We start from the raw sequence: 93,636 nt of genomic DNA, 5'->3' as shown, positions 1-93,636 counted from the left end.
TTTCCTACTTTTTGATAATTTAAGGGCGTAATTTTAGCCTAAAATTCATAAAAAAAGGTTAAAATCACAAGTTGTGAAACAATTTTTCACAATGTGAATTGATTTTAAGGAAAGATGTGAAAATTTTAGGGATAGACCCGGGGAGTCGTTTTTGTGGCTATGCTATACTTGAAGTCATTAAGGGTAAAAATACTCTCATCGAAGCGGGTCTTATTAAAATCAAGCCTAGCACCTTGCAGTATCAAATCACGGAGCTTTGTGAGGGGCTTGATTTAATTTTTAAAACACATCATTTTGATGAAGTGGCGATTGAGGATATATTTTTTGCGTATAATCCACAAAGTGTTTTAAAACTCGCACAATTTCGTGGTGCTTTAAGCCTTAAAATCCTCCAACTTCACGGCGAATTCGCAGAATACACTCCCCTACAAATCAAAAAAACCATCACAGGAAAAGCAAAGGCAAGTAAAGAGCAAGTGGCTTTTATGGTAAAAAGACTGCTAGGCATTTCAAAAGACATCAAGCCTTTAGATATCACGGACGCCATAGCCATAGCACTTACACACGCTGCACATTTAAGAGCGAGGTTTTAGTCGAGTAAATATAAACTCAAAGCCATAACGCCCATACCTATTATTAGCCCGTATAAGCTATCGTGGGCTTTATCGTAGGTTTTTGCTGCAGGTAAAAGCTCATCTAAGGAAATAAATACCATAATCCCTGCCACAAGAGCAAAACTCACAGCAAGGGCGAGTTCCCCAATAAAGGGCAGTAAGATTAAATAGCCTATTAAAGCACCTAAAGGCTCGGCAAAACCTGAAAGTGCGGAGTAGATGAAGGCTTTTTTCTTATCATTTGTAGCGTGATATAGAGGTAAGGACACGGCTAAACCTTCGGGAATATTGTGAATAGCAATGGCTATGGCAATGGCTATACCAAAGCTGATATTTTCAAGACTAGCGTAAAAAATGGCAAAGCCTTCAGGAAAATTATGAATCGCTATGGCAATAGCGGTGAAAATTCCCGTTCTTTTAAGAGTGCGTGTATTAATAATAGGCTCTCCTGGGTGAAAATGCGGAGTTTTTTCATTATTTTTTGGGAGGGGACAAATTTTAAGCTCACTTAAATCGTTTCGTGGTTCGTGAGGATTGACATCTTTTGGAATGAGTCTGTCGATGATTAAGGAGAGTAAAATCCCACCAAAAAAGCAAGCTAAGGCTAGAAGTTCGCCATTTTTGTGATGCTCTTGCATAGAGACTATGGAATGGGGCAAAATTTCCATAAAAGAGATATAAATCATCACCCCCGATGAAAAGCCCAAGCCAAAAGAAAGTATGCGTAAATCATCTTTTTTTGTAAAAAAAGCCATAATTGCACCGATGATGGTCGAAAAGCCTGCAAAAGCTGTCAAGGCAAAAGCCACGATGACCTGATTTAATTCCATAAAAAGCCTTTAATTTTAATATCTTATCCCATTGATTTTTAAAAAATCGCGTAATTTTTCATACTCGCCTCGCTCTAAAAAGCGGTATTTCCCTGCCTTTAGCATTCCAAGTTCTAGCACTCCAAATGCCACTCTTTTTAAGTCCATGACTTCTAAATCAAAATAACCAAAAAAGCGTCTAAGTTCCCTATTTTGCCCCTCATTTATGACGACTCGAAGTTTTGTATAGCCTCCGCTCCAGCCAAAAATTTCAAAGTCTAAAAAGGGAGCAAATTTCATGGCATTGATTTTTGTTTTTGCGTGCGCGCCCTTTGTGGAGTTTTGAATTTCAAGTCCATTTCGCATTGCTTCTATCACTTGTTTTGAAATCTGTCCTTTAATTTTTAAATAATACTCTCTCTCTAAATCACTATGCATTAAAGCGTCAGCTATGACGGGACTATCTGTGAGTAGGAGTAAGCCCTCACTCGTGTAATCAAGCCGCCCTACACTCAGCCAAGTGGAAAAATTTTTAGGTAAATTTTCATAAATGGTTTTTCTTCCTCTATCATCTTTACGGCTGACTAACTCGCCTTTTTGTTTGTGGTAGATGATGACGCTAAATTGTGTTTTTTTGTAAATTCTTTTATTTTTGAGAAAAATTTTATCCTCATCTTTGACCTCATCGCTTAATTGGGCGGTTTTTTGATTGATTTTGACTAAACCTTGCTTGATAAGCTCATCTGCTTCACGGCGTGAATAAGTGGTATTGTGGGATAGAAATTTGTTGATTCTCATTATAACGCCTTTTTAATGAGGCATTATAATGAAATTTGGTTAAATTAATAGGCTTTTTTCTTGCAGTCTATGTCGATTTTTTTAACCGTTACCATTTGAGGTGTGGCTTGTGGGTCTTGAGTGTTTGGTTGGGTTGGGGCATTAATGTGAAACACTTCAGCTTCTAAAAAAGTGCCAACTTTTAAATCTTTAAAAGTGCCTTGCTTATCCATCCATAAAAATCCACACTCGTCCATATCAATTTGTGTATTTGGTAGAATTTTCATATTAAGCCTTTGTCCGTGAGTCGTCTCTACAAGTATGGTTTTTGAAGCATCATTAATATCAATAATCGTCCCATAAATATCCTCCGCATTTGCCACGCTTAAACCTAAGCTCAAAGTCGCTAAAACCGCTAATGTCTTTTTCATCATTTCTCCTTTAAATCTTTACTAAAAGTATAAAATAATTAAGTGAAGTGAAAGTGAATTTAAAAGTATTAATTAGTATTTTTAGTTTTTATTCTAAGGAAATGTTGAAAATGAAAGTTTTATTTGTGTAAAAAGATTATAAACTTGAAATCTAAGAAGGTAAAATAAAAATTTTTAAGCAAAAATTTCAAAAATATTTGGAGCTTTGACTTCAATATTTGAGAGTTTTTAATGGGAGAAAATCTTAAAATTTCTTAGAGAAAATTTAAGATTAATTTTAGAACATTAGCGAAGTTATTCTCCGCTAAGTTCTTTATGCACTCTTAAAGCACATTTTAACCCATCTTTAATCGCCCACACGACAAGGCTTTGCCCCGTTCTTGCGTCTCCGCAGGAGAAAATTTTTTCGTGTGAGCTTTGATAATTTGTCGTTGCGATATTATTTTTTGTATCAAATTTCACTCCAAAATTCACGCTTATAGCCTTTTCGCTTCCACTAAAACCCATAGCCAAAAGCACTAAATCCGCCTTATAAAGCTTCTCGCTACCCTTAATTTCAACATTTTTGCCATTTTCACGCTTTAAATCACTCGCCAAAACGCCCTCAAGCTTATCCTTACCTACAAATTCTTTAGTAAGCTTTTGATACTCTCTTACATCTTTTTGATACACCGCCTTAGCCTCTTCCAAGCCATAATCTGTGGTAAAAATATCCGCTTTTAGAGGCCAAGGATTATCTTTGCTTCTTAGCTCACTTTTTTTAGGACTTCGCTCAAAACGCGTGATACTTTTAGCTCCCTGCCTTAACGCCACTGCGATGCAATCAACGCTCGTATCCCCACTTCCTATCACAAGCACATTTTTACCTTTAGCTGTTGTGGCAGGCTTTGAGTTTTTAAGCAAGGATTTGGTATTTTCACTTAAAAAATCCATAGCAAATTTTACGCCATTTAAGTCCTTACCCTTGATATTTAGAGCATTTGGCTCACTTGCTCCTGTGCAAAGAATAAGTGCATCAAATTCTTTTAAAAGCTTGTTTGCTTTTTCTTTGCTATTGATATTTTGATTAAGTTTAAATTCCACTCCGCTTTTTTCTAGTAAGGCTATGCGTCTTTGCACCACGCTTTTTTCTAGCTTCATATCAGGGATACCATACATCAAAAGCCCACCAGCTTTATCACTTCTTTCATACACGCTTACCTTATAACCTAACAAATTTAAAGAATACGCACAGGCAAGTCCTGCTGGACCGCTACCTATGATGGCTATTTTTTTACCATTATACTTTTGAGGCTTTAAAGGCGTGATGAAACCTTCTTTAAAGGCGTTTTCCGCTAAGGCTAATTCATTATCCTTTATACTCACACTTTCGCCATTAATCGCACACACGCAAGAATCCTCACAAGGTGCAGGACACACACGCCCTGTAAATTCGGGGAAAGGATTTGTTAATTCTAAACGCTTAAAGGCTTCTTCCCATAAAGAGCGGTAAAGCAAGTCGTTCCACTCAGGGATAAGATTATTTAACGGACAACCTATGTCTTTGCCCTCGCTCATTTTACCTGTATGACAAAATGCCACCCCACAATCCATACAACGCCCCGCTTGAATTTCACGCTCTTTTTTATCTAAAGGCTTGACGAATTCTTTGAAATTCTTAACCCGCTCACTAGGGGCTATTTTTTGATTATTTGCTTTTTTAAAGTCTAAAAATCCTCTCACATTTCCCATTTTTACTCCTTTATATCAAATTTAGGCGGTTTTTCTTTCAATAGCCATTTAAAATAATTTTATGAGCGGTATTGTTTAAAGCTCTAGAATTTCGTGGGTGGATACATCGACAAGGGGGACCACCAAGCAAAATATCTATGTTGCTAAACTCTTTTAATTCAGCATTATTAAGCTCACATATATCTTTGCAAATCGTTTTAGTATAAGGGTGATTTGCTTGATAACTTGCAATCGCATTTTTATCAATATCACAAATTTTTAACCTCAATCTTAACCCCTCATCTCCTGTATAAATTTTTCAAAAGCCTTTAATTCCTGTGCTTTTTCTCCCTTAAAACTTTCTAAATGTTTTAACATTTTTTCATAATCTCGTGGCATAATCTTAAAAAAGTCTTTTTTATCAAAACGATTTAAAAGCTCTCTTGCCTTTTTTGAATTTGTGTAGTCAATGTGCTTTTGTATCATTGTTTTAAGCTCTTTTTCATCTTTTGCATTAAGCTCTTTGACATCAACTAGCTCTTTATTGACATTTGCTTCATTGTGCCTACCTAGCACATACACTACGCCCCCACTCATTCCAGCGGCAAAATTCACCCCCACATCGCCAAGCACCACTACAAGCCCTCCTGTCATATATTCACAGCCATGCACTCCCGTGCCTAAAACTACGGCTTTAGCACCCGAATTTCTTACGCAAAATCTCTCCCCAGCTATGCCGTCTAAATACACCTCTCCTTCAGTTGCTCCATAAAGACAAGCATTTCCTGCTATGATATTTTCTTCAGGGCTAAAACTTGCTTTAGAAGAACTTTTTGCGATGATTTTCCCTCCACTTAAGCCCTTGCCTAGATAATCATTACTATCACCGATGATTTCAAGCTTTATGCCCTTTAGCAAAAATGCTCCAAAGCTGTTTCCTGCATTACCTATGGCGGTGATTTGAATTTGCTCGTCTTTCAAAGCGTCTTTTCCATAACTTTTTAAAAGCTCACTTGAAAGCATAGTAGCAAAAGTTCGACTTTGATTACCCACTTCAAGGCTAAGTTTTATGGGCTTTTTGTTGGATACAGCTTGCTTACAAAGAGGAAGTAAAATTCTATAATCAATGGTTTTTTCAAGCTTATTATCCTTATGTTCTTTAAAATGCACGGCGGTTTTATTATAAGTTGGCAGGGCTTTTAAGATTCTATCTAAATTAAGCTTGTTCGCCTTTGTGCTTGTTTCTTTTTGACGGAGTTTATCGACCCGACCTATCATTTCATCAACATTTTTAAAGCCTAGTCTTGCCATATATTCTCTTAATTCTTGTGCGATGAAGTGCATAAAAGCAACTACCTCATCAACCTTACCTTTAAAACGCTTTCTAAGCTCCACATCTTGCGTTGCGATTCCAAAAGGACAGGTATTTAAGTGGCAAACCCTCATCATTGTGCAGCCCATTACGATTAAAGGGGCGGTTGCAAAGCCAAATTCCTCCGCTCCTAAAAGTGCGGCTATGGCTAAATCACGTCCACTCATTAATTTCCCGTCCGTTTCTAGCCTTACCCTTTCTCTTAAGCCGTTTAAAATCAATGTTTGGTGCGTTTCGGCAAGTCCTAGCTCCCACGGGATTCCAGCGTGTGGGATAGAAGTCCTTGGACTTGCTCCTGTGCCTCCGTCATAGCCTGAAACAAGGATTAAATTCGCTCCTGCTTTAGCCACTCCGGCTGCGACCGTGCCTATGCCATTTTCACTGACAAGCTTGACGGAAATTTTTGCGTCTTTATTTGCGTTTTTTAAATCATAAATAAGCTGTGCTAAGTCCTCTATGGAGTAAATATCGTGATGCGGTGGCGGAGAGATGAGGGTAACGCCCGGGGTTGAGTGTCTAGCCTTAGCTATCCAAGGATAGACTTTAAAGCCCATAAGCTGTCCTCCCTCGCCCGGCTTTGCACCTTGTGCAACTTTGATTTGCAATTCTTTTGCGTGGTTGAGGTAGTTTAAATCCACACCAAAACGCCCACTAGCTACTTGTTTGATAGCGGAATTTTTCATCAAATTTTCTTTTTCGTAGCGGCTTTCATCTTCGCCGCCCTCGCCTGAATTTGACTGTGCACCGATTTGATTCATCGCCTGTGCCAAGCACTCGTGTGCTTCTTTTGAAATAGAGCCATAGCTCATAGCCCCTGTGCGAAAGCGTTTCATTATGCTTTCTACGCTTTCAACCTCATCGATGTTAATCGCCTCGCTAAAGTCAAATTCCATTAAAGATCTTAAATGAATTTGCTTATTGTTGATGATGTGTGAGTATTTTTTAAAACTTTCATAATCTTTATTTTTGCAGGCTTGTTGAAGATGAAAGATGGCTAAAGGGTCGATTAAATGCTCCTCTTTTTCGCTTCTAAAGCCGTGAATTCCAAGTGAGTCTAAAGCCTTGCTTTTGTCTTTAAAAGCCTCATTGTGAAGTTTTAGCGTTTCTTTTTCGATGTCTTCTAAGTCAATGCCCTCTATGCGTGAAGTTGTGGAGCTAAAGTATTTTTCCACAATTTTAGAATTGATACCAAGACACTCAAAAAGTGCCGAGCCATTGTAGCTTTGTAGGGTAGAAACGCCCATTTTGGAGGCGATTTTTACTATTCCAGCCGAACTTGCTTTGATGAAATTACCCACCGCTTTTTGATAATCAAGCTTTAATTCTTTCTTGTCAATCAAATCCTTAATGCTCTCATACACTAAGTAAGGATTAATCACCGTCGCACCATATCCCAAAAGACAGGCAAAATGATGAATTTCACGAGGCTCGGCACTTTCTAGCACTATGCTTGTGTGTGTTCTTAAGCTCTTTCTTACTAAATAATTATGCAGTCCAGAAACGGCAAGTAAGGACGGGATATAAGCCATTTTTTCACTTACACCCCTATCGCTTAAAATCACCGCACAAACGCCTTTTTTAATTTCCGTTTCCACTTTTACAAAAAGCTCTTCTAAAGCATTTTCTAAGCTTTTTTTCTTGTAATCATAAATGATAGAAAATTCCTTAACCTTGAAATTTTTTAGATTTTTAATCTTAAAAAGCTCTTCATTACTAATAATAGGAAGTTGAATTTTAACTCTGTTGGCATTGCTTTCATTAGGCTTTAAAAGATTACCCTCGCGACCTAGATAAATTCTTGTTGAAGTAACTATCTCTTCACGCAAGGCATCAAGGGGAGGGTTAGTTACTTGTGCGAAAAGTTGTTTAAAATAATTAAATAAGGGCTGATACTGCTTTGAGAGCACCGCTAAAGGCGTATCCACACCCATAGCCGCTAAAGCTTCCTTGCCAGAATTTGCCATAGCCAAAACGCTTAATTTTAGCTCATCATAACTCCAGCCAAAAGCCTTTTGTAAGCTTAAAATCTCCTCTTGTTTTAAGAAATGATGTGTATAATTTGTGTCTTCTTGCTTTTCAAGCTTGATTAAATTCTCAAGCCATTTTTTATAAGGCTTGGCATTTGCGTAATGCTCTTTTATTTCATTATCTGCTATTACTCTGCCTCTTGCTGTATCGACAAGCAAAAGTTTGCCCGGCTCCAAACGCTTCTTAGCTTTGATGTTTTTCTCATCGATTTTAAGCGCACCTGTTTCACTAGAAAGGATTAAAAAATCATCTTTTGTGAGATAATATCTTGATGGGCGAAAGCCATTTCTATCTAAACTCGCCCCCATAATCACCCCGTCCGTGAAAACAATAGCCGCAGGTCCGTCCCAAGGCTCCATCAATACAGAATGATACTCATAAAATGCCCTTTTTGCACTAGGCATATTTTCGTTTCTATGCCAAGGCTCAGGCACCATCATCATAAAAGCTTCTTCTAAAGTGCGTCCGTTTAAGGCAAGGAATTCTAAGGTATTATCAAACATTGCCGAGTCGCTACTAGGCTTTGCTATAATGGGAAAAAGCTCCTCTAAATTTTCAAAATAATCACTTTGCATTAAGCCTTCTCTAGCCTTGATACTATGGACATTGCCATTGATAGTGTTAATTTCGCCATTATGCACCATATATCTATTTGGGTGTGCTCTCTCCCAGCTAGGAAAGGTATTGGTCGAAAAACGCGAATGCACCAGTGCGATGGCGGATTTCATATTGACATCTTTAAAGTCTAGGTAGAAATCACTTAGTTGGGTTGAAAGTAGCATTCCCTTATAAACTATGGTGCGTGAAGAAAAGCTTGAAAAATAGAATTTCGGCACATTGAAAGCTTTTTTTTCTATCAAACGCCTTGTAGCATAGAGCAAACGCTCAAATTCAAGTCCCGCCGCTACTTTTGCAGGTCTTTTTACAAAGGCTTGTAAAAAATAAGGCATAGCCTTTAACGCACTTTCTCCCAAATCACTGGGATTAAAAGGCACCGCCCTAAAGCCTAGGAATTCCAAATTTTTCTCCTTAAGTCCCTCCAAAAAAAGCTTTTTAGCCTCCTCTTTAGCGTCTAAATTTGGAGATAAAAACATCTGTGCCACAGCATAATCGCCCTTTTTTGGTAAGCTAAAGCCTAAATCTTGCGTTTTGAAGAAATCGTGCGGAAGTTGTATAAGTATGCCAGCACCATCGCCTGAATTTTCTTCAGCTCCCGCCCCACCTCTATGCTCTAAATTCATTAAAATTTCTAAAGCATCACAAATGACCTTATAAGAGGCGATTCCACGTATATTTGCCACAGCAGCGATTCCGCAAGCATCGTGTTCGTTTTGAGGGTTGTAAAGTCCTAAATTTTGGTTATTTTCTAGGGGATTTAAGTGCATTTTGCCTCCTTTAAATTTGTCATTTTTTCGATTATAGCATACTTGCACTCTTATTTTGATAGAAATTTACTCTTAAATAAGATGATGATTTTAAAAATTTATTGATTTTTTAGCTTTTTCTTAATGCTTTTTTTATTGATGCTCATTTTTTTATAAAAAATATCCACCACTTCCTCCCTCGTGTGAATTTGTTGCATATTTTCAGGCTTAAAATTTCATTTATAACCTATTTGTGTCATATCTTCCTCGATAATTTCAATGCTTTCATTTGAAACTTGCATATTGGAGATTTTAAAATTGATTTAACGCTTTTAATTTGTCGCTATCTTTGCGGATAAGAAAAATGTTCTTGCAAAAATGTGTCAAATAAGCTCTTTTCAAAACAACCATTTTATCAATTTGCAAATGTTTGATTTTAATATTTAGAATTACTTTTTTATCGTTTTATCAGCCTTTACTTCAATTTCAGTAAAAATATTTTGAAACTTCATCAAACTCTTCTTCGCAAATATTCCGTTCTATCAAAGTTTTTTCGATTAAAAAACTACAAAATTAGCCTTAAATTTGTTTTTGGAAACAAGGTCCTTACAATTTTCTCTTTATCTTTTAACATCATAACCCTATACTTATTCTTGATCCTTTAAGCATAAATTATAAAAGTTCAAATTCTCACGGCTCTAAAACATATCCCCCCAGGATCAAAATCTTGTTCTTTAAAACGCATATAAGCCTTTCGTAGCAGTATTTTGCACTTTTTTTGAGTGAAAAATTCATTAAAACTTTTGTCATTTTCCTTTTCAAAAGCGTATTTATTTCTTAGCAAGAAATTGAGATCGCACTTCAGGCACTTTTTAAGCTATTTTAGTGCCTATGTGAAATTTCAAATTTTAGTGATTTTTAAGCTTATTAAATGTATCACTTTTCATTGCAATTCCTTCTTAACCTTACATTTCAAGCACTCTAAAAAAGTGCCTTTTTTAAGCTCTTTAATCACCATATTTTCCCCACATTTCTCACATTTTTCCTCGCTTGGCTTGTAGTTTGAGACAAAATCACATTTTGGATAATGATTACACCCATAAAATTTCCCCCTTTTTGAAAAGCGTTCCACTACTTCGCCATTTTCACATTTAGGGCATTTGACCCCTATGCCATTTGCTTTTTTTGTTTCCTTTTTTTCTGCGTTATCTTCCTTTAAATTCCTTGAATAGCGGCATTTTGGAAAGGCAAGACAAGCGATAAATTCCCCATATCTGCCCTTACGCACGGCTAATTCACTCCCACATTGCGGACATTTTTCCTCAAGCTTAGTGAAGGTTTTTTGACTTTTGATTGTGCTTTTACCCTCTTCGATTTTTCGCATAAAAGGATAGTAAAACTCCCTTAAAGTCTCCTGCCAGTCGGCTTTATTTTCTGCGATTTCATCAAGGGTATTTTCTAAATTGGAAGTAAAATGACTATCGACTATGTCGCTGAAATTTTTCTCTAAAAGTTCGGTAACGCTAAAGGCGATTTCATTTGGCACGAGCTGTTTTTTCTCTATGACTACATAATCCCTCGCACTTAAAATGGAAATTGTCGGCGCATAGGTTGAGGGGCGTCCTATGCCTAGGCTTTCAAGCTTTTTGACAAGTCCTGCTTCAGAATACCTTGACGGAGGCTCGGTGAAGTGATTTGACATAGAAAGTTTTTGCGTTTTTAGCACCTGTGCTTTTTTAAATTCGGGTAAAATCTTGTCCTTATCCATATCCCCATACACCTTATAAAAGCCCTCAAATAGCACTCTTCTCCCGCTTATCTTAAACAACGCCCTTGCTCCTTTGACAAACACGCCTTGACTTTGTGAAAGGGCAGGGTTCATTTGACAGGCTAAAAAGCGGTTATAAATGAGAGTGTAAAGCCTTAGCTCGTCCTTGTCTAAAAACTTAGCGGCAAGTTCAGGCGTAAAGCTTAAATTCGTAGGGCGAATGGCCTCGTGAGCTTCTTGCGCGCCCTTGCTTTTAGTCGTATAAATGTTTTCTTTGCTTGGTAAATACTCCTTACCAAAATGCTCTTTGATGAATTCCCTCGCCCCCTTCACAGCTTCTTTAGCTAGGTTTAAACTATCCGTTCTCATATAAGTGATAACGCCCATCGTGCCTTGATGCGTTTTAACCCCCTCATAAAGCTTTTGCGCTATCATCATCGTTTTTTTGGGGGTAAAGCCAAGGCGATTACTCGCACTTTGTTGTAGTGTAGAGGTCATAAAGGGCGGCGGCGGGGCGATTTTACGCTCTTTACTTTCTATCTTTTCTACGACAAATTGTGCTTTTTGACACTCTTCTAAGATGAGTTTGGCTCTGTCTTTGTTGGTAAGGCTTAGTTTTTCAAGCTTTTTGCCATCAAATTCTACAAGTTCGGCTTCTAAATCTTTACTAAAAATCATATCGATACTAAAATACTCAAGCGGCACAAAAGCACGGATTTCTTTCTCTCTATCGACTATGATTTTAAGTGCGGCACTTTGCACCCTACCCGCACTTAAGCCTCTTTGAATTTTTTGTCCTAAAAGAGGGCTTAGTTTGTAGCCGACTATTCTATCAAGTAAACGCCTAGTTTGCTGGGCATTGACGGAATTTATATCGAGCTTTCTAGGGTTTTTAAGTGCGTGTTCTATGGCGTTTTGGGTGATTTCGTGAAAGACTATGCGAGGTAGGGAGTTTTCATCTTTACCTATGGCTTTAGCGATGTGATAGGCTATCGCCTCGCCCTCTCTATCCTCGTCCGTTGCGAGATAAATTTGCCCCGCCTTAGCCGCTTTAACTTTAAGCTCCTTAACTAAAGCACTATGGTCTTTTGATATGCGGTATTCAGGCACGAAGTTATCTTCATCTATCTTTATGCCAAAACTACTTTTTGGTAGGTCTCTAATGTGTCCTTTTGAGGCTATGACTTCGTATTTATTACCTAAAAAATTGCTTATCGTTCTTGCCTTTGCGGGGGACTCCACGATGATTAAATCTTTTTTCATTTTGTTATACCTTATTATATGCGTTAAAAATTCGCATTATATTTAAAAGAATTTAAAAAGTGCTTAGAAAACTTGGAACACTTCTTGCTTATAAACTTGTAGCAATTTTGAAGCAATATTTTAAAAAAGGATTTACTATGATGCGTTCTCTTTGGTCTGGTGTTAGCGGTATGCAAGCACACCAAATCGCAATGGATGTTGAGGGTAATAACATCTCAAATGTTAATACCACAGGTTTTAAATACTCAAGAGCTGACTTTGGCACGATGTTTTCTCAAACTGTGAAAATCGCCACCGTGCCTACTGAAAATTTAGGCGGACAAAATCCACTCCAAATCGGTCTTGGCACGAGCATAAATTCAACCACTAGAATTCACTCTCAAGGCTCAGTGCAAACAACGGATAAAAATACCGACATCGCGATTAATGGAGACGGATTTTTTATGGTGAGTGATGACGGGGGGCTGACTCGTTATCTCACGCGTTCAGGGGATTTTAAACTAGACGCCGCAGGGAATTTTGTCAATAATGCAGGCTTTGTCGTGCAAGGCTGGAACATCAACTGGGACGACCAAAGCATAGATACTTCAAGGTCTCCTAAGAACCTTTTCATCGATCCGGGTCTTCACATACCAGCGGCTAAATCAACCGAAGTTGCTATCAAGGCGAATTTAAATAGTGGCTTAAACATCGGCAACGCCGCGCGCCCACTTTATGGACTTGACTCTATCCACGGCTTTAATAAAAAAACAGGCGAAACAAAAGATGAAAACGATAACGGCACAACGCAGTTTTACACCACTTCTAAAAACGGCATAGAAGTTACTGAAAAGGGCGTTGATGCGGGCTCACTCTTTAATGGTAGCGGTCAAGGGCTTAACCTAAGAGAAGGGCAGGGCATTTGGGTAAGTTTTGCGGACTCTAAATTTGTAACAAATGGCACAAATAGAACAGGTTTTGACGCTAATAATAAAATAAATCAAAACAATGTCGTTTTCTGGGGAAGTGAAAATCAAAAAACACGCCTTGACATCACCATAAACGGCGTAGCTATACAAAATAATGACATCAGCAGTTTAGACCAAGCCATAGCCTACATCAACACCTTCACAAATCCGCAAGAAGGTAGAGAAGGCACAGGTGTCGTAGCGACTAAAAAGGCTGATGGCACAGGGATAGAATTTATCAACAGAAATGAAAACGGCACAACCGATAATATGAAAAATATCAACCTAATCGTCAATGCACAAAACACCGCAGGCGAACTTTGGAATGCGACTTGGAATAATAATAACTTTACTTTCGGTAATGGCAAAGTGAATCAAAACGGAAGCGTTTGGACAGCCACAGGGGGAACGGGTAACCAAACCACAGGTCCAACAAATGCGGCCGTCATCACAGCACACAAATACACCTACTCAAGTTCTCCGCAAAATTTACCACCGATGTATAATCCTGATGGCGGAGCAGCTTTTACAGATAATGATGCTGATGCAAACACTAGACCGACAGACCCAGCTAGTGCGAACTACTGGGACGCTTTAAGAGGGGGACTATATAATGAAGATGTGCGTGTGTTTAGAACGACTGAGGACTTAAGAGAGCTTTTACAAAGAGACGCAAGATATGGGGTCGATTATAATGGCAATGGTGCTTTTGCAGCAGAAGACATCAATCAAAAAGTAACCATCACCGTGAGCGATGATGGACGCTTTACCGTGTCTAATGCAAAGCAAGATAGCCAAATCCCAGCAAATGCCTTGCAAACAGGTCAAGCAGTAACAACAACGGCAAAAGACTTAAGCTTTAATGTAACATCTTATACCGATGCACTTGGTAAAATCAGCACAAATGACGCCTTTACCAAAATCTTTAAAGCCTTTGATGGCGTGCAAACCGCAGGAAGTCAAAAGAAAGAAAGTGAGCAACTCAAACTTTCAGCCTTTTCAGCGGGACTTGAAATTTTCGATAGTTTAGGGAATAAGCATACCTTAGAAGTGCAATTTGTCAAGCAAACTACCACTCAAGACGGCGGAAACGAGTGGCAAATGATAATCCGTGTGCCTGAACCTGCTGAAATCAACACCACAGGCGATGGTCCAAGTAATATAGTCGTAGGCTCTGCTCGCTTTAATAATGACGGCTCACTAGCAAGTTATAGCCCTAAAACTTTAAATTTCAGTCCAAATAACGGCGCTGCGCCAAATCAGCAAATCAAGCTTTCTTTTGGAACAAGCGGTGCAAATGACGGACTTGTAAGCTCAAGCTCGGCTTCAACGCTGACAAATCAAGCCACAGACGGCTACACTTCAGGGAATTTAAAACCTGACGCAATCCGCGTTGATGATAAGGGACACATCTTAGGCGAATTTACAAATGGAAAGGTTTTTGCCGTGGCTAAGATAGCAATGGCTAGTGTGGCAAATAACTCAGGGCTTGAAGAAATCGGCGGTAACCTTTTCAAAGTAACGGGAAATAGTGGTAATATCGTAGTCGGCGAGGCAGGAACAGGTGGTCGTGGTGAGATGAAAACCTCAGCACTTGAAATGTCTAATGTGGATTTAAGTAGAAGTTTAACCCAGCTCATCATCGTGCAAAGGGGCTATCAAGCAAATTCAAAAACCATTTCAACAAGTGATCAAATGCTAAACACGCTTTTACAGCTTAAGCAGTAAGGGGTAAATTTAGGGCGAAATTCTAGCCCTATTTTCTTTCAACGCGGTTTGCCACTTTAGAAACTTAAATGCAAGGCATTTTTTCTAAAGGGCAAAAGCGTTTCTTTCAAATGGGCTAGAATTTAGCTTGATTTGAGAGAAAAAAGCCCAGCTTTACAAGCCTAGTTCGCTAGTCTTGTAATACTAGGCTTGACTGCCTTCAATTTATTGCTAACCCGCTCTTCGAGTGGGTTGCAATAATTTAGTCTTTTCTTAAAATTCTTTTGATGAAAAATAACACCGCACCGATGAAAAAGATAAGGGCTAAAAGCTCATTATTATAAATGCCAAGTCCAAGTTCAAGCGGACTTTCACTCCCTCCACGGCTTAAAGAAAAAGCGGTAATCCCAGCTATTATAACCCCGCAAATGCTTTCCCCCACGATAAGCCCAGAGGCAAAAAGTGTGCCTCTTTGCTCACTTTTAGCGAGTTTTTCATCTTTGTGTGAATTTTTAGCGTATTTTTGTGCGAGTTTTTTCATCACAAAATATTTTAAAACCCCACCTATAACTAAAGGGATATTCACAGAAGGCGGAAGATAAATGCCTATACCTACGGCTAAAGGCGGGAGCATTTTATCGCTTTTTCTTAAAAATTTATCGATGATGATGACTAAAATGCCTACGCAAATTCCAAAGGCTATGTATTTCCACTCTATATTTTGATGAAAAATGCCCTGTGCTATGGTGTTCATAAGATTAGCTTGAGGGGCGGCTAAGGCGGCGGAAGTATCCATACCCTCTCTAGGCATAGCCCCTACAAAACCATAAGCTTGATAAAGCAAATTTAAAACAGGTGTGATAGCTAAACTCCCAAAAACACAGCCTATTAGCAAAGAAACTTGCTGTTTCCAAGGAGTCGCACCGACTAAATGTCCTGTTTTTAAATCCTGCAAATTATCATTTGAAATCGCCGCCGTGGCTAAAATCACGCTTGTGATAAAAATGGCTAAAGCGATGGCAAATTGAGAAAGCATTTCACCCTTAAAAATATCCGCCCCTACAAGCAAAATTACCAAAGAAGAAGCGATAATGGCTATTAAACCTATGCCAGAAATTGGGCTTGAAGATGAGCCAACAAGTCCTGCCATATAGCCACAAGCAGCCGCTACAAAAAAGCCTATTAGCACGGCTAAAATCGTCCCACCTATGCTAAAAAGTAAGGTATAAAAAGGGCTTAAATTCGCCTCACTCACAAAACTATAAAAGGTCGCAAAAAGCCCTAAAAGCGTGATGAAAAATAATACCGCAATGCTTTTAAATGAAAGGTCTTGTTTGCTAACTTCTGGGCTAAGTTTAGCGTGTTTGATTAATTCTTTCATGCCCTCAAACACAGGCTTTAAAAGCTCAAAAAGAGTCCAAAGTGCCGCTATGGCTATGGTGCCTGTGCCAATGAGCCTTACCTTATCTTTCCACACACTTCCTGCTAAACTTACCGCCTCACTCGTGCTTGTAAATTCAAAGCTTGAAAGATAAGGCGTAAAAACGCCCCACGCTAAAAACATTCCCACAAAAAGTGCTATCGCTCCTGTAAGTCCTACAAGATACCCCGCACCTAAAAGTGCTAAAGAATAGCCCATAGAAAAGCCAAAAGCCATTTTATTCCAAATAAAAGCTAGGGAGCTTTCGCTCGCTATGATTTTAAAGCCACTGCTAAAAAGGCTCATTATAGCGGCGATGAAAGAGCCAAAGGCGATTTCTTTCACGCCCTCTTTGCCTTTTTTATTACTTTGGTCTTTGTTTGCCACTTTTAAAATTTCAGCCGCCGCTCTGCCCTCCGGGTAGGCTAATTGACTCTCCACCACCATCACACGCCTTAAGGGTATGGTAAAAAGCACTCCAAGCACTCCACCACAAAGGCAAATCATAAAGGTTTGCCATAGAGGAAATTCACTCCAATACCCGCACATAAAAAGCCCCGGTATGACAAAAATCACCGCCGAAAGCGTTCCAGCGGCGGAGGCTTCTGTTTGCACCATATTATTTTCTAAAATGCTTGAATTTTTAAAGAAGCTTAAAACCGCCATAGAAATGACAACAGCAGGGATAGAGGAGGAAAAAGTTAGCCCCACTTTAAGCCCTAAATAGACATTAGAAGCGGTAAAGATGAGGGTAAGAATACTCCCTAAAATCAAGCCTCTAAAGGTAAGTTCGCGTAAATTTTTTGAAGTGTGCATAGTAGTCCTTGCATTTTGATAAAGGCAAAAAGATATATAAAAAGTTCTTAAAATTTAATTAAGTTAATTTTAAATTTCGTTTGTAAATTTAAAGTAAGATTTGACGAAATCATTTTAAGGGTAAGCTTTGGAAAATTTATATGCTTTGATACTTGGCATTATCGAGGGTTTGACGGAATTTTTGCCTATTTCTAGCACGGGGCATATGATTTTGGGGACGACTATTTTGGGGATTAAAATGGACGATTTTTGGCGGTCGTTTTTGATTATTATCCAGCTTGGCTCGATTTTGGCGGTGCTTTTTGTCTTTTGGCGTAAGCTTTTGCAAAGCTTTGTTTTGTGGTTTAAATTAGCCTTTGCCTTTTTACCTACGGGGCTTATAGGGATTTTTGTGTCAAAATATTTAGAATTTTTATTTAATGGTTATGTTGTAGCTTTTATGTTGATTTTAGGGGGGGTGGTTTTTATCGTAATCGAGCTTTTGCATAGGGGGAAGAATTATGCGGTCAATGCTTTGGAGGAAGTAAGTTTCAAACAAGCTTTTTGTATAGGGCTAATCCAGTCTTTAGCGATGATTCCGGGCACTTCAAGGAGCGGAGCAAGTATCATAGGCGGACTTTTGCTAGGGCTTAATCGTAAGGTCGCTGCGGAATTTAGCTTTTTACTTGCCGTGCCAACGATGATAATTGCCACAGCGTATAGCATTTACAAAGAACCAAGCCTTTTAAGTAATGCCTCTTCTTTCACGCCTCTTATTATAGGCTTTGTGGTGGCTTTTGTGGTGGCGGTTTTGGTGATTAAATTTTTCTTAAAATTCATCGCTAAATTTGACTTTATCCCTTTTGGGATTTATCGCATTGTGCTTGGAATTTTATTTTTTTATCTTTATATGAATGGAATTTTAGACGCGGGAAGTGAATTTGAGCTTTAATTTAAAGAAAATTAAGCGTTTAAAGGCTACAATTTGCCTTTAAAAATCGAGGTTATAATGGAAAAGGAAGTCATAGCATATCAAAACAACGGAGTATTGATAGACACTCAAAGTGCGACGAATTTGGACTTTGAAAAAGTTTATTTTGATAATAGTAAAGAAGCCTTAGAGGTGCTTAGACACTCCTGCGCACACTTGATGGCACAAGCGATTAAGGCACTTTACCCTGAGGCAAAATTTTTTGTCGGTCCTGTGATAGAGGACGGGTTTTATTATGATTTTCGTGTAAGCTCTAAGCTGGGCGAGGAGGACTTAATAAGAATAGAAAAAAAGATGAAAGAATTCGCCGAAGCTAAACTTGAAATTCAAAAATACACCCTAAGCAAAAAAGAAGCGATTGAAAAATTTAAAGATGATGACTTAAAACAAGAAGTTTTAGCCAAAATCCCAAACGATGAGGTAAGCATTTATAAGCAAGGGGAATTTGAGGATTTATGTCGTGGTCCTCACGCACCAAATACGAAATTTTTGCGTTTTTTTAAACTCACACGCATTGCGGGAGCGTATTTAGGCGGTGATGAAAAAAGAGAAATGCTAACACGCATTTATGGCACAGCCTTTGCCGATAAAGAAAGCTTGAAAGAATATCTACACATCATCGAAGAAGCAAAAAAAAGAGACCATAGAAAGCTTGGCAGTGAGCTAAAACTCTTCACTTTTGATGAGCAAATTGGTGGCGGTTTGCCTTTGTGGCTAAGTAATGGAGCTAGGTTGCGTTCAAAATTAGAGCAAATGCTTTATAAAATCCACCGCTTAAGAGGCTATGAGCCTGTGAGAGGACCTGAGCTTTTGAAAGCGGAGGCGTGGAAGATTAGCGGACATTATGCAAATTATAAAGAAAATATGTATTTTACGCACATTGACGAGCAAGAATATGGCATTAAGCCGATGAATTGCGTGGGGCATATTAAGATTTATCAAAGCGATGTGCGAAGTTACCGCGATTTACCGCTGAAATTTTTTGAATATGGCGTAGTGCATAGACACGAGAAAAGCGGAGTTTTGCACGGACTTTTTAGGGTAAGAGAATTCACGCAAGATGACGCACATATTTTTTGTATGCCAAGCCAAATTAAAGAACAAGTGCTTGAAATTTTAGCCTTTGTAGAACATTTGATGAAACTTTTTGATTTTAGCTATGAAATGGAAATTTCAACCCGCCCTGAAAAAGCCATAGGTGATGAAGCCATTTGGGAAGTAGCGACAAAGGCTTTAAAAGAGGCTTTGGACGAACAGGGTTTAAAATATGGCATAGACGAGGGAGGCGGGGCTTTTTATGGTCCTAAAATAGACATTAAAATCACAGACGCACTTAAGCGTAAATGGCAGTGTGGCACGATACAGGTGGATTTTAATTTGCCTGAACGATTTGAGTTAGAATACACTACAAGTGAGAATACTAAAGAACGTCCTGTGATGTTGCATCGTGCGATTTTAGGCTCTTTTGAGAGATTTGTGGGGATTTTAACCGAGCATTGTGCGGGAGAATTTCCCTTTTTCATCGCACCAACTCAAGTGGGCATAGTGATTATCAATGAAACGCATTTAGCCTATGCAAAGGGCATACAAAGAATGCTTTTGGAATTAGGCGTGGATAGTGAAATTTATGATAAAAATGAAAGTTTGAGTAAGAAAATTCGCAATGCTGAAAAGCAAAAATTGCCGATGATTTTGGTTTTAGGCGATGAGGAGCTGTCAAATAGAGCTGTGGCTTTAAGAGATAGGAGGGCTAAGGAGCAAAAAAGCCTTAGTTTAGATGAATTTATTAATTTAGTGAAGGAGAAAATGAGTGAGGTTGCGTTTTGAGTAAAGAAAAAGAAGTGTTGCTTAACGAGGAGATAAGAGCAGATGAGCTTCGCTGTATAGGCGATGATGGTAAGGTTTATGGGATTATTAGTGCGGACGAGGCTTTGGGCATTGCAAATCGTTTGGGACTTGATTTAGTTTTAATAGCCCCTGATGCTAAGCCTCCTGTGGCGAAGATTATGGATTATGGTAAATTCCGCTACCAGCAAGAAAAAAAGCAAAAAGAAGCCAAGAAAAAACAAAAAGTCATCGATATAAAAGAGATTAAACTTTCCGTGAAAATTGCACAAAATGACATTAATTATAAAGTAAAGCACGCTTTGGAATTTTTAGAGCAGGGTAAGCATGTGAAATTTCGCGTTTTTTTAAAGGGGCGTGAGATGTCAAATCCTGAAGCGGGTGTGGCTTTACTTGAAAAAATTTGGCAAAGCATAGAGGATAAGGCAAATCGTGATAAGGAGCCACTTTTTGAAGGGCGTTATGTCAATATGCTTGTAACGCCGAAAAAGGCTTAAGGAGTCTTTATCTTAAGCCATATGTTTTAAAAGAGCTAAAATGTGCGGTCAAATCAACAATTTTCACACTTTCGATTTTCCCAAAATAAAGACTGATTTTATCCTAAGTGTAGGGTCGATGTGCCGTGTGGCACATCACTTAAGAAAAAATCATCTAAGAAATTTAGCCTCTCCTTTAGACTGGATGATTAATGATAGTCTAAAGGTTGTTTTTGAATTATTTCAAAGTGATTTTAAGGACTTTTTTCGTTTTTGTTCTTTTGTAAAAAATGCAGAAGATTTTATTGGAAAAACAGATGCTTACAGACAAGTAGTAAAAGATGATAGTAATGATATAATAGCAATTCATTATTTTTACGCCTATGAAGACCTAGAGACGCAAAGCAAAAGAATCAACACTCAAGCAAGAAAACGTTGGACACTCATCAAAGATAAAATTCTCTCTTCTAAAAATGTTGTTTTCGTGCGAAGTGGGGATTTTGATTTAAAAGAAGCAAGTGAATTTTTGCAAAAAACTGCAAAATTATTTAATAAAAATGGGGGGGGGGGGGGTTACACTCTCATCAATGTCAGTCATAATGAAAGGCTAAAAGAAGATGAGATGATAATGCAAGAATTTGATTTAGGAGAGAATTTAAAACTCGTTCATTATAGCATTTGTGAAAATGAAAAAGATTATAGAGGAAATACCTCTTTTTGGACGACTATGATGCGAAAGAGCATTGTAATGCCTGATATTTTAATTTTTAAAAACAAGTGGAATGCTTTTAAAACTCGTTTTATGAGAAGTTGCCAAAAAAGAAAGGCGTTTTTTACGAAAAGAAAGCAAAATGATTTAGATTCAACTCAGCTTTAATTTGCGCTTAAGACTTGTAAAAAATTTAATTTTTCAAATGCTTTAAAGTGAAGTTATAAACAATTGATTAAAAAGTAAATTTAGGAAAGCTATGCGAGAAAATCCCGCCTTTTTAAAAGAGCAAATCATCACTTATTTGGGTAATAAAAGAGCCTTGCTGGGCTTTTTAAAGCAGGGTTTTGACTATGCTAAAAACGAGCTTAAAAAGGAAAAATTAAGTTTTTTAGATATGTTTAGCGGCTCTGGTGTGGTGAGTCGTTTTGCTAAGGCACATAGTAGCTTTATCATCGCAAATGATTTAGAACTTTATAGCAAAATCATCAATTCTTGTTATTTAGCAAATTTAACTCAAAACGAGCTTGAAAATTTACGCCTCTTCCATCAAAAACTTTTAAAATCTCCCTTAAAAAATGGCTTTATTAGCGAACTTTACGCACCTAAAGATGAAAATGCTATCCAAAAAAATGAGCGTGTGTTTTATACAAAAGAAAATGCCCTTTATTTAGACGGCTTAAGACAAGCCATAGAAAAAGAACTTCCGGCACATTTACGCCATTTTTTCTTAGCGCCTTTGCTTTATGAAGCGAGTGTGCATACAAATACAAGCGGTGTTTTTAAGGGCTTTTATAAGGATAAAAATGGCATAGGTAAATTTGGCGGGGTGGGGGAGAATGCTCTTTCTCGCATTAGAGGAAAGATGAGTCTTAAAATGCCTGTTTTTTCAAATTTTCATTGCGAATTTGAGGTTTTGCAAAAGGACGCTAATGTTTTAAGCAAGGAGCTTGAAAAGCTTGATTTAGCGTATTTTGACCCGCCTTATAATCAGCATCCTTACGGCTCAAATTATTTTATGCTTAATCTTCTTGCAAGTTATCAAAAGCCAAGTGAGCTTTCTAAGATTAGCGGGATACCAAAAGAGTGGAATAGAAGCGTTTATAATAAGGCAAAAGAAGCTGAAAGTGCCCTATTTGACTTGATGTCTCAAACCCCTGCAAAAATTCTTTTACTCTCTTATAATTGCGAGGGCTTTGTAAAAAAGGAAAACTTTATAAAAAAGCTTGAAAAACTTGGTAAATGCTTTATTTTGGAACAAGATTACAATGCTTTTAGAGCTAGTCGCAATCTTAAAAATCGCCCCCTACACATTAAAGAGCAGCTTTACATTGTGAAAAAGTAACAAATTTTCGCTTTAGTTTATCGTTTTAAATAAATTTTATTCTAAAAATACTATAATCAAAGCTTAAAAATTAAGGAAAACGATGAAACTTAAAGTAGGAATTTTAGGTGCTAGTGGCTATGTGGGCAATGAGCTTGTGAAAATTCTCTCAAAACACCCTAAAACTAAACTTACTTACATAGGCTCTAAAAATAACATAGGGCAAAGCTACAACGCTCTTTATCCGCACTCAAATTTGGCTTTAGAATTTTCGAGCGAGGATTTAAGTAAAATTCAGCTTGATGTGCTTTTTATGGCGACTCCACACGAATTTAGTGCCTCTTTTATCGATGAGGACTTGTTAGAGCGTATGAAAATCATCGATTTGAGTGCGGATTTTCGTTTGAAAAATTTGAAAAATTATGAGCTTTATTATCATTTTTCTCACCCAAATGAAAAGCTTGTCAAAGAGGCTGTTTATGGACTTAGTGAGCTTTATTGTGAGGAGATAAAAAAGGCACGTTTAGTGGCAAATGCGGGTTGCTATACGACTTGTTCTATCCTTAGTCTTTATCCTGTGGTGAAGGAAAAAGTGATTGATTTAAGCTCCATTATCATCGATGCAAAAAGCGGAGTAAGTGGGGCTGGGCGTTCGGCTAAGATAGAGAATTTATTTTGCGAAGTTAATGAAAATTTCAAAGCCTACGCCATAACTTCACATCGCCATACGCCTGAAATCGAAGAGCAATTAAGCCTTGTGGCAAAGCAAGAGTTAAAAATTCAATTCACCCCTCACCTTGTGCCTATGCAAAGGGGGATTTTAGCAAGTATTTATACAAATTTAGCTTGTGATTTAGATGAGGTGGAGTTAAGAAAAATTTATGAAAAATACTATAAAGATAAGCTTTTCATTCGCCTTTTGCCTGAAAAAACTTATCCGCAAACACATTTTGTAAGCCATAGTAATTTTATGGATCTTAATTTTTGCATAGATAAACGCACAAAAAGGCTTATCATCATCGGTGCTTTGGATAATTTAGTCAAGGGTGCGGCTGGACAAGCTGTGCAAAATATGAATTTAATGTTTGATTTTGAGGAAAATTTGGGACTTTAGGAGGGTTTATGAAAATTAGAGCAATGCAAGAGAGTGATTATGAAAAAGTGTATGCTTTATGGTGCGAAATTAAGGGTTTTGGTCTAAGAAGTATTGATGATAGTTTTGAAAATATTAGTGCTTTTTTGAGGCGTAATCCCGGTTTGAGTGCTGTGGCGGAGTTAGACGGCGAAATAGTGGGGAGCATACTTTGCGGACACGATGGACGCACGGGCGGTTTTTACCATGTATGTGTGCATAAAAATCATAGAAAAAGGGGTATAGCACACAAAATGACAGAATTTTGCCTTGAAGCACTTAAAAAAGAAAAGATTAATAAAATCGCCCTCATTGCCTTTAAAAGCAATGATTTGGGTAATGAGTTTTGGAGGCATTATGGCTTTACCTTAAGAGAAGATGCAAACTATTACGATTTGTCCTTAAATGAGAGTAATCAAACCCACTTTAACCATTAGGAAAAGATTATGCAAAAATATTTAGAAAAAGCTCAAGTTCTCATCGAATCCTTGCCTTATATACGCAAATTTGCTTCTAAAATTGTTTTGATTAAATACGGCGGTTCTGCTATGGAAAATGAGGAGCTAAAGCACTGCGTTATGCAAGATATAGCCCTTTTAAAGCTTGTAGGTTTAAAGCCTGTAATTGTGCATGGCGGAGGTAAGGATATCTCAAGGCTATGCGAAAATTTGGGTGTGAAAAGTGAATTTAAAAACGGCTTAAGGGTAAGCGATAAAGAAACGACTAAAATCGCTGAAATGGCACTTTTGCAAATCAATAAAAACTTAGTGCAAAATTTAGAATGTCTAGGTGTGAAAGCCATAGGCATTTGTGGGAAGGACGGAAGGCTTTTGCACTGCGTTAAAAAGGACGAAGATTTGGGCTTTGTGGGTGAAATTTCTAAGGTAAAAGTGGGAATTTTAAATGAGCTTTTGGAAAAGGACTTTTTGCCTGTGATTGCTCCTGTGGGTATGGACGAAGAGTTTAATACTTATAATATTAACGCCGATGACGCTGCTTGTGCTTTGGCTAAGGCTTTAAGGGCGGAAAAGCTTGTTTTTTTAAGCGATATAGCGGGACTTTATAGAAATTACGAGGATAAAAACTCGCTCATCTCAAAAATTAGCCTTAGTGAAGCAAAAGGACTTCTTAGCTCCTTGCAAGGCGGTATGCTTGTTAAATTACGCTCTTGCATTGATGCGTGTGAAAATGGCGTGAAAAAAGTGCATATTTTAGACGGACGCGTGAAGCATAGTTTATTGCTTGAAATTTTTACCGATGAGGGTATAGGGACTTTGGTGGTTTAGATGTTACTTGAAATTTATAATAAATTTGAACTCACTCTAGCAAGGGGCGAGGGCGTTTATCTTTATGATGATAAAAATAGGGAATTTTTGGACTTTTCAAGTGGTATAGGTGTGTGTGCTTTGGGTTACAATCATAAGTTTTTTAATCAGGCTTTAAAAAAGCAAATTGATAAACTTCTTCATACGAGTAATCTTTATTTTAATGAAGAAGCCCTAAAAGCTGCAAAAAATTTGGCTAAAGCCTCACAACTCTCCCGCGTTTTTTTCACAAATTCAGGCACAGAAAGCGTAGAGGGTGCGATGAAAGTCGCTAAAAAATACGCTTTTAACAAGGGCATTAAAAACCCCTCTTTCATCGCTTTTAAAAATTCTTTTCACGGACGCACCTTGGGTGCTTTGTCTCTCACGGCTAATGAAAAATATAAAAAGCCCTTTAAACCCTTAATAAGTGGGATTAAATTTGCCACTTTTAACGACCTAGAAAGCGTTAAAAAGCTCTTAAATGAAAAAACTTGTGCCATAGTGCTTGAAAGTGTGCAAGGCGAGGGTGGGATAAACCCTGCCACACCGGAATTTTACAAAGCTTTGAGAAAACTTTGTGATGAAAGAGATATTTTACTTATAAGTGATGAAATTCAATGCGGAATGGGGCGTAGTGGAAAGTTTTTTGCTTATGAGCATAGCGGAATTTTACCCGATGTTTTAACGAGTGCTAAGGCACTTGGAAATGGCGTAAGTGTGGGGGCTTTTGCGGTGAGTGAAAAAGTAGCACAAAATTCTCTTAAAGCGGGAGATCACGGAAGCACTTATGGGGGTAATCCTCTCGCTTGTGTGGCGGTAAATGCGGTATTTGACATTTATGCTAAAGAAAAAATACTTAGCAAGGTTGCTAAACTTACGCCCTATTTAGAAAAAGCCTTAGATGAGCTGATAAGCGAATTTGACTTTTGTGGGGAGAGAAGAGGGCTTGGCTTTATGCAAGGACTTAGTTTAAATCACAAAATAAAAGTAGCCGATGTGCTTAAAAAATGCCGCGAAAATCATCTTTTGCTTTTAAGCTGCTCTAAAAATGATCTAAGATTTCTCCCGCCTTTGATTATAGAAAAAGAGCATATTGGTGTCATGGCTGAAAAATTAAGAGCGGTTTTGAAAGGGTTTTGAAAGGAAGTGTATTGAAAAAAGAAAGTGAATTTGAGATTGTGAGAGCCTTTTCGCATATATTAGGCTTACCAAATAAAACAGAGGTTCATTATTTATTTATAAAGGCGAAAAAGGCAAGTCAAAAAAACCTGATGGCTATTATTTTTATGATGGCATTACTTTTATACTAGATGCTAAAGCTCCAAACGAAAATTTACAGGTCAATTAAAAGACTATATGGAGCTTGAAAGCAATGAAAATTTTATAGGTTTTGAATACAATAAAACTGAATTTCGCTGCTATGTCAATGGAAAGCTTATAAAAGATGAACTGACTTTAAAAGATAAGGAATATTACAAAGAAAAATACTTTCCAAAAAGAATCAATAATGAGCAAATTGTAAATAGTGGTGCTTTAAAGTTAGCAAATCTATTTCGAAATTCTAAAATTGATAAACAAATGAATGTTCCATTTATTGGGGCTGTAATGCTGTGTATGAAATTTTTAGAGAGTGATTATATTGATTTAACTTCTACTGCGACAATTTTAAAATCGATTAAACAAGAGGTATCAATGAAATTTTGGTTGATAAAGATATACCGATTACAAAAAAAAGAGAAAAAGCGTTTTATTCTAAGAATTTTAGATGATAGTTCGCTTAATAGAGCTAAAAGTGAAGATTTATTTACCATTATCCAAGAAATTTCAACAATTTATAATTTTATCCATATCTCTGCTGATGATTATAAGGGACACGATATAATGAATAATTTTTTAAAGGTTTTTCGCAGATGGAATTCGGTAAATGCCAATGAAAAAGGCGAAGTTTTTACGCCTGATCATATAGCAAATTTAATGTATAGCTTGGCTTATTGCTCTAAAGATAGTGAAATTTTAGACCCAACTTGTGGAAGTGGCACATTTCTTACAAACGCAATGGCAAATATGTTTAATGAAATTGATCCAAAATTAGAAAATTTACACGAGACACAAAAAAATATCAAGCAAAATCGCTTAATCGGCATAGAGACAAATGAGTTTAATGCGACTCTTGCTGGAATCAATATGATGCTTCACGGCGATGGTGCTTCGCAAATTTATAATGCGGATTGTTTTGAAAGATTACCAAGCCTACAAAATATGTATAATCGAGTCTTAATGAATCCACCTTTTGCACAAAGTGATATTGAATAAAATTCGTTTATGAAACGCTTTATTATATGCGTGATGATGGCTTTTTGGCAACAATAGTTCCAAAATCCTGTGTCAGTGGGACGATTGAAGCAAATGTTAGCTATTTATCAAAGATTTTTAAGATAGCAAATTTAAAGGCAGTGATTTCTTTACCGACTAATTTGTTTTATCCTGTTGGAGCAAATACCTGCATTATTGTTTTACACAAAACAAATATAAAAGACAACAAAACAATTTTAATCAACTGCTTAAATGATGGCTTTGAAGTTGTCAATAAGGCTCGTATTTGTAAAAATGATGAGTGCTAAAGTCTTATGCGGATTTGAATTGCATAAAAACACTTTAAAGAAAAATGCCATTTGGGATACTGCTTTTGAGGATTTTTCAATCAGTGATTTAATCATCAAAATAGGAAAGGGTAGGGAGAAAAAGTCCATTGATAGAAAAATAGAAAATAAATATCCAAAAAATGGCATTCCACTTATCATTGCTAAAAAGAACAATAATGGCATAGGTGGTGCAAAACTAAGAGATGAAATAGAGCAAGTTTATAGCGATAAAATTTGCATTATTAGCGGTGGAGATGGCGGGGGTGGTAAGACATATTATTGTGAGTTTGAGTTTTGTGCTACAAATTTTGTAATGATTTGCGATTTTGCTAATTGTATCAAAGATAAGATGGACAAATTCGCAAAATACTTTTTAGCAATCACAATTTCAGAAACACTCTTTAAAACAATAGGACACGGAAGGACAATTTCAGAGGTGCCAAATATCAATATAAAATTACCCATAACTGCAAAAAAAGAAATTGATTTTGCATATATGTCAAACTACATACAAAAAATTCAATATGCTGAGTTTTTGTAAAATTATAGGATTATAAAGGCAAAATATTTATGCTTCTATTAATCAATAGCGAGTGCAAACTAGGGTTAAGTTCTTTGGTTACAAGATAAATAAGCGAAATTTAAAAGCAAAATACTTGCTTAAATAGCTTAACGATTATTTTTAATCACATAAACCATACCCACAAAACTCACAATCACAACTACGCTAATAAAAACAAGCTGGATAATGTCTAAAGTGCTCATTTGCCCTCCTCTCTTTCTTTAAGCTGACCGCAAGCTGCAGAGATGTCAAGCCCCTTACTCTCTCTTATGGTGCAAGTTACGCCTTTTTGACTTAGTAAATCCTGAAATTTTACGGCATTCTCAAGGCTAGGGCGTTTGTAAATGCTACCTTGATGAGGGTTAAAAAGGATTAAATTGACCTTAGCTTTTATACCATTTAAAAGTTTGACTAGTTCTTTAGCGTGTTCGATTTTATCATTAATGCCGTCTATTAAGAGGTATTCAAACATCACTCTTTTGCGTGTATCAATGGGAAATTCACGCACAGCTTGCATAATGGAAGCTATGTTGTAGGCTTTATTAATGGGCATTAATTCAGTTCGCAATTCATCATTAACAGCGTGTAGAGAAATGGCAAGTAAAACGCCCAAATTCATCTCTCCAAGCTCTTTAATCTGCCTTGCAAGCCCACTCGTGCTAATGGTTTGACGGCGTGGGCTTATAGCTAAAGTATCGTTATGGCTTAGAATTCGCACGGCTTTAGCGACATTATTAAGATTATCAAGCGGCTCTCCCATACCCATATAGACGATATTTACGCGGCGTTCATAAGGAATGTTATTTTGCCTTTTTATCCACAAAATCTGCCCCACAATCTCTCCCGCACTTAAATTTCTTTTAAGCCCTCCCTTAGCCGTGAGACAAAAGCTACACCCGCTTTTACAGCCCACTTGAGATGAAACGCAAATGGTAAATTTGGCGTGAGAAAGTCTTTTTCCCTCCTTATCAAATTTTTCTTCCTTCATTGGTAAAAGCACGGATTCTATCCTTAAGCCATCTCTAAGTTCGAAAAGATATTTAATGCTCCCATCTTTGCTTTGTTCCTCTTTGACACATTTAAGAGGCTTAAAGTGATAATTCTTAGCCAATTCCTCGCGTAAATTTTTTGGTAAATTCAACATTTGAGAAAAGTCATCGGCATATTTTTGATAAATCCATTGGCAAATTTGTTTCACACGAAACATTGGCTGAATTTTTTCGGCAAGTTCTTCTGGTAAAAAGTCTAAAATATTTGCTAATTCTTTCAAATTTTTCCTTTAAATTAAAGCTTTTTGTTTTATCAATTTTGTCAATTTTTCTTTAGCTTTTTGATGATTTTTTATAAAATCTTCGTGTGCATTTTCATCACAAAAATTGGTTGCACAAAGAAAACATTTGGCATTTATATTAAAATTTTTTGCAACACTTAGGACAGAAAAGGCTTCCATATTTTCAATATCAAGTCCTAAATTTGCGAGTTTTAAAGCGGCATTTTTATCCGCACAAATATAATTAGAAGAATTGATTTTATAAGCACTTTTTTCAAGGCAAATTTCTGTTTTTGCAGGGCTGTAAAAATTGCTTAATTTTGAAAATTCAATGTTAAATGCGTGAGAGCTTTCATAAATTTGTAAAATTTCTCCCTTTTCATAAAGTCCGCAAGTGCCGATAAATATGAGTTTTTTAGGTCGATATTCAAGGCAAATTTTTGTTAAATTAAATGCACTTTCGACTAAACCTATGCCTATGGCTTTAGCAAAAGAAAAATTTTCATTCCCACCTGCACAAATTATCATTTTAAACTCTCCTAAATTTCGCGATAATTTTAACTAAAAAGACTTAAAGTTAAGAATTTTTAGCTAAAATCCCTCTTTATGATTAAGGCAAAGAAACAATACGGACAAAATTTCTTACAAGATAAAGAAATTTTGATAAAAATCACTCAAGCCATACCCAAAGATACGAAAAAGATTGTTGAAATTGGGCCTGGCTTAGGTGATTTAACGCAAGAGCTTTTGAAAATTTCTCCCGTTAAAGCTTATGAGATAGATGCTGATCTTATAGGATTTTTAAGAGATAAATTTCAAAAAGAATTAAAAGAGAGAAAATTGATCTTATTACATCAAGATGCGAGTGAAATTTCTTGTTTTGATGAAAGTAAGTATTTTCTAGTCGCAAATTTGCCATATTATGTTGCTAGCAAACTGATTTTGCAAGCTTTGGAAGATGAAAATTGCCAAGGTTTGGTTGTGATGGTGCAAAAGGAAATGGCGTTGAAATTTTGTGCCGAAAGTGGAAGTAGTGATTTTGGCGCACTTGGTGTTTTGAGTGCGATGATTTGCGAAAGAAAAATTCTTTTCGATGTAAGTCCTTTGTGTTTTAATCCTCCTCCAAAGGTTGTTTCATCTGTGATGAGGCTGATAAAACAAAAAGAATTTAAGCAAATGTGTGAGCTTGATAGCTTTAAAAGCTTTCTTAGAATTTGTTTTAAGTCTCCAAGAAAACAACTTTTGAGTAATTTAAAAGTTGAAAAGCAGAGACTTTTAGAGCTTTTTGGGGATTTGAAACTCAAAGAAAATGTGCGTCCTCACGAACTTTGCGTTAATTCATACCTTAAAATTTATGAAAAATTAAAGGACAAATATGAACGAAAATGAAAAAAACGAACAAAATGTAGAAAATCCCAATGCAAATTCTAAGAGCAATAAGCGTTATAAATATAAAAATCGCCGTAGGAAACTTGCGGATTCTTTAGAAACAGAAAGCATAAAAAATAATGAAAATGCAGAACAAGCAAAAGCTAATGAAACAAAAAAGAAAAAAAGAAATCGCAATCTCCCCTCTAAACTTACAGGCAATGAAGATTGGCAAATCGCTCTAGCAGAGTGCATTGAGGCAAATCGTGTTTCACATGAAACAAGGCTAAATCCTCTTAAATATAACAATTCAAGTGAGCATAAAATTCGCATTACTCCTCTAGGTGGGCTTGGTGAAATCGGTGGGAATATCAGTGTTTTTGAGACAAATAATGACGCCATTATCATCGATATCGGTATGAGTTTTCCAGATGGGACTATGCACGGGGTAGATATTATCATACCTGATTTTGATTATGTGCGTAAGATTAAGGATAAAATCAGAGGCATTGTTATTACCCACGCTCACGAGGATCACATCGGGGCGGTGCCGTATTTTTTTAAGGAATTTCAGTTTCCTATCTATGCTACGCCCCTAGCCTTAGGTATGATTTCTAATAAATTTGAAGAACACGGCTTGAAAAATGAACGCAAATGGTTTCGTCCTGTGGAGAAACGCCGCGTTTATGAAATTGGTGAATTTGAGGTTGAGTGGATACACATCACGCATTCTATTATTGATGCTTCGGCTTTAGCTGTCAAAACAAGGGCTGGAACCATCATACACACGGGCGATTTTAAAATCGATCAAACGCCTATTGATGGTTATCCTACAGATTTACATCGTTTGGCACATTATGGCGAAGAGGGCGTGATGTGTCTTTTAAGTGATAGCACAAATTCCTACAAAGAGGGCTATACTAAGAGCGAAAGTTCTGTGGGTCCTACCTTTGATCAAATTTTTGCCAAAACGAAAGGTAGGGTGATTATGAGCACTTTTAGTTCCAATATCCACCGCGTTTATCAAGCTATTACCTATGGCTTAAAATATGGCAGAAAGGTTTGTGTGATAGGGCGTAGTATGGAGCGTAATCTTTACACGACTATGGAGCTAGGTTATATCAAGCTAGATAGAAAAATTTTTATAGACGCTGATGAGGTAAGTAAGTATAAAGATAATGAGGTTTTAATCGTTACCACAGGCTCTCAAGGTGAAACGATGAGCGCACTTTATAGAATGGCGACAGATGAGCATAAATTCATCAAAATCAAGCCAAGCGATCAAATCATCATCTCGGCTAAGGCGATTCCGGGAAATGAGGCTAGCGTTTCGGCTGTGCTTGATTATCTCTTAAAGGCGGGTGCGAAAGTGGCTTACCAAGAATTTAGCGAAATTCATGTTAGTGGGCATGCGAGTATGGAAGAGCAAAAGCTTATGCTAAGCCTCGTTAAGCCTAAATTTTTCTTACCTGTGCATGGGGAGTATAATCACATCAACAAGCATAGAGAAACAGCGATAAAATGCGGAGTGCCTGAAAGAAATATTTACCTAATGAGCGATGGCGACCAAGTAGAAGTGTGTCAAAAATACATCAAAAGGGTTAAAACGGTTAAAACGGGTAAAATTTTTGTGGATAATCAAATCAACAAGCAAATTGCTGATGATGTCGTCATCGACCGCCAAAAATTAGCCGATAGTGGCATAGTTGTCATCATAGCGCAAATTGACAAGGCGACTAAGACTTTAATTAATAAACCGCGTGTTTTTAGCTATGGACTTGTAGCAGATAAACACGACCACGCTTTTAGCAAGGAAATGGCGGAGGTTTTGAGCGTGTTTTTTACTAATGCTAAGGACGAGTGGTTTAATGACACAAGATTTTTGGAAAATCAAATTCGCACTGTGCTTAGAAAACACATCTTTAGAAAGATTAAAAAATATCCAACCATAGTTCCAACGCTCTTTGTGATGTAATGACCTAATTTAGGGCTTTGTTAAAGCATAAAAGGATAAAAATGCAAGATAAAATTTACAATTTTCATTATTTTGACTTTCCTAAAATAAGGGCGGATTTTATTTTAAGTGTAGGTTCGATGTGTCGCGCGGCACATCATTTGAGAAAAAATCATCTAAGGGAATTAGCCTCTCCTTTAGACTGGATGATTAATGATAGTTTAAGGGTTGTTTTTGAGCTGTTTCAAAGCGATTTTAGGGACTTTTTCTTATCTTGCACTCTTGTCGATGGACAAACTAAGCCTATGAAGGTTAAAGATAATCTTAATGATATGCTTTCGGTGCATTATTTTTTTGCTGGAGAGAATTTAGAAAGTCAGGCTAAAAGAATTAATGCCCAAGCAAGAAAACGTTGGACACTCATCAAAGATAAAATTCTCTCTTCTAAAAATGTTGTTTTCGTGCGAAGTGGGGATTTTGATTTAAAAGAAGCAAGTGAATTTTTGCAAAAAACTGCAAAATTATTTAATAAAAATGGGGGGGGGGGGGGGTTACACTCTCATCAATGTCAGTCATAATGAAAAGCCAAAAGAAGACGAAATGATAATGCAAGAATTTGATTTGGGGGCTAATTTAAAACTTATTCATTATAGTATTTGTGAAAAAGAGGATGATTTTAGAGGAAACACTGCTTTTTGGACGACTATGATGCAAAAAAGTATCATAATGCCCCGCACTTTAAAGCTTAAAAATGCTTGGGGGGATTTTAAAATTAGATTTATCCGCAGTTGTAAGAGAAGAAAGGCATTTTTTACAAAGAAAATAAGGGTGGATATTAACGAGGTGCATTAAGACTGCCTATTGGCAGCCCTCGCATTCTATACTTCTATCCGCAACATTGATTTTTTCACTATCTGGGCTTTCACTTCTTAAATAATAGGTCGATTTGACTCCTAGTTCGTGCGCTAGAGTATAAATTTCATTAAGATACCCACCGCTTGCTTTATCTAAGGATAAAAAGATATTGAGGCTTTGCCCCTGATCTATCCATTTACCACGCACGGCGGCAGCTTTAACAAGAATTTTTTGATCAAGTTCATAGGCGGGAGTGTAGTATTGCCAAGTTTCAAGATTTAAATTTGGCACGACAACAGGTATCATGCCGCTTAAGTTTTGCTCAAACCATTTGCGTTTATACACAGGCTCTATAGTTTGAGTTGTCCCAACAAGTATGGATATGCTTGAAGTCGGTGCAATCGCCATCAAGTAGCCATTTCTCATACCATCTTTTTTAACCTTTTCGCGTAATCTATCCCAGTCGCAAGAACTTTGTGCAAAAAGCCCGTCCCTTAGAGTTAAGGCTTTAGCCTTTTCGCTTGCTACATCGATAGGAAAAATTCCCTCACTCCATTTTGAGCCTTTAAAATCAGGATAAGAGCCTTTTTCAATCGCTAAATTTGAGCTTGCTAAAATGGCTTCATAGCTAAGACACTCCATAATTTCATCAATTTTATTAAAGTGTTCTTCACTGCCCCAAAAAATTCGATTTTCTGCTAACATTTGTGCTTCACCCATTACCCCAAGCCCTATGGAGCGGGATTTTAAATTTGTATTTTTAACCTTAATGTGTGGATAAAAATTTAAATCAATCACATTATCAAGCATACGAATTGCTATTGGCACGACTCTAGCCAAATCCTCTTTGGTATGCACTTTGCTAAGATTAATGCTAGCGAGATTACAAACGGCAGTTTTTCCATCATTTTTAAATTTCTCTACGATGAAAACTTTTTGCCCATTAATGCTATCTAGGGTTGAAATTTTCCTAGCCGGTTTTTCGTATCCGCCGTCAATTACAATCTTTTCTTCTTCATCATAATGCAATTCTTCGCCATTTTCAAAAATGACTTTGATTTGATAATAATTTGGTTCTGTATTTTGAAAAATTTCCGTGCATAAATTTGAGCTTCTTATAATGCCTGTGTGAGAATTTGGATTAGCTTTATTAGCATTATCTTTAAAGCATAAAAATGGTAGTCCCGTCTCAAAATAATTGAGCAAAATTTTCTTCCATAATTCTTTCGCGTCAATGATTTCTTTTACGATATTTTCATCTTTTTCATATTCTTCATAACGCTTTTCAAAGGCTTCCCCGTATAAATCACATAAATCAGGCGTATCGGCAGGGTCAAAAAGTGTCCATTTGTCATTTGCTTTAATTCTTTTCATAAAAATATCATTAATCCAAAGTGCTGGGAAAAGTTCGTGTGCTCTACGTCTTTCCTCGCCAGAATTCTTACGCAAATCAATAAAATCGTTAATATCCATATGCCAAGGCTCGATATAAACAGCAATTGCTCCTTTTCTTGTGCCAAGCTGATCTACCGCCACAGCGATATCATTTGTGATTTTAAGAAAGGGGATAATGCCTCCCGCAGCATTTTTATGCCCATCTATGCTCCCACCCATAGCACGCACTTTAGACCAGTCCCAGCCTATGCCGCCACCAAATTTAGAAAGCAAAGCCATTTCTTGATAGCTATCAAAAATACCCTCTATATTATCCGCCGTGCTTCCTATATAACAAGAGCTTAGTTGATGACGCGTTGTTCTAGCATTTGAAAGAGTTGGTGTAGCTAACATCATTTCAAATTTAGAGATGAGGTCGTAAAATTTCTTCGCCCACTCTTGAGGATTAAATTCATTTTGTGCCAAAAACATCGCTATTGCCATAAACATTTGCTGAGGGAGTTCTATGGGTTCTGCTTTAGAATTTTTTATCAAATATCTATCATAAAGGGTTTTAATGCCAAGATAGGTAAATTGCAAATCTCTTTCAGGCTTAATATAATCATTTAAATCATCAAGGTCGTATTTTTCTTTTAAGCCTAGTAGAATTCTCCCCTCTTTTTCGCCTCTTTCAAAATATTCACGCAAATGATTGTAGCGGTTCATACCATTAACCTTTTTATAAAGGTCAAATAAAAATAGCCTTGCTGCTACAAAGGTCCAGTTAGGACAATCGATATCGATTTTATCAACTGCTGTTTTAATAAGAGTTTTTTGAATTTCCTCTGTGCTAATGCCATCGCGAAATTGAATTTTTGCATCAAGCTCAAGTTCGCTTAAACTGACGCCTTCGAGATTTTTAACCGCGTCCATAGTGCATTTTTTGATTTTAGAGATATTAAGCTCTTCTGTGCGACCATTTCTTTTTATAACTTTCATTGATTTACCTTTTTATTTAAATACCCTATTGAAAATTGCATCAACATTTTTTGTGTAATATGTATAATCAAAGCATTTGCGTATATCTTCTTCACTTAACTTAGTCCTCAAATCTTCATCATCAAGCAAGGCAAGTAAAAATAAACTTTCATTTTTATCATTTAATGCCGCTTTGCCCTCTTGCAAATCTTTCCATACTTTCATAGCGTTTCTTTGAACGATTTTATAGGCTTGCTCACGGCTTAAACCCTTAAAAGGAAGTTCTAAAAGCACGCGTTGTGAAAAGACAAGCCCACCTGTGAGATTTAAATTTTTCACCATATTTTGAGGATAAACAAGGAGTTTTTCTATTAAATTCGTAAGACGCATTAGCATAAAATCTGCTGTAATGAAAGCATCAGGCAGGATAAAACGCTCCACGCTTGAGTGGCTGATGTCTCTTTCGTGCCATAGGGCGACATTTTCAAGGGCTGGAGTTACAAAGGAGCGTAACACTCTGCAAAGTCCTGTAATGTTTTCACTAAGCACAGGGTTTCTTTTATGTGGCATAGCCGAGCTTCCTTTTTGTCCCTCACTAAAATATTCTTCTGCTTCATATACTTCTGTGCGTTGAAAATGCCTTATTGCAACTGCGATTTGCTCACAACTCGCCGCTAAAATAGCAAGGGCTGAAAGCACTTGTGCGTAGCGGTCTCTTTGTATGATTTGATTGGAAATTGGGGCTGGTTTTAAGCCTAAGTTTTTGCAAATTTCTTCTTCAAACTCAAGCGGGGCGTGGGCTAAATTTCCCATAGCACCGCTGATTTTACCATAGCTTATGGTTTCTTTAGCGTGAAGTAAAAGTTCTTTAGCGTGTGTAATTTCATCATACCAAATCGCCACAACAAGTCCGAAAGTAATTGGCTCTCCGTGAATTCCGTGGCTTCTGCCGACCATCAAGGTATTTTTATGCTCATTTGCTCTTTTTTTCAAAGCCTTTAGTAAAAGCTCGATATCTTCTAAAATAAGCTCTAAACTCTCTTTCATCTGTAAAGCCACCGCAGTATCGATACAATCAGAACTTGTCATCGCATAATGCACAAAGCGACTTTCTTCACCTAAGCTTTCACTTACACTTGTCAAAAATGCGATGACATCGTGTTTGGTTGTTTTTTCTATTTCATCAATTCTAGCAATATCAAATTTGGCGTTTTTTTGAATTTTTTCACAATCCTCATCATTGATAAGACCAAGTTTATTCCACGCCTTAACTGCGGCGAGTTCTACTTTAAGCCAAGCATCATATTTGGCTTTTAAATCCCATTTTTTAGCCATAATTTCTCTGCTGTATCTTTCAACCATAGCTCATAAACCTTTTTTGTTATAATTAAAAAAAGTGAAATTGTAGCAAAGCAAATTTTAAAAAAGGTTAAAAAATGCCTTATAAAAAAATTAAATTAAGAAATCCCTCAAATGCCGAAAAAAAGGCATTTTTATTTCTTATGCAAAGCTTAAAAATTCCCATAAATGAGGCTCAAAAACTCATCGATAAAAAAAGACTTTTTTGTAATGGAAATTTGGTAGAGAAAAAAAATGAAATTTTACAAGGTGTGGTGGAATTAATCATTTATGAAAATGCTCCAAAAGGCGTTAAAATCGTTTATGAAAATGAAGAATTTGCCGTGCTTGAAAAACCAAGTGGAATTTTAAGTCATCCAAATGGTCGCAATTGTGCGTATAGTTTGTGTGATGAAATTTGGGAGCTTTGGGGACGAGAGGCTTGCGTAGCTCATAGACTTGATAAGGAAACAAGTGGACTTATTTTGGTCGCTAAAACTAAAAAATCACAGGTGGAATTTAAGGCTATGTTTGAAAAAAGAGCAATTCAAAAGGAGTATTTAGCACTGACACAAGGTTTGACTAAAAAAGAATTTGAAGTTGATTTAGCAATGGCTTTAACGCAAAATTATGATGATGTTAAAACAAGAATGCAAATTTCTCCGCAAGGCAAGAGGGCTTTAAGTTTTTTTGAAAGGGTGAAATTTTACCCTGATTTTAATGCTAGTTTAGTGCTTTGTAAGCCTTTCACAGGTAGGCAACATCAGCTTCGTTTGCATCTTTTTCATAGTGGCTATAAGATTTTAGGAGAACCCCTTTATGGTTTAAAGAAAGAGCAAGTTGAGCAAATTTTAGATGGAAAATTAAGTCAAGAGGAAAGGGTTAAGCTTACTGGCGCAAAAAGACTAATGCTTCACTCTCAAAGACTTCATTTTTACTATAAGGGAAAAGAATTTGACATAGGCTCAAAAGAAGAATTATGGAAAGAATTTTGCGGAGATAAAATTTAATTTTTATCCTTTATAAAAGGAAAAAAATAGCAAAAAATTCTCAATTTACTTGACTTTTGAAAAATGATTTTATTATACTCCCATTTTTATTTAGTTAGTCAAACTAACGAGTTCTTTAAACAAAGGAAAATTTATGGAAAGAATTAGGCTTAAGCTCAAGGCTTATGACCATCGAGTACTAGACAGAACAGTTGCAGCCATAGTAGAAGCTGTTAAAAGAACAGGTGCGGATATAAGAGGTCCAGTGCCTATGCCTACAAAGATTAAACGCTACACGGTGTTGAAATCCCCACATATCAACAAAGATTCTCGTGAGCAATTTGAGATTAGAATTCACGCGCGTATGCTTGATATAGTCGCAGCAACTCCAGATACGGTTGATTCTTTAACTAAGCTTGATTTAGCGCCAGAAGTAAGCGTTGAAGTTAGAGCTATGGGAAAATAAAGGATAAAGTATGGAATATATCGTAGAAAAAATAGGAATGAGTAGAACCGTAGGTAATCCAAGCATAGCTGTAACCTTACTTAGAGTTGTAGGTGCTAAGGTTTGTGAAGTGCAAGAGAGCGGTAGGGCTTTGGTTGCTTATTCTAAGGGAAAAGCAAATAATAAATGTATTGCTGGTATGCAGAAAAAATATAATTTGTCAGCAGAATTTAACAAATTTGCCACTTTAGAAGTTGCAAATACAGAAGCTGGAGACCTAGATGAAAGTCCATTGAACGAAGCAAAAATTCTAAAGGTAAGTTTTAATTCTAAGGGTCGTGGTTATAGCGGTGTGATGAAAAGACACAATTTTGGTGGAGGACCTGCAAGCCACGGAAGTAGATTTCATAGAAGACACGGCTCTATCGGTAATAGAGAGTGGCCAGGTCGTGTGCAGCCGGGTATGAAAATGGCTGGACAATACGGAAATACAAAAATAAGCGTTAAAAACGAGCTTGTATCTTATGATGCGGAGAATAAAATTTTGGTGTTAAAAGGTGCTGTGCCGGGTTTTAATGGTGCTATGGGTAGAGTAAGGATTGCGAAATGAGTAAGGTCGTTGTTTTAAACGAAAAGTTTGAAAAATCAGGTGAGCTTGAACTTCCCGCTAAATATGCTGAGGTAAATCCACATAATCTTTATTTGTATGTGAAATCTTACCTTGCAAGTTTAAGAGCAAATACTGCACATACTAAGGGTAGAAGTGATGTAAGTGGTGGGGGTAAAAAGCCTTGGAGACAAAAGGGTCGTGGTGGTGCAAGAGCAGGTTCTACTAGAACGAATGTTTGGGTAGGCGGTGCTGTGGCTTTTGGTCCTAAAAATGAAAAAAATTATTTTCAAAAGGTTAATAAAAAGCAAAAGAGATTAGCACTTGAGAGAGCTTTAGCCGATAAGGCGATTAAAAATACCCTTTTTATGACAGATTCTTTAAATATAGAAAGTGGTAAAACAAAAGACGCAAATGCGGTTATTAAGAAGCTTGGTGTAAAAGACGCACTTATTGTTAAAGATTTACTAGATGAAAAGACACTTCTTGCATATAGAAATTTAGCAAATTGCTATGTTGTTGATGTAACGGAAGTTAATGCTTATTTAGTATCTGTATTTAATGCTGTGATTATAGAAAAATCAGCGTTAGAATCAATTACAAAAGAGGGATAATTATGGCAGATATTACGGATATAAAAACAATACTTTATACGGAAAAAAGCCTCAATTTACAAGAACTTGGTGTGGTTGTGATTCAAACCTCTCCTAAAATGACAAAAACGGGCTTAAAGGCTGTGTTAAAAGAATATTTTGGTGTAACGCCTCAAAGCATCAATTCTTTAAAAATAAATGGAAAAGTGAAGCGTTTTAGAGGGCGTTTGGGACAAAGAAATGATTGTAAAAAATTCTATGTAAAGCTACCAGAAGGTGTTAGTTTAGAAAGTGCGGAGGCTTAAGATGGCGATTAAAACTTATAAACCTTATACTCCAAGTAGAAGATATATGACGGGCGTAAGCTCACAGGACATCACAGCAAAGCCTAGTGTGCGTTCATTACTGATTAAACTTCCAGCTCACGCTGGGCGTAATAGTTATGGTCGCATTACGAGTCGCCATAAAGAAGCGGGTGCAAAGAAGTTTTATAGAATTATCGACTTTAAACGCCGTAAATTTGGCATTGAGGGTAAGGTTGAAGCGATAGAATATGATCCATATAGAAATTGTCGTATTGCTTTGATTTCTTACAAAGATGGTGAGAAAAGATATATTTTACAGCCAAGAGGTTTAAATGTTGGTGATGTAATTATGGCGGCAGAAAGTGGGCTTGATATTAAGCCGGGCAACGCAATGAAGCTTAAAAATATCCCTGTGGGAACTATCGTGCATAATGTTGAATTAAAACCGGGTAAAGGCGGTCAAATGATTCGTTCAGCTGGTGCTTATGCGCAACTTATGGGTAAAGAAGAAAAATATGTCATTTTAAGGCTTGCTAGTGGTGAGATGAGACAAGTTTTAGCGGAATGTATGGCTAGTATAGGCGAAGTTGGTAATGAAGAATGGGCAAATATCACCATAGGTAAAGCAGGACGCAATCGTCATAGAGGGATACGCCCTCAAACAAGAGGTTCGGCGATGAACCCAGTTGATCACCCACACGGCGGTGGTGAGGGTAAGAAAAATTCAGGTCGTCATCCTGTAACGCCTTGGGGCAAACCAACTAAAGGTGCGAAAACTCGCCGTAAAAAAGCTAGTGATAAATTAATCATTTCAAGAAGAAAAGGAAAATAAGATGGCTAGATCACTCAAAAAAGGTCCTTTTGTAGATGACCATGTAATGAAAAAAGTCATCGCAGCAAAAAAGGCTAATGATAATAAACCTATTAAAACTTGGTCGCGTAGAAGCACCATAATCCCTGATATGATAGGACTAACCTTTAATGTTCATAACGGCAAGGTTTTTATCCCAGTTTATATTACGGAAAATCATATAGGATATAAGCTTGGCGAATTTGCGCCAACACGCACTTTTAAGGGTCATAAAGGCTCTGTGCAAAAGAAAATTGGTAAGTAAGGGAGAGTTGATATGAGTAAAGCATTGATTAAATTCATAAGATTATCTCCTACTAAGGCAAGACTCATTGCAAGAGAAGTTCAGGGTATGAATGCTGAACTTGCTATGGCAAGTTTGAAATTTATGCCAAATAAGGGTGCTAAATATATTGCCAATGCTATATCAAGTGCTGTGGCAAATGGAGGCTTTGAGGCTAATGAGGTTGTGGTAAAAAGCTGTCGTGTTGATGCTGGTGCGGTTCTTAAGAGATTTCGTCCGCGTGCTAGAGGAAGTGCAAGTCGCATTAGAAAGCCTACTTCTCACATTATGGTCGAGGTAGCAAAGCTTGAGGTAAAAAATGAGGAGAAAAAAGCTCCAGCTAAAATAGCAAAAAAAACCACAAGCACTAAAAAAGCAACAGCAAAAAAGGAAAGCTAAATGGGACAAAAAGTAAATCCAATTGGTCTAAGATTAGGAATTAATAGAAACTGGGAGTCAAGATGGTTTCCTACCAAGGCAAATTTGGTAGAAAATATCGGCGAGGATTATAAAATCAGGGCTTTTTTAAAGAGAAAGCTTTATTATGCGGGAATTTCTCAAATTTTAGTAGAAAGAACAGCTAAAAAACTTCGCGTTACCGTTGTGGCTGCGAGACCGGGTATTATTATTGGCAAAAAAGGAAGTGATGTTGATATTTTAAAAAAAGAATTGCAAGATTTGATCAAAAAAGATGTCAATATTAACATTAAAGAAGAAAGAAAGGCAGGTTCTTCAGCTCAACTTGCCGCTGAAAGTGTAGCTACTCAACTTGAAAAAAGAATTGCCTTTAGAAGAGCGATGAAAAAGGTAATTCAAGGAGCACAAAAAGCAGGAGCAAAAGGAATTAAAGTTTCTGTTTCTGGTCGTTTGGGTGGAGCTGAAATGGCTAGGACGGAATGGTATCTTGAAGGGCGTGTTCCGCTTCATACTTTAAGAGCAAAAATTGATTATGGTTTTGCAGAAGCAAGAACAACTTATGGAAATATAGGCGTTAAAGTGTGGATTTTTAAAGGTGAAGTTTTACAAAAGGGCTTTCAGGCAGAAAAAAATGAAGAAAATGCACCTACGAAAAAGCCAAGACGCACAAGAAGGGGTAAATAACTATGTTAATGCCAAAAAGAACAAAATATCGTAAAATGATGAAGGGGCGTAACAGAGGTTACGCAAATAGAGGAACAGAATTTACTTTTGGTGAGTATGCTTTAAAGGCAACGGAAGCTGGGCGTATTAATTCTCGTCAAATAGAGGCTGCTCGTATCGCTTTAACGCGTTTTGTTAAAAGACAAGGTAAGACTTGGATTAGGGTTTTTCCCGATAAGCCTTTAACAAAAAAGCCTTTAGAAACGCGTATGGGTAAAGGTAAAGGTAGTGTTGAGGAATGGGTGATGAATATTAAGCCGGGTCGTATTATCTATGAAATGGCGGGTGTAAGCGAAGATATGGCTAGACAAGCTCTAACTTTAGCTATGCATAAATTGCCATTTAAGACAAAGTTTGTTACAAGAGAGAGTCAAAATGAAATATACTGAGATTAAAGATAAAACAGCCACTGAGCTTAATGCTATGCTAAAAGAAAAAAAGTTGCTTTTATTTACCTTGAAACAAAAGCTAAAAACAATGCAGCTGACTAATCCTAAAGAAATTAGTCAAGTTAAAAAAGACATTGCTAGAATAAATACAGCAATTAGCGCTTTAAGATAAGGATGGATTATGACATTTAAAAGAGAAATTCAAGGCGTTGTTGTGAAAATTGCTGGAGAGAAAACAGCGAGTATTTTGGTAGAAAGAAAGGTTGTTCATCCAAGATATAGAAAAATTGTCAAACGCTTTAAAAAATATTTAATTCACGATGAAAGAAATGAATCTAAAGTGGGAGATGTGGTTGTAGCAGTTGAATGTAGACCTATCTCAAAAAGAAAGTCATTTCGCTTAAAATCTGTATTGATAGCAGGAGCTGAGTCATGATACAAAGTTTTACAAGACTTGCGGTGGCTGATAATAGCGGCGCAAAAGAGCTAATGTGTATTAAGGTTTTAGGAGGTAGTAAAAGACGCTATGCTACCGTAGGTGATGTGATTGTTGCATCGGTTAAGAAAGCTTTGCCTAATGGAAAAGTGAAAAAAGGTCAGGTTGTTAAAGCGGTGATTGTTAGAACTAAGAAAGAAATTCATAGAGATAATGGTTCTTTAATTCGTTTTGACGAAAATGCGGCTGTTATACTTGATGCCAAAAGAGAGCCTGTGGGAACGCGTATCTTTGGACCTGTTGGCAGAGAAGTTAGATATGGTGGCTTTATGAAAATTGTTTCACTAGCACCGGAGGTATTATAATGGCAGTAAAATTAAAAATCAAAAAAGGTGATAGCGTTAAGATTATCACAGGCGATGATAAGGGTAAAACGGGTAAAGTTTTAGCGGTATATCCTAAAACATTTAAGGTTGTTGTTGAGGGTTGTAAAGTTGCAAAAAAAGCTATTAAGCCGAGTGAGAAAAATCCAAATGGCGGTTTCGTTAATAAAGAAATGCCTATGGATATTTCTAATGTGGCAAAAATTTAGGAGAGGCTATGAGATTAAAAGAAAAATATAGTCAAGATATTAAAGCGGCTTTGATTAAGGAATTTGATATTAAAAACCCTATGCTTGTCCCTGCTCTTGAAAAGGTTGTGATTAGTGTGGGTGCTGGAGAATTAGCTAAAGATCAAAAAGTATTGCAAAATGTGGCGGATACCATCTCCTTAATTGCTGGACAAAGGGCTGTGATTACGAAAGCGAAAAAATCTGTCGCTGGTTTTAAGGTGCGTGAGGGCTTTCCTGTGGGTGTGATGGTAACTTTAAGAAAGGATAATATGTTTGCTTTCTTAGATAAACTGATTTCCATTGCTCTTCCAAGGGTAAAAGATTTTAGGGGGCTAAGTCGTGATGGTTTTGATGGTAGAGGAAATTATAATTTTGGACTTAATGAGCAATTAATGTTTCCAGAGGTAGAGTATGATAAAATCTTACGCACTCACGGAATGAATATTTCTATCGTTACAACCGCACAAAATGATAAAGAGGCACTAAAGCTTTTAGAGCTTTTTGGTGTGCCATTTGCAAAAGGAAAGTAATATGGCTAAAAAATCAATGATAGCAAAAGCAACGCGTAAGCCTAAATTTAAAGTTCGTGGCTATACTAGATGTCAAATTTGTGGGCGTCCGCATTCAGTTTATAGAGATTTTGGAATTTGCAGAGTTTGTCTTAGAAAAATGGGCAATGAGGGCTTAATCCCGGGTCTTAAAAAAGCAAGTTGGTAAGGATAAAATATGATTAATGACATAATTTCAGACTCTCTTACAAGAATTCGCAATGCAGGTATGAGAAGACTTGAAACAACTAAACTTCTGCACTCTAAGGTTGTGGAGGCTTTGGTAGGGATTTTTCAAGCTAAGGGTTATATTGATAGTTTTAATGTTGTCGAGGAAGACAAGAAAAAATTTATCAATGTTGTTTTGAAGTATGATGAAAAAGGTAAAAGTGTGATTAACGAGCTTAAAAGAATCTCTAAGCCGGGTCGCCGTGTTTATAAAGGTAAAGACGAAATTAAGCGTTTTAAAAATGGTTATGGTACTATCGTAGTTAGCACTAGTCGTGGCGTTTTAGCAAATGATGAAGCGTTTAAAGCTGGTGTTGGTGGCGAAATTTTATGCACCATTTGGTAATCTGCTTTTTATGGCATTGGGTATCCATTCTTTACAAAAGTAGAAATATCCTAGACAAATAAAAAGGAAAAAATATGTCTCGTATAGGTAAGCAACCTATCTCTATCCCAAGTGGTGTAGAGGTAAAATTAGAAGGAACTTTGCTTAAATTTAAAAAAGGAAATTTGGCAAAGGATTTAGACACTAAGGCAAATGTAAATGTTGAGATTAAGGATAATCACATTCTTTTTTCTCCAAAAGGCGACGATAGGCAAAGTAGAGCATATTGGGGAACTTATAGGGCTTTAGCAAGTAATATTGTTATAGGTTTAACAGAAGGCTTTTCTAAAACGCTTGAAATTAATGGAGTGGGTTATAAAGCTGCTTTAAAGGGCAAAGTTTTAGAACTCAGTCTTGGTTTTTCTCATCCTATCAATTATGAAATTCCAGCAGGGATTGAAATAAGTGTCGATAAAAATAATGTGATTGTTAAAGGAAGTGATAAACAAGTCGTTGGACAGGTCGCCGCACAAATCCGCGAATTTAGACCGCCAGAGCCATACAAGGGTAAAGGTGTGAAATATGCCGATGAGCGTATTATCCGCAAAGCTGGTAAGACATCTAAGAAGTAAGGATAGGGTATGAGAGCAAATGTGTTAAAAAGAAAAATCAGTCTTAGAATCAAAAGAAAGAGAAGAATTAGGGCTAAAATTTCAGGTTGTGCGACTCTTCCTAGAATTTCAGTATTTAAGTCTAATAGAACCTTATATATTCAAGCCATTGATGATGTAAAAAATATTACTTTAGCAGCAGCTGATGGACATAAATTAGGCATTAAAGCAAATAAAGACGGCGCAAAGAAAATTGGTGCAGAATTTGCAAAAACCCTTAAGGCAAAGAAAATTGAACAAGGCGTTTTTGATAGAAATGGCTATGTGTATCACGGAGTGATTGCGGCTTTAGCAGAGTCTTTAAGAGAAAATGGCATTAGGTTATAAGGAGAGTTGATGGAAAAGTATAATAGAGAAGAATTTGAAGAAGTAATTGTCGATATAGGTAGAGTTACGAAGGTTGTTAAGGGCGGTAGAAGATTTCGTTTTACAGCCCTAGTGATAGTAGGTAATAGAAAAGGACTTGTCGGTGTAGGCTATGGTAAGGCTAAGGAAGTTCCTGATGCGATTCGTAAAGCTGTTGATGATGCCTTTAAAAATATGGTTGAGGTTAAAACTAAAGGTTCTACTATCGCTCACGATGTTGAGGTTAAATATAATGCAAGTAGAATTTTGCTCAAACCTGCTAGTGAGGGAACGGGCGTTATCGCTGGAGGTTCTACGCGTCCTATCGTAGAACTTGCTGGAATTAAGGATATTTTGATTAAATCTTTAGGTTCAAATAATTCGGCAAATGTGGTTCGTGCGACTATTAAAGCCTTAACGATGCTAAAAGGATAAACGATGAATTTAACAAAAGCAGCAGGTTCAACAAGAAAAATCAAAAGAATTGGTCGCGGTCAAGGGAGTGGTATGGGTAAAACAGCCACAAAAGGCGGCAAGGGACAAACCGCAAGAAAAGGTTATAATGAAAAAAGAGGCTTTGAGGGAGGACAACAACCTCTTCAAAGAAGATTGCCTAAAGTAGGCTTTACTTCTAAGATTGAAAAACCTTATGTGATTAATGTTGAGAAAATTACAGCTATTAAAGATTTAGGCGAAATCACTTTTGAAAGCATTAAATCCGTGCATAAAATTTCAAAATCTGTTAGCAAAATCAAGCTAATTGGTGCAAGTGCGAAAGATTTAAAAGCTAAAGTTAAAGATGAAAATATCAGCCTTAGCGGAATAAAATAATGAATAGAGCATTGACGAATAAAATTTTAATCACATTAGCATTTTTATTTGCTTATAGGGTTCTAGCTTATGTGCCAGTTCCAGGCGTCAATGCTGATGTTATTGCAGAATTTTTTAACAATAATGAAAATAACGCACTGGGACTTTTTAATGTCTTTAGCGGCGGAGCGGCGGAGAGATTTTCCATTATCTCCTTGGGGATTATGCCCTATATCACAGCTTCTATTATTATGGAGCTTTTGGCAGCTACTTTTCCAAATATAGGTAAGATGAAAAAAGAACGCGATGGTATGCAAAAATATATGCAAATTATCCGTTATGCGACCATTGTAATCACCTTGGTGCAAAGTGTGGGTGTTGCCATAGGTTTGCAGAGCTTGCATGGGCGTGGTGGAGCAAGTGCCATTATGGTAGAAGATTTAAATACTTTCATAGCCTTGTGTGCCATTTCTATGTTAGCTGGAACTATGCTTTTGATGTGGTTAGGAGAGCAAATCACACAAAGAGGTGTGGGTAATGGTATCTCACTTATCATTTTTGCGGGCATTGTTTCTACTATACCTTCAGCTATTTCAAATAGCGTAGGGCAAATCAATTCGGGCGAGATGAATTTCTTGAGTGCTTTTGCGATTTTATTACTTATTTTACTAACTATAGGTGTGATTATTTATGTGGAGCTTGGGGAGCGTAGAATCCCCATTTCTTATTCGCGTAAGGTCGTTATGCAAAATCAAAATAAACGCATTATGAACTATATTCCTATTAAGGTGAATTTAAGCGGTGTGATTCCACCTATTTTTGCAAGTGCGATTTTGATGTTTCCGGCGACTATTTTGCAAACTAGCACAAATCCTTACATCTTAGCGGTAAATGACTTTTTAAATCCAAATTCTTATGCCTTTCACATTTTGACCTTTTTGTTTGTGGTATTTTTTGCCTATTTTTATGCAAGTATAGTGTTTAATGCTAAGGATATTGCGGAAAATCTTAAAAAACAAGGGGGTTTTATCCCGGGCATTCGTCCAGGTGAGGGGACAGCTTTGTATCTTAATGAGGTCGCTTCAAGACTTACTTTTTCTGGATCTATTTATCTTGCTTTGGTGGCAACTTTACCTTGGATTTTGGTAAAATTTATGGGAGTTCCTTTTAATTTTGGCGGAACTTCTGTTTTAATTGTTGTGCAAGTCGCCTTAGATACGATGAGGAAAATTGAAGCTCAAATTTATATGAGCAAATATCAAACTCTAAGTGCCGTAGGTCTTTAAAGTCTCTTTGGGGACTTTTCCCATAAATTTGCGAAAGGGTTTTGTATGAAAAAGCTTGTATTTATGGGAACTCCAGCCTACGCTACACGCATTTTGCAAGAGCTTTTAAGGTATTTTGAAATTTTAGCACTTTTTACCCAGCCTGATAAGGCTGTGGGAAGAAAGCAAATTTTAACTCCTAGTGATACTAAGGCTTTTTTGCAAAAAAATGCTCCTCAAATTCCTATTTTTACTCCTAAAAGTCTCAAAGATGAAGAACTTTTTGAAAATCTAAAAGCTTTAAAGCCTGATTTTATAGTGGTTGCTGCTTATGGTAAAATTTTGCCTCAAAATATTTTGGATTTAGCCCCTTGCATTAATCTTCATGCTTCGCTTTTGCCAAAATACCGTGGGGCTAGCCCTATACAAAGTGCAATTTTAAATGGTGATGAAATCAGTGGGGTTTGCTCTATGCTTATGGATGCTGGACTTGACACAGGAGCTATTTTGCAAAGCGTGGAGCATAATATCAAGGGTAAAAAAGCTGATGAGGTTTTTGAGCTTTTTGGAGAGTTAGCGGCTTCTTTGGCGGTAGAGACTTTGCGTCATTTTTCTCAAATCACTCCACAAAAACAAGATGAAAGTAAGGTTAGCATTTGCAAGAAAATTAAAAAAGAAGATGGCTTGGTGGATTTAAGTGATGCGAAAAAATTGTATCGAAAATTTTTAGCTTTTTATCCTTGGCCGGGTATTTTTTTGGAAAATGGTTTAAAATTTTTAGATATAGAACTTTACGATGAAAAAGAAAATGAAAAAGAGGGGCTTATTTTAGCCGTGGAAAAAGAGAATTTTTTGCTTGCTTGTAAAAAAGGAACTTTAAGAATTAAAGCCTTGCAAGAAAGTGGCAAAAAGCCTCTTAATGGGCGAACTTTTTTAAATGGAAAAAGGCTTAAAAGTGCAGATTATTTGTATTGAAAAAATAGCCTCAACGCAGCTTTTTTTATGCGAGAAGATAAGAAAGGGTGAAATACGGCAAAATACCGCCATTTATGCTTTAGAACAAACTAGCGGAGTGGGGAGTAGGGATAATGCTTGGATTAGCTCTAGGGGGAATTTACATCTTTCTTTTTGCGTGAGAGAGAGAGATTTGCCTAGTGATTTGCCTTTGGCTTCTGCGAGTATCTATTTTGCTTATCTCTTAAAAGAGCTTTTAGAGAGTTTTGGCTCACAAATTTGGCTTAAATGGTCAAACGATTTGTATTTAAATGATAAAAAGGTCGGCGGAGTGATGAGCAATAAAATAGGCGAATTTATAATATGCGGTATAGGACTTAATCTCAAATTTGCTCCACAAAATGCCGCTTTATGTGATGTAAAAATAGAGCCTAAAGAATTAATAGAGGAATTTATAAAAGTTTTGGAAAAAAAATTTTTATGGAAGCGTATTTTTAGTAAGTATGTGTTAGAATTTGAGAAATCAAAAAATTTTAGTGTCCATTATGAAGGCAAAATTTACGCGTTAAAAGATGCTTTTTTGTATGAAGATGGGTCAATATTATTAGCAAATAAGAGGATATATAGTTTAAGATGAGCGAAGTGATAACAATAGCAAATCAAAAAGGTGGCGTGGGCAAAACGACCACGGCAGTCAATTTAGCGGCTTCTTTGGCGGTAGCGGAAAAAAAAGTGCTTTTAATCGATGTAGATCCGCAAGCAAATGCAACAACAGGACTTGGTTTTAATAGAAATAATTATGAATATAATATTTACCATGTTTTTATAGGTAGAAAAAAATTAAGCGATATTATCTTAAAGACAGAATTGCCCCAGTTGCATTTAGCTCCGTCAAATATAGGGCTTGTCGGTATAGAACAAGAGCTTGCTAAAGATGAGGGAAATGAAAAGAAAATGATGCTTAAAAAGCAACTTGAAGAAGTGGTGGATAAGTATGATTTTATCATTATAGATTCACCTCCTGCACTTGGAAATATCACCATTAATGCTTTTGCGGCGAGTGATAGTGTAATTATCCCTATACAATGTGAATTTTACGCACTTGAGGGGGTAGCTATGGTGCTAAATACCATTAAGATTATTAAAAAAACGATTAACCCAAAGCTTAAAGTTAAGGGATTTTTGCCGACTATGTATAGTTCGCAAAATAATCTTTCTAAAGATGTTGTGGAGGATTTAAAGCAAAATTTTAAAAAACAGCTTTTTAAAATGAAAAGTAGTGAAGATGATTTTATCATTATTCCTAGAAATGTAAAGCTTGCAGAAAGTCCAAGTTTTGGAAAGCCTATTATACTTTATGATATAAAATCACCCGGTTCTTTGGCGTATCAAAATTTAGCTTATTGCATTTTAGGATAAATTGATGGGTTTAAATAAAGATAAAGGTTTAAGCAAACTCATCGGTGATTTAGACGAGGTTTATAGTAGAGAATTAGGACTTGACACAAATCAAGTCAGCGAAATTCCTCTAGCCAAAATCGACCTTAATCCTTACCAGCCTAGAAAGCATTTTGATGAAGAGGCTTTAGGAGAGCTTGCGAATTCGATTAAAGAATATGGACTCATTCAGCCTATCATCGTGCTTAAAAAAGGCGAGCGTTATGTTTTGGTGGCAGGAGAACGGAGGCTTAGAGCAAGTCAAATCCTAGGTCTTAAGAGCATTTTGGCTTTTGTGGCTGATGTTAAGGAGAAAAGGCTTAGGGAACTTGCTTTGATAGAAAATATCCAAAGAGAAAATTTAAATCCTATTGAGTTAGCTCATTCTTATAAAAGCTTAATTGAAGAGCATCAAATTACTCAAGAAAATTTAGCGTCCATTATCCATAAAAGTCGCACACAAATCACAAATACGCTAAGACTTTTAAATTTAGAACAAGCAACACAAAAATTAATTGCCGAGGGTAAAATTTCTCAAGGACACGCCAAAATTTTAGTTGGACTTAAAAAAGATGATGAAAAAACTATGGTTGATAGCATTATGGGGCAGAAATTAAGCGTAAGGGATACGGAAAAAATTGTCCAAAATTTAAAAAACAAAGAATTAAATAATAAGAAATTTTCTTTTGAATTTGATGAGGATATGCAAAAAATTAAGAAAATTTTAAATCAATATGGCTTAAAGTGTGAAAGTAAAGGGGAAAAACTAACAATATATTTAACAAGTAAAGATAAAATTAAAAAAATATTTGAAATTCTAGCTTGAAATTTAGAATTTAGTTTGTTTTAGATACAATTTTGCAATATTTATAATAAAGGAAAATAATGTTTTCAGATATGCACATTTCGATAATGTTAGCTACAATGGCGATTTTTTTAGCTATGATTGTGATTTTAAATTCTATGCTATATAAGCCTTTGTTAAGATTTATGGACGAGAGAAATAGTTCTATTAAAAATGATGAAAATAAGGTTAAAGAAAATTCGCAACAAATGCTTGGAGCAAATGATGAGGTAGAAAAAATTCATCAAAGCACAAGAGAAGAAATCCATAAAATTAAACAAAGTGCCATTAATCAAGCTAAAGAAGAGGCGCAAATTGCAATTCAAACAAAAAAAGAGGAGCTTGAGCGTAAAATGGCAAGTTTTTATGTCGAGCTTAATGCACAAAAAGAAGAATTAAAACAAAATTTATTAAAAAATCTACCAGAATTTAAACAACTTTTAGAAAATAATATTAAAAAGATTTAAGGAGAATGATGAAAAGGTTAATTTATCTTATTTGTTTATTGCCTTTAGGTGCTGTTGCTGCACCGAGTGGAAGCGGAGAGTATGACATTATACCTAGGACGGTGAATTTTGTTATTTTTGCTGTGATACTCTATTATTTATTAGTCAATCCTGTGAGGCATTTTTACAAAAGTCGCATTTTAAAAATTTCTTCCAGATTAGATGAGATACAAAAAAAATTGCTTGAAAGTAAATCTAAAAAACTTGATATGATGAAAAAGCTAGAGGAGGCGAAGGCTAATGCTGCTGAGGCTTTGATTGTATCTAAAAAAGAAGCGGAAATTCTAGCAAATGGGATTAGAGAAGAATTGCAAGAAGAACTTGCACTTTTAGATAGGCATTTTGAAGAACAGAAAGAATATGAATTGAGAAAAATGGAAAAAGAGGTTATTTCTCAAGTTTTAGCCGAGCTTTTTGATGAAAATAGTGCGTGTTTTGGACAAAAAGAAATTGTTAATATTATGATGAAAAAGGCTTCTTGATGAATATGGTAGCAAAGAAATATGCTAAAGCGATTGCTTTAAGAGCAGATGCTGGGGAGCTTTACGAAAATTTACGCATTTTAGCTTCAGCTTTTGCTTTAGCTAAATTTAGAATTTTAGCAGAGTCTGCTGGGATTAAAAAGGAAAAAAAACTAGAGCTTATCCAGTCTTTTTTTGAAAAATTTAGCCCGAATTTTAACAATTTTCTAAAAATTTTGATAGAAAATTCAAGACTTTCTTGTGTGCCACACATTGTTAAAGAGCTTGAAAGACAAAATGCCTTTAAAGAAAATATATTTTTGGGTGTGGTTTATGCGAGTGAGAAATTGGACGAGCAGAGTTTAAAAGAGTTTGAAAATAAGCTTAGTGCAAAATTTAATGTTAAAATTAAATTAAGCGTTCAAATTACACAAATTGATGGGATAAAAATTGCGTTGGAGGAGTTAGGTTACGAGCTTTCTTTCTCTATGAAAACTTTGCAAAATAAATTAAGCGAGTTTATACTTAAAACCATTTAAGGAGAATATGAATGAAATTTAAAGCTGATGAAATCAGTTCTATTATTAAAGAAAGAATAGAAAATTTTGATTTAAATTTAGAAATTGAAGAAACGGGCAAAATAGTATCCGTTGCAGATGGTGTGGCTAAGGTTTATGGTCTTAAAAACATTATGGCTGGGGAGATGGTTGAGTTTGAAAATGGCGAAAAGGGTATGGCGCTTAACCTCGAAGAAAGCAGTGTTGGTATCGTTGTTTTGGGAAAAGGTGAAGGCTTAAAAGAGGGTGACTCTGTGAAAAGGCTTAAAAAACTTCTTAAAGTACCTGTTGGAGAATCTTTAGTTGGTCGTGTTGTTAATGCTTTAGGAGAGCCTATCGACGCTAAGGGTCCTATTAATGCAAGTGAATTTCGCTTTGTTGAAGAGAAGGCAAAAGGCATTATGGCTAGAAAGAGCGTTCATGAGCCTTTACATACGGGGATTAAGGCAATTGACGCCCTTGTGCCTATTGGTAGGGGACAAAGAGAATTAATCATAGGCGATAGACAAACGGGTAAAACTACTGTTGCTGTGGATACAATTATCTCTCAAAGAGGACAAGGGGTGATTTGTATTTATGTTGCCATAGGGCAAAAGCAAAGCACTGTTGCACAGGTTGTAAAAAGGCTCGAAGAACACGGTGCTATGGAATATACAATAGTTGTAAATGCGGGTGCTTCAGATTCTGCCGCTTTACAATATCTCGCTCCTTATGCTGGTGTAACGATGGGCGAGTATTTTAGGGATAATGCAAAACACGCTTTAATTGTTTATGATGATTTAAGCAAACACGCTGTGGCTTACCGCGAGATGTCATTAATTTTACGCCGTCCTCCGGGTCGTGAGGCTTATCCAGGTGATGTGTTTTATTTGCATTCAAGATTGTTAGAAAGAGCATCTAAGCTTAATGACGAGCTTGGTGCAGGAAGTTTGACGGCTTTACCTATTATAGAAACGCAAGCTGGAGATGTATCTGCCTATATTCCAACCAATGTGATTTCTATTACAGATGGACAGATTTTCTTAGAAACAGATTTGTTTAATTCAGGTATTCGCCCTGCTATTAATGTCGGCTTGTCTGTTTCGCGTGTGGGGGGTGCAGCACAGATTAAAGCGACTAAGCAAGTTTCTGGGACTTTAAGACTTGATTTGGCACAGTATAGAGAACTTCAAGCTTTCGCTCAGTTTGCAAGTGATTTAGATGAGGCAAGCCGTAAGCAGCTAGAACGCGGACAAAGAATGGTTGAGCTTTTAAAACAGCCTCCTTATTCGCCTTTATCTGTAGAAAAGCAAGTTGTGCTTATATTTGCGGGAACAAGGGGATTTTTAGACGATGTGGCAGTCAGCAAAATTAGGGAATTTGAGGAAAGTATTTATCCTTTTATTGAAGCTAAATATCCAGACCTCTTTGAGCAAATTCGCACTAAAAAGGCTTTGGATAAAGATTTGGAGGATAAATTAGCTAAGGCTATCGAAGAATTTAAAGCAAATCATATATAAGGCTTTTTTATGTCTAATCTTAAAGAAATTAAAAGAAAGATAAAAAGCGTTCATAATACGCAAAAGACAACTAATGCAATGAAGCTTGTTTCTACCGCAAAGCTTAAAAAAGCTGAAGAAGCGGCGAAGAGGTCTAAAATTTATGCGCAAAAAATTGATGAAATGCTTAATGAAATTTCTTACCAAATTCACAAGGCGAATCAAGATGAAAAAGATATTCAATTAAGCTGTTTTCAAAAAAGAGAAAAGTTTAAAAATGTAGATGTGATTTTCATCACCGCAGATAAGGGACTTTGCGGTGGTTTTAATATTAAAACCATTAAAGCCGTAGATGAGCTTTTAAAAGATTATGAAGAGCAAAATATATCCGTGAGATTAAGAGCCATAGGAAAAACAGGTATAGAGTATTTTAATTTTCAAAAAAGAGAGCTTTTGGAAAAATATTTTCATCTTAGCTCAAGTCCTAACTATGAAAAGGCTTGTGAGGTGATTAGTGCCGCGGTTGAGGACTATTTGGCTGGAAAAACTGATGCTATTGTTTTGGTGCATAATGGCTATAAAAATATGATCACTCAAGAGCTTAAAATCGCTCATCTTATCCCTGTGGAGCCTAAGGTTATTGATGAGTCGGCAAATTCGCTTTTAGAATTCGAGCCAGAAGAAAGAGAACTTTTAGAAGAATTGATGAAGACTTATTTTGAATACAATATGTATTACGCTTTAATCGATTCTTTAGCGGCTGAACATAGTGCTAGAATGCAGGCTATGGATAATGCTACAAACAATGCTAAAGCAAGAGTTAGGCAGCTAAATTTAGCCTATAATAAAGCAAGACAAGAGTCTATCACTACTGAATTGATTGAGATTATCAGTGGTGTTGAGGCGATGAAGTAAGTAAATTTTTAAGGAGAGAGTTTATGCAAGGATTTATTTCGCAGGTGTTAGGACCTGTTGTAGATGTAGATTTTGATGATTATTTACCACAAATCAATGAAGCGATAAGGGTAGATTTTAATAATGATGGAAAAGAACAAAAATTAATTCTAGAAGTCGCCGCACATTTGGGGGACAATAGGGTAAGAACCATAGCTATGGATATGACTGATGGTTTGGTAAGAGGACTTAAGGTAGAAGCTTTAGGAAGTCCTATTTCTGTGCCTGTGGGCGAAAAAGTTTTGGGTAGAATTTTTAATGTTACGGGCGATTTGATAGATGAGGGCGAAGAAATCAGTTTTGATAAGCGTTGGAGCATTCATAGAGACCCACCTGCTTTTGAAGAGCAAAGCACTAAGAGTGAAATTTTTGAAACAGGGATTAAAGTTGTGGATTTGCTTGCACCTTATGCTAAGGGTGGTAAAGTGGGACTTTTTGGCGGTGCTGGCGTGGGTAAAACCGTGATTATTATGGAGCTAATCCACAATGTCGCCTTTAAGCATAGTGGTTATTCTGTATTTGCTGGAGTGGGTGAGAGAACGCGTGAGGGAAATGACCTTTATAATGAAATGAAAGAAAGTAATGTTTTAGATAAAGTTGCCTTATGTTATGGGCAGATGAACGAACCACCGGGTGCTAGAAACCGCATTGCCCTTACAGGTCTTACTATGGCGGAGTATTTTAGAGATGAAATGGGACTTGATGTTTTGATGTTTATCGATAATATTTTTAGATTTTCTCAATCAGGCTCTGAAATGTCCGCACTTTTGGGGCGTATCCCATCAGCGGTAGGTTACCAGCCGACTTTAGCAAGTGAAATGGGTAAATTCCAAGAGAGAATTACTTCAACTAAAAAAGGCTCTATTACCTCCGTTCAAGCTGTTTATGTCCCAGCGGACGATTTGACAGACCCAGCACCTGCCACTGTTTTTGCACACCTTGACGCAACAACGGTTTTAAATAGAGCTATAGCTGAAAAGGGAATTTATCCGGCTGTTGATCCACTTGATTCAACTTCGCGTATGCTTGATCCACAAATTATAGGCGAGGAGCATTATAAAGTAGCAAGGGGTGTTCAATCTGTGCTTCAAAAATATAAGGATTTGCAAGATATTATCGCTATTTTAGGTATGGACGAGCTTAGTGAAGAAGATAAGCTTGTTGTTGAAAGAGCAAGAAAAATAGAGAAATTCCTATCCCAGCCTTTCTTTGTGGCGGAAGTTTTCACAGGAAGTCCGGGTAAATATATAAGCCTTGAAGAAACTATCAGTGGCTTTAAGGGCATTTTGGAAGGTAAATATGATGATTTGCCAGAAAATGCTTTCTATATGGTAGGAAATATTGATGAGGCAATTGCTAAGGCAGAAACTCTGAGGGAGATTAGTAGAGGTGATACTTGCTTAGATAATTGTAAGGTTGAACAAAAAAAGGCTAATTGATGCAGGATTTAATATCTTTAGAAATAGTAACTCCTCTAGGAATGATTTATCAAGGAGAGGTAAAGTCTGTTACCTTACCTGGAAGTGAGGGGGAATTTGGTGTTTTAAGGGGGCATGCGAGTTTAGTGGCTTCTTTGAAATCGGGCGTGATTGATGTAGAAAAGCAGGATTTAAAGCACGAATTAGTCGCCATTGACGCGGGGTATGCTAAGGTTGATGAAAATAAAGTTTGTGTTTTAGCTAAGGGTGCTGTTTGGGTATCTGGCTCAAGTGAAAGTGAGATTGAGAAAAATCTTAACAATGCAAAGGATTTAATTAAGGCTATGAGTTCGGATAATGCCGCTTTAGCTGCGACCTTTTCTAAACTTGACAATGCTAAGGCAAATGTATGAATTTCGAGGCTATTTTTCATTTTTTTAATGAGTCAAGCCTTATCACTTATGTGGTTTTGGCTTGGCTTTCTTTTTATTTTATCCTTTCTTTTGCCATACTTTTTGCGAGGCTTTCTTTTTTGGCAAATTGGCGTAGCAAAGAAAAGCAAAGTTTAGAAACTTTACTTTTAGGTGAGAAAGATTTAAGTCGCACCGATTCTATTTTAAGAAAATGCACAGACACAAGCCTTTCGCATTTAGAAATTTATAAAAATTTAGCCGCACGCCGCTCTTCTTTGGGGCTAACTTGGCTAAGTATCGTTGCTTCAACCTCTCCTTTTATAGGACTTTTTGGAACTGTTATCTCTATCCTTGAAACTTTTGGGGGACTTGGCACACAAAATTCTTTAAGTATTATTGCACCTAAAATTAGTGAGGCTTTAGTGGCTACTGGCTGTGGAATTTTAGTCGCTATCCCTGCTTATACTTTTCATCTTATTATTAAAAGAAAAGCTTTTGAGCTTTTAAGTATTATTGATAGTGAGATTAAGGTTCTTAGCTCACATAAGGTTTAATATGCCATTTGATGATGAAAAGCCTGAGTTAAATATTACTCCCCTAGTAGATATTATGCTTGTTTTATTAGCCATTTTGATGGTTACTGCTCCTAGCATTACTTATGAAGAAAAGGTTAATCTCCCTCAAGGCTCACAAAAAAGTGCGAGTTCGCCAACCCTAAAAAGTCTTATTGTAAGTGTTAATGCTAAAAAAGAAATTTTCATCAATCAAGAAAAATTTGACTTCGTTTCTTTCGCGGATAATCTCGCGCAAAAAAAGGCACAATTTAACACCGAAGAGCCTGTTTTTATAAGAGCGGATAAGAGTTTAAAATATGATGATGTGATTTTCGTTTTAAGAAGTGTGAAAAATTTAGGCTTTAACAAGGTCGCTTTACAAACTGAATGACGATGAAAAATTATGGCTTGAGTAATCTTACTTCCTTTTGTCTTGCTTGTGGAATTTATGTCATCGTTGTGGGCTTTGTTTTTTTTAAGCTAGTAACGATACAAGAGCCCATTTTAAGTTATACGGATATAAAAGATAGTTTTATTAATGTCGATTTGAGTGAAGCCTCTACGCAAATTTCAAGCCCTAAGCCCACTCCTAAGCCTCAAACAAGCCCCGTTGATGTCAATGACCTTTTCGCAAAAACGACTAATAAAATGATCAAAACGCAAAATGTTAATCAAAAAGCTACCGATTTTAACGCCCTTTTTGGCAATGTCAAAGAAATACAAGAAGAAAAAAGCACGCAAATTCAATCTTCCAAAAAATCAGGACAAGGTGCAAATTCCCAAAGTGTCGCCGAGCTATTAAAGCAATTAAATGATAATCTTATCCCAGAAGAAAGCACTGCAAACGGACAAAGCACACAGGCACAAAAAATGGGGATTTATGATGAGTTTTTAGGTAAGGTTGAAAGGGTGATTAAACAGCGTTGGAGTCAATACTACCCCAATCCTAAAAATATAGGTGTTAAGGTGAAAATTTTCATCGATAGCGAGGGGAAATTCGGCTATACCTCGGTAGAAAAGAGCTATGATAGCGTTTTTGACGCTAAGGTTTTGGAATTTTTAGAAAGTCAAAAAGGTAAATTTATCGCCTATCCTCCTAAAAATAAGGGCGTAGCCATAACGATGAATTTAAAAGATGAGGGCGTTACGCCTTTTTAAAGCTTAATAGTCGCTCTCTATAATATTCATACTGCTTTTGTCTTGCTTCTATCTCGGCGGGGATTCCATTTGTTAAATCATTTGTTAGTGTGTCAAATTTGTCTAAAATTTCTACAATGTCATTTTGCACTTTCAAAGGCGGTAGGGGGATTTGGAATTTTTCTAATTGCTTATTATGCACTCTTAAAACTTTCGCACCTTGTGCGTATTTGTGTTTAAATGTATTAAAATTTTCGGTTTGAAACATATAGCCTATAAATTTTGGATTTTGTGAGTGTGAGAATATGAAAGTATCACCGCCAACACACGCTTCTTGCTTTCCTAGATACACGACTGCTTTACAAACACAATCTTTATCCTCGCTTACCCCAGCTATGACTAAATCTCCATATTTGGCTTTTTTCAACTTCTTTGCTTTTTCTGCACTGACAAAGCTTGTTGTGCTATGCGTGTAATTATGGTAATGCGTGTGGATTTGCCCATAATGGATACAAGGCACGCCAACTTCTACAAAATCGGCTTTTGTCAAGCCATTGCCACGCGTGAAAGTTCCTATCTCGCCTAAGGTTACAAGCTTAAGCCCCCCCCCAATCGCATTTGCGCGTTTCTCTAGCTCTTCAAAGCTTAAAAGCTTATTTCTATAATATTCATACTGCTTGCGGCGCGCGTGTAATTCTGCGTGTAATTCTGCGTGTAATTCTGTAAAGGCGTCTAAAATCTCTACGATTTTTTGCTGGATTGCTATGGGTGGAATGGGGATAGGGATTTGTGCTAATTTGTTTTTTTGTAAATTCTTTAATCCTGTTCCTTGAAAACAAAATTTATTTATATAATCTTGTTGTGTTTTTAAAAAATAGTATAAAAATTTTAAGCAAATTTTTTGACTTGTAAAAGCAAAAATATGATCTGTATAATACGCTTTGCCATTGTGGTATTTTATATCTGCTGTGCCTCCATCATTCAAAAACAAATATTCACCATTGACCAAATAATCATCTACAAAATAGTGTGTATCCCCACTTGTAAAGCAAATGTTCCCATTATTTTTAGAAAGGTTTTTTGCTTGATTTGCTCCTATTTTTGATTTTGGTGCTTTTTCCCATAACTCCCCAAGCTCTTTAAACTCCACACCATTTGGGCAGTGCTGTTGCAGTAAGGATTCTAGGGGGTGGGTGTTATCATTTAGGGGTTTCATCATTGCTCCTTGTTGCTCATATCTAGTCCCTTAAAAAGCTCGAAAAATGTTTGTAGCTTTTCTAGGGCTTGCTTGCGGACTTTATGCGTCTGCTCTGCACCCTTGCCAAAGAGTGGGCTAGGGGGCAAAATTTCGCCAAATGCTTGCCCATAGTTTCTTAGCTCCCCTCTCTCAAAGGCATCGCGCATAAATGCCCTAGTCTTCTCAGGCTTTAGATCCAGCTCGGTGATGATAGAGCTTAGGCTTTCATCTTTACGCGCATTGATGTAGATGCTAAAGTCTTTAGCAACATCGCTTTGCGGGTTTAGGGACTCTATGAAGCGCAGTAGAAGCTCCTTTTTGCTCCGTAGGCTTAGGCTAGAATCTAGCAGCTTTACTATATGCTCATAGCTCTACTTATCTTTGTGCTTGTGGTATTTGGCGATAAGCTCTAGGATATACTCGATACTTATTTCTACTTGCTTCAAAAGCTCTACTTCAAACTCCACTTCATCAAGCACGCTTTGCTTCTGCGTTTGGTCTTTGGTGCGTAGGCTCTCATAGGTGTCGATGTAGTAGCTCTGGTAGTCTTGGCGGTCTCGCTCACTGAGTGAGTCGCTAAAGTCATCAAAGACTTCAAGGATATTGCGGAGCTTTAAAATCTCTCCAAAAAGGGCTAGGAAGTCTTTTTTGTCGCTCTGCTTTAGGGTGGATTCTAGGAAGTTGTTTAGAGGGAAGCGTGTGTGCAAGGTTTGTAGAAGCTCGTTGTAGCCTTTGTGCTTTTCACCTTTGTCATCGGTGTAGCCGTGTAGATACTCTTCTAAACTTCTTAGAAAGACTATCCCCTTGGCATTCTCATCGCTAAAGAGTGCTAGAGCGTCATCGGTGGGCTTTTGCAAGTCTCTAAAGGCTATGATGTTACCAAAGCTTTTAACGGAATTTAAGATTCTGTTAGTGCGTGAGTAAGCTTGTAAAAGCCCGTGATAGCGTAAGGACTTATCGACATAGAGAGTGTTTAGCGTGGTGGCATCAAAGCCTGTTAGAAACATATTAACTACAATAGCTAAGTCTAGTTCCCTGTTTTTAAGCTTTAGGGAAAAATCTTTGTAGTAGTTGTGGAAGTTATCTGCGGAGCTGTCAAATTTACACTTAAACATTGCATTATAGTCATTTATCGCAGCGTCTAAAAAATCTCGCTGAGATTTAGGCAAGGAGGCTGTGTCCTCGCTGTTTTCCTCCTCTTGCTCATCGTTTGGAGCATAGCTGTAAATAATGCCTACTTTTAAACGCTTGGATTGCTCTAGGCTAGTTTGTTGAGCTTGAAACTCTTCATAATAACGCATAGCCATAGGGATAGACTGGGTAGCAAAGATAGCATTAAAGCCATTAAGTCCCTTGCCATTTAGGGTGTAGGTGGAGCTGCGTTTGGTCTGGGTGGAAAAATGCTCTAAAATGTAGCTAGTGATGTGCGTGATACGCTCTTTAGCTAGTAGAATTTCTTCTGTTTCTATATGCTTGTTTTTGCTTTCATCTTTTAGCTTGGTTGTGGTGTGGTAGCTCACGCGAAAGGGCAGGACATTATTATCTCGTATGGCGTGTATTATCGTGTAGCGATGTAGGCACTCTCCAAAGACTCGTTGGGTGGTTTGAATTTCATCTTGTGCATTTTGCGTGAAAATGGGAGTCCCTGTAAAGCCGAAAAGATAGAGTTTTTTAAATGCTTTAGAAATGTCTTTTTGCATTTGTCCAAATTGACTTCTATGACACTCATCAAAAATCATCACAATATGCTTATCAAAAATTTCACTATTTTTAGTTTGAGTGATGAAGCGGGAGAGCTTTTGAATGGTGGTAATGATGATTTTATGCTCTTTGTCTTTGCTGTGTAGTCTAGCTTGTAGCTCTTTGGTGTTTTTACTCCCGGTGGCTGCGCCCTTTTGGAATCTATCGTATTCTCTCATTGTTTGATAGTCTAAATCTTTTCTATCCACGACAAAAAGCACTTTAGTGATTTCTGGGATTTTGCTTACTAGCTGGGCGGTTTTAAAGCTGGTTAGAGTTTTGCCGCTGCCTGTGGTGTGCCAAATATAGCCGCCGCTTTTTTGCTCGTTTGCTTTTTCGTAGAATTTGTTGTGGTAGCTTGCGGCTATTTTTTGGAGGATTTTTTCACACGCTGCGATTTGATAAGGTCGCAGGACTAAAAGCTTTTTATCTACATCAAGCACGCAGTAATGACAAAGGATATTTAAAAGCGTATGCCTAGCAAAAAAGTTTTTCGCAAAGTCTATAAGGTCGTTTATAATGGTGTTTTTCTCATCACTAAAATGGCTTGTAAATTCAAAGCTATTAGAGGTTTTGCTTGTTTTTATGCCATTTTGTGTTTTGATGTGAAAATCACGCGTAGTGTTTGAATAATACTTGCTTTGTGTGCCGTTACTAATGACAAAAATCTGCACAAATTCAAAAAGCCCACTTCCGCTAAAAAAGCTCTCTCGTCCGTAGCGGTTGATTTGCCTAAAGGCTTCTTTAAGGCTTACGCCTCTTCGCTTTAGCTCGATATGCACTAAAGGTAGTCCATTTACCAAAATAGTTACATCATAGCGGTGAGAGCGTGTTTCTGTGGTAGCTTGAAACTGATTGATAACTTGTAGGGAGTTTTTATGTATGTCGGCTTTGTCGATTAGCTTAAAGTTGATAATGCTACCGTCATCTCTCTCTAGCGGTTGGACATAGTCCTCTTGGATAAGCTGACTTTTTTCTACGATAGAAGCATTTACCCTAGCTAACACTTGCTTGAAAAATCTCCACCACTCTGTATCGCTTAGAGTGGTGGAGTTTAGCTCTTCTAGCTTGGTGCGAAGGTTAGATTCTAAGGTTTTTTCATCGGTGATTTGTGCGTATTCATAGCCTTGAGCTTGGAGCGTTTTGACGAACTCTTTTTCTAGTGTGGCTTCACTTTGATAGCTAGAATCTATCCTTTTGCTTGGGGTAAATTCTACGGCTATGGTGGAGCTAGTATTATGCTCTAAAAGTAACTTTAAGCTTTTCATTAGTTAGTTTCCTCTAGTTCTTTGATGATAGAGTTTATCTGCACTCTTAGGGTGGCTTGTTTTTCTACGATTTGGGCGATTTGTGCATTAAGAGCGGTGATGTCTATAAGCTCTCTTGTGTCCTTTGGTGTGATGTAGGTGGAGACGCTTAGATTATAGTCGCTATCTCGAATTTCTTCTACACTTACTAAGCGGGAAAAATACTCTACATCTTCGCGTTTAGCGTAGGCATTTACTATGGTGTCAATGTGGCTTGGCTCTAGGATATTTTTCTTTGTAACTTTGGTAAATTGCTCACTTGCATCGATAAAAAGGGTGTGCATATTAGGCTTGTTTTTCTTTAGCACGATGATAGAAGTGGCAATATTTGTGCCGAAAAAGAGATTATCTGGGAGTTGTATAATAGTATCGATGAAGTTATTGTCTATCAAATATTTGCGGATTTGCTTCTCCTTGCCTCCGCGGTAAAGCACACCCGGGAACTCAACGATAGCACAAGTGCCGCTAGGAGAGAGCCAAGAGAGCATATGCATAGTGAAAGCTAAATCCGCATAATTCTTAGGAGCTAGCACACCAGCAGGGGCGAATCGTGGGTCATTGATAAGCTTAGGGTCATCATCGCCTATCCATTTGGTAGAGTATGGGGGATTTGATACAATCGCATCAAAGGGTTCATCATCTTTATGCTTTGGTTCTAAAAGCGTATCACTTAGAGCAATGTCAAAATTCTCAAAGCCTACATCGTGCAAAAGCATATTGATACGGCAGAGATTATAACTAGTCGGGTTAATCTCCTGCCCGAAAAATCCTTGCTTGACATTTGCACTGCCTAGCACCTTGGCAAATTGCAAAAGCAGCGACCCACTTCCACAAGCTGGGTCATAGACTTTATTGACACTTTTCTTACCATAGCTGACAAGCCTTGCTAGCAGGCGGCTCACTTCTTGCGGAGTGAAAAACTCGCCACCACTTTTACCTGCGCTACTTGCATACATACGCATAAGGTATTCATACGCATCGCCAAAGGCATCGATGGTGTTATTATTGTAGTGTAAATCAAGCTGTCCTATGGCTTGCATTACTTTATAAAGTTTTTCATTACGTTTTAGGAGGGTTTCTCCTAAATTTTTACTAGAATTGACATCAATGTCGTTAAAAAGCCCCTTGAAATCGCTCTCGCTTTTCGTGTCTTTGGTGGATTCTTCGATTTTGGCAAAGGCGTTGCTTAGGGTTTGATTGAGGTTGGTGGTGTCTTGGGCGTGGAATTTTAGGACATTGCAAAAAAGTTGGCTTGGGTAGATGAAAAAGCCCTTTTCTTCGATAATGCCTTCTTTGTTCTTTGGGTATTTATCTATCTCTTCATCGCTTAAATTTTCATAAGCGTTGGGTTCCCCCCCCCCCCCCCGTATGCGAGTCTATGCCCTGCTTAGCATTAATATGGGCGGCTAGATTCTCGCTAATAAAGCGATAAAAAAGCATACCTAGCACATACATTTTAAAATCCCAGCCATCAACACTTCCGCGTAAGTCATTAGCAACTTTCCAAATGGTAGAGTGTAGGGCGTTTCTTTGTGTGTCTCTTATTTGTGGCGTTGGTAGCATTGTTTTTCCTTAAATTTGCTTGATTTATTTAATGATTATTATGGAAGTTTATTAAATTTCGATTAACATTAAGCTTTTTGTTTTTGCTAAAATTCGCTGATGAATTTAAGGAGAAAAAATGAGAAAAATTTTACTAGTTTTTTTAGCTATTTTTAGTGTGGTATGGGCGGAGGATCCTGTCATTGATGTCGTTAATAAGGGCGTTGTTTTACCAAAAATTATTGTTAAGGATAATTCAAATTTAAGCGATGCAAATTTAAAGCGTAGTTTTTATAATATGATAGTCAATGACCTTAAAGTTAGTTCAAATTTTGAAGTGGTTGATGAGGGAAGTGAAAATTCTAATTATACCTTTGAATATGCTCTTACAAAAAATGGTGAAAAATTAAATCTTAATATCAAAATTAAAGCAGGCGGAGCAGAAAAATCTAATCAAGACTACACTCTAAACAAGGTCGAGCAGTATCCCTTTTTAGCACATAAGGGCGTTAAGGATTCTGTGCAATTTTTGGGCTTGGCACCTGTGGAGTGGATGGACCATAAAATTCTTATCGCTAGGACAAATTCGTCAAAACGCAGTCAAATCATTATGGCAGATTATACGCTCACTTATCAAAGGGTAATAGTCGATGGAGGCTTAAATTTGTTTCCTAAATGGGCAAATGAAGAACAAACGATGTTTTACTATACCGCTTATGACCACGATAAACCTACCCTTTTTCGCTTTGATTTAACGAGCAATAAGGCAAGTAAAATTCTCTCAAGTGGTGGTATGGTAGTCGCTAGTGATGTGAATAAAAAAGGCGATAAAATCTTAGTAACTATGGCACCGCAGGATCAGCCCGATGTGTATTTGTATGATTTAAATAGTAAGAATTTAAGCAAACTTACAAATTATTCAGGCATTGATGTCAATGCAAATTTCATAGGCGAAGATGAGTCAAAAGTTGTTTTCGTTTCGGATAGATTAGGTTATCCTAACATTTTCATACAAAATTTAGGTAGCACTTCAGCCGAACAAGCCGTTTTTCACGGAAGAAATAATTCCGCGGTTTCAACTTATAAAGATTTTTTAGTCTATTCAAGCCGCGAACCTAAACAAGCAGGTGTCTTTAATATTTATTTAATGTCTATTAAGAGTGATTATATTAGACAGCTTAGTGCAAATGGCAAAAATTTATTTCCGCGTTTTTCTAGTGATGGTGGAAGTATCGTTTTTATCAAGCATTTGGGAAATCAAAGTGCTTTAGGTGTGATTCGTGTCAATGCAAATAAAACTTTTTATTTTCCGTTAAAAGTAGGTAAAATTCAGTCGATTGATTGGTAAATTTTTTATTTTTTGGTTAAAATTAATAATTTTTTGGCTATAATTCCTAGAATTTAACAAACTTTGAAAGGTCTTAAATGAAGAAAATTCTTTTTACTTCAATTGCAGCTCTTGCGATTGCGATTAGTGGTTGTAGTACTAAAAGTACTAGCGTAAGTGGTGGCACAGATGTTGATGGTTCTCGTGGCTCAGGTGGTAGTGATGGTTGGGACATTGATTCAAAAATCTCTCAACTTAACGATACTTTAGGTAAAGTTTATTTTGACTTTGATAAATTCAATATTAGAAGCGATATGCAATCTGTCGTTAGCACAAATGCAAATATCTTCAATACTGAAGTAAGTGGCACAAGCATTACTGTTGAAGGAAACTGCGATGAGTGGGGAACTGATGAGTATAATCAAGCTTTGGGACTTAAAAGAGCTAAAGCTGTTAAAGATGCGCTTATCTCTCAAGGTGTGAATTCTGATAGAATTTCTGTAAAAAGCTATGGAGAAACTAACCCTGTTTGCACAGAAAAAACTAAAACTTGCGATGCACAAAACCGCCGTGCAGAGTTTAAATTAGCAAGATAATGAAAAAAATTACCTTAGTAGCTCTCTTTGGAGCTACCTTTCTTTATGCGGAGACTTCTGCTTTTGGTGCAGGAAATTTAACGAGCAATTCAGCCTATGGACTAACTTCAAATGAAAAATTATTTAAAGACAAGCTTGATACATTAGGCAATGAATATTCTTCCCTTAATGCTAAAATTAATGAAACAAATGAGAGATTAGAAGGCTTGCAAAGTATGCTTGAGGGCATTAATTCTCAGTATGCTAAGTCAAATTCACGCTTAACTCAACTTGAGACAAATGGCGAAAGTGTAGAAAATAATCTTAGCTTAGAACTTAAAAGTCTTAAAGCTTATGTTGAGGAAAGTAGAAAGATACAAGATGCAAATCACAAGCAGGTTAAGAAAATTTTAACAGAGCTTAGCTCTTTAGTTGATTCTATCAATAACAATTATGTTTCTAAAAATGACTTTAATGATACAAATCGCACAAAAATGACTTTTAACACAACGAGAAACGATAGCAATCTTACTAGCGAAGAAAATGCTAGTGTCGCAGCAACTTCACAAACACAAGAAGTTAAAGCTGATGATAGTTGGAAAAAAGAAAAGCATAATGAAATTTTGAAATTAGCAATTAAAGATTTAAATGAAAATCTTTTTGAAAATTCTAGGGAAAAATTTAATTATCTTATAGAAAAACATTATAAGCCTGCAAGGGCGAATTTTTGGCTTGGAGAGATAGAGTATAAGCAGCAAAATTATAATAATGCTATTGTTTATTATAAAAAAAGTTCAAGCATAAGCACTAAGGGAGATTATTTTCCTAAATTATTGTACCATACAGCTATTTCTTTAGATAAAGTGGGTGATACAAAAAGTGCTAATGGCTTTTACAAGGCTTTAAAAACAAATTATCCCAACACTCCAGAAGCAAAAGCTTCGCCAAATCGTAAATAAAATAAATTAAAGGAGAAGAAATGGCTATAGAAAAAAATAGTGTAGTATCGATGTTTTATGAGTTAAAAGATGCAAACACCAATGAAATTTTAGAGTCTAATATTAACGCCCAGCCTATTGCATTTATAGTTGGAAAAGGGCAAATTTTAGATAGTTTAGAAGAAGAAGTGATGAAGCTTGAATGCCCTTCAAATGCTGATGTGCTTATCAAAAAAGATAAAGCTTTAGGTGATTATGATGAAAGTGCGGTGCAAACCTTACCTAAAGAGCAATTTGCTGGTATTGATTTAAAAATCGGTATGGAGCTTTTTGGCGAAGGTGAGGACGGACAAACAGTGCGTGTAAGTGTGAAAGAAATAAATGATAATGAAGTAACGATAGACTACAATCATCCTTATGCAGGTAGAGATTTGCTTTTTTCTCTTAATATAGTCGATGCTAGAGAAGCTAGTGAAGATGAAATTTTAACAGGCATTATAGCTGGAAGTGGCGGTTGCTGCGGAGGTGGCGGACACGGACATCATCATCACGGCGGCGGAGGCGGTTGCTGCGGAGGTGGCGGTGGCGGTTGTGGTTGCCACGGATGAGTTGTGCATTGATATTCCCCGGTCAAGGCTCTCAAAGCCTTGGTATGGGAAAGGACTTTTACGAAAATTCTCCAAAAGCAAAAGCCCTTTTAGATGAAGCGAGTGAATATAGCAAGATTGATTTTAAACGCCTTCTTTTTACGCAAAATGATGATTTAAACAAAAGTGAATTTACACAGCCCGCCATTGTTTTAACTTCCTTAATGGCTTATGTTGCTCTATTAGAAAGAAAGCCGGATTTTAGACATAGTTTTACCTTGGGGCATTCTTTGGGTGAATTTAGCGCTTTGGCTGTAAATGGAGCTTTTGATTTTTTAGAAGCCATTATTTTGGTCCATAGACGCGGAATTTATATGCAAGAGGATTGTGCTAAAATTGAAGCAGGTATGATGGTGATTTTAGGCTTAAGCGATGAAGTGGTGCAAAATCTTTGCGAGTTGGCAAAAGTGGAGGGTAAAAGCATTTTTGTGGCAAATTATAATTGCGATGGGCAAATTGTCGTGGCAGGTTTAAAAGCACATTTGTTAGAATATGAAGCGAAATTTAAAGAAGCTGGTGCTAAAAGGGCGATGCTTTTAAATATGAGTGTGGCGAGTCATTGTCCGCTCTTAAATGAGGCGTCAAATAAGCTTAGCAGGGAGTTAGAAAGCGTTTTGAAGCCTAGTTTTTTGCCTGTGATTTCAAATGTTAGTGCTAAGCCTTATGAAAACAAAAGCGAGGCTTTGACTTTACTCAAAGCTCAGCTTGTATCTCCTGTGCTCTATAAACAAAGCATTTTGAATACGCAAAATGAGGTAAATTATTTTGTCGAATTTGGAGCGAGTATTTTAAAAGGACTTAATAAAAAAATCACTCAAAAAGAAACTTACGCTCTTACAAATTTGGGCGAAATTGATGAATTTTTAAAGGCAATACAATGAAAATAGCAATACTTGGTGCAATGCAAGAAGAAATTGCACCCCTACTTGAAATTTTAAAAGATTATACAAGCGAAGAATATGCTAACAACACTTATTATTTTGCAAATTATAAGGGACATGAGCTTATTTTGGCTTATTCTAAAATTGGCAAGGTTAATTCCACTTTAAGTGCTAGCGTGATGATAGAGCGATATGGTGCGCAAACTTTGCTTTTTACGGGTGTGGCTGGTGCTTTTAATCCAAATTTAGAAATAGGTGATTTGCTTTATGCTGAAAGTTTGGTGCAGTATGATTTGGACATTACAGCATTTGGGCATCCTTTAGGTTTTGTGCCGGGGAATGAAATTTTTATCAAAACAAATGAGTGTTTAAATACTCTTGCACTTGAAGTGGCTAAGGAGCTTAATATCAAGCTTAATGCGGGCATTATTGCAACAGGTGATGAATTTATTTGTGATGAGGCAAAAAAGGCAAAGATTAGAGAAATTTTTAATGCCGATGCTTGTGAGATGGAGGGTGCTAGTGTAGCTTTAGTGTGCGATGCTTTGAAAGTGCCTTGTTTTATTTTAAGAGCAATGAGCGATAAGGCTGGAGAAAAGGCAGAATTTGACTTTGATGAATTTGTAGTAAAGTCTGCTAAAATTTCTGCGAATTTTGTGCTTAAAATGTGCGATAAATTATGATAAATCTTAGCAAAAAGCTTATTAGGCAGGTCGCTCAGGCGAATGCGAAATTTAAACTCATAGAAGATAATGACAAAGTGCTTTTGGGACTTAGCGGAGGTAAGGACTCCCTAGCCTTAGCCCATCTTTTAAAGCGTATGCAAGCTCACGCTCCTTTTAAATTCGAGCTTGAGGCGGCGACTTTGAGTTATGGTATGGGGGAGGATTATTCCAAACTTCACGCACATTGTGAAGAGCACGGCATTAAGCATAGTGTAATTGAAAGTAATATTTATGAAATTTCAGGCGATACGATTAGAGAAAATTCGAGTTTTTGCAGTTATTTTTCGCGTATGAGGCGTGGAGCTTTATATACCTACGCACTTCAAAAGGGTTTTAATAAACTTGCAATCGCTCATCATTTAGACGATGCGGCGGAGAGTTTTTTTATGAATTTTATCCACAATGGTGCTTTAAGAACTCTTGCACCCATTTATAAAAGTAAAAGAGGCATTACCATCATACGCCCTTTGATTTTCGTGCGTGAAAGGCAATTAAGAGACAATGCTACAATGAATACACTCGAAGTGATAGGTAATGAATTTTGCCCAGGTATGAAACTAAGCGAAAAAAATGTCAAATTTCCTCATGCAAGAGAAGAAGCAAAGGTCTTATTAAAAGAGCTTGAGAGTAAGCATCCTAAGCTTTTTACTAGTCTTAAAAGTGCATTTTCAAATTTGCATAGTGAAACTTTTTGGGAGAAAGGAAGTAAATGAAAAAAGCTCTTGTTTTGGTAGATTATCAAAATGATTTTATTGACGGAAGTTTAGGTTTTGAAAAAGCTCTTGGCTTAAAGGACGAAATTTTAAAGCTTTTAGGTGAATTTGAGGGGGATTTACTTATCACTTTTGATACGCATAAAGAGGATTATTTAAAGACAAGGGAGGGGCAGAATTTACCGATAGAACATTGCATTAAAGACACGAAAGGTTGGGAGATGCCTAACGAATTTACCCCATTTTTATCAAAAGCAAAAAAAATCTTTCACAAAGATACTTTTGGTAGTTTAGAACTTGCAAATTTCTTGGCAAAAAGTCCTTATGAAGAAATTCATTTTTGCGGACTTGTGTCGCATATTTGTGTTTTTTTTAATCTTATTTTAGCTTTTTGTGCAAAGCCAAATGCTACTTTAATTCTACATAAAAATGCCACAACAAGTTTTGATGAAGGCTTGGAAAATCACGCTTATGAGCTTTTAAAAGCTTATGGCGTGAAGCTTGTGGAGAGTTAATTTTTTATAAGAAAAAATTGTTATAATACCCATTTTAATTAAAAGGATAGCGTGATGTTAAAAGAGCTTTTAGAAATCAAAAAAGAAATGGAGCCTATCATCAAAGAAGCTAATGTCAAGCTGAATGTTTTAGCACGTGAAGTTATCGTGCGTAAGAAAGAGTATGAAATTTATGGACCTATGGTTGATAGGGTATATTTAGATAATGCTATTTATGTGAAAGTGATGTCAAGCGGGCGTGATGCAAAAAGCGATAATGTGCCGATTAAAAATGGCTTTTATATGGTTTTTGTTGCTCCTGAAAAAGAAAGCACTAAAGATATTAAAAATAAACTAAAGGTTGCTTATGAGGGTGTTGATAATAAATTTATTTCAACACTTATTAGACAATGTCAAAGATTTAGAGAAATTATTTCTAAAATGCAAGCTACTCTTGGTAAGGCTTCACAGATGAATGTTGTCGTGGAGACAAATTTGGGTGAAGCTTCGGCAGCTTTGAAATTTAATATTACGATTAAATACACAAAAGATAATCAAAAACTCACACGCGAAAATTCTAAATCTGCAGGAAGTTTTAGGGATACAAAAACTTATATTAACCTCGTTGTGGAAAAAAGCACAGATTCTCGCATATGTGAAAAATTGCTCGATGATGTGGAGAAATATTTTATTGGCGGTGGGTGATTAAGGTTTTAAATCTTTCGTTTCTTTTTTGATAACTTCAGCTAACATTTGAGGCATTTCGTTTAATATTGATTGAAGATTTTGCCTTGTATTTTGGTCTTTTAATGCAAGTTTGAGGCGGATATTTTTAGACTTTATCAAGCCTTTGGAACTTGAAACAAGCTTAAAATTGATATTTGCGTGAGCGCTTGTGCTTTGTGTAATGAAATAATTTGTAAGCTCGATGTAAAATTCATTAAGATTAATTACAATGAGATAATCCATAAATTGTGCATAAAGTTTATTTTTATCCTTTTCGTGCCTTAGAAAGGGAGCAACATTAACTAATTTTGCATTTTCAGGACTGAAATTTTGCAAGGTTTTTTGACTTTGATAAATTCCATTTGCTGTGGAATTTAGAAAATTAAGCCTTAAATTGTGTAAAGTTTTTTGTGTAAAAGCAAGTGAAAAATCTTTGGCATTGACTTTGTGATTGTTTAAAAAATAATGGAATTTTTCATTAAAACTAAAAACTACTCCGTAATCAAGCACCTTATCCCTGCTAACACTAAGTTCTTTTTTTGGTTTTAATGTAGAGCTATCAAAAACGGCTTTTTGTTCATCAATGTGTTGTTTTGTAATATTTTGATTGAGGTCTATTAATTCAAAGTTCTCTTCTTTTTCCATTTTGATGATTTGTTTTTGTGAAAATTCTGCCTGTAAAAGATTGGTAAAAATGAAAAGAATTAGTAATAAACGCATGGTTTTCCTTTGAAATTTTTGCAAAATTATAGCAAATTAATCGCCAAAATCTTGCAAAAAAGCTTTGTTTGATACCGCGATGAAATAATCCGCTCTTAAATCTTTTTCATTGTAGGAAAGCAAAGTTTTATCAAATTTTCCCATAAAACCACCATTTTGATTGAGTAAAAAATCTCCAGCAGCGATGTCCCAGATATTTAAATTTTCTTTGCGTCTATAAATCCCAGCTTTTCCTTCTAAAAGAGCGGCAAATTTAAGTCCAGAGCTTATATTTAAGGCTTTTAATTGATGTTTTTTGGCAAATTCTTCATCTTCTTTACAGAGATGATTAATGCTTAAAAGTGCGGTATATTGATTTTTTTTAAAAAAAGCTTCATCGTTTTGAAGAAGACTTGCATTTTTATAAACTTTACTTTCTTTGTGTGCGTAAAAAACTTCATTTTTTTCGGGACTTTTGATAAGGGCTAAAATAGGGCGTTTTTGATGGATTAAACTTATCATAATGCAGTATTCATCTTGTCCTTTTATAAAGCCTTTCGTGCCATCGAGTGGGTCGATGAGCCAAAAATACTCTAAATTTCGTCTTTCTTCATAGTTTAGAATTCTTTCTTCAGAAAGGATTTTAAAATCTGCTTTTGCAAGCATTTCGCTTAAAATTTCGTTTGAGGCAAGGTCAGCCGAAGTAAGAGCTGTGCCGTCTTCTTTGGGTAGAATTTTAAGATTTTCTTTTTCTTTTAGTATGGCTCTAGAGGCTTGTTCTGCAGCATCTAGAGCTAAATTTAAATAATGGTCCAAATTCATTTTTCCACTTCACCTAAATAAAGCTGTCTTGGGCGGACGATTTTAAGACTTTCTTGTTCTTTTTGTTCTATCCATTGTGCGATCCAGCCCGGCGTTCTGCCGATAACAAAAAGCGTAGCAAACATTTCATTTGGAATGCCTAATGCTTTTAAGATTAAGCCGCTGTGAAAATCCACATTAGGATAAAGATTTCTTTGCACAAAATAATCATCTTGCAGGGCGATTTCTTCGATTTTAGTAGCGACTTTAATGAGATTGGTATCGATGTCAAGCTCATCAATAAGCTGGTCTCGAAGCTTTTTAAGCACTTTAGCGCGTGGGTCAAAATTCTTATAAACCCTATGCCCAAAGCCCATAAGTCTAAAAGGATCATTCTTATCCTTAGCTTTTTTAATAAACTCATCAACCCTATCAGGTGTGCCTATCATTTCAAGCATACGAATGACACCCTCATTGGCTCCGCCGTGTGCGTGTCCCCAAAGCGCACCAATGCCCGCACTAATACAAGCATAAGGGTGAGCGTGGGTTGAGCCAACCGCACGAACCGTTGAGGTTGAAGCGTTTTGTTCGTGGTCGGCGTGTAGCATAAACACCGTGTCTAAAGCTTTAATTTCAATTGGTCTTAATTTTACATGGTCATAAGGATAAGTGCGAAGCATATATAAGAAATTTTCGGTAAATCCTCTATCTAAATTGGGATAAGCCATAGGAAAGCCATTTTTATAACGATAAGCTGTGGCGACTATGGTAGGAATTTTAGCGACAATGCGCGCTGCCATTTCCATATATTCTTCTTTGACATTCATATTCAAATGGTCAGGATAAAAGGCTGAAAGTGAAGAAACCGCTCCTTGTAAAACAGCCATAGGGTGAGCATTATCTGGAAAAGCGTCAAAAAGCTTGTGCATACCCTCGTGGATAAAAGAGCGTTTTTTAAGCTCGTAGCGAAAGGATTCTAATCTTTCGGCACTTGGGAGTTCTTTATAAAGCAGAAGATGCACGACATCTAAGAAAAGCTTATTTTCTGCAAGCCATTCAATAGGATAACCGCGATGTTTCAAAATGCCCTTTTCGCCGTCTATATAGGTAATTTGCGATTTACAGGTTGCAGTAGAGGTCAAACCTTCATCATAGCAAAACATACCTGTTTGCTTATAAAAGCTTGACATATCGACAACGCTAGGTCCTAAAGTCGCATCGTAAATGGGAAATTCGTAGCTTTTGCCATTTCTATTATCTGTTAGGGTTATGGTGTTTGACATTAATTATCCTTTCATTTTAATTTATCTATTATTGTAACAAATAAGCAAAATTTAGAGCTTTTTAAAAAACAATTTACAAAATATTTATTTTTATTTGAGTAAGAAAGTAACAAATTTTTAAAGCTATTTGCGAGAATTTGCAAGAATTTTAATCATACTTATTACCAAAACAGCCTCCAAAAATGCCGTTAAAATCAAAGCTGAATAAAGATTTGCCGTGATGAGTTTAGCCGAATAAGAGAGCGTAGCCGTAGCAATGAGTAGGGTTAGTGGCATAGAGTGGCTTAAAGCAAAAAGAAGCATATTTTTAAAACCCATTTTTTTATAGAAAATGAGAGCGCTTGCTATTCTTAAAATAATCATTGAAAACATCAATAAAAATGCTTGTAGCACAATTTTATAATCTAAAAGCAAGGAAAGATTAAAGGTTGTGCCGATGTAAAGGAAAAAAATAGGGATTAAAAAACCATAGCCAAAGCTTGAGAGTTTATGCTCTAAGTCTTTTTTGTGATTAAAAAAAGTCGCGATGAAAGAGCCAGCGATGAAAGCTCCTAGCACGATTTCAAGTTTTGTTATCATCATAGCCACAACGATAAAGATGAAAATTGCCACGCAAAATCTTATATCTTTTTCATTTTTATCTTCCCAAGGCATTAAGAGAGTTTGAAGTTGCGGATACCACCAAAAAAGCACCTTAAGAAATTTAAAACTCAAAATACAAAGAGCTAGGAAAAGATTAAGGTAAAGCACACTTTTGACAACATCAAGTGCGCTTGTGCCTTCGTTTAAAAAAGCACCCACTAAGGTCAAAAGAACGATAGATACAACCTCCGCTAAGGTAGCAACAAGCATAGAGACATTAAGCCAGTAACACTCTTTGCCAAAATCTTTATAAAGTATAGATAAAAGTCCCACACTCATCACGGGAATAATTAAAATGAAAATATAATGTAGCCCAAAAGCCCACACCAGTAAAGAAGAAAGCGTATAAAGTAAGAGAATATAAAAAAGGCTTTTTTGTGCGATTTCTTTATCCATACTGAAAAAATTATGCAAATTTATTTCCATTCCAGCGATAAACATTAAGTAAGCAAAGCCTATATTTGCTAAAAGCTTAAAATTTTCACTTTCTCCAACAAATCCAAAATATGCTATCAAAGCCCCAAGCATAATTTCTGTCGCTGAAAGGCTAAGGCGAAGTATCTTTGCTATATGTGGCGATAAAAGCAAACAAATAGCGATAATGATGAGAATTTTAAGATCAATGAGATTTTGCGGGTTAATGACACTCGGATGCAAAAGTAAATCCCATTTCTTTTAGTTTCATAATATCACGGCTTGGCTCTTCGCCCTTTGTGGTAAGATAATCCCCAACTACGATAGCCCCAGCCCCCGCTTCAAAAATTTCATACTGCCTATTTTTAAGCACGACTTCACGCCCTCCAGCGACCATTATCACGGAATTTGGTAGGACTTTTTTGCTATCTTTAATGATTTGCAAAGCTTCATCAGCACTTAATTTTGGCACTTTCAAATTTAAATTTTCATTAGCGATGAAAAAATTAATAGGACTTGAAAAAGGCTCAAGCTCCTTTAAAGACTTTCTAAAGCTTATCCTATCTGCTTCACTCTCGCCCATACCATAAATCCCTCCACAGCAAAGCATAAGTCCCGCCTCTTTCGCATTTAAATTGGTCTCAAAACGACTTTCCCAAGTGTGTGTGGTGCAAATTTGTGGAAAAAATTCGCGTGAGCTTTCAAGATTGTGATTATAAGAGAAAATTCCAGCTTTTTTAAGCTCCTTTAATTGTTCCACACTAGCCTTTCCATTACAGGCGATTAAAAGCAAATTTGGCTCTTCTTTTTTCACAGCGTGGGCTGCCTCGCAAACATATTCTAATTTTTCATCATCAAGCCCAAGCCCCGCAGTAACAAGACAAAATCCTAAGGCTTCGTTTTTCTTAGCCATTTTAGCCTCATAAACAATTTGAGAGATTTCTTTGCGGCGATATTTTTGAATATTCGTTTTTACAAAGGCACTTTGAGTGCAGTATTTGCAGTCCTCAGGGCAATTTCCACTTGCGATATTACAAATGGCACAAAGCATAATTTGCATAATTTCTCCTTTTTGAGCGTATTGTAACAAATTTTTTTAAAGGATAATGACCTCATTTTCAAGCAAAATGCCAAATTCCTCAAGCACTCTTTTTTTTGCAAGCTCTATGAGAAAAAGTGCGTCTTCAAAGGAGGCGTTTTTTTGATTGATGAGAAAATTTGCGTGTTTTTCGCTTAATTTTGCGTCATTTTTACTAAAACCCTTAAGTCCCACTGCTTCGATTAAACGCCCAGCAAAGTCGTTTTTAGGATTTTTAAAGATAGAGCCAAAGCTAGCACCGCTTGGTTGATTAGATCTAGCAAGTTTTAAAAGCTGGTCTTTTTCGTTGTCAAAGCCATATTTTAGCTTGAATTCTGCCCAAAAAAGAGGCATTTCAAGGGGACAAAAGCGGTAAGCAAAGTCTATATCCTCGCGTTTTATTTCACCTTTTGCTGTCATAATTTTGCTTAAATTTGTGCTAATGTTGCAATCTTTAAGCCCCGCATTCATTTTTAAAAGTCCCCCAAGTTTGCCCGGGATTTTGGTTAAGAATTCAAAGCCTTTTAAATTATGCTTTTTGGCAAATTGATACATCGTGCTTGACTTGGTTGCACAGCCTATTTGAAGTGTGGTAAAATCTGCGTTTTTATCAAGAATTTTAATAAAATTAAATTCCTCACCCAAAATTCCCATTTTCTTAGGCTTATCACTTACTAAAAGATTATTTGCTCCGCCGATTATAAAGCCGTCAAATTCACCAACACTATCCAAAACTTCGACTTCAAAAGCCTGTCCTATACGCACGGAGGAGTATTTTTTAAAGTCGATAATCATTTGATAAAAGTTGGAATTTGATTGAGTATATTTGCGGTAAAATCAATCATCGTTGAGGTCATCCACGGCATTAAAAAGATGATAACGACGACGACTAAGATGATTTTAGGCACGAAAGAAAGCGTCATTTCATTAATTTGCGTGGTTGCTTGAAAGATGCTAATGATAAGTCCCGCGATAAGTCCCGCTAAAAGCATAGGCAAAGAGAGTAAAAGCGTTACCTTAAAAGTCGCTACGCCAAGTGCCACGAGAGTGCTTTCTTCCATACTTTTCCTTTATAAATTCCTAGCTTCTTCATATTCGCTAGGGATAAGATAATCGTTTGCCTTTAGGATTTTATCATAAAATTTATAATCATAACCTAGCTTAAAAAGTGTATCTAGGGCTTGAAATTGGATTTCGCTCATTGAAATAGAATTTTGATTTGCATAAAGATTAAGATAAATTCCAAGTTTAGCTTCATCGACACGGATTAAGCCCCTTTCCATAAGCATAGGTGCTAAAATACAGCGATTATGATGAGCTAAAAATACAGCCTTTGTTAAATCTTTTTCTATTTTAATGGCATCGCTTAAGGGTAGTGAGCGTCTAAGTGCCATACCACCAAGTGGTAGGGGCAGATTTTCTTTAGCAAGTTCTAGCCAAATATCCCAGATTTCTGCTTCTACGCATAAATTTTTATCAAAATCCAAAATGCTTTCGTGGATTAAAACTCCTGCATCAACTTCATCATTTAAAACAGCTTTTTCTATCTCTAAGAAATTTTTATAAATAATTCTTGCCTCTGGGTATTTAATGCGGAAAATAAGGGCATTTGTCGTGTTTGCACCACTTAGGGCGACCTTAAAATTGCGTTTTAAAATTTTACCCTTTTTCTTAATGAGTTTAGGTCCATAGCCCTCTCCAAAACTCACCGCCGTGCGTAAAAGGGCGTATTCTTTAGCGATGAGCGGATAAAGTGCAAAAGAAATTGCCGTAGCGTCAAATTCATTTTTAAGAGCGAGGTCGTTAAGCGTTTGAATATCTAGGGCTTGATGATGATATTTAAAGCTTTTTACCCAGCCAAATTCAATAGCCATATACATAAAAATATCATCAGCATCAGGAGAGTGAGCGATGTGAATTTCTTTCATAATTTTTCCTAGTATTTTCAATTATTATTTTTATTTGGTTAGAATTCTAACCATATTTTTTAAATTTTAAGGACAATTATGGACGATAATAAGAAAAAATCTTTAGACGCAGCCTTAAAAAGCCTCGATAAAGCCTTTGGAAAAGGGACGATTTTAAGGCTTGGGGATAAGGAGATTGAGCAAATTGATAGCATAGGCACGGGTTCTGTGGGGCTTGATTTAGCTTTGGGTATAGGCGGAGTGCCAAAGGGAAGAATCATTGAAATTTATGGACCTGAAAGCTCGGGTAAAACAACTCTTACCCTTCACATCATCGCAGAATGTCAAAAGGCTGGAGGCGTGTGTGCTTTTATTGATGCCGAACACGCACTTGATGTGAAGTATGCTAAAAATTTGGGCGTGGATACAGATAATCTTTATATTTCTCAACCTGATTTTGGTGAGCAAGCTTTGGAGATTGTAGAGACTATTGCTAGGAGTGGGGCTATTGATTTGATAGTTGTAGATAGTGTGGCGGCACTCACACCAAAAGCGGAGATTGATGGGGATATGGGAGACCAGCATGTTGGACTTCAAGCACGCTTAATGTCTCAGGCTTTAAGAAAGCTCACAGGTATCGTTCATAAAATGAATACTACGGTCATTTTCATCAATCAAATTCGTATGAAAATTGGTGCTATGGGCTATGGCACACCAGAAACAACAACTGGGGGCAACGCCTTGAAATTTTATGCTTCTGTGCGTCTTGATGTGCGTAAGGTGGCAACTTTAAAACAAAATGAAGAGCCTATCGGCAACCGCGTAAAGGTTAAAGTTGTGAAAAATAAAGTCGCACCGCCTTTTAGAGTGGCAGAATTTGATGTCATGTATGGAGAGGGTTTGAGTCGTGAGGGTGAGTTGATTGATTATGGGGTTAAGCTTGACATTGTCGATAAAAGTGGGGCGTGGTTTTCTTATAAAGATAAAAAACTCGGTCAAGGTAGAGAAAATTCTAAAGCGTTCTTAAAGGAAAATCCGGAACTTGCCGATGAAATCACAAAGGCAATCCAAAATTCTATGGGAATTGAGGGCGTGATGAGTGATAATAGCGAAGAGGAGGAAGAATAATGCTAGTCATCGAAGATGTAAGAGCTTTTGAGGTTTTAGATAGCAGGGGGAATCCTAGTGTTAAAGCGGAAGTGATTTTAAGCGATGGAAGTTCTGGTTCTGCCATAGTGCCAAGTGGGGCTAGCACGGGTTCTAAGGAGGCTTTGGAACTTAGAGATGGGGGAGATAGATTTGGCGGAAAGGGCGTTTTAAAGGCTGTTTCTAACATCAATGAAAATATAGCTGATGAGATTATGGGACTTGATGCTTTTAATCAAACTCAGCTTGATGAGCTTTTGCGTGAGCTTGATGGAACGAAAAATTATTCTAAACTTGGAGCAAATGCAACTTTAGGTGTTTCTATGGCAAATGCAAGAGCGGTAGCGAATTCTTTGGGTATGCCGCTTTACCGTTATTTAGGTGGTGCAAATGCAAGCGTTTTGCCTGTGCCGATGTGTAATATCATCAATGGCGGAGCACATGCAAATAATAATGTCGATTTTCAAGAATATATGATTATGCCTTATGGTTTTGTTAGTTTTAAAGAGAGCTTAAGGGCGGTTTGTGAAATTTATGCTGTTTTGAAAAAAGAGTTGGCAAATGGCGGACACCCAACTGCTTTAGGTGATGAGGGGGGCTTTGCACCAAATTTGGCAAATAATACAGAGCCTATCGAGTTTTTAATGACTTGCATTAAAAAGGCTGGGTATGAAAAGCAAATTAAAATCGCCCTAGATGTCGCAAGCACGGAATTTTATAAGGACGGCAAGTATCATTTAGAGGGTAGAAGTTTTACGAGTGAGGAACTCATTGCGCGTTATGTGGAGCTTTGTGCGAAGTATCCTATTTGTAGTATTGAGGACGGCTTGGCGGAAAATGATTTTGAGGGGTGGATTAAACTTACAAAAGAGCTGGGAAATAAAATTCAGCTTGTGGGCGATGATTTATTTGTAACAAATGAGGAAATTTTAAAAGAGGGCATTGTCAAAAAAATGGCAAATGCCATTTTGATTAAGCCTAATCAAATCGGCACACTCACGCAAACTATGCGAGCCGTGCGTTTGGCACAAAGAAATAATTATAAGTGCATTATGTCGCATCGTTCAGGCGAGAGTGAAGATGCTTTTATCGCTGATTTTGCAGTGGCTTTAAATACGGGGCAGATTAAAACAGGTGCGCCAGCAAGAGCAGATAGAACGGCTAAGTATAATAGATTGCTTGAGATTGAGCTTGAAAATGATGAGTATTTAGGAGAGGGACTCTGAGCGATTTATTAAAAGAATATGATGAAAGCACGAAGAAAAAGGGCTTTTATGCGCAAATTTTTAAAATGTGCTTTCTTTCTTTAATTGTGATTGTGGGGGCGATTTATTTTGGGAATATGCTTTTTGGGCAGTATTCTTTAGACACTATGCTTTCTTTAGAAGCGATGAAAGAGCGGTTAAATAAGCAAATTTTGTTGCTCAAAGAGCAAAATGCCAAGGCACAAAAAGAATATTTTGAATTACAAGGACTTGACCCTGATGAAAAAAAATAGGTGGATTTTATTTTTTTTGATTTTTAGTTTTGCTTACGCAAATGATAATCCCTTTAGCGGTGAGCAAAATGTTAGCATCATTACTCCATCATCTTTTACGAGAAGTGATGTAAAATTTAATTCTAATGCGAGAATTTTAAAAAGTGTTAGTTTTAATTATATCAATTTAGATGGCACGGAAGAAACTCTCGTGCTAGATGTAAATAAAAGCATAGACTGGCACGATACCTATACCATAGTGCGTTCTAAAAGTCCCGAACCATCTAAAATTCTAGATGTTTCTGTAACGATACCAAGCAAGGGTAATGCGGACTCAAATCTTTCTATTGATGTGGAGCTCCCACTTCAAAGTGGAAGCATAGATAAGCTTTTAACTTATAGCGTTTATAAAAATAAAATTCGTCTTAATACAAATGACGAGCTGGTGTCTGATTTTTCTATAGGTAATCCTAGCAAAATTGTGATGGATTTTAAGTCAAATATTATCAGTCCTAGTAAGGTTGTGAGGATAAAAAATTCCTTTTTTAAAAGGCTAGATTTTGGCTCTCATAAGGGTTATTATCGTTTGGTATTATACTTAGATGGCAAGTATAATTATAAGATAGAAAAAGATGCGAGTGGTTATACAATTTTTGTTTTGTAGATTTTTTATTTTTATCTTTTTGATAAATTTTGCTTTAGCTGATGAGCTGTTATTGCTAAATCGATTTGAATCAAAAGATTTTAAAGACGCAAATCTAAGCGAATATTTAATGAGTGAAAAGCTTGATGGAGTGCGAGGAATTTGGGATGGAAAAGGCTTTAAGAGTCGAAAAAATTATCCTATAAAAAGTCCTGAATTTTTTAGGGCAAATTTTCCTTCTTTTATGCTTGATGGAGAACTTTATTTGGGTAAAAATTCTTTTGATAAAATTTCTGCTTTGATTCGTAAAGATGATGAAAAGAACGCTCTTTGGAGAGACATTACCTATAATGTTTTTGATGTGCCAAAAGCTTGTGAAGAATTTAAGCTTAGTCCTTGCTCTCTTAAAAATAGACTAAGTGTTTTAGAAAAATATTTAGAGAAATATCCAAATTCCCATATTAAAATTATCCCTCATTTTGAAATTCAAAGTCAAGAACACTTAGAAAAATTTTATCAAAAGGTGCTAAAAGAGGGTGGAGAGGGACTTGTGATTAGGAAAAATAATGCTCCCTACGAAAAAGGACGCACTAATAACGCTCTAAAACTTAAACCTTACGAAGATGCAGAATGTAAAGTTGTAGGATATACGCAGGGAAGAGGTAAATTTGAGGGTATGGTAGGGGCTTTGCAATGTCAAATGCCAAATGGTAAGATTATCAAAATCGGCTCAGGTTTGAAAGATAAAGATAGAGCAAATCCTCCGCAAATAAATGCCATTATCACTTATAAATTTAGTGGATATACTAAAAATAATTTGCCGCGTTTTCCTGTATTTTTACGCCTTAAAGAGCCTCCGTCCTTACAATAAGACTTTGAGGAAGTTTAAAAAAGCGAATTAATTCTTCTTCTTTTTCACGCATTTCGCCCTTATCTTTTTCGTGGTCAAAGCCTAGTAAATGAAGCATAGCGTGGATAAAAAGTAGGGAAATTTCATCTTCTAAGCTATGTTGAAATTCTTTAGCTTTCTTCTGTGCTAGAGCTTTGTTAATAACTATGCTGCCAAGTGGGAGAGTCTTATTGACGGCTTGTAGGGGAAAGGACAATACATCTGTGCTTTTATTTTTATTTCTATATTTTAAATTTAATTCTCTCATCTCCTCATCTTCTACAAAGATAAGTTCGACATCTTTAGGACTTAAAGTCTTAGCTATATTATCTAAAAATTTACAATCTTCTTCGCAAAGTATCATCAAATCCCCTAGTTTATATGCTTACAAAGCTCTCAAATTAAAGATTTTTAAGCATAGTTTCATAAGCTTTTTGAGTGCCCGGACGCACCTTAGTCATTAAGCTTACGATGATAATCACAAAACTAGCACACACAAAGCCCGGCACAATTTCATAAAGTGGAAAGCCCAAAATTCCTGCTAAATAATTTTTCCAAGCCACAACCACAACAGCACCCGTAACCATACCTGCAATTGCACCCATACGCGTCATCTTACTCCAAAAGAGTGAAAAGAGCATCACGGAGCCAAAGCTAGCACCAAAGCCAGCCCACGCATAAGCGACTATGCTTAAGACACTTGAATTTTTATCTGTTGAGATTAAAAAGGCAATCAAAGCTACCAATAAAACGCCTATTCTGCCCAGTCTCATTACCATTTGTGAGCTTGCGTCTTGTTTGAAAATACGGCGGTAAAAATCCTCTGCTAAAGTCGAGCTTGAAACAAGAAGTTGCGAACTAGCCGTGCTCATTATTGCCGCTAAGATAGCTGAAAGTAAAATTCCAGCAATCCAAGGATTAAAGAGAAGCTGACTCATCACAATAAAAATTTTTTCTGGATCTTGCAAAGAGAGATTAAATTTATACACATAAGCAATGCCTAAAATTCCTATAAAACAAGCCCCGATAAGCGAAATCACCATCCAAGAAATCCCCACAATCGTGGCAGTTGGAATTTCTTTTGTTGAGCGTATAGACATAAAACGCACCAAAATATGCGGTTGTCCAAAATAGCCTAGTCCCCACGCAAGAGCCGATATAATGGTAAGCAATGACACGCCCTCACCCATAGATAAATTTTGAGGTTTGATTTCTTGGACGATGTTTATGGCAGCTTCATAACCTCCTAAATTTGAAAGCATTACCAAAGGCACGATGATTAAAGCACTCATCATTAAAAGTCCTTGAATCATATCCGTCCAGCATACTGCCTTATAACCACCTAAAAATGTATAAATTACGATGATAATAGTCCCTGTGGTAAGGGCGTGAGTATAGTCAATCCCAAATGTGCTTTCAAAAAGCTTCGCCCCACCTACAAGCCCAGAAGAAACATAAAAAGTAAAAAATACCAAAATCACAATGGCACAAACTATGCGTAAAATGTGCTTATCATCATCAAAACGCGTTTCAAAATAATCAGGGATTGTAATGCTATTTGCAATCACGCTTGTATAAATTCTAAGTCTTTTAGCGACAAAAACCCAGTTTAAAAACGCCCCTATACTAAGACCTATGGCGATATAGCTTTCTACAAAACCACTCACATATAAAGCGCCTGGTAAGCCCATCAAAAGCCAACCGCTCATATCACTAGCCCCAGCTGATAGGGCTGAAACCACGGGACCTAGTGAGCGACCACCTAAAAAGTAGTCTTCTGTATTTTTATTTTTCCTATAAAAATAAAAACCGATAAATAGCATTAAAGCAGAATAAGCGATAAAGGTAATAGCAATTTCTGTGTTAATTTTTACAACCTCCATTTGTTTCTCCTTATTGTAAATTTTTTAAGGCACGAATACCTAAATTTCCATAGCGATGATACGAAATGCTTAAAGCTTTTTCATTGTAGTAGAATAAAAGCTCAAAACGCCCATTTAACAAGGGCTTATCACGGATAATGATTTTAGCTTCTTTTGTAGCAGCTTGGTAGAGAGGGCTATTTTTATCCGCCTTAGCGTGATAACGAATGCGTTCGAATTTTGAAATTTTAGCGATAAATTGCTCCTCATTTTCTTCCACAAAATCTACTCCCAAATCGACTGCCTTGCAGATTTTCTTAAGTTCTGTGATTATAGAGCTTTGTGTAGTGTTATAGCTTACAAGAGGGCTTAAACTTAGCGTATGGCATCCTATGATTACGCCTAGAATATCTTGTAAATTATCTTCATCACACACCCTAAAAGCTAAATTTTTGATTTTAGTGTAAGAAAAAAGATTATCTTCACCGCGGATTTTTACATAATCCCTCGCCACGCTAAATTCGTGCTTATGATGATAAGCGTAAGATTGTGCCATAAGGGCGGCATTTGCTAGGGTAGCTTGTGTGCTTTCATCACTTGCTTTGCTTAGTTTTTCTAATGCACTTGCTAAGGGACTATTAAGTAAATTTGTATCAGTTCTTGCCTCTATGTCCATAAATTGCGTGATGTAGTTATAAATCCCTACCTTTCTCCCAAAGCCTATGGCGGATTTTTTCACCCCACCAAAGGGCTGCCTTAGCACGATAGCCCCAGTTGTGGGCTTGTTGATATAGATATTCCCCGCTTCAATATGTGTATGAAAATACTCCCACTCTCTTTCATCTAAGCTTTCAAATCCAGCTGTAAGCCCATATCCTGTGGAATTAACGATTGCAATGGCTTCTTTTAGATCTCTTGCTCTCATCACACTCAAAAGCGGTGCGAAAAGCTCATTCATATGCGTGAAAGCTCCTTTTTTGACGCCATATTTTATGCCCGGAGTCATTAGATGTGGATTATCATTGATAAATTGCGGTTTTAATGCCCACTCTTCTCCTGCTTCTAGCTCATTGATAGCCTTTAAAAGCTTTTTGCTTGGCTTATCACACAATGCCCCGAGTTTATTTTTTAGCACAAAAGAGCTTCCTACTGCTAGAGATTGTGCCGCATCGACAAGAGCTTTTTTAAACTCCTTATCTTTATAAACCTCATCTTCTAGCACAAGCAAAGAAGTCGCTGAGCATTTTTGCCCAGAATTTGAAAAGGCAGAGTGGATAATGTTTTTGACCGCACTATCTCTATCGGCAAATTTGGACACTATGGTCGCGTTTTTGCCCCCTGTTTCTGCGCTTAAGAGTAGTGTTGGATTTGCTTGCAGCATTGCGTAGGCAGTCTCTTCACCACCTGTGAGTATGGAAAATTTCACCGCTTCATCGCTTAAAAGATGAGTAGATATATCACTACCTTTAGCAGGGAGAAAGATTAGGGCATCTTTTGGAATCCCAGCGTCCCAAAAGCATTGACAAAGCATAAAGCCTGTAAGAGTGGAGAGCGATGAAGGCTTATAGATGACGACATTGCCCGCAGCCAAAGGGGCAGCTATAGTGCCAGCAGAAATGCCCACAGGGAAATTCCAAGGAGCTATGGTAACACCTATGCCTTTTGGCTTAAAGGTGGTATTTGGATTTTGCTTTTGTAGCGTTTCTAAAGAGTGTGGGTAAAACTCTATAAAATCAATCGCTTCGCTTACTTCAGGATCGATTTCTAAAAAGGTTTTACCCGTTTCAAGTGCTGCAAGCCCTATCAAATCACCCCTTCGCTCGCGCATAAGCTTGGCGACTTTAGATAAAGTGCTATAAAGCTCATCGCTACTTTTTTGAGTGAAATTTGAATTTTTCGCCACCTGCAAGGCTTGTTTTATTTCCTTTTCGCCAGCTAAATAAACCTTGCCTATAGGGCGATGTGCAACTTTGTCTTTGACTTCTAAAGTGTTTAAATGTGCCCGTGTAAAATCAAGCTCCCCAGCCACAGGATAGGCATCATAATCTTGTAGATTTTCATATTTTGCCTTGATATTTTGCGCCCATAGTCTATTTTGCGGCAAGATAAAATCCGTATCACTCTCATTGGTAAAAGTTTTTGTTTCATAGGAGCTAGCAGCTTTAGAAATTTGGCTTCTATCCTGTTTTCTATGTGTGGAATTATCAAGTGTTTTAATGCCTTCAAGCGCGTGTAAAAATAGCTCCTTTTGCTCCTGCCACTCTTTAGAGCCGACTTTTAGATTGAAAAAATAGCGCATAAAATTATCTTCGCTTGTGTTTTCATCAAGACGGCGCACAAGATAAGCAATGGCATTATTAAAATGCGCTTCATCACACACAGGCGCGTAAAGGATTAAATCGTGCATTTGTGAAAGCTCATAAGAGCATTGCAAACTCATACCCTCAAGCATTTCAAAGGTAAAGCTCTCACCCGCCCCAGCTTCGTTAATGCGCGTGTAAGCATAAGCGATTTCAAAAATATTGTGGCTTGCTATGCCAATGTTTATGTATTTGTAGTTTTCATCTTCTAGCACTAAATCTAGCATTTTATTATAATTGCTATCGGTGTCGATTTTACGCGAGAAGGTCGGCAGCTCCCAACCTTTTTGACTAGCGATCGTTTCTTCACTCTCCATATTTGCACCTTTTACAAAGCGGATTTTAATGGGCTGCATACCTTTCAAAACCCTTTCTTTTGAAAAGGTTAAAAGCTTTTTGAGATATTCATAAGAGTCAGGAATATAAGCTTGCAAGACAATGCCCGCTTTAATGTCAAATTTGCTCACACTCTCCATAAAGGCTGCCACGGTAAGCTCTAAATCCCTAAACTCCTCCATATCCAAATTGATAAATTTACTTACACCTTGTCTTTTTTGCTCCTCTAAGGCTAGGGCGTAGAGCTTATCAAGTCTTTTGACAACTTCTTCTTTAGAATAATCAAAGTCAATGATATTGATTTGAGAAAAAATTGTAGTGATTTTGATAGAAATATAAGTGATATAGCTTGATTTAAGGGCTTCTTCATATTTTTGCATACGATACTGGCTCTCCGCTTCACCCAAAACTTCTTCGCCGATGAGATTAACATTAAGCGTGATATTATGCTCCATTTTGCGTTTGGCGATGTGGGGGGCTAGGGAGCTTTCGCTAGAATCTAAAACCATAGCCTTTGTATCATCTCTTAAATGCGAAACAAAAAACGGCACACTAAGATTAGGAGCAAGCCTGCCAAAGTTTAAAAAGCTAAAAAGCAAAAACTTCTCAAAAGGTGAGAAAAAGTCTGCTATGCCAAATTTATTAAGCGTATGCCCTATAAGCTCAAAACTCGCTTTTTTATCTTTACAGCGAAAAGAGCGGTCAAGTAGCTCTATGAGCATTACCTTATTGTTAGGATTATTAAGAAGCTTTTGCATTTTAGCGTGGAATCTCCGCTCGGTAGCGGAGAGATTGTGCTCGATTTTATTTTGTAGCTCTTCTGCTAGGGCGATGGATTTTTGTATCATTTTGTAAAGTCCTTTTGCGAAATTTTTCTAAATGATACAATTAAAGATTAAATTCGTATTTTTTTATTTTGTGTTTTGTGTTTAAAATTTGATAATTTTGTATATTTTAGTAACATTTATTTGCATAAATGTATCAGTATCTTAAATTATTTAGAGAAATAAAACGATAAAAATGCCGTTTGGTAGCTAGATTTAGTCCTTGAACCCATAATATTGAAGGATATTGTGCCTATAATAAATCCGCATTTGTTAATAAAATTTTTCTTACATTTACCCCAGTCTTAATGTTGTGTGGTTTTTTTGATACAAAATGAGAAAATTTAATTTTATTTTTTTAAATCAGCTTAATTGTTTATCGTTTAAGGACTTTAAACTCACGCCTTTATATCCACACTTTTTGGAGTGTTTTTAGAAAGAATTTTGCTAAATTCTCCTGTTTTATCATCACTAAATTTAATCCCAAAAAGAAGTTCTAATTCTTCACTTTTACCAAATTTATTTTCTAATAATTTTTTTAAAAGTTCATTTTTTGCATTATCATCTTTATAAGTTTCTTTGTTTTGACTTTCGCTTTGTATGGGAGTGCGGGGATTTTTTGTTTGTTGGGGTTGTGAGAGTTGCATTTCTTTTTCGATATCCCTTTGGCTTTGCTCGGCGATTTCGCTTAATCTAGAATCGTGTTTTGATTGAAGTTCTAGCCATCTTTGCTTAAATTCTTCTATATCCATACTAGTATGGTAAATGCTAATGTATTCTCTTTGCAAATCTTCATCAAGCCAATGCATCGAAGCTTTATTTTTCTCTTTAAAGTCATCAATAGCCCAAATTTCTTCTTGGCTCATTTCCCCTTTTAAAATTTTATCTTGTATAGAACCTTCAAGTATGGGAATTGCTTTTGTAAGCTCATCGTAATAATCTTTATAGCTTTTAAGAAGCTTGTCTAAATTTGCGACATTATGATTGTTTTGTTGCGAATTTTGTAACAAATTTTCATTACTCGATATTTTATTACCCACAATGCTTATACCAAAGATATTTAAGCTATTATTAATATTCATCTTCTATTCCTAAAAGTCCAACCACCTAGAGCGTTTTCCATTTGCTCCTTATAATTTTTAGCTAATTCTTTAATAATAATGTTATGATTTAAAACCATACTAGAATTGACCCTATAAACTGTATTTGAAGAATAATTATAAACAACAACACCATAAGTAAAAAGCACATAAGGTTTTCCTAGATTTGAAGTTTTAATTTGTCTCTTAACGGTATAACCCAAAGCATTTAAAACCGGGTCTCCAGCAACTTGCATATATTCTTGTAATTTTGCACTGCTTGGAGCATTACAATAGGCAACTCCTATGCCACATAAGCCACTTTTAGATGGGACATAATTGCCATTTTTATCATATTTAATTTCACTTCCATCACGACTGCCAAAATGAACACCGGCATCATGTGCATTTATTGTTGTAACGGCTAACATTCCAATTTCATTATTTGAAAGTTTAATAGGAACGGTTAGATACCCTCCCCTAACCTCTTTCATCTCATCAAGGCTAAGAATTTTTACTCCTACGCTGTTATCACTCACCGCATCATTACTTAGCTTAGCAAGAAGATCATTTGCAAAAGCAAAATTTACTAGTAAAGCACTTAAAGCTATGATATTTAATAATCTTTTCATCACTATCCTTTTGTATAAGCTATATCGATTATTTTAATAAAAATTAAATAACTTTAAGCCTTTATATCCACACTTTTTGGAGTGTTTTTAGAAAGAATTTTGCTAAATTCTCCTGTTTTATCATCACTAAATTTAATCCCAAAAAGAAGTTCTAATTCTTCACTTTTACCAAATTTATTTTCTAATAATTTTTTTAAAAGTTCATTTTTTGCATTGTCATCTTTATAGGTTTCTTTGTTTTGACTTTCGCTTTGTATGGGGGTGCGGGGATTTTTTGTTTGCGGGAGTTGTGAGAGTTGTTGAATTTGTTGCGTTTGGTTAATTTCTTGATTGAAATTCATTTCATATTTTTTTTGCAATTCAAGAAAAGCACTTTTAAATTCATCTATACTTTTACTTGTATGAAAAATTCTAATATAAGCTTCATCATAGCTTACCCCATCAACAAACATTTGATGAGGAATTTTTTCATTTTCTTCTATCCATTTAAATAGACTATTTTTCTCAGTTTCTGACAATTCATTTTTTCTAAGCTTATCTTCTATTGAACCCTCAACTAGTCCTATTTTATCGCTAAATTCCTTAGAGCTTATGTATAAATCTATAAAGCTATTAGCCAACCTTTCTCTATCTTCTTTTTTTGGAAGTTCTTCGTGTTTTGCATTTTGGATAGCTTCGTCTTTAAATTTTAAAAGTGTTTCTAGCGGATTTGCTCCAAAATATTTATTAAAACTACTTATAAGAAATATCATCATCTTAATGTTCTAAACTTTTACATCAATTGACATAATGCTATGAGTTTGATATCCGTGTCTAAGCTCGTAGCGTTTTTTAGTCTCGAGGTATTTTTCCTTAAATTCATTAATGCTCATTGTTGAATTAAATAGGGAATTAAATTCGCTCTCATATAACATAAAAAGCCCTTTTCCTCCAAAATCAAATCCCCCAATTTTATAATCCGTCTCAATAAACTTTTTTAAATCCTCCACCTCTTTTTTGCTTATGCTTTTATCGTATCCCCATAATTTCCCTAAAATAGTTGTCTCGCCATTTTTGGCATATCCCAAATTTGGTATGCCTGCAAGGTCCATAAATTTAGCCTGTTGCTTATTATTTGTTTTCATCATAGCTGACAAATTTAAATGATTTAAAGCCCCTATTGTCATCTTAATCCTCCCAAAGCATTCTCTAAACGATCTTTATAATTTCTTTTTAATTCATTAATAATTACATTATTGTTTAGCGTAGCACTATTTGTTACATTGCGTATGCTTCCATCAAAACGATTAACAGCAACAACTCCATAAGAAAAATAAACAAATTTTCCAGCCCTATTAAAACCTATATTTCTTTTTACGCTAAAACCTAAGGCCGTATAAAGGGGATTTGAACCATCTAAGGCTTGAGTAAATTCTTGTAATCTTTTTTGACTTTGCCATAAATGTTTTTTGGTCGCACTATTGGAATAACATTGCGTAGAACCCATTTGACACAATCCTCTATCATTTTTCATAGTTTGCTCAAGATCAATTTGGCCATTTTTTATTTCCCAACCCAATTCATTTTCAAAATCTGGAACTGCTAAAGCGGCCAATTCGTTTTGAGAAATTCTTATGATAGTTACGGCATACCCACCCCTAACCTCTTTCATCTCATCAAGGCTAAGAATTTTTACTCCTACGCTGTTATCACTCACCGCATCATTACTTAGCTTAGCAAGAAGATCATTTGCAAAAGCAAAATTTACTAGTAAAGCACTTAAAGCTATGATATTTAATAATCTTTTCATCACTATCCTTTTGTATAAGCTATATCGATTATTTTAATAAAAATTAAATAACTTTAAGCCTTTATATCCACACTTTTTGGAGTGTTTTTAGAAAGAATTTTGCTAAATTCTCCTGTTTTATCATCACTAAATTTAATCCCAAAAAGAAGTTCTAATTCTTCACTTTTACCAAATTTATTTTCTAATAATTTTTTTAAAAGTTCATTTTTTGCATTATCATCTTTATAGGTTTCTTTGTTTTGACTTTCGCTTTGTATGGGGGTTTTTTTCGATGGAATTTCACTTGAGACATTTTGCTCGTTTAATAAAACTTGAGATTTTTTAGAAAAAGCAAGTTGCTTAAAATCCTCTATGCTTAAATTTTGTCTCAATATTCCAAAAAATAGCTCACTTGGGTCAAAATATTCACTATATTCATTAAGGAATTTCCACAAATTATCCACTTCGCTTTTGTCTATATTTTTATCCAAACCTTGCAATTTACCAAATAAATTAGTCTCCCCCTCTGCAATATAATGGTCGATTTTTTGATTTGACATAAAAGCCATAAAAAGTCCTGATGTGGAAATATTGCCATTTTCATCAATGTAAGCCTTTTGATTTATATCGTATGGAAGATAAGAAAATAAATTCTCACTCAATGCTTTTGTGTCTAAGCTAAAAAAAGTCGTTGTTAAAATGGTATTATTTTTTGGGCTGTAATTTTCATAAACATTATGAAGAAAATTTTCATATTCTTTTTTGTCAAAAGAATAAATTTTTGTTATATTAAGAGAATTTTTATCAAATTCAAAAGCTTGAGGGATATGATTTAAATCTAAGGGACTAAATTGCTCTTTAGAGCCGTCTATAAGCTCGGAAAAAAGTTTATAAGCGTTTTGTATAGTCTGCTTTAAATCGAGTTTTGAAAAATGTGTGCTGTTTTGATATGTTAAAAAATTTTCTATACTTTTTGAGTGGATCTTGTAAGATAGAGGCAAATTCATCGCCCTATTGAAATCACTCGTAAAAAAGCCCTCTTGGTCTATTTTATAGCCCAAAAATTCGTTATGGGATTTTTCGCGTTCAAATTTTGGAATTGACGCATAAATCCCATTGTTGATATTTGCGTAGTTGTTTAAATTTAAGGTCATTTTACTATCTTAAGCCACCAAGTCTTCTTTCAAAGTCTTCTTTATAAGCTCTGCTTAATTCTTTTATAACTAAATTATTATTTAGTGCGGAATTCATATTGACCCTATGAACACCATTTTTATCAACCATAGCAACACCATAAGTGAAATATACAAAACTTCCATTTTTAGAATAGCCTATATTTCTTTTAACTGTGTAGCCCACTAAGACATTTCTTAAAGTATCATCATTGGTGACTCTGTAAATTGCGACTGCTTGACCATAAGTTGTAGTTTGATCTGGAATTGCTAAAGCAAGATATTCATTTTCAGCTATAAGAAAAGCACTTGTTCTATACCCACCCCTAACCTCTTTCATCTCATCAAGGCTAAGAATTTTTACTCCTACGCTGTTATCACTTACTACATTACTTAGCTTAGCAAGAAGATCATTTGCAAAAGCAAAATTTGCCAGTAAAGCACCTAAGGCTATAACGCTAAATAGTTTTTGAAACATTTTAAACTCTTTTTATTTAAGATATATTTGGGTTTATTTTATCATTTAAAAATAGTGAAGTCAAATTTATAAGATATAAAATGTCATTATTTAAAAATTTGGAACACTCCTTGCTTGATTATCCTTTATGCAATATTTTAAAAAGGACAAATAATGAGAAAAATGATTTTCATTTTGGCGATTTTAAATGCTTGGCTTTTTGCTAGCGATGAATTAAATATCGATAGTTTGTTTAAAAAACAAATAGGTTTAAGAAGCATTACAAGCTTATCTTTACTTAGCACAGGTAATGCAAATTCCTATCTGCTTTATCCTAATATCAGCATAGGGGGTGATCCTACCATTTGGAACGATACAAAGCAAGTTTTTTTAACGCAAACTTTCATTTATACTTTGCATCCTAAATTTGACCTATTGATTTCAGGTGGAGGAAGTTACGCAAGGCAGGAATATACAAATTTTTTTACCAATGAATACTCTCATAAAAATCGCATAGGATTTGATAATCTATGGCTAGGATTTATTTATACGGGGGAAAGTTTTGCTGACTTTATCCCGCAAATCACCTTTCAAACAGCACTCGTTCAAAGAGAAAAAGCTATCAATAAT

Annotated in this window: 101 protein-coding genes and 2 pseudogenes (1 of these 103 only partly in view); 70 read left to right on the top strand and 33 right to left on the bottom strand. The window is 36.4% G+C overall.

The genetic code is table 11. The features are described from left to right. Positions 1 to 116 precede the first annotated feature (116 nt). Complete coding sequence (ruvC, locus tag CVULP_RS08550; protein ID WP_099461492.1) at positions 117 to 593, top strand: crossover junction endodeoxyribonuclease RuvC; 477 nt, start codon at positions 117 to 119, stop codon at positions 591 to 593. On the opposite strand, the gene zupT is transcribed toward ruvC, so the two are convergent. The 7 genes from zupT to topA all read right to left on the bottom strand — a co-directional run bounded on the left by zupT (position 590) and on the right by topA (position 12,136). Next, complete coding sequence (gene zupT, locus CVULP_RS08545) at positions 590 to 1,444, bottom strand: zinc transporter ZupT (protein WP_099461491.1); 855 nt, start codon at positions 1,442 to 1,444, stop codon at positions 590 to 592. The genes ruvC and zupT overlap by 4 nt on opposite strands. 15 nt (positions 1,445 to 1,459) lie before the next feature. Further along, a complete protein-coding gene (locus CVULP_RS08540) occupies positions 1,460 to 2,221 on the bottom strand; it encodes a pseudouridine synthase (RefSeq protein ID WP_099507713.1) in 762 nt (253 codons plus the stop codon). Positions 2,222 to 2,265: 44 nt separating this feature from the next. Further along, a complete protein-coding gene (locus CVULP_RS08535) occupies positions 2,266 to 2,631 on the bottom strand; it encodes a hypothetical protein (protein ID WP_099507712.1) in 366 nt (121 codons plus the stop codon). A gap of 294 nt (positions 2,632 to 2,925) precedes the next feature. After that, entirely contained in the window at positions 2,926 to 4,362 is a 1,437-nt protein-coding gene (locus tag CVULP_RS08530; protein WP_099507711.1) for a glutamate synthase subunit beta, read from the bottom strand. Positions 4,363 to 4,399: 37 nt separating this feature from the next. After that, positions 4,400 to 4,630, bottom strand: a complete 231-nt coding sequence (locus CVULP_RS08820) for a DNA cytosine methyltransferase (protein WP_215728953.1) — start codon at positions 4,628 to 4,630, stop codon at positions 4,400 to 4,402. 2 nt (positions 4,631 to 4,632) lie between these two features. After that, positions 4,633 to 9,126 (bottom strand): glutamate synthase large subunit, encoded by a 4,494-nt coding sequence (gltB, locus tag CVULP_RS08520; RefSeq protein WP_099507710.1) that lies wholly within the window; start codon positions 9,124 to 9,126, stop codon positions 4,633 to 4,635. Between the two features lie 922 nt (positions 9,127 to 10,048). Further along, positions 10,049 to 12,136, bottom strand: a complete 2,088-nt coding sequence (gene topA, locus CVULP_RS08515; protein ID WP_099507709.1) for a type I DNA topoisomerase — start codon at positions 12,134 to 12,136, stop codon at positions 10,049 to 10,051. Positions 12,137 to 12,273: 137 nt separating this feature from the next. Here topA and flgE point away from each other — a divergent pair, with 137 nt between their 5' ends. Then, positions 12,274 to 14,811, top strand: coding sequence for a flagellar hook protein FlgE (gene flgE, locus CVULP_RS08510; protein WP_099507717.1), 2,538 nt, complete (start codon positions 12,274 to 12,276; stop codon positions 14,809 to 14,811). 241 nt (positions 14,812 to 15,052) lie between these two features. Here the strand turns inward: flgE and CVULP_RS08505 are convergent, their stop codons facing one another. After that, on the bottom strand, positions 15,053 to 17,026 hold the full coding sequence (locus CVULP_RS08505; protein ID WP_099507708.1) for an OPT family oligopeptide transporter: 1,974 nt from the start codon (positions 17,024 to 17,026) through the stop codon (positions 15,053 to 15,055). A gap of 127 nt (positions 17,027 to 17,153) precedes the next feature. Between CVULP_RS08505 and CVULP_RS08500 the strand changes: the two genes are divergently transcribed. The 13 genes from CVULP_RS08500 (at position 17,154) to CVULP_RS08440 (ending at position 27,972) form a co-directional block, all read left to right on the top strand. Beyond that, positions 17,154 to 17,957 carry an undecaprenyl-diphosphate phosphatase gene (locus CVULP_RS08500; protein WP_099507707.1) on the top strand — a complete coding sequence of 268 codons (804 nt, stop codon included), beginning with the start codon at positions 17,154 to 17,156 and terminating at the stop codon, positions 17,955 to 17,957. A 57-nt stretch (positions 17,958 to 18,014) separates the two neighbouring features. Further along, positions 18,015 to 19,823 (top strand): threonine--tRNA ligase, encoded by a 1,809-nt coding sequence (gene thrS, locus CVULP_RS08495; protein ID WP_099507716.1) that lies wholly within the window; start codon positions 18,015 to 18,017, stop codon positions 19,821 to 19,823. Further along, positions 19,820 to 20,338: a translation initiation factor IF-3 gene (gene infC / locus CVULP_RS08490; protein WP_099461482.1), complete on the top strand. Its 519-nt coding sequence runs from the start codon at positions 19,820 to 19,822 to the stop codon at positions 20,336 to 20,338. Before thrS ends, infC begins: the two co-directional genes overlap by 4 nt. Before the next feature lie 40 nt (positions 20,339 to 20,378). Further along, entirely contained in the window at positions 20,379 to 21,194 is an 816-nt protein-coding gene (locus CVULP_RS08485; protein WP_265415669.1) for a DUF1796 family putative cysteine peptidase, read from the top strand. A 91-nt stretch (positions 21,195 to 21,285) separates the two neighbouring features. Then, entirely contained in the window at positions 21,286 to 22,371 is a 1,086-nt protein-coding gene (locus CVULP_RS08480; RefSeq protein ID WP_099507538.1) for a DNA adenine methylase, read from the top strand. A gap of 82 nt (positions 22,372 to 22,453) precedes the next feature. Then, on the top strand, positions 22,454 to 23,464 hold the full coding sequence (argC, locus tag CVULP_RS08475; protein ID WP_099507539.1) for an N-acetyl-gamma-glutamyl-phosphate reductase: 1,011 nt from the start codon (positions 22,454 to 22,456) through the stop codon (positions 23,462 to 23,464). An 8-nt stretch (positions 23,465 to 23,472) separates the two neighbouring features. Further along, positions 23,473 to 23,919, top strand: coding sequence for a GNAT family N-acetyltransferase (locus CVULP_RS08470; RefSeq protein ID WP_099461478.1), 447 nt, complete (start codon positions 23,473 to 23,475; stop codon positions 23,917 to 23,919). A gap of 9 nt (positions 23,920 to 23,928) precedes the next feature. After that, positions 23,929 to 24,768: an acetylglutamate kinase gene (gene argB / locus CVULP_RS08465; protein ID WP_099507540.1), complete on the top strand. Its 840-nt coding sequence runs from the start codon at positions 23,929 to 23,931 to the stop codon at positions 24,766 to 24,768. After that, the gene (locus CVULP_RS08460; protein ID WP_099507541.1) at positions 24,769 to 25,929 is read left to right on the top strand and encodes an aspartate aminotransferase family protein; all 1,161 of its coding nucleotides are present in this window, start codon (positions 24,769 to 24,771) and stop codon (positions 25,927 to 25,929) included. A gap of 11 nt (positions 25,930 to 25,940) precedes the next feature. Further along, positions 25,941 to 26,099, top strand: coding sequence for a hypothetical protein (locus tag CVULP_RS08455; RefSeq protein WP_213276809.1), 159 nt, complete (start codon positions 25,941 to 25,943; stop codon positions 26,097 to 26,099). Between the two features lie 46 nt (positions 26,100 to 26,145). Further along, entirely contained in the window at positions 26,146 to 27,102 is a 957-nt protein-coding gene (locus CVULP_RS08450; RefSeq protein ID WP_213355901.1) for an HsdM family class I SAM-dependent methyltransferase, read from the top strand. Next, positions 27,099 to 27,410: an SAM-dependent methyltransferase gene (locus CVULP_RS08445; protein ID WP_257874384.1), complete on the top strand. Its 312-nt coding sequence runs from the start codon at positions 27,099 to 27,101 to the stop codon at positions 27,408 to 27,410. Before CVULP_RS08450 ends, CVULP_RS08445 begins: the two co-directional genes overlap by 4 nt. Beyond that, on the top strand, positions 27,397 to 27,972 hold the full coding sequence (locus CVULP_RS08440) for a restriction endonuclease subunit S (RefSeq protein WP_213276805.1): 576 nt from the start codon (positions 27,397 to 27,399) through the stop codon (positions 27,970 to 27,972). Before CVULP_RS08445 ends, CVULP_RS08440 begins: the two co-directional genes overlap by 14 nt. Positions 27,973 to 28,192: 220 nt before the next feature. Here CVULP_RS08440 and rlmN read toward each other — a convergent pair whose 3' ends face one another. After that, the gene (rlmN, locus tag CVULP_RS08435; RefSeq protein ID WP_099507542.1) at positions 28,193 to 29,263 is read right to left on the bottom strand and encodes a 23S rRNA (adenine(2503)-C(2))-methyltransferase RlmN; all 1,071 of its coding nucleotides are present in this window, start codon (positions 29,261 to 29,263) and stop codon (positions 28,193 to 28,195) included. 9 nt (positions 29,264 to 29,272) lie between these two features. Continuing rightward, positions 29,273 to 29,791 carry a phosphorylase family protein gene (locus CVULP_RS08430; protein WP_099461472.1) on the bottom strand — a complete coding sequence of 173 codons (519 nt, stop codon included), beginning with the start codon at positions 29,789 to 29,791 and terminating at the stop codon, positions 29,273 to 29,275. Positions 29,792 to 29,869: 78 nt separating this feature from the next. Between CVULP_RS08430 and rsmA the strand changes: the two genes are divergently transcribed. Genes rsmA through CVULP_RS08410 form a run of 4 tightly spaced genes read left to right on the top strand, consistent with a single transcriptional unit; the run spans position 29,870 to position 33,437 of the window. Next, positions 29,870 to 30,652, top strand: a complete 783-nt coding sequence (gene rsmA / locus CVULP_RS08425; RefSeq protein WP_099461471.1) for a 16S rRNA (adenine(1518)-N(6)/adenine(1519)-N(6))-dimethyltransferase RsmA — start codon at positions 29,870 to 29,872, stop codon at positions 30,650 to 30,652. Continuing rightward, positions 30,639 to 32,606: a ribonuclease J gene (locus CVULP_RS08420; protein ID WP_099507543.1), complete on the top strand. Its 1,968-nt coding sequence runs from the start codon at positions 30,639 to 30,641 to the stop codon at positions 32,604 to 32,606. Before rsmA ends, CVULP_RS08420 begins: the two co-directional genes overlap by 14 nt. Positions 32,607 to 32,647: 41 nt before the next feature. Continuing rightward, positions 32,648 to 33,163, top strand: a complete 516-nt coding sequence (locus CVULP_RS08415) for a DUF1796 family putative cysteine peptidase (protein ID WP_265415668.1) — start codon at positions 32,648 to 32,650, stop codon at positions 33,161 to 33,163. Next, positions 33,081 to 33,437, top strand: a complete 357-nt coding sequence (locus CVULP_RS08410; RefSeq protein WP_265575622.1) for a cell surface protein — start codon at positions 33,081 to 33,083, stop codon at positions 33,435 to 33,437. The genes CVULP_RS08415 and CVULP_RS08410 overlap by 83 nt, the downstream gene beginning before the upstream one ends. Before the next feature lie 6 nt (positions 33,438 to 33,443). Here CVULP_RS08410 and CVULP_RS08405 read toward each other — a convergent pair whose 3' ends face one another. Both CVULP_RS08405 and purB read right to left on the bottom strand, forming a co-directional pair. Then, complete coding sequence (locus tag CVULP_RS08405) at positions 33,444 to 35,813, bottom strand: ribonucleoside-diphosphate reductase subunit alpha (RefSeq protein WP_099461401.1); 2,370 nt, start codon at positions 35,811 to 35,813, stop codon at positions 33,444 to 33,446. A 12-nt stretch (positions 35,814 to 35,825) separates the two neighbouring features. Further along, positions 35,826 to 37,154 carry an adenylosuccinate lyase gene (gene purB / locus CVULP_RS08400; protein WP_099507450.1) on the bottom strand — a complete coding sequence of 443 codons (1,329 nt, stop codon included), beginning with the start codon at positions 37,152 to 37,154 and terminating at the stop codon, positions 35,826 to 35,828. A 74-nt stretch (positions 37,155 to 37,228) separates the two neighbouring features. On the opposite strand from purB, the gene CVULP_RS08395 reads away from it, so the two are divergent. The 36 genes from CVULP_RS08395 to CVULP_RS08220 all read left to right on the top strand — a co-directional run bounded on the left by CVULP_RS08395 (position 37,229) and on the right by CVULP_RS08220 (position 58,706). Continuing rightward, the gene (locus CVULP_RS08395) at positions 37,229 to 38,140 is read left to right on the top strand and encodes an RluA family pseudouridine synthase (protein ID WP_099507451.1); all 912 of its coding nucleotides are present in this window, start codon (positions 37,229 to 37,231) and stop codon (positions 38,138 to 38,140) included. A gap of 133 nt (positions 38,141 to 38,273) precedes the next feature. Further along, the gene (gene rpsJ, locus CVULP_RS08390; RefSeq protein ID WP_004275690.1) at positions 38,274 to 38,585 is read left to right on the top strand and encodes a 30S ribosomal protein S10; all 312 of its coding nucleotides are present in this window, start codon (positions 38,274 to 38,276) and stop codon (positions 38,583 to 38,585) included. Between the two features lie 10 nt (positions 38,586 to 38,595). After that, the gene (rplC, locus tag CVULP_RS08385) at positions 38,596 to 39,174 is read left to right on the top strand and encodes a 50S ribosomal protein L3 (protein WP_099461404.1); all 579 of its coding nucleotides are present in this window, start codon (positions 38,596 to 38,598) and stop codon (positions 39,172 to 39,174) included. After that, on the top strand, positions 39,171 to 39,785 hold the full coding sequence (gene rplD / locus CVULP_RS08380; protein WP_004278045.1) for a 50S ribosomal protein L4: 615 nt from the start codon (positions 39,171 to 39,173) through the stop codon (positions 39,783 to 39,785). The genes rplC and rplD overlap by 4 nt, the downstream gene beginning before the upstream one ends. Positions 39,786 to 39,787: 2 nt before the next feature. Continuing rightward, positions 39,788 to 40,069, top strand: coding sequence for a 50S ribosomal protein L23 (locus CVULP_RS08375; RefSeq protein ID WP_099507452.1), 282 nt, complete (start codon positions 39,788 to 39,790; stop codon positions 40,067 to 40,069). A 1-nt stretch (position 40,070) separates the two neighbouring features. Continuing rightward, positions 40,071 to 40,901, top strand: coding sequence for a 50S ribosomal protein L2 (gene rplB, locus CVULP_RS08370; protein WP_099461405.1), 831 nt, complete (start codon positions 40,071 to 40,073; stop codon positions 40,899 to 40,901). A gap of 1 nt (position 40,902) precedes the next feature. After that, entirely contained in the window at positions 40,903 to 41,184 is a 282-nt protein-coding gene (rpsS, locus tag CVULP_RS08365; RefSeq protein ID WP_099461406.1) for a 30S ribosomal protein S19, read from the top strand. A 12-nt stretch (positions 41,185 to 41,196) separates the two neighbouring features. After that, positions 41,197 to 41,601 (top strand): 50S ribosomal protein L22, encoded by a 405-nt coding sequence (gene rplV, locus CVULP_RS08360; protein ID WP_099461407.1) that lies wholly within the window; start codon positions 41,197 to 41,199, stop codon positions 41,599 to 41,601. After that, on the top strand, positions 41,602 to 42,303 hold the full coding sequence (gene rpsC / locus CVULP_RS08355; RefSeq protein WP_099461408.1) for a 30S ribosomal protein S3: 702 nt from the start codon (positions 41,602 to 41,604) through the stop codon (positions 42,301 to 42,303). Positions 42,304 to 42,305: 2 nt separating this feature from the next. Beyond that, positions 42,306 to 42,731, top strand: coding sequence for a 50S ribosomal protein L16 (gene rplP / locus CVULP_RS08350; protein WP_004278040.1), 426 nt, complete (start codon positions 42,306 to 42,308; stop codon positions 42,729 to 42,731). Next, on the top strand, positions 42,718 to 42,903 hold the full coding sequence (gene rpmC, locus CVULP_RS08345) for a 50S ribosomal protein L29 (RefSeq protein WP_099507453.1): 186 nt from the start codon (positions 42,718 to 42,720) through the stop codon (positions 42,901 to 42,903). Before rplP ends, rpmC begins: the two co-directional genes overlap by 14 nt. A 9-nt stretch (positions 42,904 to 42,912) precedes the next feature. After that, positions 42,913 to 43,167, top strand: a complete 255-nt coding sequence (rpsQ, locus tag CVULP_RS08340) for a 30S ribosomal protein S17 (RefSeq protein ID WP_099461410.1) — start codon at positions 42,913 to 42,915, stop codon at positions 43,165 to 43,167. Further along, positions 43,164 to 43,532 (top strand): 50S ribosomal protein L14, encoded by a 369-nt coding sequence (rplN, locus tag CVULP_RS08335; protein ID WP_004275679.1) that lies wholly within the window; start codon positions 43,164 to 43,166, stop codon positions 43,530 to 43,532. Before rpsQ ends, rplN begins: the two co-directional genes overlap by 4 nt. Continuing rightward, positions 43,532 to 43,759 (top strand): 50S ribosomal protein L24, encoded by a 228-nt coding sequence (rplX, locus tag CVULP_RS08330; RefSeq protein WP_099507454.1) that lies wholly within the window; start codon positions 43,532 to 43,534, stop codon positions 43,757 to 43,759. The genes rplN and rplX overlap by 1 nt, the downstream gene beginning before the upstream one ends. Positions 43,760 to 43,767: 8 nt before the next feature. Further along, positions 43,768 to 44,310, top strand: a complete 543-nt coding sequence (rplE, locus tag CVULP_RS08325) for a 50S ribosomal protein L5 (protein WP_099461412.1) — start codon at positions 43,768 to 43,770, stop codon at positions 44,308 to 44,310. A gap of 1 nt (position 44,311) precedes the next feature. Beyond that, positions 44,312 to 44,497, top strand: a complete 186-nt coding sequence (locus CVULP_RS08320) for a type Z 30S ribosomal protein S14 (RefSeq protein ID WP_099461413.1) — start codon at positions 44,312 to 44,314, stop codon at positions 44,495 to 44,497. Positions 44,498 to 44,506: 9 nt separating this feature from the next. Beyond that, complete coding sequence (gene rpsH, locus CVULP_RS08315) at positions 44,507 to 44,902, top strand: 30S ribosomal protein S8 (protein WP_004275675.1); 396 nt, start codon at positions 44,507 to 44,509, stop codon at positions 44,900 to 44,902. A 74-nt stretch (positions 44,903 to 44,976) separates the two neighbouring features. Further along, on the top strand, positions 44,977 to 45,513 hold the full coding sequence (gene rplF / locus CVULP_RS08310) for a 50S ribosomal protein L6 (RefSeq protein ID WP_099461414.1): 537 nt from the start codon (positions 44,977 to 44,979) through the stop codon (positions 45,511 to 45,513). A gap of 9 nt (positions 45,514 to 45,522) precedes the next feature. Further along, positions 45,523 to 45,879, top strand: a complete 357-nt coding sequence (gene rplR / locus CVULP_RS08305; protein ID WP_099461415.1) for a 50S ribosomal protein L18 — start codon at positions 45,523 to 45,525, stop codon at positions 45,877 to 45,879. Positions 45,880 to 45,888: 9 nt separating this feature from the next. After that, positions 45,889 to 46,332, top strand: coding sequence for a 30S ribosomal protein S5 (rpsE, locus tag CVULP_RS08300; RefSeq protein ID WP_099507455.1), 444 nt, complete (start codon positions 45,889 to 45,891; stop codon positions 46,330 to 46,332). A gap of 3 nt (positions 46,333 to 46,335) precedes the next feature. Next, complete coding sequence (rplO, locus tag CVULP_RS08295; protein WP_099461416.1) at positions 46,336 to 46,728, top strand: 50S ribosomal protein L15; 393 nt, start codon at positions 46,336 to 46,338, stop codon at positions 46,726 to 46,728. Then, positions 46,728 to 47,993, top strand: coding sequence for a preprotein translocase subunit SecY (gene secY, locus CVULP_RS08290; protein ID WP_099461417.1), 1,266 nt, complete (start codon positions 46,728 to 46,730; stop codon positions 47,991 to 47,993). Before rplO ends, secY begins: the two co-directional genes overlap by 1 nt. 45 nt (positions 47,994 to 48,038) lie before the next feature. Beyond that, positions 48,039 to 48,947 (top strand): methionyl-tRNA formyltransferase, encoded by a 909-nt coding sequence (gene fmt / locus CVULP_RS08285; protein ID WP_099461418.1) that lies wholly within the window; start codon positions 48,039 to 48,041, stop codon positions 48,945 to 48,947. Further along, positions 48,910 to 49,563, top strand: coding sequence for a biotin--[acetyl-CoA-carboxylase] ligase (locus tag CVULP_RS08280; protein ID WP_180753054.1), 654 nt, complete (start codon positions 48,910 to 48,912; stop codon positions 49,561 to 49,563). The genes fmt and CVULP_RS08280 overlap by 38 nt, the downstream gene beginning before the upstream one ends. After that, positions 49,560 to 50,345, top strand: coding sequence for a ParA family protein (locus CVULP_RS08275; protein WP_099461419.1), 786 nt, complete (start codon positions 49,560 to 49,562; stop codon positions 50,343 to 50,345). Before CVULP_RS08280 ends, CVULP_RS08275 begins: the two co-directional genes overlap by 4 nt. A 4-nt stretch (positions 50,346 to 50,349) precedes the next feature. After that, positions 50,350 to 51,189 (top strand): ParB/RepB/Spo0J family partition protein, encoded by an 840-nt coding sequence (locus CVULP_RS08270; protein WP_099507456.1) that lies wholly within the window; start codon positions 50,350 to 50,352, stop codon positions 51,187 to 51,189. A gap of 59 nt (positions 51,190 to 51,248) precedes the next feature. Next, on the top strand, positions 51,249 to 51,674 hold the full coding sequence (locus CVULP_RS08265) for a FoF1 ATP synthase subunit B' (RefSeq protein ID WP_099461421.1): 426 nt from the start codon (positions 51,249 to 51,251) through the stop codon (positions 51,672 to 51,674). Between the two features lie 8 nt (positions 51,675 to 51,682). Next, entirely contained in the window at positions 51,683 to 52,195 is a 513-nt protein-coding gene (locus CVULP_RS08260) for a F0F1 ATP synthase subunit B (RefSeq protein ID WP_099461422.1), read from the top strand. Continuing rightward, positions 52,192 to 52,713 (top strand): F0F1 ATP synthase subunit delta, encoded by a 522-nt coding sequence (locus CVULP_RS08255; RefSeq protein WP_252195531.1) that lies wholly within the window; start codon positions 52,192 to 52,194, stop codon positions 52,711 to 52,713. Before CVULP_RS08260 ends, CVULP_RS08255 begins: the two co-directional genes overlap by 4 nt. Before the next feature lie 11 nt (positions 52,714 to 52,724). Next, positions 52,725 to 54,230 carry a F0F1 ATP synthase subunit alpha gene (atpA, locus tag CVULP_RS08250; protein WP_099507458.1) on the top strand — a complete coding sequence of 502 codons (1,506 nt, stop codon included), beginning with the start codon at positions 52,725 to 52,727 and terminating at the stop codon, positions 54,228 to 54,230. Between the two features lie 9 nt (positions 54,231 to 54,239). Continuing rightward, the gene (gene atpG / locus CVULP_RS08245) at positions 54,240 to 55,124 is read left to right on the top strand and encodes an ATP synthase F1 subunit gamma (RefSeq protein ID WP_099507459.1); all 885 of its coding nucleotides are present in this window, start codon (positions 54,240 to 54,242) and stop codon (positions 55,122 to 55,124) included. Between the two features lie 23 nt (positions 55,125 to 55,147). Then, complete coding sequence (gene atpD, locus CVULP_RS08240) at positions 55,148 to 56,602, top strand: F0F1 ATP synthase subunit beta (RefSeq protein WP_099461426.1); 1,455 nt, start codon at positions 55,148 to 55,150, stop codon at positions 56,600 to 56,602. After that, positions 56,602 to 56,994, top strand: a complete 393-nt coding sequence (gene atpC / locus CVULP_RS08235; RefSeq protein ID WP_099461427.1) for an ATP synthase F1 subunit epsilon — start codon at positions 56,602 to 56,604, stop codon at positions 56,992 to 56,994. The genes atpD and atpC overlap by 1 nt, the downstream gene beginning before the upstream one ends. Beyond that, positions 56,991 to 57,548 (top strand): MotA/TolQ/ExbB proton channel family protein, encoded by a 558-nt coding sequence (locus CVULP_RS08230; protein WP_099461428.1) that lies wholly within the window; start codon positions 56,991 to 56,993, stop codon positions 57,546 to 57,548. The genes atpC and CVULP_RS08230 overlap by 4 nt, the downstream gene beginning before the upstream one ends. Position 57,549: 1 nt before the next feature. After that, positions 57,550 to 57,939, top strand: coding sequence for an ExbD/TolR family protein (locus tag CVULP_RS08225; protein ID WP_099507460.1), 390 nt, complete (start codon positions 57,550 to 57,552; stop codon positions 57,937 to 57,939). 2 nt (positions 57,940 to 57,941) lie between these two features. Next, entirely contained in the window at positions 57,942 to 58,706 is a 765-nt protein-coding gene (locus CVULP_RS08220) for a TonB C-terminal domain-containing protein (RefSeq protein WP_180753055.1), read from the top strand. On the opposite strand, the gene CVULP_RS08215 is transcribed toward CVULP_RS08220, so the two are convergent. The 3 genes and pseudogenes from CVULP_RS08215 to CVULP_RS08205 all read right to left on the bottom strand — a co-directional run bounded on the left by CVULP_RS08215 (position 58,693) and on the right by CVULP_RS08205 (position 64,532). Further along, the gene (locus CVULP_RS08215; protein WP_099507462.1) at positions 58,693 to 59,901 is read right to left on the bottom strand and encodes a restriction endonuclease subunit S; all 1,209 of its coding nucleotides are present in this window, start codon (positions 59,899 to 59,901) and stop codon (positions 58,693 to 58,695) included. The genes CVULP_RS08220 and CVULP_RS08215 overlap by 14 nt on opposite strands. Next, a pseudogene (locus CVULP_RS08210) lies at positions 59,901 to 62,930 on the bottom strand (type I restriction endonuclease subunit R). The gene CVULP_RS08215 and the pseudogene CVULP_RS08210 overlap by 1 nt, the downstream one beginning before the upstream one ends. Then, positions 62,930 to 64,532 (bottom strand): annotated as a pseudogene (locus CVULP_RS08205) (type I restriction-modification system subunit M). The pseudogenes CVULP_RS08210 and CVULP_RS08205 overlap by 1 nt, the downstream one beginning before the upstream one ends. 118 nt (positions 64,533 to 64,650) lie before the next feature. Between CVULP_RS08205 and tolB the strand changes: the two are divergent. The 9 genes from tolB (at position 64,651) to CVULP_RS08160 (ending at position 71,516) form a co-directional block, all read left to right on the top strand. After that, positions 64,651 to 65,859: a Tol-Pal system protein TolB gene (tolB, locus tag CVULP_RS08200; protein WP_099506847.1), complete on the top strand. Its 1,209-nt coding sequence runs from the start codon at positions 64,651 to 64,653 to the stop codon at positions 65,857 to 65,859. A 77-nt stretch (positions 65,860 to 65,936) separates the two neighbouring features. Then, the gene (gene pal, locus CVULP_RS08195) at positions 65,937 to 66,434 is read left to right on the top strand and encodes a peptidoglycan-associated lipoprotein Pal (protein WP_099460988.1); all 498 of its coding nucleotides are present in this window, start codon (positions 65,937 to 65,939) and stop codon (positions 66,432 to 66,434) included. Continuing rightward, positions 66,434 to 67,372 carry a tetratricopeptide repeat protein gene (locus CVULP_RS08190; protein ID WP_099460987.1) on the top strand — a complete coding sequence of 313 codons (939 nt, stop codon included), beginning with the start codon at positions 66,434 to 66,436 and terminating at the stop codon, positions 67,370 to 67,372. The genes pal and CVULP_RS08190 overlap by 1 nt, the downstream gene beginning before the upstream one ends. A 20-nt stretch (positions 67,373 to 67,392) precedes the next feature. After that, positions 67,393 to 67,959, top strand: coding sequence for an FKBP-type peptidyl-prolyl cis-trans isomerase (locus CVULP_RS08185; protein ID WP_099506848.1), 567 nt, complete (start codon positions 67,393 to 67,395; stop codon positions 67,957 to 67,959). Continuing rightward, positions 67,956 to 68,879 (top strand): ACP S-malonyltransferase, encoded by a 924-nt coding sequence (fabD, locus tag CVULP_RS08180; RefSeq protein WP_099506849.1) that lies wholly within the window; start codon positions 67,956 to 67,958, stop codon positions 68,877 to 68,879. Before CVULP_RS08185 ends, fabD begins: the two co-directional genes overlap by 4 nt. Continuing rightward, positions 68,876 to 69,562 carry a 5'-methylthioadenosine/adenosylhomocysteine nucleosidase gene (locus tag CVULP_RS08175; protein ID WP_099506850.1) on the top strand — a complete coding sequence of 229 codons (687 nt, stop codon included), beginning with the start codon at positions 68,876 to 68,878 and terminating at the stop codon, positions 69,560 to 69,562. Before fabD ends, CVULP_RS08175 begins: the two co-directional genes overlap by 4 nt. Continuing rightward, positions 69,559 to 70,317: a tRNA 2-thiocytidine biosynthesis TtcA family protein gene (locus CVULP_RS08170; protein WP_099506851.1), complete on the top strand. Its 759-nt coding sequence runs from the start codon at positions 69,559 to 69,561 to the stop codon at positions 70,315 to 70,317. The genes CVULP_RS08175 and CVULP_RS08170 overlap by 4 nt, the downstream gene beginning before the upstream one ends. After that, positions 70,314 to 70,832 (top strand): cysteine hydrolase family protein, encoded by a 519-nt coding sequence (locus tag CVULP_RS08165; protein ID WP_099506852.1) that lies wholly within the window; start codon positions 70,314 to 70,316, stop codon positions 70,830 to 70,832. The genes CVULP_RS08170 and CVULP_RS08165 overlap by 4 nt, the downstream gene beginning before the upstream one ends. 54 nt (positions 70,833 to 70,886) lie before the next feature. Continuing rightward, a complete protein-coding gene (locus CVULP_RS08160; RefSeq protein ID WP_099460981.1) occupies positions 70,887 to 71,516 on the top strand; it encodes a hypothetical protein in 630 nt (209 codons plus the stop codon). Here CVULP_RS08160 and CVULP_RS08155 read toward each other — a convergent pair whose 3' ends face one another. The 8 genes from CVULP_RS08155 to CVULP_RS08120 form a co-directional block, all read right to left on the bottom strand. After that, entirely contained in the window at positions 71,517 to 72,257 is a 741-nt protein-coding gene (locus CVULP_RS08155) for a hypothetical protein (RefSeq protein ID WP_099506853.1), read from the bottom strand. A gap of 36 nt (positions 72,258 to 72,293) precedes the next feature. Then, complete coding sequence (locus CVULP_RS08150) at positions 72,294 to 73,058, bottom strand: 3'(2'),5'-bisphosphate nucleotidase CysQ (protein WP_099460979.1); 765 nt, start codon at positions 73,056 to 73,058, stop codon at positions 72,294 to 72,296. Next, positions 73,055 to 74,320 carry a citrate synthase gene (locus CVULP_RS08145; RefSeq protein WP_099506854.1) on the bottom strand — a complete coding sequence of 422 codons (1,266 nt, stop codon included), beginning with the start codon at positions 74,318 to 74,320 and terminating at the stop codon, positions 73,055 to 73,057. The genes CVULP_RS08150 and CVULP_RS08145 overlap by 4 nt, the downstream gene beginning before the upstream one ends. A 123-nt stretch (positions 74,321 to 74,443) precedes the next feature. Continuing rightward, positions 74,444 to 75,619, bottom strand: coding sequence for a cation:proton antiporter (locus CVULP_RS08140; RefSeq protein WP_099460977.1), 1,176 nt, complete (start codon positions 75,617 to 75,619; stop codon positions 74,444 to 74,446). Next, positions 75,600 to 76,436, bottom strand: a complete 837-nt coding sequence (locus tag CVULP_RS08135; RefSeq protein ID WP_099506855.1) for a biotin synthase — start codon at positions 76,434 to 76,436, stop codon at positions 75,600 to 75,602. The genes CVULP_RS08140 and CVULP_RS08135 overlap by 20 nt, the downstream gene beginning before the upstream one ends. A 36-nt stretch (positions 76,437 to 76,472) precedes the next feature. Next, positions 76,473 to 77,249, bottom strand: a complete 777-nt coding sequence (locus CVULP_RS08130) for a UDP-N-acetylmuramate dehydrogenase (protein ID WP_099506856.1) — start codon at positions 77,247 to 77,249, stop codon at positions 76,473 to 76,475. Then, a complete protein-coding gene (gene fliQ / locus CVULP_RS08125; protein WP_004278001.1) occupies positions 77,246 to 77,515 on the bottom strand; it encodes a flagellar biosynthesis protein FliQ in 270 nt (89 codons plus the stop codon). Before fliQ ends, CVULP_RS08130 begins: the two co-directional genes overlap by 4 nt. 9 nt (positions 77,516 to 77,524) lie before the next feature. Beyond that, a complete protein-coding gene (locus tag CVULP_RS08120) occupies positions 77,525 to 78,382 on the bottom strand; it encodes a menaquinone biosynthesis family protein (protein ID WP_099506857.1) in 858 nt (285 codons plus the stop codon). Between the two features lie 78 nt (positions 78,383 to 78,460). Between CVULP_RS08120 and recA the strand changes: the two genes are divergently transcribed. From recA to CVULP_RS08095, 5 genes are all read left to right on the top strand, one after another. Then, positions 78,461 to 79,489 (top strand): recombinase RecA, encoded by a 1,029-nt coding sequence (gene recA / locus CVULP_RS08115; RefSeq protein WP_099460973.1) that lies wholly within the window; start codon positions 78,461 to 78,463, stop codon positions 79,487 to 79,489. Further along, positions 79,489 to 80,733, top strand: a complete 1,245-nt coding sequence (eno, locus tag CVULP_RS08110) for a phosphopyruvate hydratase (RefSeq protein WP_099506858.1) — start codon at positions 79,489 to 79,491, stop codon at positions 80,731 to 80,733. The genes recA and eno overlap by 1 nt, the downstream gene beginning before the upstream one ends. Before the next feature lie 65 nt (positions 80,734 to 80,798). Beyond that, positions 80,799 to 81,005, top strand: a complete 207-nt coding sequence (locus CVULP_RS08105; RefSeq protein WP_099460971.1) for a hypothetical protein — start codon at positions 80,799 to 80,801, stop codon at positions 81,003 to 81,005. Continuing rightward, positions 80,992 to 81,648: a glycoprotein CgpA gene (cgpA, locus tag CVULP_RS08100; protein ID WP_099460970.1), complete on the top strand. Its 657-nt coding sequence runs from the start codon at positions 80,992 to 80,994 to the stop codon at positions 81,646 to 81,648. The genes CVULP_RS08105 and cgpA overlap by 14 nt, the downstream gene beginning before the upstream one ends. Continuing rightward, complete coding sequence (locus tag CVULP_RS08095) at positions 81,617 to 82,498, top strand: DNA ligase (RefSeq protein WP_099506859.1); 882 nt, start codon at positions 81,617 to 81,619, stop codon at positions 82,496 to 82,498. The genes cgpA and CVULP_RS08095 overlap by 32 nt, the downstream gene beginning before the upstream one ends. Here the strand turns inward: CVULP_RS08095 and ybeY are convergent. From ybeY to CVULP_RS08045, 10 genes are all read right to left on the bottom strand, one after another. Then, the gene (ybeY, locus tag CVULP_RS08090; protein WP_099460968.1) at positions 82,473 to 82,880 is read right to left on the bottom strand and encodes an rRNA maturation RNase YbeY; all 408 of its coding nucleotides are present in this window, start codon (positions 82,878 to 82,880) and stop codon (positions 82,473 to 82,475) included. The two genes, CVULP_RS08095 and ybeY, sit on opposite strands and share 26 nt — an antisense overlap. Positions 82,881 to 82,917: 37 nt before the next feature. Further along, positions 82,918 to 84,399, bottom strand: coding sequence for a sodium/proline symporter PutP (gene putP, locus CVULP_RS08085; RefSeq protein ID WP_099506860.1), 1,482 nt, complete (start codon positions 84,397 to 84,399; stop codon positions 82,918 to 82,920). 10 nt (positions 84,400 to 84,409) lie between these two features. Next, complete coding sequence (locus tag CVULP_RS08080; RefSeq protein WP_099506861.1) at positions 84,410 to 87,922, bottom strand: proline dehydrogenase family protein; 3,513 nt, start codon at positions 87,920 to 87,922, stop codon at positions 84,410 to 84,412. Between the two features lie 374 nt (positions 87,923 to 88,296). After that, positions 88,297 to 88,980, bottom strand: coding sequence for a hypothetical protein (locus CVULP_RS08075; protein WP_141085312.1), 684 nt, complete (start codon positions 88,978 to 88,980; stop codon positions 88,297 to 88,299). Then, on the bottom strand, positions 88,977 to 89,609 hold the full coding sequence (locus tag CVULP_RS08070; protein WP_215729094.1) for a bacteriocin: 633 nt from the start codon (positions 89,607 to 89,609) through the stop codon (positions 88,977 to 88,979). The genes CVULP_RS08075 and CVULP_RS08070 overlap by 4 nt, the downstream gene beginning before the upstream one ends. Before the next feature lie 53 nt (positions 89,610 to 89,662). Next, the gene (locus tag CVULP_RS08065) at positions 89,663 to 90,364 is read right to left on the bottom strand and encodes a hypothetical protein (RefSeq protein ID WP_099506863.1); all 702 of its coding nucleotides are present in this window, start codon (positions 90,362 to 90,364) and stop codon (positions 89,663 to 89,665) included. Positions 90,365 to 90,373: 9 nt separating this feature from the next. Then, entirely contained in the window at positions 90,374 to 90,775 is a 402-nt protein-coding gene (locus CVULP_RS08060) for a hypothetical protein (protein ID WP_180753004.1), read from the bottom strand. Then, complete coding sequence (locus tag CVULP_RS08055; protein WP_257874316.1) at positions 90,772 to 91,398, bottom strand: hypothetical protein; 627 nt, start codon at positions 91,396 to 91,398, stop codon at positions 90,772 to 90,774. The genes CVULP_RS08060 and CVULP_RS08055 overlap by 4 nt, the downstream gene beginning before the upstream one ends. 53 nt (positions 91,399 to 91,451) lie before the next feature. Continuing rightward, positions 91,452 to 92,531 carry a Cj0814 family flagellar-dependent secreted protein gene (locus CVULP_RS08050; protein WP_265415666.1) on the bottom strand — a complete coding sequence of 360 codons (1,080 nt, stop codon included), beginning with the start codon at positions 92,529 to 92,531 and terminating at the stop codon, positions 91,452 to 91,454. Positions 92,532 to 92,535: 4 nt separating this feature from the next. Continuing rightward, complete coding sequence (locus CVULP_RS08045; RefSeq protein ID WP_099506872.1) at positions 92,536 to 93,027, bottom strand: hypothetical protein; 492 nt, start codon at positions 93,025 to 93,027, stop codon at positions 92,536 to 92,538. Positions 93,028 to 93,180: 153 nt separating this feature from the next. On the opposite strand from CVULP_RS08045, the gene CVULP_RS08040 reads away from it, so the two are divergent. Continuing rightward, positions 93,181 to 93,636 carry the 5' portion of a hypothetical protein gene (locus CVULP_RS08040; protein WP_099506871.1) on the top strand. Its footprint extends 399 nt past the window's final position, so the window shows 456 of its 855 coding nt (coding positions 1-456); its start codon is at positions 93,181 to 93,183; its stop codon lies off the right edge, out of view.

The sequence above is a fragment of the Campylobacter vulpis genome (genome assembly GCF_014217995.1).
GTDB lineage: Bacteria > Campylobacterota > Campylobacteria > Campylobacterales > Campylobacteraceae > Campylobacter_D > Campylobacter_D vulpis.
Note: the sequence above shows the minus strand (reverse complement) of the source record. Positions and strands in the feature narration are given on the sequence as shown.

What these genes read in the sequence shown, in the direction of transcription:
- putP (WP_099506860.1), bottom strand. Translation starts at nt 84,399, where the DNA reads ATGGAGGTTGTAAAAATTAACACAGAAATTGCTATTACCTTTATCGCT.
- CVULP_RS08470 (WP_099461478.1), top strand. Translation starts at nt 23,473, where the DNA reads ATGAAAATTAGAGCAATGCAAGAGAGTGATTATGAAAAAGTGTATGCT.
- tolB (WP_099506847.1), top strand. Translation starts at nt 64,651, where the DNA reads ATGAGAAAAATTTTACTAGTTTTTTTAGCTATTTTTAGTGTGGTATGG.
- CVULP_RS08135 (WP_099506855.1), bottom strand. Translation starts at nt 76,436, where the DNA reads ATGCAAATTATGCTTTGTGCCATTTGTAATATCGCAAGTGGAAATTGC.
- CVULP_RS08375 (WP_099507452.1), top strand. Translation starts at nt 39,788, where the DNA reads ATGGCAGATATTACGGATATAAAAACAATACTTTATACGGAAAAAAGC.
- purB (WP_099507450.1), bottom strand. Translation starts at nt 37,154, where the DNA reads ATGGTTGAAAGATACAGCAGAGAAATTATGGCTAAAAAATGGGATTTA.
- ybeY (WP_099460968.1), bottom strand. Translation starts at nt 82,880, where the DNA reads ATGATACTTTGCGAAGAAGATTGTAAATTTTTAGATAATATAGCTAAG.
- rplV (WP_099461407.1), top strand. Translation starts at nt 41,197, where the DNA reads ATGAGTAAAGCATTGATTAAATTCATAAGATTATCTCCTACTAAGGCA.
- CVULP_RS08230 (WP_099461428.1), top strand. Translation starts at nt 56,991, where the DNA reads ATGAATTTCGAGGCTATTTTTCATTTTTTTAATGAGTCAAGCCTTATC.
- CVULP_RS08145 (WP_099506854.1), bottom strand. Translation starts at nt 74,320, where the DNA reads ATGTCAAACACCATAACCCTAACAGATAATAGAAATGGCAAAAGCTAC.
- rplB (WP_099461405.1), top strand. Translation starts at nt 40,071, where the DNA reads ATGGCGATTAAAACTTATAAACCTTATACTCCAAGTAGAAGATATATG.
- cgpA (WP_099460970.1), top strand. Translation starts at nt 80,992, where the DNA reads ATGAAAAAAAATAGGTGGATTTTATTTTTTTTGATTTTTAGTTTTGCT.
- topA (WP_099507709.1), bottom strand. Translation starts at nt 12,136, where the DNA reads ATGAAAAAAGATTTAATCATCGTGGAGTCCCCCGCAAAGGCAAGAACG.
- CVULP_RS08440 (WP_213276805.1), top strand. Translation starts at nt 27,397, where the DNA reads ATGATGAGTGCTAAAGTCTTATGCGGATTTGAATTGCATAAAAACACT.
- rplP (WP_004278040.1), top strand. Translation starts at nt 42,306, where the DNA reads ATGTTAATGCCAAAAAGAACAAAATATCGTAAAATGATGAAGGGGCGT.
- CVULP_RS08460 (WP_099507541.1), top strand. Translation starts at nt 24,769, where the DNA reads ATGTTACTTGAAATTTATAATAAATTTGAACTCACTCTAGCAAGGGGC.
- fliQ (WP_004278001.1), bottom strand. Translation starts at nt 77,515, where the DNA reads ATGGAAGAAAGCACTCTCGTGGCACTTGGCGTAGCGACTTTTAAGGTA.
- CVULP_RS08070 (WP_215729094.1), bottom strand. Translation starts at nt 89,609, where the DNA reads ATGAAAAGATTATTAAATATCATAGCTTTAAGTGCTTTACTAGTAAAT.
- rplN (WP_004275679.1), top strand. Translation starts at nt 43,164, where the DNA reads ATGATACAAAGTTTTACAAGACTTGCGGTGGCTGATAATAGCGGCGCA.
- CVULP_RS08130 (WP_099506856.1), bottom strand. Translation starts at nt 77,249, where the DNA reads ATGATTATCGACTTTAAAAAATACTCCTCCGTGCGTATAGGACAGGCT.
- rplE (WP_099461412.1), top strand. Translation starts at nt 43,768, where the DNA reads ATGAGATTAAAAGAAAAATATAGTCAAGATATTAAAGCGGCTTTGATT.
- fabD (WP_099506849.1), top strand. Translation starts at nt 67,956, where the DNA reads ATGAGTTGTGCATTGATATTCCCCGGTCAAGGCTCTCAAAGCCTTGGT.
- eno (WP_099506858.1), top strand. Translation starts at nt 79,489, where the DNA reads ATGCTAGTCATCGAAGATGTAAGAGCTTTTGAGGTTTTAGATAGCAGG.
- CVULP_RS08080 (WP_099506861.1), bottom strand. Translation starts at nt 87,922, where the DNA reads ATGATACAAAAATCCATCGCCCTAGCAGAAGAGCTACAAAATAAAATC.
- CVULP_RS08060 (WP_180753004.1), bottom strand. Translation starts at nt 90,775, where the DNA reads ATGACAATAGGGGCTTTAAATCATTTAAATTTGTCAGCTATGATGAAA.
- secY (WP_099461417.1), top strand. Translation starts at nt 46,728, where the DNA reads ATGAATAGAGCATTGACGAATAAAATTTTAATCACATTAGCATTTTTA.
- pal (WP_099460988.1), top strand. Translation starts at nt 65,937, where the DNA reads ATGAAGAAAATTCTTTTTACTTCAATTGCAGCTCTTGCGATTGCGATT.
- CVULP_RS08160 (WP_099460981.1), top strand. Translation starts at nt 70,887, where the DNA reads ATGTTAAAAGAGCTTTTAGAAATCAAAAAAGAAATGGAGCCTATCATC.
- atpA (WP_099507458.1), top strand. Translation starts at nt 52,725, where the DNA reads ATGAAATTTAAAGCTGATGAAATCAGTTCTATTATTAAAGAAAGAATA.
- CVULP_RS08480 (WP_099507538.1), top strand. Translation starts at nt 21,286, where the DNA reads ATGCGAGAAAATCCCGCCTTTTTAAAAGAGCAAATCATCACTTATTTG.
- CVULP_RS08055 (WP_257874316.1), bottom strand. Translation starts at nt 91,398, where the DNA reads ATGAAAAGATTATTAAATATCATAGCTTTAAGTGCTTTACTAGTAAAT.
- CVULP_RS08225 (WP_099507460.1), top strand. Translation starts at nt 57,550, where the DNA reads ATGCCATTTGATGATGAAAAGCCTGAGTTAAATATTACTCCCCTAGTA.
- argC (WP_099507539.1), top strand. Translation starts at nt 22,454, where the DNA reads ATGAAACTTAAAGTAGGAATTTTAGGTGCTAGTGGCTATGTGGGCAAT.
- CVULP_RS08395 (WP_099507451.1), top strand. Translation starts at nt 37,229, where the DNA reads ATGCCTTATAAAAAAATTAAATTAAGAAATCCCTCAAATGCCGAAAAA.
- rpsS (WP_099461406.1), top strand. Translation starts at nt 40,903, where the DNA reads ATGGCTAGATCACTCAAAAAAGGTCCTTTTGTAGATGACCATGTAATG.
- CVULP_RS08170 (WP_099506851.1), top strand. Translation starts at nt 69,559, where the DNA reads ATGATAAATCTTAGCAAAAAGCTTATTAGGCAGGTCGCTCAGGCGAAT.
- CVULP_RS08045 (WP_099506872.1), bottom strand. Translation starts at nt 93,027, where the DNA reads ATGTTTCAAAAACTATTTAGCGTTATAGCCTTAGGTGCTTTACTGGCA.
- CVULP_RS08165 (WP_099506852.1), top strand. Translation starts at nt 70,314, where the DNA reads ATGAAAAAAGCTCTTGTTTTGGTAGATTATCAAAATGATTTTATTGAC.
- CVULP_RS08420 (WP_099507543.1), top strand. Translation starts at nt 30,639, where the DNA reads ATGAACGAAAATGAAAAAAACGAACAAAATGTAGAAAATCCCAATGCA.
- CVULP_RS08120 (WP_099506857.1), bottom strand. Translation starts at nt 78,382, where the DNA reads ATGAAAGAAATTCACATCGCTCACTCTCCTGATGCTGATGATATTTTT.
- CVULP_RS08275 (WP_099461419.1), top strand. Translation starts at nt 49,560, where the DNA reads ATGAGCGAAGTGATAACAATAGCAAATCAAAAAGGTGGCGTGGGCAAA.
- recA (WP_099460973.1), top strand. Translation starts at nt 78,461, where the DNA reads ATGGACGATAATAAGAAAAAATCTTTAGACGCAGCCTTAAAAAGCCTC.
- thrS (WP_099507716.1), top strand. Translation starts at nt 18,015, where the DNA reads ATGGAAAAGGAAGTCATAGCATATCAAAACAACGGAGTATTGATAGAC.
- rpsE (WP_099507455.1), top strand. Translation starts at nt 45,889, where the DNA reads ATGGAAAAGTATAATAGAGAAGAATTTGAAGAAGTAATTGTCGATATA.
- CVULP_RS08535 (WP_099507712.1), bottom strand. Translation starts at nt 2,631, where the DNA reads ATGAAAAAGACATTAGCGGTTTTAGCGACTTTGAGCTTAGGTTTAAGC.
- atpG (WP_099507459.1), top strand. Translation starts at nt 54,240, where the DNA reads ATGTCTAATCTTAAAGAAATTAAAAGAAAGATAAAAAGCGTTCATAAT.
- rplD (WP_004278045.1), top strand. Translation starts at nt 39,171, where the DNA reads ATGAGTAAGGTCGTTGTTTTAAACGAAAAGTTTGAAAAATCAGGTGAG.
- rplR (WP_099461415.1), top strand. Translation starts at nt 45,523, where the DNA reads ATGAGAGCAAATGTGTTAAAAAGAAAAATCAGTCTTAGAATCAAAAGA.
- CVULP_RS08075 (WP_141085312.1), bottom strand. Translation starts at nt 88,980, where the DNA reads ATGAATATTAATAATAGCTTAAATATCTTTGGTATAAGCATTGTGGGT.
- CVULP_RS08220 (WP_180753055.1), top strand. Translation starts at nt 57,942, where the DNA reads ATGAAAAATTATGGCTTGAGTAATCTTACTTCCTTTTGTCTTGCTTGT.
- CVULP_RS08095 (WP_099506859.1), top strand. Translation starts at nt 81,617, where the DNA reads ATGCGAGTGGTTATACAATTTTTGTTTTGTAGATTTTTTATTTTTATC.
- rplX (WP_099507454.1), top strand. Translation starts at nt 43,532, where the DNA reads ATGGCAGTAAAATTAAAAATCAAAAAAGGTGATAGCGTTAAGATTATC.
- rpsQ (WP_099461410.1), top strand. Translation starts at nt 42,913, where the DNA reads ATGACATTTAAAAGAGAAATTCAAGGCGTTGTTGTGAAAATTGCTGGA.
- CVULP_RS08450 (WP_213355901.1), top strand. Translation starts at nt 26,146, where the DNA reads ATGGAGCTTGAAAGCAATGAAAATTTTATAGGTTTTGAATACAATAAA.
- CVULP_RS08430 (WP_099461472.1), bottom strand. Translation starts at nt 29,791, where the DNA reads ATGATAATTTGTGCAGGTGGGAATGAAAATTTTTCTTTTGCTAAAGCC.
- atpD (WP_099461426.1), top strand. Translation starts at nt 55,148, where the DNA reads ATGCAAGGATTTATTTCGCAGGTGTTAGGACCTGTTGTAGATGTAGAT.
- rplO (WP_099461416.1), top strand. Translation starts at nt 46,336, where the DNA reads ATGAATTTAACAAAAGCAGCAGGTTCAACAAGAAAAATCAAAAGAATT.
- rsmA (WP_099461471.1), top strand. Translation starts at nt 29,870, where the DNA reads ATGATTAAGGCAAAGAAACAATACGGACAAAATTTCTTACAAGATAAA.
- rpsH (WP_004275675.1), top strand. Translation starts at nt 44,507, where the DNA reads ATGATTAATGACATAATTTCAGACTCTCTTACAAGAATTCGCAATGCA.
- CVULP_RS08105 (WP_099460971.1), top strand. Translation starts at nt 80,799, where the DNA reads ATGTGCTTTCTTTCTTTAATTGTGATTGTGGGGGCGATTTATTTTGGG.
- fmt (WP_099461418.1), top strand. Translation starts at nt 48,039, where the DNA reads ATGAAAAAGCTTGTATTTATGGGAACTCCAGCCTACGCTACACGCATT.
- rpmC (WP_099507453.1), top strand. Translation starts at nt 42,718, where the DNA reads ATGAAATATACTGAGATTAAAGATAAAACAGCCACTGAGCTTAATGCT.
- rpsJ (WP_004275690.1), top strand. Translation starts at nt 38,274, where the DNA reads ATGGAAAGAATTAGGCTTAAGCTCAAGGCTTATGACCATCGAGTACTA.
- argB (WP_099507540.1), top strand. Translation starts at nt 23,929, where the DNA reads ATGCAAAAATATTTAGAAAAAGCTCAAGTTCTCATCGAATCCTTGCCT.
- CVULP_RS08150 (WP_099460979.1), bottom strand. Translation starts at nt 73,058, where the DNA reads ATGAATTTGGACCATTATTTAAATTTAGCTCTAGATGCTGCAGAACAA.
- CVULP_RS08155 (WP_099506853.1), bottom strand. Translation starts at nt 72,257, where the DNA reads ATGCGTTTATTACTAATTCTTTTCATTTTTACCAATCTTTTACAGGCA.
- CVULP_RS08270 (WP_099507456.1), top strand. Translation starts at nt 50,350, where the DNA reads ATGGGTTTAAATAAAGATAAAGGTTTAAGCAAACTCATCGGTGATTTA.
- CVULP_RS08280 (WP_180753054.1), top strand. Translation starts at nt 48,910, where the DNA reads ATGGAAAAAGGCTTAAAAGTGCAGATTATTTGTATTGAAAAAATAGCC.
- atpC (WP_099461427.1), top strand. Translation starts at nt 56,602, where the DNA reads ATGCAGGATTTAATATCTTTAGAAATAGTAACTCCTCTAGGAATGATT.
- CVULP_RS08485 (WP_265415669.1), top strand. Translation starts at nt 20,379, where the DNA reads ATGTGCGGTCAAATCAACAATTTTCACACTTTCGATTTTCCCAAAATA.
- CVULP_RS08260 (WP_099461422.1), top strand. Translation starts at nt 51,683, where the DNA reads ATGAAAAGGTTAATTTATCTTATTTGTTTATTGCCTTTAGGTGCTGTT.
- CVULP_RS08215 (WP_099507462.1), bottom strand. Translation starts at nt 59,901, where the DNA reads ATGAAACCCCTAAATGATAACACCCACCCCCTAGAATCCTTACTGCAA.
- CVULP_RS08050 (WP_265415666.1), bottom strand. Translation starts at nt 92,531, where the DNA reads ATGACCTTAAATTTAAACAACTACGCAAATATCAACAATGGGATTTAT.
- rplF (WP_099461414.1), top strand. Translation starts at nt 44,977, where the DNA reads ATGTCTCGTATAGGTAAGCAACCTATCTCTATCCCAAGTGGTGTAGAG.
- CVULP_RS08190 (WP_099460987.1), top strand. Translation starts at nt 66,434, where the DNA reads ATGAAAAAAATTACCTTAGTAGCTCTCTTTGGAGCTACCTTTCTTTAT.
- CVULP_RS08540 (WP_099507713.1), bottom strand. Translation starts at nt 2,221, where the DNA reads ATGAGAATCAACAAATTTCTATCCCACAATACCACTTATTCACGCCGT.
- gltB (WP_099507710.1), bottom strand. Translation starts at nt 9,126, where the DNA reads ATGCACTTAAATCCCCTAGAAAATAACCAAAATTTAGGACTTTACAAC.
- CVULP_RS08505 (WP_099507708.1), bottom strand. Translation starts at nt 17,026, where the DNA reads ATGCACACTTCAAAAAATTTACGCGAACTTACCTTTAGAGGCTTGATT.
- CVULP_RS08065 (WP_099506863.1), bottom strand. Translation starts at nt 90,364, where the DNA reads ATGATGATATTTCTTATAAGTAGTTTTAATAAATATTTTGGAGCAAAT.
- CVULP_RS08265 (WP_099461421.1), top strand. Translation starts at nt 51,249, where the DNA reads ATGTTTTCAGATATGCACATTTCGATAATGTTAGCTACAATGGCGATT.
- CVULP_RS08320 (WP_099461413.1), top strand. Translation starts at nt 44,312, where the DNA reads ATGGCTAAAAAATCAATGATAGCAAAAGCAACGCGTAAGCCTAAATTT.
- CVULP_RS08175 (WP_099506850.1), top strand. Translation starts at nt 68,876, where the DNA reads ATGAAAATAGCAATACTTGGTGCAATGCAAGAAGAAATTGCACCCCTA.
- CVULP_RS08530 (WP_099507711.1), bottom strand. Translation starts at nt 4,362, where the DNA reads ATGGGAAATGTGAGAGGATTTTTAGACTTTAAAAAAGCAAATAATCAA.
- zupT (WP_099461491.1), bottom strand. Translation starts at nt 1,444, where the DNA reads ATGGAATTAAATCAGGTCATCGTGGCTTTTGCCTTGACAGCTTTTGCA.
- CVULP_RS08415 (WP_265415668.1), top strand. Translation starts at nt 32,648, where the DNA reads ATGCAAGATAAAATTTACAATTTTCATTATTTTGACTTTCCTAAAATA.
- CVULP_RS08405 (WP_099461401.1), bottom strand. Translation starts at nt 35,813, where the DNA reads ATGAAAGTTATAAAAAGAAATGGTCGCACAGAAGAGCTTAATATCTCT.
- rplC (WP_099461404.1), top strand. Translation starts at nt 38,596, where the DNA reads ATGGAATATATCGTAGAAAAAATAGGAATGAGTAGAACCGTAGGTAAT.
- CVULP_RS08185 (WP_099506848.1), top strand. Translation starts at nt 67,393, where the DNA reads ATGGCTATAGAAAAAAATAGTGTAGTATCGATGTTTTATGAGTTAAAA.
- flgE (WP_099507717.1), top strand. Translation starts at nt 12,274, where the DNA reads ATGATGCGTTCTCTTTGGTCTGGTGTTAGCGGTATGCAAGCACACCAA.
- rpsC (WP_099461408.1), top strand. Translation starts at nt 41,602, where the DNA reads ATGGGACAAAAAGTAAATCCAATTGGTCTAAGATTAGGAATTAATAGA.